The sequence below is a fragment of the Lacimonas salitolerans genome, assembly GCF_042677865.1.
GTDB classification, from domain to species: Bacteria; Pseudomonadota; Alphaproteobacteria; order Rhodobacterales; family Rhodobacteraceae; genus Lutimaribacter; species Lutimaribacter salitolerans.
In genome coordinates, this window is record NZ_JBHUDD010000050.1 from 1 (window position 1) to 110,549 (window position 110,549).

109 protein-coding genes, 1 tRNA gene and 3 pseudogenes (1 of these 113 running past the window's edge) are annotated in these 110,549 nt (G+C 65.6%); 56 read left to right on the top strand and 57 right to left on the bottom strand.

Annotated elements, in window-relative coordinates:
- Positions 1 to 105 precede the first annotated feature (105 nt).
- A complete protein-coding gene (locus tag ACFTOW_RS07840) occupies positions 106 to 1,125 on the bottom strand; it encodes a Hint domain-containing protein (RefSeq protein ID WP_379914511.1) in 1,020 nt (339 codons plus the stop codon).
- Between the two features lie 155 nt (positions 1,126 to 1,280).
- On the opposite strand from ACFTOW_RS07840, the gene ACFTOW_RS07845 reads away from it, so the two are divergent.
- The 6 genes from ACFTOW_RS07845 (at position 1,281) to ACFTOW_RS07870 (ending at position 6,015) form a co-directional block, all read left to right on the top strand.
- Positions 1,281 to 2,060 (top strand): SDR family oxidoreductase, encoded by a 780-nt coding sequence (locus ACFTOW_RS07845; protein WP_379914512.1) that lies wholly within the window; start codon positions 1,281 to 1,283, stop codon positions 2,058 to 2,060.
- Positions 2,061 to 2,168: 108 nt separating this feature from the next.
- Positions 2,169 to 3,296, top strand: a complete 1,128-nt coding sequence (locus tag ACFTOW_RS07850) for an ABC transporter ATP-binding protein (protein ID WP_379914513.1) — start codon at positions 2,169 to 2,171, stop codon at positions 3,294 to 3,296.
- Between the two features lie 222 nt (positions 3,297 to 3,518).
- The gene (locus tag ACFTOW_RS07855; RefSeq protein WP_379914514.1) at positions 3,519 to 3,743 is read left to right on the top strand and encodes a twin-arginine translocase TatA/TatE family subunit; all 225 of its coding nucleotides are present in this window, start codon (positions 3,519 to 3,521) and stop codon (positions 3,741 to 3,743) included.
- Between the two features lie 3 nt (positions 3,744 to 3,746).
- On the top strand, positions 3,747 to 4,259 hold the full coding sequence (gene tatB, locus ACFTOW_RS07860) for a Sec-independent protein translocase protein TatB (protein ID WP_379914515.1): 513 nt from the start codon (positions 3,747 to 3,749) through the stop codon (positions 4,257 to 4,259).
- Positions 4,256 to 5,173 (top strand): twin-arginine translocase subunit TatC, encoded by a 918-nt coding sequence (tatC, locus tag ACFTOW_RS07865; RefSeq protein WP_379914516.1) that lies wholly within the window; start codon positions 4,256 to 4,258, stop codon positions 5,171 to 5,173. The genes tatB and tatC overlap by 4 nt, the downstream gene beginning before the upstream one ends.
- Complete coding sequence (locus ACFTOW_RS07870; protein ID WP_379914517.1) at positions 5,173 to 6,015, top strand: ATP-binding protein; 843 nt, start codon at positions 5,173 to 5,175, stop codon at positions 6,013 to 6,015. Before tatC ends, ACFTOW_RS07870 begins: the two co-directional genes overlap by 1 nt.
- A 16-nt stretch (positions 6,016 to 6,031) precedes the next feature.
- Here ACFTOW_RS07870 and ACFTOW_RS07875 read toward each other — a convergent pair whose 3' ends face one another.
- From ACFTOW_RS07875 to ACFTOW_RS07985, 23 genes and pseudogenes are all read right to left on the bottom strand, one after another.
- Positions 6,032 to 7,264 carry a peptidoglycan DD-metalloendopeptidase family protein gene (locus ACFTOW_RS07875; protein ID WP_379914518.1) on the bottom strand — a complete coding sequence of 411 codons (1,233 nt, stop codon included), beginning with the start codon at positions 7,262 to 7,264 and terminating at the stop codon, positions 6,032 to 6,034.
- Positions 7,265 to 7,339: 75 nt separating this feature from the next.
- A complete protein-coding gene (locus ACFTOW_RS07880; RefSeq protein ID WP_379914519.1) occupies positions 7,340 to 7,993 on the bottom strand; it encodes a protein-L-isoaspartate(D-aspartate) O-methyltransferase in 654 nt (217 codons plus the stop codon).
- Positions 7,990 to 8,772 (bottom strand): 5'/3'-nucleotidase SurE, encoded by a 783-nt coding sequence (gene surE, locus ACFTOW_RS07885; protein ID WP_379914520.1) that lies wholly within the window; start codon positions 8,770 to 8,772, stop codon positions 7,990 to 7,992. The genes ACFTOW_RS07880 and surE overlap by 4 nt, the downstream gene beginning before the upstream one ends.
- 158 nt (positions 8,773 to 8,930) lie before the next feature.
- A complete protein-coding gene (locus tag ACFTOW_RS07890) occupies positions 8,931 to 9,572 on the bottom strand; it encodes an SDR family NAD(P)-dependent oxidoreductase (protein WP_379914521.1) in 642 nt (213 codons plus the stop codon).
- 52 nt (positions 9,573 to 9,624) lie between these two features.
- Positions 9,625 to 9,888, bottom strand: coding sequence for a pilus assembly protein PilZ (locus ACFTOW_RS07895; RefSeq protein ID WP_379914522.1), 264 nt, complete (start codon positions 9,886 to 9,888; stop codon positions 9,625 to 9,627).
- Between the two features lie 130 nt (positions 9,889 to 10,018).
- A complete protein-coding gene (gene purF / locus ACFTOW_RS07900; protein ID WP_379914523.1) occupies positions 10,019 to 11,476 on the bottom strand; it encodes an amidophosphoribosyltransferase in 1,458 nt (485 codons plus the stop codon).
- 112 nt (positions 11,477 to 11,588) lie between these two features.
- A complete protein-coding gene (locus tag ACFTOW_RS07905; protein WP_379914524.1) occupies positions 11,589 to 12,155 on the bottom strand; it encodes a CvpA family protein in 567 nt (188 codons plus the stop codon).
- A gap of 21 nt (positions 12,156 to 12,176) precedes the next feature.
- The gene (gene radA / locus ACFTOW_RS07910; protein WP_379914525.1) at positions 12,177 to 13,550 is read right to left on the bottom strand and encodes a DNA repair protein RadA; all 1,374 of its coding nucleotides are present in this window, start codon (positions 13,548 to 13,550) and stop codon (positions 12,177 to 12,179) included.
- Positions 13,551 to 13,600: 50 nt separating this feature from the next.
- Positions 13,601 to 14,365, bottom strand: coding sequence for a DNA repair protein (locus ACFTOW_RS07915; RefSeq protein WP_379914526.1), 765 nt, complete (start codon positions 14,363 to 14,365; stop codon positions 13,601 to 13,603).
- A 111-nt stretch (positions 14,366 to 14,476) separates the two neighbouring features.
- The gene (locus ACFTOW_RS07920) at positions 14,477 to 14,956 is read right to left on the bottom strand and encodes a paraquat-inducible protein A (RefSeq protein ID WP_379914527.1); all 480 of its coding nucleotides are present in this window, start codon (positions 14,954 to 14,956) and stop codon (positions 14,477 to 14,479) included.
- A gap of 3 nt (positions 14,957 to 14,959) precedes the next feature.
- Positions 14,960 to 15,346 carry a hypothetical protein gene (locus tag ACFTOW_RS07925; RefSeq protein WP_379914528.1) on the bottom strand — a complete coding sequence of 129 codons (387 nt, stop codon included), beginning with the start codon at positions 15,344 to 15,346 and terminating at the stop codon, positions 14,960 to 14,962.
- 9 nt (positions 15,347 to 15,355) lie between these two features.
- Complete coding sequence (locus ACFTOW_RS07930) at positions 15,356 to 16,102, bottom strand: ABC transporter ATP-binding protein (protein WP_379914529.1); 747 nt, start codon at positions 16,100 to 16,102, stop codon at positions 15,356 to 15,358.
- A gap of 10 nt (positions 16,103 to 16,112) precedes the next feature.
- Positions 16,113 to 16,897: pseudogene (locus ACFTOW_RS07935) on the bottom strand (MlaE family ABC transporter permease).
- Positions 16,894 to 17,931, bottom strand: coding sequence for an alanine racemase (alr, locus tag ACFTOW_RS07940; protein WP_379914530.1), 1,038 nt, complete (start codon positions 17,929 to 17,931; stop codon positions 16,894 to 16,896). The pseudogene ACFTOW_RS07935 and the gene alr overlap by 4 nt, the downstream one beginning before the upstream one ends.
- A 52-nt stretch (positions 17,932 to 17,983) precedes the next feature.
- Entirely contained in the window at positions 17,984 to 18,784 is an 801-nt protein-coding gene (locus tag ACFTOW_RS07945; RefSeq protein WP_379914531.1) for a DUF1194 domain-containing protein, read from the bottom strand.
- An 89-nt stretch (positions 18,785 to 18,873) separates the two neighbouring features.
- Complete coding sequence (locus ACFTOW_RS07950; protein ID WP_379914532.1) at positions 18,874 to 20,370, bottom strand: replicative DNA helicase; 1,497 nt, start codon at positions 20,368 to 20,370, stop codon at positions 18,874 to 18,876.
- Between the two features lie 172 nt (positions 20,371 to 20,542).
- Positions 20,543 to 21,220, bottom strand: a complete 678-nt coding sequence (locus tag ACFTOW_RS07955) for an orotate phosphoribosyltransferase (protein WP_379914533.1) — start codon at positions 21,218 to 21,220, stop codon at positions 20,543 to 20,545.
- 33 nt (positions 21,221 to 21,253) lie between these two features.
- Positions 21,254 to 22,294 carry a dihydroorotase gene (gene pyrC / locus ACFTOW_RS07960; RefSeq protein ID WP_379914534.1) on the bottom strand — a complete coding sequence of 347 codons (1,041 nt, stop codon included), beginning with the start codon at positions 22,292 to 22,294 and terminating at the stop codon, positions 21,254 to 21,256.
- A gap of 42 nt (positions 22,295 to 22,336) precedes the next feature.
- Positions 22,337 to 23,317 (bottom strand): phosphoadenosine phosphosulfate reductase, encoded by a 981-nt coding sequence (locus tag ACFTOW_RS07965; protein ID WP_379914535.1) that lies wholly within the window; start codon positions 23,315 to 23,317, stop codon positions 22,337 to 22,339.
- 114 nt (positions 23,318 to 23,431) lie between these two features.
- Positions 23,432 to 24,475 carry a glycosyltransferase family 2 protein gene (locus ACFTOW_RS07970; protein ID WP_379914536.1) on the bottom strand — a complete coding sequence of 348 codons (1,044 nt, stop codon included), beginning with the start codon at positions 24,473 to 24,475 and terminating at the stop codon, positions 23,432 to 23,434.
- A 17-nt stretch (positions 24,476 to 24,492) separates the two neighbouring features.
- Positions 24,493 to 26,856, bottom strand: coding sequence for a glycosyltransferase family 2 protein (locus tag ACFTOW_RS07975; protein ID WP_379914537.1), 2,364 nt, complete (start codon positions 26,854 to 26,856; stop codon positions 24,493 to 24,495).
- Positions 26,856 to 27,494 (bottom strand): hypothetical protein, encoded by a 639-nt coding sequence (locus ACFTOW_RS07980; RefSeq protein WP_379914538.1) that lies wholly within the window; start codon positions 27,492 to 27,494, stop codon positions 26,856 to 26,858. The genes ACFTOW_RS07975 and ACFTOW_RS07980 overlap by 1 nt, the downstream gene beginning before the upstream one ends.
- Positions 27,491 to 28,522, bottom strand: a pseudogene (locus ACFTOW_RS07985) (glycosyltransferase family 2 protein). Before ACFTOW_RS07985 ends, ACFTOW_RS07980 begins: the two are co-directional and overlap by 4 nt.
- A 195-nt stretch (positions 28,523 to 28,717) precedes the next feature.
- Here ACFTOW_RS07985 and ACFTOW_RS07990 point away from each other — a divergent pair.
- The 7 genes from ACFTOW_RS07990 to ACFTOW_RS08020 all read left to right on the top strand — a co-directional run bounded on the left by ACFTOW_RS07990 (position 28,718) and on the right by ACFTOW_RS08020 (position 37,034).
- Positions 28,718 to 29,626, top strand: a complete 909-nt coding sequence (locus tag ACFTOW_RS07990; RefSeq protein WP_379914539.1) for an AAA family ATPase — start codon at positions 28,718 to 28,720, stop codon at positions 29,624 to 29,626.
- Between the two features lie 59 nt (positions 29,627 to 29,685).
- Positions 29,686 to 30,948, top strand: coding sequence for a vWA domain-containing protein (locus ACFTOW_RS07995; RefSeq protein ID WP_379914540.1), 1,263 nt, complete (start codon positions 29,686 to 29,688; stop codon positions 30,946 to 30,948).
- 147 nt (positions 30,949 to 31,095) lie between these two features.
- The gene (locus ACFTOW_RS08000; RefSeq protein ID WP_379914541.1) at positions 31,096 to 32,055 is read left to right on the top strand and encodes an XdhC family protein; all 960 of its coding nucleotides are present in this window, start codon (positions 31,096 to 31,098) and stop codon (positions 32,053 to 32,055) included.
- Positions 32,052 to 33,098, top strand: a complete 1,047-nt coding sequence (locus ACFTOW_RS08005; RefSeq protein ID WP_379914542.1) for a molybdopterin-binding protein — start codon at positions 32,052 to 32,054, stop codon at positions 33,096 to 33,098. The genes ACFTOW_RS08000 and ACFTOW_RS08005 overlap by 4 nt, the downstream gene beginning before the upstream one ends.
- A 115-nt stretch (positions 33,099 to 33,213) precedes the next feature.
- Positions 33,214 to 33,699 carry a (2Fe-2S)-binding protein gene (locus ACFTOW_RS08010; RefSeq protein ID WP_379914543.1) on the top strand — a complete coding sequence of 162 codons (486 nt, stop codon included), beginning with the start codon at positions 33,214 to 33,216 and terminating at the stop codon, positions 33,697 to 33,699.
- Between the two features lie 82 nt (positions 33,700 to 33,781).
- Positions 33,782 to 36,145, top strand: coding sequence for a xanthine dehydrogenase family protein molybdopterin-binding subunit (locus tag ACFTOW_RS08015; protein WP_379914544.1), 2,364 nt, complete (start codon positions 33,782 to 33,784; stop codon positions 36,143 to 36,145).
- 97 nt (positions 36,146 to 36,242) lie between these two features.
- Entirely contained in the window at positions 36,243 to 37,034 is a 792-nt protein-coding gene (locus ACFTOW_RS08020) for an FAD binding domain-containing protein (protein ID WP_379914545.1), read from the top strand.
- Positions 37,035 to 37,109: 75 nt separating this feature from the next.
- Here ACFTOW_RS08020 and ACFTOW_RS08025 read toward each other — a convergent pair whose 3' ends face one another.
- Both ACFTOW_RS08025 and infC read right to left on the bottom strand, forming a co-directional pair.
- Positions 37,110 to 37,718 (bottom strand): SAM-dependent methyltransferase, encoded by a 609-nt coding sequence (locus tag ACFTOW_RS08025; RefSeq protein ID WP_379914620.1) that lies wholly within the window; start codon positions 37,716 to 37,718, stop codon positions 37,110 to 37,112.
- Between the two features lie 61 nt (positions 37,719 to 37,779).
- Positions 37,780 to 38,274 (bottom strand): translation initiation factor IF-3, encoded by a 495-nt coding sequence (infC, locus tag ACFTOW_RS08030; RefSeq protein ID WP_465261604.1) that lies wholly within the window; start codon positions 38,272 to 38,274, stop codon positions 37,780 to 37,782.
- A 259-nt stretch (positions 38,275 to 38,533) separates the two neighbouring features.
- On the opposite strand from infC, the gene ACFTOW_RS08035 reads away from it, so the two are divergent.
- Entirely contained in the window at positions 38,534 to 39,298 is a 765-nt protein-coding gene (locus ACFTOW_RS08035; protein WP_379914546.1) for a translation initiation factor 3, read from the top strand.
- Positions 39,299 to 39,384: 86 nt separating this feature from the next.
- Here the strand turns inward: ACFTOW_RS08035 and ACFTOW_RS08040 are convergent, their stop codons facing one another.
- The 5 genes from ACFTOW_RS08040 to ACFTOW_RS08060 form a co-directional block, all read right to left on the bottom strand.
- The gene (locus ACFTOW_RS08040) at positions 39,385 to 40,221 is read right to left on the bottom strand and encodes a ferredoxin--NADP reductase (RefSeq protein ID WP_379914547.1); all 837 of its coding nucleotides are present in this window, start codon (positions 40,219 to 40,221) and stop codon (positions 39,385 to 39,387) included.
- 67 nt (positions 40,222 to 40,288) lie between these two features.
- Positions 40,289 to 40,696: a DUF934 domain-containing protein gene (locus tag ACFTOW_RS08045; protein WP_379914548.1), complete on the bottom strand. Its 408-nt coding sequence runs from the start codon at positions 40,694 to 40,696 to the stop codon at positions 40,289 to 40,291.
- A gap of 2 nt (positions 40,697 to 40,698) precedes the next feature.
- A complete protein-coding gene (locus ACFTOW_RS08050; RefSeq protein ID WP_379914549.1) occupies positions 40,699 to 41,436 on the bottom strand; it encodes a phosphoadenylyl-sulfate reductase in 738 nt (245 codons plus the stop codon).
- A 12-nt stretch (positions 41,437 to 41,448) separates the two neighbouring features.
- Entirely contained in the window at positions 41,449 to 43,116 is a 1,668-nt protein-coding gene (locus ACFTOW_RS08055) for a nitrite/sulfite reductase (RefSeq protein WP_379914550.1), read from the bottom strand.
- Positions 43,116 to 43,415, bottom strand: coding sequence for a DUF2849 domain-containing protein (locus ACFTOW_RS08060; RefSeq protein ID WP_379914551.1), 300 nt, complete (start codon positions 43,413 to 43,415; stop codon positions 43,116 to 43,118). Before ACFTOW_RS08060 ends, ACFTOW_RS08055 begins: the two co-directional genes overlap by 1 nt.
- Before the next feature lie 144 nt (positions 43,416 to 43,559).
- Here ACFTOW_RS08060 and ACFTOW_RS08065 point away from each other — a divergent pair, with 144 nt between their 5' ends.
- The 8 genes from ACFTOW_RS08065 to ACFTOW_RS08100 all read left to right on the top strand — a co-directional run bounded on the left by ACFTOW_RS08065 (position 43,560) and on the right by ACFTOW_RS08100 (position 50,012).
- Positions 43,560 to 44,021: an Lrp/AsnC family transcriptional regulator gene (locus ACFTOW_RS08065; RefSeq protein ID WP_379914552.1), complete on the top strand. Its 462-nt coding sequence runs from the start codon at positions 43,560 to 43,562 to the stop codon at positions 44,019 to 44,021.
- Positions 44,022 to 44,168: 147 nt separating this feature from the next.
- On the top strand, positions 44,169 to 45,890 hold the full coding sequence (locus tag ACFTOW_RS08070) for a sensor histidine kinase (protein ID WP_379914553.1): 1,722 nt from the start codon (positions 44,169 to 44,171) through the stop codon (positions 45,888 to 45,890).
- Positions 45,887 to 47,116: a sigma-54-dependent transcriptional regulator gene (locus ACFTOW_RS08075; protein ID WP_379914554.1), complete on the top strand. Its 1,230-nt coding sequence runs from the start codon at positions 45,887 to 45,889 to the stop codon at positions 47,114 to 47,116. Before ACFTOW_RS08070 ends, ACFTOW_RS08075 begins: the two co-directional genes overlap by 4 nt.
- Positions 47,117 to 47,250: 134 nt before the next feature.
- On the top strand, positions 47,251 to 47,868 hold the full coding sequence (ccmA, locus tag ACFTOW_RS08080; protein ID WP_379914555.1) for a heme ABC exporter ATP-binding protein CcmA: 618 nt from the start codon (positions 47,251 to 47,253) through the stop codon (positions 47,866 to 47,868).
- The gene (ccmB, locus tag ACFTOW_RS08085) at positions 47,865 to 48,521 is read left to right on the top strand and encodes a heme exporter protein CcmB (RefSeq protein WP_379914556.1); all 657 of its coding nucleotides are present in this window, start codon (positions 47,865 to 47,867) and stop codon (positions 48,519 to 48,521) included. Before ccmA ends, ccmB begins: the two co-directional genes overlap by 4 nt.
- Positions 48,522 to 48,569: 48 nt before the next feature.
- Complete coding sequence (locus ACFTOW_RS08090; RefSeq protein WP_379914557.1) at positions 48,570 to 49,319, top strand: heme ABC transporter permease; 750 nt, start codon at positions 48,570 to 48,572, stop codon at positions 49,317 to 49,319.
- A complete protein-coding gene (gene ccmD, locus ACFTOW_RS08095) occupies positions 49,316 to 49,474 on the top strand; it encodes a heme exporter protein CcmD (protein WP_379914558.1) in 159 nt (52 codons plus the stop codon). Before ACFTOW_RS08090 ends, ccmD begins: the two co-directional genes overlap by 4 nt.
- The gene (locus ACFTOW_RS08100) at positions 49,467 to 50,012 is read left to right on the top strand and encodes a DsbE family thiol:disulfide interchange protein (protein ID WP_379914559.1); all 546 of its coding nucleotides are present in this window, start codon (positions 49,467 to 49,469) and stop codon (positions 50,010 to 50,012) included. Before ccmD ends, ACFTOW_RS08100 begins: the two co-directional genes overlap by 8 nt.
- 102 nt (positions 50,013 to 50,114) lie before the next feature.
- On the opposite strand, the gene ACFTOW_RS08105 is transcribed toward ACFTOW_RS08100, so the two are convergent.
- Positions 50,115 to 50,816: an SDR family NAD(P)-dependent oxidoreductase gene (locus tag ACFTOW_RS08105; protein ID WP_379914560.1), complete on the bottom strand. Its 702-nt coding sequence runs from the start codon at positions 50,814 to 50,816 to the stop codon at positions 50,115 to 50,117.
- 74 nt (positions 50,817 to 50,890) lie between these two features.
- Positions 50,891 to 53,644, bottom strand: a complete 2,754-nt coding sequence (gene acnA, locus ACFTOW_RS08110; RefSeq protein WP_379914561.1) for an aconitate hydratase AcnA — start codon at positions 53,642 to 53,644, stop codon at positions 50,891 to 50,893.
- A 203-nt stretch (positions 53,645 to 53,847) separates the two neighbouring features.
- Between acnA and ACFTOW_RS08115 the strand changes: the two genes are divergently transcribed.
- Positions 53,848 to 54,594, top strand: a complete 747-nt coding sequence (locus ACFTOW_RS08115; RefSeq protein WP_379914562.1) for a DUF1223 domain-containing protein — start codon at positions 53,848 to 53,850, stop codon at positions 54,592 to 54,594.
- Positions 54,595 to 54,770: 176 nt separating this feature from the next.
- Here ACFTOW_RS08115 and ACFTOW_RS08120 read toward each other — a convergent pair whose 3' ends face one another.
- The 6 genes from ACFTOW_RS08120 to ACFTOW_RS08145 all read right to left on the bottom strand — a co-directional run bounded on the left by ACFTOW_RS08120 (position 54,771) and on the right by ACFTOW_RS08145 (position 60,678).
- Positions 54,771 to 55,667: a lysophospholipid acyltransferase family protein gene (locus ACFTOW_RS08120; protein WP_379914563.1), complete on the bottom strand. Its 897-nt coding sequence runs from the start codon at positions 55,665 to 55,667 to the stop codon at positions 54,771 to 54,773.
- Positions 55,664 to 56,530, bottom strand: a complete 867-nt coding sequence (locus tag ACFTOW_RS08125; protein ID WP_379914564.1) for a DMT family transporter — start codon at positions 56,528 to 56,530, stop codon at positions 55,664 to 55,666. The genes ACFTOW_RS08120 and ACFTOW_RS08125 overlap by 4 nt, the downstream gene beginning before the upstream one ends.
- 80 nt (positions 56,531 to 56,610) lie before the next feature.
- A complete protein-coding gene (locus ACFTOW_RS08130) occupies positions 56,611 to 57,675 on the bottom strand; it encodes a flagellar motor switch protein FliG (protein ID WP_379914565.1) in 1,065 nt (354 codons plus the stop codon).
- Between the two features lie 71 nt (positions 57,676 to 57,746).
- Positions 57,747 to 57,905 carry a chitin-binding domain-containing protein gene (locus tag ACFTOW_RS08135; RefSeq protein WP_379914566.1) on the bottom strand — a complete coding sequence of 53 codons (159 nt, stop codon included), beginning with the start codon at positions 57,903 to 57,905 and terminating at the stop codon, positions 57,747 to 57,749.
- A gap of 126 nt (positions 57,906 to 58,031) precedes the next feature.
- Positions 58,032 to 59,339 carry an adenylosuccinate lyase gene (gene purB, locus ACFTOW_RS08140; RefSeq protein WP_379914567.1) on the bottom strand — a complete coding sequence of 436 codons (1,308 nt, stop codon included), beginning with the start codon at positions 59,337 to 59,339 and terminating at the stop codon, positions 58,032 to 58,034.
- Positions 59,340 to 59,466: 127 nt separating this feature from the next.
- On the bottom strand, positions 59,467 to 60,678 hold the full coding sequence (locus ACFTOW_RS08145) for a bifunctional alpha/beta hydrolase/OsmC family protein (RefSeq protein WP_379914568.1): 1,212 nt from the start codon (positions 60,676 to 60,678) through the stop codon (positions 59,467 to 59,469).
- A 218-nt stretch (positions 60,679 to 60,896) separates the two neighbouring features.
- Between ACFTOW_RS08145 and ACFTOW_RS08150 the strand changes: the two genes are divergently transcribed.
- The 3 genes from ACFTOW_RS08150 to ACFTOW_RS08160 all read left to right on the top strand — a co-directional run bounded on the left by ACFTOW_RS08150 (position 60,897) and on the right by ACFTOW_RS08160 (position 63,371).
- Positions 60,897 to 61,100, top strand: coding sequence for a hypothetical protein (locus ACFTOW_RS08150; protein WP_379914569.1), 204 nt, complete (start codon positions 60,897 to 60,899; stop codon positions 61,098 to 61,100).
- 122 nt (positions 61,101 to 61,222) lie between these two features.
- On the top strand, positions 61,223 to 62,455 hold the full coding sequence (locus tag ACFTOW_RS08155; protein WP_379914570.1) for a glycerophosphodiester phosphodiesterase family protein: 1,233 nt from the start codon (positions 61,223 to 61,225) through the stop codon (positions 62,453 to 62,455).
- A 181-nt stretch (positions 62,456 to 62,636) separates the two neighbouring features.
- Entirely contained in the window at positions 62,637 to 63,371 is a 735-nt protein-coding gene (locus ACFTOW_RS08160; RefSeq protein ID WP_379914571.1) for a heme-dependent oxidative N-demethylase family protein, read from the top strand.
- Between the two features lie 24 nt (positions 63,372 to 63,395).
- Here ACFTOW_RS08160 and ACFTOW_RS08165 read toward each other — a convergent pair whose 3' ends face one another.
- The 3 genes from ACFTOW_RS08165 to ACFTOW_RS08175 form a co-directional block, all read right to left on the bottom strand.
- Positions 63,396 to 63,845, bottom strand: a complete 450-nt coding sequence (locus tag ACFTOW_RS08165; RefSeq protein WP_379914572.1) for a glyoxalase superfamily protein — start codon at positions 63,843 to 63,845, stop codon at positions 63,396 to 63,398.
- Positions 63,846 to 64,033: 188 nt separating this feature from the next.
- Complete coding sequence (locus tag ACFTOW_RS08170) at positions 64,034 to 64,825, bottom strand: lytic murein transglycosylase (RefSeq protein WP_379914573.1); 792 nt, start codon at positions 64,823 to 64,825, stop codon at positions 64,034 to 64,036.
- Between the two features lie 119 nt (positions 64,826 to 64,944).
- Positions 64,945 to 65,850, bottom strand: coding sequence for a hypothetical protein (locus ACFTOW_RS08175; RefSeq protein WP_379914574.1), 906 nt, complete (start codon positions 65,848 to 65,850; stop codon positions 64,945 to 64,947).
- A 309-nt stretch (positions 65,851 to 66,159) separates the two neighbouring features.
- Between ACFTOW_RS08175 and ACFTOW_RS08180 the strand changes: the two genes are divergently transcribed.
- Positions 66,160 to 66,774, top strand: a complete 615-nt coding sequence (locus tag ACFTOW_RS08180; protein WP_379914575.1) for a LuxR C-terminal-related transcriptional regulator — start codon at positions 66,160 to 66,162, stop codon at positions 66,772 to 66,774.
- A gap of 4 nt (positions 66,775 to 66,778) precedes the next feature.
- On the opposite strand, the gene ACFTOW_RS08185 is transcribed toward ACFTOW_RS08180, so the two are convergent.
- The 3 genes from ACFTOW_RS08185 to ACFTOW_RS08195 all read right to left on the bottom strand — a co-directional run bounded on the left by ACFTOW_RS08185 (position 66,779) and on the right by ACFTOW_RS08195 (position 69,790).
- Positions 66,779 to 67,837: a hypothetical protein gene (locus ACFTOW_RS08185; protein ID WP_379914576.1), complete on the bottom strand. Its 1,059-nt coding sequence runs from the start codon at positions 67,835 to 67,837 to the stop codon at positions 66,779 to 66,781.
- A gap of 151 nt (positions 67,838 to 67,988) precedes the next feature.
- Positions 67,989 to 69,392 carry a type I glutamate--ammonia ligase gene (glnA, locus tag ACFTOW_RS08190; protein ID WP_379914577.1) on the bottom strand — a complete coding sequence of 468 codons (1,404 nt, stop codon included), beginning with the start codon at positions 69,390 to 69,392 and terminating at the stop codon, positions 67,989 to 67,991.
- A 59-nt stretch (positions 69,393 to 69,451) separates the two neighbouring features.
- A complete protein-coding gene (locus ACFTOW_RS08195; protein WP_379914578.1) occupies positions 69,452 to 69,790 on the bottom strand; it encodes a P-II family nitrogen regulator in 339 nt (112 codons plus the stop codon).
- A gap of 171 nt (positions 69,791 to 69,961) precedes the next feature.
- On the opposite strand from ACFTOW_RS08195, the pseudogene ACFTOW_RS19935 reads away from it, so the two are divergent.
- A pseudogene (locus tag ACFTOW_RS19935) lies at positions 69,962 to 71,604 on the top strand (NAD(P)H-hydrate epimerase).
- Between the two features lie 107 nt (positions 71,605 to 71,711).
- Here ACFTOW_RS19935 and ACFTOW_RS08210 read toward each other — a convergent pair.
- Positions 71,712 to 72,209, bottom strand: a complete 498-nt coding sequence (locus tag ACFTOW_RS08210; RefSeq protein ID WP_379914582.1) for a Hint domain-containing protein — start codon at positions 72,207 to 72,209, stop codon at positions 71,712 to 71,714.
- A 193-nt stretch (positions 72,210 to 72,402) separates the two neighbouring features.
- Here ACFTOW_RS08210 and ACFTOW_RS08215 point away from each other — a divergent pair.
- Positions 72,403 to 72,487: transfer RNA gene (locus ACFTOW_RS08215), tRNA-Leu, on the top strand.
- Positions 72,488 to 72,796: 309 nt separating this feature from the next.
- Here ACFTOW_RS08215 and ACFTOW_RS08220 read toward each other — a convergent pair.
- On the bottom strand, positions 72,797 to 73,426 hold the full coding sequence (locus tag ACFTOW_RS08220) for a DUF2306 domain-containing protein (RefSeq protein WP_379914583.1): 630 nt from the start codon (positions 73,424 to 73,426) through the stop codon (positions 72,797 to 72,799).
- 138 nt (positions 73,427 to 73,564) lie between these two features.
- Between ACFTOW_RS08220 and ACFTOW_RS08225 the strand changes: the two genes are divergently transcribed.
- From ACFTOW_RS08225 to ACFTOW_RS08260, 8 genes are all read left to right on the top strand, one after another.
- Complete coding sequence (locus ACFTOW_RS08225) at positions 73,565 to 74,449, top strand: serine hydrolase (protein ID WP_379914584.1); 885 nt, start codon at positions 73,565 to 73,567, stop codon at positions 74,447 to 74,449.
- 197 nt (positions 74,450 to 74,646) lie between these two features.
- A complete protein-coding gene (locus ACFTOW_RS08230) occupies positions 74,647 to 75,321 on the top strand; it encodes a hypothetical protein (protein WP_379914585.1) in 675 nt (224 codons plus the stop codon).
- Between the two features lie 255 nt (positions 75,322 to 75,576).
- On the top strand, positions 75,577 to 76,227 hold the full coding sequence (locus tag ACFTOW_RS08235; protein ID WP_379914586.1) for an ABC transporter ATP-binding protein: 651 nt from the start codon (positions 75,577 to 75,579) through the stop codon (positions 76,225 to 76,227).
- Positions 76,224 to 78,611 carry an ABC transporter permease gene (locus ACFTOW_RS08240; protein WP_379914587.1) on the top strand — a complete coding sequence of 796 codons (2,388 nt, stop codon included), beginning with the start codon at positions 76,224 to 76,226 and terminating at the stop codon, positions 78,609 to 78,611. Before ACFTOW_RS08235 ends, ACFTOW_RS08240 begins: the two co-directional genes overlap by 4 nt.
- Positions 78,601 to 79,638, top strand: coding sequence for a lipocalin-like domain-containing protein (locus ACFTOW_RS08245; protein WP_379914588.1), 1,038 nt, complete (start codon positions 78,601 to 78,603; stop codon positions 79,636 to 79,638). The genes ACFTOW_RS08240 and ACFTOW_RS08245 overlap by 11 nt, the downstream gene beginning before the upstream one ends.
- The gene (locus tag ACFTOW_RS08250; RefSeq protein ID WP_379914589.1) at positions 79,628 to 80,197 is read left to right on the top strand and encodes a pyridoxamine 5'-phosphate oxidase family protein; all 570 of its coding nucleotides are present in this window, start codon (positions 79,628 to 79,630) and stop codon (positions 80,195 to 80,197) included. The genes ACFTOW_RS08245 and ACFTOW_RS08250 overlap by 11 nt, the downstream gene beginning before the upstream one ends.
- 107 nt (positions 80,198 to 80,304) lie before the next feature.
- Positions 80,305 to 81,372: a glycosyltransferase family 4 protein gene (locus ACFTOW_RS08255; protein ID WP_379914590.1), complete on the top strand. Its 1,068-nt coding sequence runs from the start codon at positions 80,305 to 80,307 to the stop codon at positions 81,370 to 81,372.
- Positions 81,369 to 82,148 (top strand): inositol monophosphatase family protein, encoded by a 780-nt coding sequence (locus ACFTOW_RS08260; protein WP_379914591.1) that lies wholly within the window; start codon positions 81,369 to 81,371, stop codon positions 82,146 to 82,148. Before ACFTOW_RS08255 ends, ACFTOW_RS08260 begins: the two co-directional genes overlap by 4 nt.
- On the opposite strand, the gene ACFTOW_RS08265 is transcribed toward ACFTOW_RS08260, so the two are convergent.
- Complete coding sequence (locus tag ACFTOW_RS08265; RefSeq protein ID WP_379914592.1) at positions 82,145 to 82,888, bottom strand: FkbM family methyltransferase; 744 nt, start codon at positions 82,886 to 82,888, stop codon at positions 82,145 to 82,147. The genes ACFTOW_RS08260 and ACFTOW_RS08265 overlap by 4 nt on opposite strands.
- Positions 82,889 to 83,149: 261 nt before the next feature.
- Here ACFTOW_RS08265 and ACFTOW_RS08270 point away from each other — a divergent pair, with 261 nt between their 5' ends.
- The 4 genes from ACFTOW_RS08270 to ACFTOW_RS08285 are packed head-to-tail and all read left to right on the top strand — an operon-like array spanning position 83,150 to position 86,112.
- A complete protein-coding gene (locus ACFTOW_RS08270) occupies positions 83,150 to 84,103 on the top strand; it encodes a zinc-dependent alcohol dehydrogenase (RefSeq protein WP_379914593.1) in 954 nt (317 codons plus the stop codon).
- A 9-nt stretch (positions 84,104 to 84,112) separates the two neighbouring features.
- On the top strand, positions 84,113 to 84,508 hold the full coding sequence (locus ACFTOW_RS08275; protein WP_379914594.1) for a 6-pyruvoyl trahydropterin synthase family protein: 396 nt from the start codon (positions 84,113 to 84,115) through the stop codon (positions 84,506 to 84,508).
- 1 nt (position 84,509) lies between these two features.
- A complete protein-coding gene (locus tag ACFTOW_RS08280) occupies positions 84,510 to 85,298 on the top strand; it encodes a class I SAM-dependent methyltransferase (RefSeq protein ID WP_379914595.1) in 789 nt (262 codons plus the stop codon).
- On the top strand, positions 85,285 to 86,112 hold the full coding sequence (locus ACFTOW_RS08285; protein ID WP_379914596.1) for a RibD family protein: 828 nt from the start codon (positions 85,285 to 85,287) through the stop codon (positions 86,110 to 86,112). Before ACFTOW_RS08280 ends, ACFTOW_RS08285 begins: the two co-directional genes overlap by 14 nt.
- Before the next feature lie 14 nt (positions 86,113 to 86,126).
- Here ACFTOW_RS08285 and ACFTOW_RS08290 read toward each other — a convergent pair whose 3' ends face one another.
- Genes ACFTOW_RS08290 through ACFTOW_RS08300 form a run of 3 tightly spaced genes read right to left on the bottom strand, consistent with a single transcriptional unit; the run spans position 86,127 to position 89,373 of the window.
- On the bottom strand, positions 86,127 to 87,062 hold the full coding sequence (locus ACFTOW_RS08290) for a lysylphosphatidylglycerol synthase transmembrane domain-containing protein (RefSeq protein ID WP_379914597.1): 936 nt from the start codon (positions 87,060 to 87,062) through the stop codon (positions 86,127 to 86,129).
- Positions 87,062 to 88,696, bottom strand: a complete 1,635-nt coding sequence (locus ACFTOW_RS08295) for a sulfatase-like hydrolase/transferase (RefSeq protein WP_379914598.1) — start codon at positions 88,694 to 88,696, stop codon at positions 87,062 to 87,064. Before ACFTOW_RS08295 ends, ACFTOW_RS08290 begins: the two co-directional genes overlap by 1 nt.
- Positions 88,693 to 89,373 carry a CDP-alcohol phosphatidyltransferase family protein gene (locus ACFTOW_RS08300; protein WP_379914599.1) on the bottom strand — a complete coding sequence of 227 codons (681 nt, stop codon included), beginning with the start codon at positions 89,371 to 89,373 and terminating at the stop codon, positions 88,693 to 88,695. The genes ACFTOW_RS08295 and ACFTOW_RS08300 overlap by 4 nt, the downstream gene beginning before the upstream one ends.
- Before the next feature lie 155 nt (positions 89,374 to 89,528).
- Here ACFTOW_RS08300 and ACFTOW_RS08305 point away from each other — a divergent pair, with 155 nt between their 5' ends.
- From ACFTOW_RS08305 to ACFTOW_RS08320, 4 genes are all read left to right on the top strand, one after another.
- Complete coding sequence (locus ACFTOW_RS08305; protein WP_379914600.1) at positions 89,529 to 90,092, top strand: cytochrome b; 564 nt, start codon at positions 89,529 to 89,531, stop codon at positions 90,090 to 90,092.
- Between the two features lie 92 nt (positions 90,093 to 90,184).
- On the top strand, positions 90,185 to 91,768 hold the full coding sequence (mdoH, locus tag ACFTOW_RS08310; RefSeq protein WP_379914601.1) for a glucans biosynthesis glucosyltransferase MdoH: 1,584 nt from the start codon (positions 90,185 to 90,187) through the stop codon (positions 91,766 to 91,768).
- Positions 91,765 to 93,276 carry an OpgD/OpgG family glucan biosynthesis protein gene (locus ACFTOW_RS08315; RefSeq protein ID WP_379914602.1) on the top strand — a complete coding sequence of 504 codons (1,512 nt, stop codon included), beginning with the start codon at positions 91,765 to 91,767 and terminating at the stop codon, positions 93,274 to 93,276. The genes mdoH and ACFTOW_RS08315 overlap by 4 nt, the downstream gene beginning before the upstream one ends.
- A gap of 222 nt (positions 93,277 to 93,498) precedes the next feature.
- Positions 93,499 to 94,668 (top strand): YbfB/YjiJ family MFS transporter, encoded by a 1,170-nt coding sequence (locus ACFTOW_RS08320; protein ID WP_379914603.1) that lies wholly within the window; start codon positions 93,499 to 93,501, stop codon positions 94,666 to 94,668.
- Between the two features lie 60 nt (positions 94,669 to 94,728).
- On the opposite strand, the gene ACFTOW_RS08325 is transcribed toward ACFTOW_RS08320, so the two are convergent.
- Together ACFTOW_RS08325 and ACFTOW_RS08330 are read right to left on the bottom strand one after the other, a co-directional pair.
- Positions 94,729 to 97,020 carry an Orn/Lys/Arg family decarboxylase gene (locus tag ACFTOW_RS08325; protein ID WP_379914604.1) on the bottom strand — a complete coding sequence of 764 codons (2,292 nt, stop codon included), beginning with the start codon at positions 97,018 to 97,020 and terminating at the stop codon, positions 94,729 to 94,731.
- A 227-nt stretch (positions 97,021 to 97,247) separates the two neighbouring features.
- On the bottom strand, positions 97,248 to 98,624 hold the full coding sequence (locus tag ACFTOW_RS08330; protein ID WP_379914605.1) for an NAD-dependent succinate-semialdehyde dehydrogenase: 1,377 nt from the start codon (positions 98,622 to 98,624) through the stop codon (positions 97,248 to 97,250).
- A gap of 182 nt (positions 98,625 to 98,806) precedes the next feature.
- Here ACFTOW_RS08330 and ACFTOW_RS08335 point away from each other — a divergent pair, with 182 nt between their 5' ends.
- From ACFTOW_RS08335 to ACFTOW_RS08345, 3 genes are all read left to right on the top strand, one after another.
- On the top strand, positions 98,807 to 99,481 hold the full coding sequence (locus ACFTOW_RS08335; protein ID WP_379914606.1) for an SDR family oxidoreductase: 675 nt from the start codon (positions 98,807 to 98,809) through the stop codon (positions 99,479 to 99,481).
- Between the two features lie 182 nt (positions 99,482 to 99,663).
- On the top strand, positions 99,664 to 100,998 hold the full coding sequence (gene tig, locus ACFTOW_RS08340) for a trigger factor (RefSeq protein WP_379914607.1): 1,335 nt from the start codon (positions 99,664 to 99,666) through the stop codon (positions 100,996 to 100,998).
- A gap of 129 nt (positions 100,999 to 101,127) precedes the next feature.
- Positions 101,128 to 101,544 carry a DUF1330 domain-containing protein gene (locus tag ACFTOW_RS08345; RefSeq protein ID WP_379914608.1) on the top strand — a complete coding sequence of 139 codons (417 nt, stop codon included), beginning with the start codon at positions 101,128 to 101,130 and terminating at the stop codon, positions 101,542 to 101,544.
- A 67-nt stretch (positions 101,545 to 101,611) separates the two neighbouring features.
- On the opposite strand, the gene rplI is transcribed toward ACFTOW_RS08345, so the two are convergent.
- The 3 genes from rplI to rpsF are packed head-to-tail and all read right to left on the bottom strand — an operon-like array spanning position 101,612 to position 102,896.
- On the bottom strand, positions 101,612 to 102,229 hold the full coding sequence (rplI, locus tag ACFTOW_RS08350; protein ID WP_379914609.1) for a 50S ribosomal protein L9: 618 nt from the start codon (positions 102,227 to 102,229) through the stop codon (positions 101,612 to 101,614).
- A gap of 10 nt (positions 102,230 to 102,239) precedes the next feature.
- On the bottom strand, positions 102,240 to 102,467 hold the full coding sequence (gene rpsR / locus ACFTOW_RS08355; RefSeq protein ID WP_024812128.1) for a 30S ribosomal protein S18: 228 nt from the start codon (positions 102,465 to 102,467) through the stop codon (positions 102,240 to 102,242).
- A 30-nt stretch (positions 102,468 to 102,497) separates the two neighbouring features.
- Positions 102,498 to 102,896, bottom strand: coding sequence for a 30S ribosomal protein S6 (gene rpsF / locus ACFTOW_RS08360; protein ID WP_379914610.1), 399 nt, complete (start codon positions 102,894 to 102,896; stop codon positions 102,498 to 102,500).
- Between the two features lie 249 nt (positions 102,897 to 103,145).
- Between rpsF and ACFTOW_RS08365 the strand changes: the two genes are divergently transcribed.
- Both ACFTOW_RS08365 and ACFTOW_RS08370 read left to right on the top strand, forming a co-directional pair.
- A complete protein-coding gene (locus ACFTOW_RS08365) occupies positions 103,146 to 103,637 on the top strand; it encodes a hypothetical protein (protein ID WP_379914611.1) in 492 nt (163 codons plus the stop codon).
- A gap of 119 nt (positions 103,638 to 103,756) precedes the next feature.
- Positions 103,757 to 104,338, top strand: a complete 582-nt coding sequence (locus ACFTOW_RS08370) for a YceI family protein (protein WP_379914612.1) — start codon at positions 103,757 to 103,759, stop codon at positions 104,336 to 104,338.
- Between the two features lie 357 nt (positions 104,339 to 104,695).
- On the opposite strand, the gene ACFTOW_RS08375 is transcribed toward ACFTOW_RS08370, so the two are convergent.
- Positions 104,696 to 105,895 (bottom strand): cytochrome b/b6 domain-containing protein, encoded by a 1,200-nt coding sequence (locus ACFTOW_RS08375; protein ID WP_379914613.1) that lies wholly within the window; start codon positions 105,893 to 105,895, stop codon positions 104,696 to 104,698.
- 160 nt (positions 105,896 to 106,055) lie between these two features.
- On the opposite strand from ACFTOW_RS08375, the gene fabD reads away from it, so the two are divergent.
- The 6 genes from fabD to mltG all read left to right on the top strand — a co-directional run.
- A complete protein-coding gene (fabD, locus tag ACFTOW_RS08380; protein ID WP_379914614.1) occupies positions 106,056 to 106,997 on the top strand; it encodes an ACP S-malonyltransferase in 942 nt (313 codons plus the stop codon).
- 39 nt (positions 106,998 to 107,036) lie between these two features.
- A complete protein-coding gene (gene fabG / locus ACFTOW_RS08385; protein WP_379914615.1) occupies positions 107,037 to 107,774 on the top strand; it encodes a 3-oxoacyl-[acyl-carrier-protein] reductase in 738 nt (245 codons plus the stop codon).
- A 110-nt stretch (positions 107,775 to 107,884) separates the two neighbouring features.
- The gene (locus ACFTOW_RS08390) at positions 107,885 to 108,082 is read left to right on the top strand and encodes a hypothetical protein (protein ID WP_379914616.1); all 198 of its coding nucleotides are present in this window, start codon (positions 107,885 to 107,887) and stop codon (positions 108,080 to 108,082) included.
- Between the two features lie 97 nt (positions 108,083 to 108,179).
- Positions 108,180 to 108,413, top strand: a complete 234-nt coding sequence (locus tag ACFTOW_RS08395) for an acyl carrier protein (protein ID WP_024812137.1) — start codon at positions 108,180 to 108,182, stop codon at positions 108,411 to 108,413.
- A 162-nt stretch (positions 108,414 to 108,575) separates the two neighbouring features.
- Complete coding sequence (fabF, locus tag ACFTOW_RS08400) at positions 108,576 to 109,835, top strand: beta-ketoacyl-ACP synthase II (RefSeq protein WP_379914617.1); 1,260 nt, start codon at positions 108,576 to 108,578, stop codon at positions 109,833 to 109,835.
- A protein-coding gene (gene mltG, locus ACFTOW_RS08405; protein ID WP_379914618.1) for an endolytic transglycosylase MltG crosses the window boundary here: on the top strand, positions 109,835 to 110,549 show its 5' portion. Its footprint extends 443 nt past the window's final position; the window shows 715 of its 1,158 coding nt (coding positions 1-715); the start codon lies at positions 109,835 to 109,837; its stop codon lies off the right edge, out of view. Before fabF ends, mltG begins: the two co-directional genes overlap by 1 nt.

Consider the following 110,549-nt stretch of genomic DNA (forward strand, 5'->3'; position numbering starts at 1 on the left):
CAAGACAGACAGCAGTTTCTCAGCCTTCATAGCCCTCGCAGCGACCGTTATTCGCCTCAGATGAACGTCAACAGGCCCTAATCTGGTGAGGTTGCCAAAGCGCGCTCAGCGCGTCGAGGCGCGGCGCAGCAACTCGGCCGCATCGGGCCGGTCCAGCAGCGATTCCTGCACTTCATAGGCCATATGGGGTTTCTGGCCGTGCCCGTTCAGGGTTTCCGACAGTTTCGCGGCCAGTTCGGCGGGCAGGGCCGGGCGCGTGCGCGGGTCGATCAGCAGCGTCTCGGCCGCGATCCCTTCGGCATAGATGATCTGGTGGCTGTCGAACAGAAGTTGAAAGTAATCCACGAACCCGCCGTCCTGCCGGTGCACGCTGGTGCCGTTCACCAGATGGCGCGCACGCACCAGCAACTCGGCCCGTCCGGCCCCTAGGGCATCCGAGCGCTGGTAGATGAACAACCGGTGTTCGGGGCTGACGATCAGGTCATGTTCGTTGTGCAGCGTGCCCGCCGTGATGACGATGGGCGCGTGTTCGCCCACCGCGCGCACCGTGGTCTGGCCGATCCAGCGGATCTCTTGCGGGCCGTCATCGCGGGTTAGCACGCGGTCGCCCACCGACAGATCCTCGATCCGTTTCTGCGCGCCGTTGGCCATGGTGATATGGGTGCCACGCGTGAACGACACGCAGGCCAGCTCGGCCAGCTTGGCCCGGGTGCTGTCGCGGTCGATGGTGACAAGGGCGTAATCGGTCTTGATCCGCAGCGCGGCCAGCGGCAGCGCGTAGATTTCGGCCACGTCGCCATCCTCGTCGACCTCGACCAGGACCAGAACCTCGGTCGTCTGGCCATCGGGCGACATGAAGGTCACGCAGCAGTCCAGATACAGCGCCGCGCCGGGTTGGCCTGCGCCGGTGTCGGGGGCGATCACCAGCGTTTCGTCGGGAAAGGGCCGCACGCTGAGCCGCGTCATCTGCGCCTCGGGCGACAGGGCGTAGACATCGCTGGGCAGCAATTCATCCGCAAAGGACAGCGCATCGCCCAGATTGGCCCCGTTCACCACGGAGATATCCGACGACCGGAACACCGGCAGAGAAAAGGTCGCGTTCTGGCTGGCCTTGACCGTCAGCATGGATGTTTCCGTCTTTCTGTCCTGCGCATTGAAGCAAAGCGTAGAATAGGATTGTGGCAAGGGTCGGTCAACGAGCGGGTGTTTTGCTGGCATAAGCGCAAAGTTTCCGCTAGCTCTTTGACCGCAACAGGAAATTCAGGGCAAGGAGCGACAATATGGATCTGGGGATCAAAGGCAAGCGCGCGCTGGTCTGCGCCAGCAGCAAGGGTCTGGGACGTGGCTGCGCCGAGGCGCTGGCCGCCGAGGGCGTGCATCTGGTGATGAATGCGCGCAGCGATGGCCCGCTGCAAGAGGCCGCGCAGGCGATCCGCGACGCCCATGGCGTCGAGGTGGTGGCCGTGGCCGCCGACATCACCACCGAAGAAGGCCGCGCACAGGTGCTGGCCGCCGCGGGACAGGTGGACATCCTTGTGACCAACGCGGGCGGTCCGCCGCCGGGTATGTGGCACGACTGGGAGCGCGAGGACTTCATCAAGGCGCTGGATGCCAACATGCTGACACCCATCGCGCTGATCAAGGCGCTGGTGCCCGGCATGATGGAGCGCGGCTGGGGCCGGGTGGTCAACATCACCTCGCAATCGGTCAAGGCCCCCATCCCGGTTCTGGGCCTGTCCAACTCGGCCCGCGCGGGGCTGACCGGCTATGTCGCGGGCACCGCGCGGCAGGTGGCCGAAAAGGGCGTCACGATCAACAACCTGCTGCCTGGCATCCACGCCACCGACCGCGCCGTGTCGCTCGATACCGGTGTATCCAAGGCGCAGGGCATCACGATGGACGAGGCGCGCAAGCAGCGCGAGGCGACGATTCCCGCCCGCCGCTACGGCACGGCCGAGGAATTCGGTGCCGCCTGTGCGTTCATCTGCTCGCACCATGCCGGGTTCATGATCGGGCAGAACGTGCTGCTGGACGGCGGGGCCACCAACGCCACGATCTGACCCGGACCGGGACGGCCCGTCGCGCAGCCGCGCGATGGGCTTGCCCTTTTGCGGGCGTGTTGATAGGCGATACCTGACTGGTTTAATAAACTACCCCGTGACCCCAGGATGAAACACGCCGCACCCCCGACCGCGCCTGAAAGGACACAGGTGACCCCGCTCGTTCCCCGTCTGGAAATCCGCGACCTGACCCGCAGCTTTGACGGGCAGGCGGTTGTGGATCATGTTTCGCTCAAGGTGATGCCGGGGCAGGTGACCTGCCTTCTGGGCCCGTCGGGCTGCGGCAAATCCACCACGCTGCGGATGATCGCGGGCGTCGAGATGCAGGATTCGGGCGAAATCCATGTCGATGGCAACCTGATCTGCGACACAGTGTTCCGGGTGCCGCCCGAGCGCCGGATGATCGGCCTGATGTTCCAGGATTTCGCGCTGTTTCCGCATCTGACGGTGGGACAGAATGTCGCCTTCGGCCTGAAAGGCCCGGCCGAGGCGAAACGCGCCCGGGTCGAGGAACTTCTGGGCAAGGTCGGGCTGCAACGCTTTGTCGATGAGTTTCCCTATCAGTTGTCGGGTGGCGAGCAGCAGCGCGTGGCGCTGGCCCGCGCGCTGGCACCGCGCCCGCGTATCATGCTGATGGATGAACCCTTCTCGGGTCTGGACAACCGCCTGCGCGACGATATCCGCGACGAGACGCTCGAGGTGCTGAAGGCCGAGGATGCCGCCGTGTTGCTGGTCACGCACGAGCCGGAAGAGGCGATGCGCATGGCCGACGAGATCGCGCTGATGCGCGATGGCAAGATCGTTCAGCAGGGTGCGCCTTATAATGTCTACAATGCGCCCATTGACCGGCATGCCATGTCGTTCTTTAGCGATATCAATGTGATACGCGGCAAAGTTCAAGGCGCGCTGACAGAAACGCCCTTCGGGCAGTTCCTGGCCCCCGGTGTGCCTGACGGGGCCGAGGTCGACATCGTGATCCGCCCGCAGCACATCAAGCTGGACCTTGACCGGGGCGGGCGCGGCCCCAATCCCACGGTGCAGGATGGCGTGGCGGCGCGGGGCGAGGTGGTGCGCGCCCGTTTCATGGGCGCGGAGAGCCTAGTCGAGATCCGCATGGACTACGATGGCTCGATTCTCAAGGCGACGGTGCCCAACGTGTTCCTGCCCGGCCCGGGCAAACCGCTGTGGCTGATGATCCGGCGCGACCGCTGTTTCGTGTTTCCCGTCGACCGGTGATCCCGGTCGAGAAGTTTCGTCCGAAAATTCTCGACGACAGGCACGCGTGGGGCGAGGCGAGATTTTTCGGAAGAAAAATCTCGGGGACAGGCGCGGCTGAGCGATCAATTTCCACGGTTGGGCACGCTTTGGTCCTTCCATGTGTGCGCCAAGCCCATTAGATACGAACAATGATTTTCGATGGGCCGCACGCGCACAGGCCCCGACCAAGGGAGAGATGACATGCTCAACAATATCGGCCTTCCCGGCCTTCTACTGATCGCGGTTGTCGTGCTGGTTCTGTTCGGCCGCGGCAAGATCAGTTCGCTCATGGGGGAGGTGGGCAAAGGCATCACCTCGTTCAAGAAAGGTGTCGCCGAAGGCACCAAGGAGCTGGACACCGACGAGGACGAAAGCGTGAAAACCGCCAGGGACGTCACGCCGGAAAGCGACAAAGACAAGGTCTGATCCATGTTTGACCTCGGCTGGACCGAATTGCTGGTGATCGGCGTGGTGGCCCTGATCGTGGTCGGGCCAAAGGATCTGCCCGGCCTGTTCAAGTCGGTCGGACGTTTCGTGGGCAAGGCCAAGGGCATGGCGCGCGAATTCAGCCGCGCGATGGAGGATGCCGCCGACGACAGCGGCATGCGCGACATCCAGAAGACCATCCGCAGCGCCACCAACCCGGTCGGCAGCGCGATGGACGGGGTGAAAGATGCCGCCCGGTCGCTGACCGACATCGACCCCAAAAGCCACACAGGCAAACTGTCTGCCGAACGGGCCGAGGCCAAGAAGAAGATCGAGGCCGCCGCCGCGCGCAAGGCCGCCGAGCGGATGCAGCGCGAAGCTGCCGAGGCGCTGGCCAAGGCCGATGCCGCCGAGGCCGAGCTGAGCAAACCTGCCGACACGCCCCCCGCTGACACCGCCGCACCCGCCGCGCCAAAGGCGGATGCACAGGTCGCGACTTCCAAGGACAGTGCATGAGCAACGCAGACGAGATCGAAGAAAGCTCGGCCCCGCTGATCGAGCATCTGGCCGAGCTGCGCACCCGGCTCATCCACTCGGTCGTGGCTTTCGTCATCGGCATGGTGATCTGTTTCACCGTGGCGACACCGATTTTCAACTTCCTGACCGACCCGCTGTGTCAGGTGCTGGCCGACCGTGGGCAGGATTGCGACCTGATCTTCATCAGCCCGCAGGAAGGTTTCTTCGTCGCGATCAAGATCTCGTTCCTGGGCGGCTTCATGCTGGCCTTTCCCTATATCGCCAACCAGATGTGGCGCTTCGTGGCGCCGGGGCTATACCGCTCGGAAAAGGGCGCGTTCCTGCCGTTCCTGATCGCCTCGCCCTTCATGTTCTTTTCGGGCGCGGCGTTTGCCTTCTACGTCGTCACGCCGCTGGCCTATGACTTTTTCCTCGGTTTTCAGCAATTCGGCACCGGCGGCGAGGCCGTTGTGGGCCAGGAAGTCCGGCAGGGCCTGTCGGTCGTGTTCCAGGGCTCGGCGCAGGAGTACCTGAACCTGACGATCAAGTTCATCATCGCCTTTGGCCTGTGCTTTCAGCTGCCTGTTCTGCTGACCCTGATGGGCAAGGCCGGGCTGGTCAGTTCGCAGGGCTTGAAGGATGTGCGCAAATACGCGGTGGTGGGCATTCTGGTGCTGGCCGCCTTCGTCACGCCGCCGGACGTGATCACGCAGGTGATCCTGTTCGTGGTGGTCTATGGCCTGTACGAAGTGTCGATCTTTCTCGTCCGCCGGGTCGAGAGAAAGCGCAAGGAGCAGATGCAGAAAGAGGGCATCTGGTTCGAGGATGATGACGAGGATTTCGACGATCCCCTGATGAAGGAATTCGACGAAGACCCTGACACCGGCGATACCGGCAAGGGCAACCGCGACTGATGGATGAGGCCACGCTGACCCGAATCGCCGACGCGCTGGAGCGTCTTGCCCCCGCGCCTCTGGCCGCCCCCGATCTGGACGCGGCAGATGCCTTTGTCTGGCACGTGTCGCCCGATCGTCTGGTGCCGGTGCCGCATGTTGCCCGCGTGGGGATCGAGCTGCTGGTGGGGGTCAACCGCTCGCGCGATACGCTGCTGGACAACACCCGCCAGTTCGCGCGCGGCCTGTCGGCGAACAATGCCCTGCTGTGGGGCGCGCGCGGCATGGGCAAATCCAGCCTGGTCAAGGCGGTTCATGCCGCCATCCTGGCCGAAGGCCTGCCGCTGAAGATCGTCGAGCTGCAACGCGAGGATCTGCCCAGCGTGCAGCGCCTGCTGGCAATCCTGCGCGCGGCACCCGGCCATCGGTTCGTGCTGTTCTGCGATGATCTGTCATTCAGCCACGATGACCAGCATTACAAAAGCCTCAAGGCGGTGCTGGATGGTGGGATCGAAGGCCGGCCCGACAACGTGATTTTCTATGCCACGTCGAATCGCCGCCACCTGATGCCCCGCGACATGATCGAGAACGAGCGCGGCAGCGCCATCAACCCGTCAGAGGCGGTCGAGGAAAAGGTATCGCTGTCGGATCGGTTCGGGCTGTGGCTGGGGTTTCACGCCTGCGATCAGGATCAGTATCTGGCGATGATCCGCGGCTATTGTGATGCCCACGGGGTCGAGATTGACGATGACACCCTGCGCGCCGAGGCGATCGAATGGCAGGCAACGCGCGGCGGCCGCTCGGGCCGGGTGGCGTGGCAGTTCTTTACCGATCTGGCAGGACGGCGCGGCGTGCGCGTCTGACGCCGCGACAATCGGATCAGTTCAGATACGGGTTCGGATCGACGCTGTCGAAACCCTTGCGCACCTCGAAATGCACATAGTTCGCATCACCGCCGCGGATTTTCGCGATCGTTTGCCCACGGCTGACGTTGTCGCCCTTGGCCACGGTGATGCCTTCGACATTGGCATAGACGGTCAGCAGGTTGTCGGGATGCTTGATCACAACGATGGGCACCTGATCGGCATCCGAGGTGATCGCGGCCACGGTGCCCGAGGCGGCGGCCTTGACCGACGTGCCGGCGGCGGCCTGAATGTCGATGCCGTCGTTGCGGCCCTTGGCGTAGTCGCGGATGATCTTGCCCTGCACCGGATAGCCCAGCCGGGCATCTGTGGTGCTGGCGCTGGTCTGGCTTTGGCCCATGTCGGGCGCGGGCGCATCCGGCTCCACGGGTGTCGCGGCAGAGGCGTCATCGTCGGGCAGCGGCTGCGAGGCCGAAGGCGGTGTCGGCGTGGGTGATCCGCTGCCGGGTGTCGGCGTGTCCAGCGGGGTGGTCGTCGTCTCGGGGGCGGCGGCGGCGCTGCGCGCGGGCGCGGCGGTGTTGGCGACGGGGATCAGCAGATACTGCCCTTCGCGCAGGCCGAAATCACTGCCCAGCCCGTTCCATTCGGCCAGCGAGCGCACCGAAACGTCATAAAGCCGCGCAACGGTATAGGCGGTCTCGCCGCGCCTGACCTGGTGGCGCACCGGCTCGGCCCCGGTCTGCGCGGGGGCCGGGGCGGCGGCGGTCTGGGTTCCGGCGGGGGTTGACCGGTCGATGGCCGAGCCCGCCAGCGTTGTGATATCCACGCGGTCCGGTGACGCTGTCGCCCCGGTCGCGGGCGAGGGTTCGGCCACGCGGTTGGGCAGGGCGATCACCTCGCCCGCGCGCAGGGTATCGCCGGTCTGCAACCCGTTGAACCGCGCCAGCGCGCCCGCGTCGGTGCCGATGCGGCGCGCCACGTCCTGAACCGTATCGCCGCGCTCGGCCACGGCGACCTGATAGCCGGGATAAGAAATCACGCCGCGATTGTCCGCCGGGGGCCGGTCTGCCGCCGCCTGCCGTGCGGCCTGCGCGGTGGTGGGGGCATCGCCGAAATTGCCGCGCAGGTCGAAATCCAGCGGAGCCTCGCAGCCGGCCAGCAAGGCCGTGGCAGCCGTGGCCATCAGCAGGCGGCGGGCGGGAAACGCGGCGGAAAACACAGGGGCGGCGGGTGAAAAACGGGCAATCATCTGTCGATATCCTCGAATGTCTGGTGCCCCTTGTGGCCGGGGCTTGGATGCGGTCTTGCGGCGGCGCGATGGCCCTCAGTCTTCCCGGCCCAGCCCTTCGACCAGCGGCACGAAACGCACCGGGCGCAGTTCGTCATACTCAAATCCTGTTTCGGTCCGGGTCACCCGGATCAGGCTCTGGACCGTGTCCGACTGGCCCACGGGCAATACCATGATACCCCCGATTTTCAACTGGGCCAATAGGGGGCCGGGCGGGTCTTCGGCGGCGGCGGTCACGAGAATGCGATCAAACGGGGCCTGATCGGGCAGTCCGAACGATCCGTCGGCGGTCACGGCGGTGATATTGACCAGACCCATGGCGTCAAACACCCCCTGCGCCTCGCGGACAAGGCGGCGGTAGCGGTCGACGGTATAGACCCGCCGCGCCAGATGGCTGAGGATCGCCGCCTGATAGCCGCTGCCGGTACCGACCTCCAGCACCTTGTCGCGCGGCTGGATCGCCAGGGCCTGCGTCATCAGTCCCACAACCGAGGGTTGGCTGATCGTCTGCCCGCAGGCGATGGGCAGCGGCATGTCCTCGTATGCGCGCCCGGCAAAGATGCCGCGCACGAAAGGCGCGCGGTCGACCCGTTCCATCGCCGTCAGAACGCGCTTGTCGGTCACCCCGCGCGAGCGGAGCGCGAACAGGAACTGCATCTTGCGTTCTGCGGTGGCGGGATCGTCGCTCATATCGCGTCTTTCAGCGCCTCCAGAGTGGCATGGCAGGTCAGGTCGGCGCGCATCGGCGTGACCGAGATATAGCCATCAAGATTGACTGCCGCATCCGTACCCGGGGCTGTCGGCACCTGCTGCTCGCCGCCCTTGATCCACAGGAACCGCCGGCCCGACGGGGCCAGATGAGGCTCGACCGTGAAGGGGGCGTTGCGGCGAAACCCTTGCGGCGCCATCACCGCGCCGCGCACCACATCGGCGGGCACGGGCGGGAAATTGATGTTGAAGAACAACTGGTAATCGGCCTGATCGGCGGGCAGGGCGGCCAGCAGCTTGCGGATCAGGGCGGGGCCATGGCTGCCCGCGGCCTCGAACGGATCATCGGCGGTAAAGTTCTGCGGGCCAAGGTATTGCGACAGCGCCATCGCGGGGATGCCCTGCAAGGCGGCCTCCATCGCGCCGCCCAGCGTGCCGGAATACATCGCGTTCTGCGCCGAGTTGTTGCCGCGATTGACGCCCGACAGCACAAGATCGGGGCGGGCATCGGTCATCACGTCATGGATGCCCGCCAGCACGCAATCGGCCGGGCTGCCCTCGGCGGCAAAGCGGCGGTCGGCCATCTTGGCCATCAGGGTGGGGTGGGTGTAGCTGATGCAATGGGCCACGCCCGATTGTTCGAACGCAGGCGCCACGACCCAGACCTCGCCCTCGGGGCCGGCCAGATCGGCGGCGATCGCCTCCATCACCTTCAGCCCCGGCGCGTTGATGCCATCGTCGTTGGTTACCAGAATACGCATGTATTGTCCCTGTCCTGCCTGCCCGTATCGACCTGACATGTCCTTAGAGGACAGGCGCGCGCGGGGCAAGCGGGGTGGGGCAGGCTGACCGGATCAGGGGGCGCTGCCCCCGTCGCCCGATGGGCGACTCCCCCGGAGTTTACCTGGCAAGATGAAGATCAGGCGATCTGCGTCAGCAGCTTGCGCGCCACATCCATCGGTGCGCTCAGCGTGTCGCGATTCTCGCCCGGAAAGAACCGCGCGCGGGTGGCGGTGGGCATCGGATCGGGGGTCAGCACATGCACCTGCGGGCCGGTCTTGACGGTTTCGGCGGCCCAACTGCGCGCAAGCGCGATCTGCGCGGCCTTGGTGGCCCCGTAGGCGCCAAAGAACTTGTCACCGGCGCGGGCGTCGTCAAAGAACACCGCGCGTCCCGTCGTGCCCAGCAGCGGCGCGATGAACGGGATCAGGATGCCGGTGCCGGTGACATTCACCTCGACCGATTTGCTCCAGTCCTTCTGGTCGACGAACACGGCAGGGGCCATCGGCGCGGCATGCACCGCCGTATGCGCCCACAGGTCGATCCCGCCCCAGCGGTCATGGATCGAGCGGCACAGCTGCGCCATCGCATCGGTCTTGGTGATGTCCATCGGGGACAGCGTGGCGCTGCCGCCCGCGGCCTGAATGCGGTCGTCCAGCTCTTCCAGCGCGCCGGTGGTGCGGGCCACGGCGACGATATGGTGAGTGGCGGCAAGAGCCTCGGCCAGGGCGGCACCCAGTCCGCGCGAGGCCCCAGTGACAAGGGCGATTTTCTGATCCATGGCCGGGGGTTTGCGCGTTTTGGACCGGCGCGTCAAGCGGCTCTGGTGCGGCCTAGTTGCCGGGCATGGTCAGGGTCATGGGCCGGCCGCGCCGTTCGCCCTGCAGCATGCCTGGGGCGATGGCGGTGACGTGCAACCCGTCCACCTGATCACCCGGCGAAACGCGCGCCACCTGGCCCGAGGGCAGGCGCAGCAGCGCGTGCAAGGCCTCGGCTGCGCCGAAGGTGCCGATCAGGATCGGCGTCCGCCCGGGCAGGGCGGCCTGACGGGTTGCCAGATCGGTGACGTTCTGTGGGGTGGGCTGGGCATTGGCCATCTGATGCGATCCTGGTTCGGTGTCGGGAACCGAGCCGATAGGCCAATGCTGCGGGTGCGAAAAGGGGGCGCGTTGCCCATGCGCGCCGGAGCGCCGATGCCGCCGGGTCAGACCGGCGGCAGCGCGCCCGTCATTCGGCGGCTTTCATCTCGAAACCCTTTTCGATCATGTCGGCGGGTTCGATCGGGTACTCCCCGGAAAAGCAGGCGTCGCAATATTGCGGGCATTTCGGGTTGCGGCCCTCGGCCTCGCCCACGGCGCGATACAGCCCGTCAAGCGAGATGAAGCGCAGGCTGTCCACCTGCAGGTAATCGCGCATCTCGTCCTCGGACATGGTGGCGGCCAGCAGCTTGTCGCGCTGCGGCGTGTCCACACCGTAGAAACAGGGCCAGGCGGTGGGCGGCGACGCGATGCGGAAATGCACCTCGGCGGCACCCGCGTCCAGGATCATCTCCTTGATCTTGCGGCTGGTGGTGCCGCGCACCACGCTGTCATCCACCAGGATCACCCGCTTGCCCCGGATCAGGGCGCGGTTCACGTTCAGTTTCAGCCGCACGCCCATGTTGCGGATCTGTTCGGTCGGTTCGATGAAGGTCCGGCCCATGTACTGGTTGCGGATGATGCCCATGCCGTAGGGGATGCCCGATTCGTGGGCATAGCCGATGGCCGCGGGCGTGCCGCTGTCGGGCACCGGGCAGACCAGATCGGCATCCACCGGGGCCTCGCGTGCCAGTTCCACGCCGATCTGGCGGCGCGTCTCATAGACCGAGCGCCCGCCAAGGATCGAATCAGGGCGCGAGAAATAGACGTGCTCAAAGATGCAAAAGCGCGACTGCTGGGGCACAAAGGGCCGCATGCTGTTGAGCTTGCCATGCTCGATCACCACCATCTCGCCCGGTTCGACCTCGCGGATGTACTCGGCTCCGATGATGTCCAGCGCGCAGGTTTCCGACGACAGGATCCAGCCGTCCTCGCCCAGCCTGCCGATCACAAGCGGGCGCACCCCCAGCGGGTCGCGCACGCCGATCAGCTTGGTCCGGGTCATGGCGACGATGGAAAACGCGCCCTCGACCCGGCGCAGGGCGTCCATCATCCGCTCGGGCACCTTGCGTTGCAGGCTGCGCGCCATCAGGTGGATGATGCATTCGCTGTCGGATGACGACTGAAAGATCGAGCCGCGCTCGATCAACTCGCGGCGCAGGGCATCGGCATTGGTGATGTTGCCGTTATGGGCAATCGCCGCGCCGCCCATCGAAAACTCGCCAAAGAACGGCTGCACGTCGCGGATCTGCGTGGCCCCCTTGGAGCCGGCGGTGGAATAGCGCACATGCCCGATGGCAAGGCTGCCGGGCAGGGTTTCCATCAGCGATTGCTTGGTGAAATTGTCGCGCACATAGCCAAATCGTCGGGCGCTGTTGAACCCGCTTTCGGGGTCATGGCTGACGATGCCGCCGGCCTCTTGCCCGCGATGTTGCAGCGCGTGCAGCCCGAGGGCCACGAAATTCGCCGCGTCGGTTACGCCGATCACGCCGAACACGCCGCATTCCTCGTGCAGTTTGTCGTCGTCGAATGGATGTGCGGGGGGCATATGCTTGGACAAGGGCAGCTCCGATTCCCGTGTGGCCTGCGTCTGACCCCCTCTTAGTGGGTTGCGCGGCCAGTGTCACGAAACGATCACATGATCCGCGCCGCCCCGGCCCTTATTGGCTTGCCGGTGCGTCGCAGACGCCCACAAGCTGCTCATATTGCGCGGTTACCCAGCCAAGCGCGGCCTCGGGGTTCTGGTTCTCGATATTGTCGGTCAGCCGCGCAAACACCCGGGCCGAGCGGGAATCGTCGATCATCGCCACATTCTGGCTGGTGATCACGGTGTCATAGACGAAATAGGCCACAGCCACCAACAGGATGCCGCGCAGCACGCCGAACAGGAAGCCAAAGCCCTGATCGATCCCGCCCAGGGCCGAGCGTTGCACCAGCGACGAAAACAGCGGGGTGAACAGCGAGGCGATCACCAGCGCCACGGCAAAGACGGCGGCAAAGGCGGCGATGATGCTCAGCTCGCAACTGTCCGCCAGCATCGCGCCGATCACCGGCACTTCCTTGACCAGCGGCTGCACCTGCGGCGCAAAGACAAAGGCCATCACACCGGCGACGATCCAGCCCGCGATGGCCAGCGCCTCGCGCACGAAGCCGCGCGCATAGGCCAGAAGCGCTGACAAAACGATGATCAGCGCCACGACGCCGTCGATGATGGTGAACCCGTCCATGCCTACCCCTGCTGCGTGGCGCTAACCTGCACCGAATACGTCCCCAACGAAACTGGCCAGATCCGTCATCTGCGTGAGGGTCAGCCCGCCATCTCCCGTCAGTTTTCCACCTGCCGGAACGATTGCGGCGTTGAAACCAAGTTTTCGGGCTTCTTTCAACCTGTTTTCGGCCTGACCCACCGGACGCAGGGCACCCGACAGGCTGATTTCCCCGAAAACCACGGTTTCCGGCGGAAGGCTGACATCCTCGCGCGCGCTCAGCAATGCGGCGGCCACGGCCAGATCGGCGGCGGGTTCGCTGACCTTCAGCCCGCCCGCCACGTTCAGATAGACATCAAGCCCGGTGAACGGGATGCCGCACCGCGCCTCGAGCACGGCTAGGATCATCGCCAGCCGCCCGCCATCCCAGCCCACCACCGTTCGGCGCGGCTGGGAATGCGGGCTGGGGGCGACCAGCGCCTGAAACTCGACCAGCACGGGGCGGGTGCCCTCGATCCCGGCAAAGACCACGCTGCCCGGCGCAGGCTCGCCGCGTTCGGACAGGAACAGCGCCGAAGGGTTGGTGACCTCGGCCAGCCCCGCGCCGGTCATCTCGAACACACCGATCTCGTCTGCCGGGCCAAAGCGGTTCTTGACGCTGCGCAGGATGCGGAACTGATGCCCGCGCTCGCCTTCGAAGTACAGCACGGTGTCGACCATGTGTTCGACCACGCGCGGGCCTGCGATCTGGCCATCCTTGGTGACATGACCCACCATGATCACGCTGACGCCGCGCCGCTTGGCAAAGGTTGTCAGCTCGTGCGCGGCGGCGCGCACCTGCGACACGCTGCCGGGCGCGCTTTCGACATTGTCGGCCCACATGGTCTGGATCGAATCGATGATCACAAGCTGCGGCTTTTCCGCCTCAAGCGTGGTCAGGATGTCGCGCAGGTTGGTTTCCGCCGCCAGCTTGACCGGCGATTGCGCCAGCCCCAGCCGCTGCGCGCGCATGCGCACCTGTGCGCTGGCCTCTTCGCCGCTGACATAAAGCGTCTTGAGCCCCGCATCGGCGAATTTCGCCACCGCCTGCAACAGCAGCGTGGATTTGCCGATGCCCGGATCGCCCCCCACAAGAATGGCGCTGGCCGGCACCAGCCCGCCGCCCAGCACGCGGTCCAGCTCGTCCATGCCCGAGCGGGTGCGCGGGGGCGGCGTCTCCTCGGACGACAGGTCGGTCAGCCGGATCGCGCGGCCCCGCGAGGCGCCCAGCGATTTCGAGGCCGGGCCAGCCGACAGCGGCGCCTCTTCGACGATGGAGTTCCATTCACCGCAGGCGTCGCAACGCCCCGACCATTTCGAATGGGACGCGCCGCAGGCCGTGCAGGTGAAGCTGAGTTGTTTTGCCGCTTTTGCCATACCGCTTAGTGGCCCAAGCGGCGGGGGCGGTCAAACCGCAAATCCGCGCGCTATTCCGCCGCGCGGGGCAGATCGAAAATCCGGTCATCGCCATCACGCAGGGTGGTTTCCAGCCCCAGATCGGGCAGCAGGCCCTGCAACTCGGCGCGCAGCCGCTCAAGCTGGCTGGCGGCCACGCTTTCCTCAAGCTCGACCTGATGCAGCCAGTGGCGCAATTCGGTGGCGATGTGCTTGGCCTCGATCAGATTATGGTTGAACCGCTCGATCTCTTCCTGCCGCTGATGCAGGAACATGCGCGCCCGGGCGACCTTGTCGGCAGAATAGGTCTCGGCCAGTTCGCGGCTGATGTGGCTCATCTGTGCGGCGATTTCCAGCAGGTCGGGCTCCAGCCGTTCCAGATCGGGATGGGTGCGCAGATGGGCCAGCCGTTCGCGCACCGCATCGAATTCCGATGACAGCTTGAACACCCCCTCGCGGTCGGCGGTATGGGCGGCGTGATAGGCGCGGGCGATATCCTCCATCCCGATCTGGAACCGTCGGTGCGCGGTTTCCAGAGCCATGATCCGACCGTTGGCGGGCAGGAAGGCCACCAGCATCACCGCCAGCGCCGCCAGCCCGCATTGCAGCCAGATGCCCGCCTGCGGCAGCGCCTGCGAGCCCCATGACATGTCGATCTGAAGCCACGGCCAGACACCGCTGGCGGACAGGCCGACAGAGCCAACGCCAAGCACCGCCGCCGCGATGATCAGACCGCAGGCGGCACGCTGCAACAGCCCCCGAAAAAGCAGGTAAATGGACGCGATGTTCGCAGACATGCGATTCCCCCAACAACGTGACACCGGACATCGGCAAGTTTACGCCGGTCTGTCTTGATTCCTAAGCGGAAAATGGATCATCCGCGCGCCGAATGCCCGGGAACAACCAGATCAGGGATGTTTCGTTCCCGACAGCGGGTCGTGATCCGGGGAATCAGGTGTCGGTCTGGTCATCAATCCGATGATCAGCGAGGCCAGAATGCACGCGGTGAACAGGTACAGACCCCAAGCCGTCTCGATCCGGCCCACACCGATGCCCTTGATGATGGTGATGTAAAGCGCGATCAAAAACACATCGGCCATGGCCAGCTTGCCCAGCAGGGTCAGAACCGGCCGCGCGCGGGCGTCCAGCCATCCGAATTGCACCAGCGCCAGCCCCAGCACCTTGAGATAGGGCGCAAACAGCGCGAACACCGTCACCAGCAGCGCCAGCACCACGTCGCTGGCCCAGAGCGATTGCAGCCCGGTGATCACGCTGATTTCCGACAGGCCGAACAGCGGCAGCAAGCCAGCCCGCATCAAGGGTGCAAACCACGCGACCGGAAACAGGATCAGCAGCGACAGGTTGGCAATGCGCAGGGCGGTCTGCATCGGTCAGCGCGCCATCAGCCACATCGTCAGCAGCGCCCCGATCAGCAGCAGGTGCAGCGCGTCGATCCAGCGCCAGCGCACCCCCGGCAGAAACGCCGAGGCCAGCATCGGCGCGCTGGCCAGCAAGGGCAGGGCCATGCCGCCCCCCAGATTGCCTGCCTTGATCGCGGTGGCCACCACCGGCCCGCCCTGCAAGCCCACCGTGCCGGGACCGATCACTGCCGCAGCGCCCAGCACGGCCAGCACAAACGCGACACCCGCCGCCAGCCGCGCTGCACCGCGACCGACAAGGCCACGCAGCAGCGCCAGCACCGCCAGCACGGGCAGGTACACGAATTCCTTGAGCAACAGGAAGTTCAGCAGCATCGGGTCAGGTTGAAACGCGCCCATGTCCGGCTCCTATCTGACGGCGGCGATCGGTCCTTGGGCGCGGCCGTGGATGAACTGATCAAGATACGGATCGCCGCTGTCATCCAGTTGCGCCACCGGTCCTGTCCATTTGATCACCCCGTCATGCAACATCGCCACGGTGTCTGCAATCGCGCGCACTGATGACATGTCATGGGTGATGGTCATCGCCGTCGCCCCCATCTCGACCACGATTTCGCGGATCAGGTCGTTGATGACACCGGCCATGATCGGGTCCAGCCCGGTGGTCGGCTCATCGAAAAAGATGATCTCGGGCTCGGCGGCGATGGCGCGGGCCAGCCCCACGCGTTTCTGCATGCCGCCCGACAATTCGGCGGGCAGCTTGTCGGCCACATCCGGGCTCAGCCCCACGCGGCGCAGCTTTTCCATCGCGATCTCGCGCGCCTGCGCCTTGGGCCGTTTCAGACGCCCGCGCAGCAGGCGGAACGCCACATTCTGCCACACGGGCAGCGAATCAAACAGCGCGCCGCCCTGAAACAGCATCCCGAACCGCGCCAGAAAGGCATCGCGATCGGCTTGCGCTACGTCCTGCCCATCCAGCGTGATCACCCCGCTGTCGGGCCGCACCAGCCCCAGCACGCATTTCAGCAGCACAGACTTGCCCGTGCCCGACCCGCCGATGATCACCATCGAGGTGCCCGAGGCGATGCGCAAATCCACGCCGCGCAGCACGCGATTGTCGCCGAATGCCTTGTGAACGCCTGATAATTCGATCATCCCGCGCTCCTCAAACTGCGAAAAACAGACCCGTCAGCAGGAAATTCGCCGCCAGGATCAGGATCGCCGCCGCCTGCACCGATCCCTTGGTGGCCGCGCCCACACCATGCGCGCCGCGCCCTGAATTCATGCCGTAGAAACAGCCCATCGTCGTGGCGATCACGCCGAACACCGCGCCCTTGACCAACGATGAGATCACATCCAGCGGCTCCAGGAAATCCACCGTGTTCTTGAGGTATGTCGCGGGGTTGAAGCCCAGGGTGTTCACCGCCACCGCATAGCCGCCGAAAATCCCGATGATGTCGCCCACGCCCACCAGCACCGGCACCACGATCAACCCGGCCAGCACGCGCGGCGCGGTCAGGTATTTCATCGGATGGGTGGACAGGGTCACCAGCGCGTCGATCTGCTCGGTCACCTTCATGGTGGCGATCTCGGCGGCGATACTGGATGTCACCCGCGCCGCGATCATCAGGCCCACCAGCACCGGGCCAAGCTCGCGCACCATCCCGATGGCCACGATCTGCGGCACCACCGCCTCGGCGCTGAACCGCGCGCCGCCGGCATAGATCTGCAACGCCAGCGCGCCGCCGGTAAACAGCGCGGTCAGCCCCACGACCGGCAGCGACAGCCAGCCGATTTGCAGCAGCGCGGCCAGAAACTCGCGCCCATAAAGGGCGGGCGCACCATGTGCCCCACCGCATCGGCGGCAAAGATCGCCACCCGGCCGATCATCGCAAGGGCCGCCAGCACCGCACGCCCCAGCGCACCCAGCGGGCGGGCCAGCGCGGTCATGTCTCGTAGTAACGGCGGTGATAGCGCCCGCCAAGCGCGGTCAGGATTTCATAGCCGATGGTGCCCGCCGCATCGGCCAGCACATCGACCGTGTTGTGATGGCCCAGCAGCTCCACCGCCTGCGGTTCAGGCTCCACGCAGGTCACATCGACGCCGATCAGGTCCATCGACACCCGGCCCACCATCTTGCAGGCGGTGCCGCCGACCCAGACATGCGCCTGCGGTCCCATCGCGCGGATGATCCCGTCGGCATAGCCTGCGGCGATGGTGGCGATACGGGCCGGTTCGCGCGCCGTCCAGGTGTTGCCATAGCCCACGGTTTCACCCGCATCCACATCGCGGATCTGGATCACCGGCACGCTGACATGGGCAACCGGCTGCGCGGCGTCAAAGGGCTGCCCGCCATAAAGGCCCACGCCCGGGCGCGTCACCTCGAAATGATACTCGGGGCCCATCAATATGCCGCCCGTCGCCGCCAGCGACCGGGGCACGGCCATGCCATCCGTCATCTCGCGGAACATCGCCAGCTGATGCGGGTTCATCGGATGAACGGGGTCATCCGCGCAGGCCAGATGCGACATGATCAGGGTCATGTTCTGGCCCGTCGCGATCTCGCGCAGGGCGGCCCATTCGGCGGGCTCCATCCCCAAGCGGTTCATGCCGGTGTCCAGCTGGATGCCGAAGGGCGCGTCGGGCAGCGCCTCGAGATGGCGCAGCATCTGGTCCAGCGAGTTGATCATGGGCACCAGCCCCAGATCGCCGATCATGTCGGTATCGCCGGGCATATGGCCCGAAAACACGTTGATCTCGGGTCCCGGACCAAGCGCCTGACGCAGTTCGGCGCCTTCCTCGGCGACGGCGACGAAGAACCGCCGCGCGCCTTCGCGGGCCAGCCGTCGGGCCACGCGGTCCACCCCGCATCCATAGCCATTGGCCTTGACCACCGCAGCGGTCTCGACATTCGTTTTCGCGTCCAGCGCGCGCCAGTTGGCGGCGATGGCGTCCAGGTCAATCGTAAGGGTCGCAGCTGTCATGGCGGGGTTTTGGCAGACGGGCAGGCGGGGTCAAGCGAAAAGCAGGGTGCGCTCAGGGCTCCATGAAAATCTGCATGTTGCGCCGCCATATCTGTTCCCCGATCAGGCAGTCATAGTCGGGACGCTGGCGCATCTGCGCCGGGATCACGCGCGCCGGCGTGCCTGCGATCTCCAGCACCAGCTTGCGGCGCACCGCGTCGCCGAAATCCTCCCACTGCGTCACGGGGATAAAGAACGCGCCCGGCCCGCCGATCACGCAGGCCTCGTAATACACGTCCAGATCGGGAATGCCCCACCGCGAGGACAGACCGTCGGTCGTCATCATCGGCAATCCGTTGATGGTGATCCCCTGCGCGATGACCGTATCGCGCATGTCGTCCACGGCGCGCCCCTCGTTGTTGGGCCCGTCGCCCGACACGTCGATCACCCGGCGCAGCCCCTGATACTGGTTCGTGGCGATCATCTGCGCGCCAAATCCCAGCGCCCCCGAGATCGAGGTGCGCCGCATCGACCCGCCCGAGTTGGTCAGGATCTGCCCCGCCACCCGCTCGGCATCCTGCGCGTTTTCCAGCAGGGTCCAAGGCACCACCACGCGCTGCGTGCCGCTGCCGGCCCATTCGACATAGGTGATGGCGATGCGCCCCAGCAATCCGCCGCCCACGGCACCCAGCACCGCGTCCGAGGTCAGCGCCGCAGCATAGCCCTGCCGCTGAATCTCCAGCTCGCGCGGCGACATCGAGCGCGACACATCCACCGCCAGCACCAGTTCGACATCCACTTCGACCAGCGTCTGGGCCTGCGCGGGCAGGGCGGTGGCAAGGCAGGTCAGGCAGGCCGCAATAAAATTTCGCATGCCCCATTGCGCCACAGCCCGGCGGCCCCTGTCCATTCACAAACGCGCAAGCCGGGCGGTTTTTGCCACTTGTGCTGAAACGCAGGGCGTCAGAACCCGTCGGGGCCGTCGGTCTGCTGCCAGGGTTTGACCAGGTTGCCAAAGCGGGTGAACCGACCCTCGAAGCTCAGTTCGACTGTGCCGATGGGGCCATGGCGCTGCTTGCCGATGACCACCTCGGCCTTGCCGTGCAGGCGCTCCATCTCGTCCTGCCACTTGGCCATCGCTTCCAGATCGTGATCGCCGGGCTTTTCGCGTTCCTTGTAGTATTCCTCGCGGAACACGAACATCACCACGTCGGCATCCTGCTCGATCGAGCCGGATTCGCGCAGGTCGCTCAGTTGCGGGCGCTTGTCCTCGCGGTTTTCCACCTGCCGCGACAGCTGCGACAGGGCGATCACCGGGATGTTCAGTTCCTTGGCGATGGCTTTCAGGCCCATGGTGATCTCTGAAATCTCGTTCACCCGGTTTTCCGAGCGTCCACCGCCGCGCACCAGTTGCAGGTAATCGACGATCAGAACGTCCAGACCATGGGTGCGTTTCAGCCGCCGTGCGCGCACCGCCAGTTGCGCGATGGGCAGGGCGGGCGTGTCGTCGATGAACAGCGGGCAGGCCTCGAGGCTTTTTGCGGCATCGACAAAGCGGCGGAACTCCACCTCGGTCATGTCGCCGCGCCGGATCTGTTCGCTGGGCACCTCGGCGGCTTCCGACAGGATACGCGCGGCCAGTTGCTCGGCGCTCATCTCAAGACTGTAAAAGCCCACAACGCCGCCTTCGACCGCGCCTTCGGTGCCATCGGGCAGCGTGCCCTTGCGATAGGTTTTCGCGATGTTGAAGGCGATGTTCGTCGCAAGCGAGGTCTTGCCCATCGACGGACGCCCGGCAAGGATCAGCAGGTCGGACTTGTGCAGCCCGCCCAGCTTCTTGTCCATGTCGATCAGCCCGGTCGAGATGCCGGCCAGCCCGCCTTCGCGCTGATAGGCGGCATTGGCCATGTTCACCGCATCTGTGACCGCGCGCAGGAACGACTGGAACCCGCTGGCGGTCTGGCCCTGCTCGGACAGCCGGTACAGCGACTGTTCCGCCTCGACGATCTGCTCTTTCGGCTCGGAGTCGATGTCGACCTTTTTCGCGCGGTCCACGATCTCGTGGCCCAGCCGGATCAGCTCGCGCCGCACGGCCAGATCGTGGATCATCTGGGCATAGTCGCGCACCGCATAGGCGCTGATCGCCGCCCCCGCCAGACGCGCCAGATAGGCCGGGCCGCCCAGTTCCTTCAGCCCTTCGTCATCGTCAAAGAACGCCTTGAGCGTGACCGGGCTGGCCAGGTTGTTCTTGGCAATGCGCGCGGCGGCCACCTCGTAGATGCGGGCGTGGACCGGATCGTAGAAATGCTTGGAATTGATGATGCTGGCCACGCGGTCATAGACATCGTTGTTGGTCAGGATCGCGCCCAGCAACTGTTGTTCGGCCTCGATCGAGTGGGGCATGGTGTCGGCGTCCTGCACCTCGGCCCCGGTCGGATTGAAAGTCGTCAGCTCGTTCATCGTCATTCCCTGCTGGTGTAGGGCGTCATAGAAACACAGGCGATTCCCGGCAAATTGTATGTTTCTGTGGATAAGCTGTGGGCAGCCCGGCCACACCGCTATCTTGCGTCACCGGGGCGGCCCGCGTCAATATATTGTAAGGGTCGGTCGGCAACGGATGGCTGACCAAGCGTCAGTTCATCCGCGCCTTCTGCCATGTGCGTGGATCACGCAGGAACGTTTCCACCTCGGTCAGCGTCTCGGGCGTGAACGCGCCCTGCGCCTTGGCTTCGTCCAGCACATCCCACCAGGTGCACAGGTGATGCAGGGCAACGCCATGATCGCCCAGCGTCTTTTCCGTCTCGGGGAAGATGCCGTAATAAAAGATCACCGCCGTGTGCCCGCAGGTGGCCCCGGTCTCGCGGATCGCATCGACGAACGACAGCTTGGAGCCGCCATCGGTGGTCAGATCCTCGACCAGCAGCACGCGCTGCCCTTCGGTCATCTCGCCCTCGATCCGGGCATTTCTGCCGTAGCCCTTGGGCTTCTTGCGCACATAGGTCATCGGCAGGCCCATCCGCTCGGCCACCAGCGCGGCAAAGGGGATGCCCGCCGTCTCGCCGCCCGCGATGTTGTCGAACACCTCGAACCCCGCGTCGCGCAGGATGGTGATGGTCAGGAAATCCATCAGGGTGGACCGGATGCGCGGATAGCTGATCAGCTTGCGGCAGTCGATATAGCTGGGCGAGGGCAGGCCCGAGGCCAGCGTATAGGGCTGTTCGGTGTTGAAATTCACCGCCCTGATTTCCAGCAGCATCCGCGCGGTCAGACGGGCGATTTCGGCGCGGGTGGGGTAGGTTGTGGGGATCATGGGCGGTCCTTGAAGCTTTGGCTAGGGCGGGCGTCAGGCTGTAACAGACCAGACAAGCGGGAAACCGGGGTCGAACACCGTGACCTCGCCCTCTTCGGTGATGATCTTGGGCGGATAGGTCACGGGATCGCCTTTGGTCAGGGTGATGGTCTCCGAGTTTATCGGCAGGCCATAGAACGCAGGACCGTGGCGTGATGTGAACCCTTCCAGGCGGTCCAGCGCGCCCATGTCCTCGAACACCTGGGCCAGGATCGACAGCGTGTTGGTCGCGGTGAAGCAGCCCGCGCAGCCACAGGCGGATTCCTTGTTGGGGTCGGTGTGCGGTGCCGAATCCGTGCCAAGGAAAAACCGCGCATCGCCCCCGGTGGCGGCGGTGCGCAGGGCCTGACGGTGCTCTTCGCGCTTGGCGACGGGCAGGCAATAGTAATGCGGCCGGATGCCCCCCACCAGGATATGATTGCGGTTGATGATCAGATGATGGGTGGTGATGGTGGCCGCCAGATCGGCGTCATGCGCCTGCACATACTGCACGCCCTGTTGCGTGGTGATATGCTCCATCACCACGCGCAGGCCGGGGGTGGCGCGGCGCACCGGGTCCAGCACGCGGTCGATGAACACCGCCTCGCGGTCGAAGATATCGACCTCCGGGTCTGTCACCTCGCCATGCACGCACAGCGGCAGGCCGATCTCGGCCATCCGCTCCAGCACCGGGCGCACGCGGTCGAAATCGCGCACGCCGCTGGCGGAATTGGTGGTCGCCCCGGCGGGATAGAGCTTCACCGCCTTGATCAGACCGCTTGCCGCCGCCTGCGCCACGTCCTCGGGGTCGCTATCCTCGGTCAGGTACAGCGTCATCAGCGGCTCGAACACCGTGCCCTCGGGCAGGGCGGCCATGATCCGGTCGCGATACTGCTCGGCCTGCGCACCTGTCACGACGGGCGGCACAAGGTTGGGCATGATGATCGCGCGGGCGAAATGGCGCGCGGATTCGGGAAGAACTGCACGCAGCATCGCGCCATCGCGCAGATGCAGGTGCCAATCGTCGGGGCGGGCGATGCTCAGGATATCTGTCATGCCAGCGCGATTAGCGCATCACGCGCGCCTGCGCCAGTGGGGTCAGACGCCCTCGTGGCGCGGGGGAAGCACCAGCTTGCCCTCGGCTGCCGCCTTTTCCAATGCCTCGAGCCGACGGCGGAACCGCGGCACGTTCATCCGGGCGCTGACATTGCGGCACAGCAAGGCCGCCAGATAAGGCCGGTCGCGCGAATCCAGCACCCCCAGCATGTTGCGCAGATAGCCGCCGTAATCACGCCGAGCGCGGTGCATCCGGGCAAAGCTGTGCGCGCTCAGGCTGTCATCCGCCGCCGGTTCCAGCAGGTCGGGCAGAATTCCCATCTTTTGCAGATCGCCCTGCAACGCGGTGCCAAAGAACGGCATGCGCAGCTTGGTCACATTGGGCCGGGTGAACAGCGCGGCATGCATCGCGTCCAGATCCTCGGTCGGGTCATACAGGACATAGCCCCGATGCGCGGCATCCAGCATGTCGGGCGCATAGCCATAACGATCGGTAAAGGCGGTGCGCCGCATGTGGATGAACCGGTCGTCCCATTCTGTCACCCGCGGATCCAGCGTGGCCTGCGGCTGCACCATCACCACCCGCGCGCCGGGGGCGGCCACCGAATAGGCGGCGGCGGCATAGCCCGCTGGCCCCGCGCCATAGAACAGAACCGTCTCGAAATCCTCGAAAAACCCGTCGTCGATCAGCCGGTCGAAATAGCCATAGATCGTCTGGTCGCGAAACCAGGTATCCCCGTCCGAGAACAGGCCCAGATGCGACCATCCCTGATCCAGCACGAAATCCCATCCCAGGGGCCGCGCGCCCTCGGGGTTGGCCTGCGCGCCCTGTATCGATTCGAACGTCACCAGCAGCGTATCGCCGGCCTCGACAAAGGCACCGAAATGCTTGTGCCCGCAGGACTGGAAATGACCATGCGCGTCGGCGATGGCAGCCAGCTTGCGGATCCATGCGACCTTTTTCAGCCCCTCAAGGCTGTCTTCAAGCTGTTGTTCCAGGCTGCGCGGGGCCTCGTCCTGCATACCACTCGTCCTCAGGTTTTGCGGCGCCCATTCGCCCGGGCGCGGATATTTGATTGGGCACAGATCTAGGCGCGGTTTGCGGCAGGATTGCGGAGAATCCGTGGGGTTTTCGGGCTATTGCGCCCCGGCCGCACGGGCGCGATTGGCGTATTGTATCAGGAAACGCGCCGCATTGGCAGGCAGCGGCTGCGTCGGCGGCGTCATCAGCAGCCTCCCCATCAGCGCGCGGTAGGGTTCCAGCAGCATCAACGCATCGAACCGCGCCCTGCGCCAGGCCACCGCCTCGGCATGCAGCCGGGCCAGTTCGGGATCAGCCATCAGCGCGTCCAGATGCAGGGCGCTGTCCAGCGCGTGAATGGTGGTATCCGCGTCGGTGCAGAAATTCCGCTCGACCCAATAGTCCAGATCAAGCATGTGATCGGAATGCACCGCACGGCCCCGGTCGGCCTTGACCACATAGCTTTCCATCGCGCCCAGAGGATAGTGATTGATCTGCGCCAGCGCGTAATTCGACCGGCCATAGGTCGAGAAAATCCGCCCGGTGCGGAACTTCTCCTCCAGCTCGCGCCCCTCGCCGTCGAACCAGCGCGCGTCGGCCAGCCGGTCGGGATCAGGGTTGCGCGGGCGGTGCACGCCCAGTTTGCGATAGGTGCCATCGTTGCGATACAGCGTCTTGAACATGGCCGACCGCCAGGGCCAGTGCATCACCACCGGCGCGGCGCGGGTGAACTGCCGTGTCACCGGCTGATCGGCGTAATGCACTACGCCCGCATTGCCGAACAGCCGCCAGGTCAGGGTGATCGCCGTGGCCTCCGGCAGCGCCGCCAGCAGCGCGGGCAGGGTGCGGTCGCCCACATGGATGTTGACGAACTCATCCACGTCCAGCGTCAGAATCCAGATGGCCCGCCGGACGATCGGCAACCCCTCGGCGGCCTTGTAGGCGGTGAACTGGATGCCGCCCTTGTCATGCGGGCCATCGTTGCGCTTGTGCGTGACGATCCCCAGCGTATCCAGTCGGTCCAGCATGGCATCGGTGCCGTCCTGACAATCGTTGGAAAAGATCAGGAAATCGGTAAACCCCACGGCCCGATGATGGGCCAGCCATTCCAACAGAAAGGCCCCTTCGTTCCGCACTGTCAGAACCGCAAGGAAATTCAAGGAGCTACGCGCCTTTCCTAACTTTCCATATCAAGGGCCAGCGCATAGGCCACGCGCTCCATCCCCGACAGGCGCAGGGTCAGCGCCTGCTGATACAGATCCTCGAATTCCGGCATGCCGTGCAACTCTTCGGCCTTGGCGCGGTGCCAGTCCAGCCCGGTCTGGTGCCACTTTGCCAGCGTCTCATCCTGCAACAGCCGGTCGTATTCGGCCCGCACCCGGGGGATGTTGCGCTGGATCGTGACATCGCGCGCATCGCCCCAGTCCATCCTGATCCAGTAGTTCAGCCCGATCGAGCGGTCCACATGCAGCGCGCGCCCCCTCTGCCGTTTGATCAGAAAAGATTCCGCCGAGCGCAGCGCATAATGATTGAGCTGCAACAGGTCATAGCCAATGGATTTTTTCGAACTGCGCCAGCCGTTCTTGATCGCCTCGGCGGTCATGTCCTTGCCCGAGCCGTTGACCCATTTCACCTTGGTCTCGAACCCGTCGGTCAGCTTGTTGGGGCGGTGGCAGCTGATCTTGGCATAGGCGCCGATGTTGCGGAACATCGTCTTGAAGCCCCAGACTGTGTGCGGCTTGGGGCAGAATTTCGGCGCGCAGGCATCGAACTGCCCGATCACGAAATCCTCGTTCAGACGATGCACCCCGCTGTGCCCGAACAACCGCCAGGTCATCGCCACGTTGGTCGCATCGGGCACGGCGGCAAAGAAATCGTCGAGTGTGCCATTGCCGCAGCGCACGTTGATGAACTCGTCCACGTCGATATGGATGATCCAGTCGGCGTTCCGGATCACAGGCTCGGTCAGGGCCTGATCCAGCGCGTATTGCTGGGGCGAATTGCCCTTCCAGCCGTCGTTGTTGCGGTGATGCAGGATGCCCATCGCATCCAGCCGGTCCAGAATTTCGGCCGTGCCATCGCTGCAATCATTGGTGTAGATCAGGAAACTGTCCACCCCCATCGCCCGGTGATAGGCGACCCATTCCAGAATATAGGGCGCCTCGTTCTTCATGCAGCCGACGATGACATTGCCGGTCGATCCGGGCGGCAGGATGCGCGGCGGCATCGGGTCATAGGGCGTGGCCAGCTCTTCCTCGTTCACGCGGCCCAGCTTGTTGTGCGGTCGGAACGGCCCGTTCTTGAGCTTGTGAAAGTTCTGCACCGCCAGCGGTGGCAGGATTGCCTGCGCCTGCGGGCTCAACCCGCCATCCTCGGCAACGGGATCGGTCTTGACCCCATTCAGCGCCGCGATATCCGCAACCTTGGTCTTTCTCTCTTCGCGCGTGGCCTTGTCGATGCGCCATTTGAACGCCAGCAGGTATTGCGACGCGCGATAGCCGTTGCCGGTGTCCGCCTCGACCCAGCCGCCGGGAATGGCCCGGTCGCGCTTGAGGGACGCGGGCGTCAGCGCGGGATGATCGCGCAGCAGACGCTTGTTCTGCGCCTCGAAGCCCTTTGAGATTTCGGCCAGCGCGCCGGGCTGGATCGGATCGCCCGGCACCGCGATCTCGGCATGAAACTTGCGCCATAACAGGCGCGGCAGCACCCGGTCGGTGCGCGCCAGCAATCGCAGGATCAGGTCGTTCAACTGCCGCGACCGCGCCAAAGACGCCGCCGAGGGCTGCGAAACCGGCGTGGCAGGCGTTGCCTTGCCCAGGGTCTCGTCCATCTCGAACATCGCGCGCAGCTCTTCCGTCGCCTCGGGGCCATGGAGCAGCGCCTCGTCATAGGGCCGAAGGGTCACGCTGCCCGCCCCGAAAACACCTTCCCAATGCTGCACAAGCCGCTGATAATCCAGCCAGAACGCCGGAGACTGCACCTCAAGAAACTGGCCCTTGTCCGGCTCGGTCTCGGGGGCGTTGCGCAGGGTATCGCCCCACCAATCCGCGCTGCCCGCCAATCCCGCCTCGACATCCAGCGACGTGCCGCGCCCCTCCAGCACCTGCTGGGCATAGTGCCGCGCCAGCGCGCGGCCCTGCTCGTCGACATGGGCGATGATGCGGATATCCTCGGACAAGCGCACCAGCAGATCGCGCAGGCGCTGCAATTCCGACACCCGCACCAGCGACGGGCCCAGCTGGCTGGCCGACAGGATCAGCGCCTTGGGGCTGGTCGCCGCCACGTCCCGGGCCAGCGACGCGGCAAGCTGCGTGCGCAGCGCCGCCTGCTTGTCCGGCATGATGAACCCGCGATTGAACCGCAGCGTGTCGATATGGTCGGGGTCGGTGACGGCCATGAACAGCTTTGTGTGGTTCTTGCCACCCGCCGCGCGCGGGAACAGATAGCCCTTTTGCGCAAGCTGCTCGCGCTTGTCGGCCAGCACGTCCTGCAATCGCGCCGCCCCCATCGTGGCCAGCCCGATATGAAGGTGGATCCGCATCACGCGCTCTCCGTCTGCTTGTGCTTGTCCGCGTTGCGCCGGCCCCACCACGTCAGGGGATGCCCAAGATGCGCGCCGATCAATTCGGCAGCCCGGGTATCGGCAATGTCAAACCGCAGATACGCCGGATCGCCCTCGAAAATCGCGTCCAGATGGGCATAATGCGCCTCGATCCAGCGGATGCGCTCGGCCGTGGTCACGCCGAATCCGGCGGGCAGGCCGGGGATCTGCCCCTCGGGCAGGCGCTCTGTCCCAAGGTTCGACCAGCGCAGCATGCTGTCCGACATCGCGCGCGGATCGCGCCAGCTTGCCAGAAACCGCGCACCCGGATGATGCGCGCGGATCGCGGCGATCAGCCCGAAATCCATCTGCGGCCAAAGCGAAAGATCACCCCGCAACACGTTGATTTCGGTGAAGCAATCAAAATCGTCCATATGCGCCAGCGGGTCGCCGGTGTGGAAATACCCCTGATACATCAGATGCCCCACGAATTGCCGGTGCAGCGCGGCATCATCCGTCTGATGCGGGCGGATGCGGTAATCGGCGGTCCTGAGCCCCGAGACCTTCAACGCATGACCCAGCGTCGTGGTGCCTGACTTGGGCAGGCCCAGGTTGATCACCCGCAGACGGTCGCTCATCCCGCCAGCCCCAATTCTGCCAGCATCGCCTCTTCCTCGGGCGGCAGTTTGCTGGCGGCCTTCAACTGGTCGCGCATCGCGCGATACTCTTCCCGCCCCAGCAATTCGTCGCGCTTGGCGATGTGCAGCGCCACCGCCTCGTCATGCAGCGCGCCGATTTCCGGGTCGGCCTTCAACGCGGCCAGCGCGGCGTGCAGCCCCGGCAGGTAGCGGTGGATCGAGGTATCGACAAAGACCGGGTCATTCCGCTCGCGCCAATAGGTGTCATCGAAGGCCCGGTTTTCGCGGTTCACATCGCCCCGGTCGTTCTTGACCAGATAGCTGTCCAGACTGCGCAGCGCATAGTGATTCAGCGTGGCGAAATCGCGCGCACCGGCGGCGGGAAACTTGCGGATGCGGCGCGGATTGGCGGCGATCAGAAACTTGTGCGGCACCTTGCGCCCCGAGGCATCGGTCCAGTCCGGCCTTTTGCGCGGCGGCAGCGTCTTCTTGAAGAACGGCCGGTGCGCGCCGTAATATTGCAGCGGAAAATCCTGCCGCACCAGAGACTTGACCTAGAGCGCGGATTGCCCGCACCACAGGTCGGGGTTGTGGCTGCGGGTGAACTGCTCGATCACCGGGCGATCCTCGAACGCCTCCACGTCGTCATTGGCAAAGAACTGGAACATCACGCTGATGGCCTGCGGATCGCCGCAGGCCTCGATCAGCGCGGGAATCGTGTGATCGCCCACGTGGATGTTCAGAAACTCGTCCACATCCGCGACCCAGACCCAGTCGGCGTCCTGCACGATGTCCTGCTTGGCCGCGTCTTTCAGCGCCTCCATCTGGTAATTGCGCCCCTGCGCGGGGTTGGGCAGATGCCGCACGATCCCCCGCGCCGCCAGCGCATCCAGCATCCGGTCGGTCGCATCGGTGCAGTCGTTGGAATAGAACAGGTGATCGGTCACCCCGATCAGACGGTTGAAGGCGATCCATTCCAGCAGGAACGGCCCCTCGTTCTTCACGCAGGTGACGGCGGTGATCCGCATCACGTGGTTTCCCTGGCTGTCATCACGTCTGTCCGCCTCATGGCCGGTCGGGTTTGTCCCGTTTTGCCCGCTATTGATTGCCAAATTCATGACAGGTCGCTGCAATCAGGTCAATCTGGCACCCGGTCATCTGCACAGCCGCGGTTGACCTGTTGCGCGGCAAATGCACTTGTAGCCCCTCAAGGGAGGATGCCGATGACCGATATTTCATCCATTGATGCCGTGCAAAAGGCGCTGGCGGGGCAGGATTATGTCTGCGGGCGGCCGCTGGCCACCGTGCTGTTTCTGTCGCTGCGCCTGGGCCGCCCGCTGTTTCTCGAGGGCGAGGCCGGCACCGGCAAGACCGAAATCGCCAAGGCCATTGCCGCGGCCCTGGGCCGGCGCCTGATCCGGCTGCAATGCTACGAGGGGCTGGATGCGGCATCCGCCGTCTATGAGTGGAACTTTGCCGAACAGATGATCGCCATCCGCACCGCCGAGGCCACGGGCGGCGCGGACCGCGATGCGCTGAAGTCCGAACTTTTCACGCAGGATTACCTGATCGAACGCCCGCTGCTGCAAGCCATGCGCCCGCAACCGGGCGGCGCGCCTGTGCTGCTGATCGACGAGATCGACCGCACGGACGAGCCGTTCGAGGCGTTCCTGCTCGAAGCCCTGTCCGATTTTCAGGTCACGATCCCCGAGCTGGGCACCATCACCGCGCCCGAACCGCCCATCGTCATCCTGACCTCGAACCGCACCCGCGAGGTGCATGACGCGCTCAAGCGCCGCTGCCTCTATCATTGGGTCGACTACCCCACATTCGACCGCGAGATCGAGATTCTTCAGGCCCGCGCGCCGCAAGCCGCGGAAGCGCTCAGCCGCGAGGTTGTCGCCTTTGTCCAGCGCCTGCGCACCGAGGATCTGTTCAAGAAACCCGGCGTGGCCGAAACCATCGACTGGGCGAAATGCCTGCTGGCGCTGGATGTTCTGGCCCTCTCTCCCGAGGTCATTGCCGATACGCTGGGGGCCGTGCTGAAATATCAGGACGACATCGCAAAACTCCAGGGCTCCGAGGCCAAGCGCCTGCTGGACGAGGCGCGCGCCAGCCTGGAACCAGCATGATGTTTCCTCTCTCCATAAATATCCCGGGGGTCCGGGGGCAGCGCCCCCGGCTCTGACCCATGGCCGAATACCTCCCCCTCGATCTGCCGGACAATCCGCGCCTGACGCATAACATCACCCATTTCGCGCGGGCGCTGCGCAAGGCCGGCCTGCCCATCGGGCCGGGCCGGGTGATCGATGCCATCCGCGCGGTGCAGGCGGCGGGCTTTACCGAGAAACGCGATTTCTACTGGGTGCTGCACGCCTGCTTCGTCAGCCGCCCCGAACAGGCGCGGGTCTTCGCGCAGATATTCCGCCTTTACTGGCGCGATCCGCGGTTTCTGGAACACATGATGTCGATGATGCTGCCCGCCATCCGCGGCGTGCAGGAGGAACGCCACGCCCAGGCCGCCGAGAAACGCGCCGCCGAGGCGCTGCTGGACGGGGCCGACCGTCCCGTGGACCAGCCCGAACCGCGCGAGGACGAGACCCAGATCGAGGTGGACGCCTCGATGACCATCAGCACGCAGGAACGGCTCAAGACGCTGGATTTCGAACAGATGAGCACCGCCGAGGTGGCGCAGGCCAAGCGCATGCTGGCGCGGTTGAAGCTGCCGGTGAAACCCCTGCGTTCACGCCGGACCCGTGCCAGCCTGACCGGCCACAGCCTTGATTGGCGGCGCACCCTGCGCGCCAGCCTGCGCCACGGCGGCGAGTTGCGCGACCTGTCGCTGAAAACCCACCGCACGCGCTGGCCCAATCTGGTGGTGCTGTGCGATATCTCCGGCTCGATGTCGCAATACAGCCGGATGGTGCTGCATTTCCTGCATGCCTTGGCCAACGAAAAGGGCGCTGGCTGGGCGCGGGTGCATGCCTTTACCTTCGGCACGCGGCTGACCAACATCACCCGCCATCTCGGCACCCGCGATGTCGATCAGGCGCTGGCCGAGGCCGGGGCCCATGCCCAGGACTGGGAGGGCGGCACGCGGATCGCCGCCTGCCTGCATGCCTTCAACCGCGACTGGTCGCGCCGGGTGATGGGGCAGGGCGCGGTTGTGCTGCTGATCACCGACGGGCTGGACCGTGACGGCACCCACGATCTGGCGCGCGAGGCCGAGCGGCTGCACCTGTCGGCGCGGCGGCTGATCTGGCTGAACCCGCTGCTGCGCTGGGACGGGTTTGCGCCCAAGGCGGCGGGCATCCGCGCCATGCTGCCCCATGTCGATGCGTTCCGCGCGGGCCACAATATCCAGAGCCTCGAAGAGCTGGGCCGCGCGATTTCCGACACGCATGACCACGGCGACAAGGCCCGGCTGATGGCGTCGCTGCGGGCCGATGGCTGACTGTTGCCCATACGCCGCCGTATATGCATGGCCCGTGCATGTCCTGTGCATGCTTCGTGCAGCCCCGAAACGCCCGTCCTAAGCCCCCTTGGGCTGCGTGGATTTTTCTGCCACCATCCCGCCGACACGTTCACAAAGGATCGCCCGATGGACCGGATTCCCGAGATCGCACTGGACTGGCACCGCGCAGGCAAGGGTGCGGTCCTGTGCACCGTGGTCCAGACCTGGGGCAGCGCACCGCGCCGCATCGGCAGCCAGCTGGTCGTGTCGGGACAGGGCGACATACAAGGCAGCGTATCGGGCGGCTGTGTCGAAGGCGCGGTGATCGTCGAGGCGCTGGACGCGCTGGAGGATGGCAAGCACCGGATGCTGGAATTCGGCGTTAGCGACGGCGACGCCTTTGCCGTCGGTCTGGCCTGCGGTGGCACCATCCGCGTCCTGGTCGAACCCGTCGGCGCGGTCATGCCCGAACAGGTGCTGGCCGATCTGGTCGCCGCCCGCGAGGCCCGCCAGCCCGTGGCATTGGTGGCCGATCTGAAAGGCGGCGGGCGCAGCCTGACCGGTCAGGGCCACGAAGACAGGTTCCGCATGGACCGCTCGGGCTTTGACGAGGACGAGCGCGTGTTCGTCACCATCCACAACCCGCCCCTGCGGCTGCTGATCGTGGGCGCGGTGCATATCGCGCAGGCGCTGGTGCAGATCGCGCGCGTCGCGGGCTATGACCCGGTGCTGATCGATCCGCGCGACACCTTTGGCGCGCAGGAACGATTTCCGGGTGAAACCATCGTCAACGACTGGCCGGACGAGGGCGTGCGCGCCTTTGGTCTGGACACCCGCACGGCGCTGGTGCTGCTGACCCATGACCCCAAGCTGGACGATCCCGCCCTGCATGCGGCGCTGGCGTCGGACGTGTTCTATATCGGCGCGCTGGGGTCCACCCGCACCCATGCCGCGCGGGTGACCCGGCTGACCGAGGCGGGGTTCACCGAGGCCCAGATCGCGCGCATCCACGGCCCTGTGGGGCTGGACATCGGGGCGGCGAACCCGGCGGAAATTGCCCTGTCGATCATGGCCGAGATCACCCGCGTCCTGCGGCGGGGCGCATGAAGTTCGGGCCGGTGCCGCTGGACCAGGCCGAGGGGGCGATCCTGGCCCATTCTCTGCGGCTGGACGTGGCCAGGCTGCCCAAGGGCCATGTGCTGACGGCCGCCGATATCGCAACCTTGCGCGCCGCGTCGGTGGATCAGGTGACCGTCGCCCGGCTTGATGCGGGCGATATCCAGGAAAACGCCGCCGCACACAGGCTGGCGCAGGCGCTGGCCCCGGATCCGGTCTCGCAGGGCCTGCGGCTGTCTGGGGCAGGGGCGGGACGCGTCAACCTGATCGCCGACCGGCCCGGCATCGTGCGGCTGGACGTGCAGCGCCTGCATGCCATCAACGCCATTGAGCCGATGATCACCGTGGCCACGCTGCCCGATCTGGCGCGGGTCGATCCCGGCACGATGCTGGCCACGATCAAGATCATTTCCTATGCGGTACCGCAAACCGCGCTGGATGCGGCCTGCGCCGATGCGGCGGGCGCGCTGCGCGTGTCCGCCCCGGTGTTCCGGACCGCCACCCTGATCGAAACCACGCTGGACGGGGATGCCCCGGACAAGGGCCGCCGCGTGACCCAGACGCGGCTGGAACGCCTTGGTCTGACGCTGACCGACCGGGTGATCGTGCGGCATGATGCCACGGAGATTGCCGCCGCAGTGCAGCAAGCGCCGGGTCAGGTGCTGCTGATCCTGACCGCCAGCGCCACGTCGGATGCGCATGACACGGCCCCAGAGGGCCTGCGCGCAGCGGGCGGGCAGGTGGTCCGGTTCGGCATGCCGGTCGATCCGGGCAACCTGCTGTTTCTGGGTCACCTGGGCGACAAACCGGTACTGGGCCTGCCCGGCTGCGCGCGCAGCCCCGCGTTGAACGGGGCCGATTGGGTGCTGGAGCGCGTGGTCTGCGGCATCGACATCGGCGGGCAGGATATCGCCGCGATGGGGGTGGGCGGGCTGCTCAAGGAAATCCCGTCGCGCCCGCGTCCGCGCCGGGCGGCAGACGCGCAGGCAGACACGCAAGCAGGCAAGCCCGGCAAGGATGCAGGTGCAGCATAAATTGCTGCAATAGCAGTTTGTTGCGGGTGGCGCAGATTTCCGGTTCTCAACTCGGAAACGGCATGCTTAACTCGGGCCATCGATACCGGAACGACAATTCCTTGGGAGGATCCTGATGACCCAGCTCACCATGACGGTGAATGGCAAGGCCGTGTCAGGCGATGTGGAAGGCCGCACGCTTCTTGTCAATTTTCTGCGCGACACCCTGCACCTGACCGGCACGCATGTCGGCTGCGACACCAGCCAGTGCGGCGCCTGCGTGGTGCATGTGAACGGCGAGGCGGTGAAGGCCTGCACCATGCTGGCGCTTGAGGCCGAAGGGGCCGAGGTGGCCACGATCGAAAGCATGGCCGCGCCCGATGGCACGCTCAACACCCTGCAACAGGCGTTTCAGGATCACCACGGCCTGCAATGCGGGTTCTGCACCCCGGGCATGGTGATGTCGGCGGCGGCCCTGCTCAAGGACAACCCCAAGCCGACCGAGGCCGAGGTGCGCGACTACCTTGAGGGCAACATCTGCCGCTGCACGGGCTATCACAACATCGTCAAGGCGATCATGGCCGCGTCCGGGCAGGATGTGGGGGCCATCGCCGCAGAATGACGGATACCAGGGGTGGGTTGGCACCCACCCTACCGACGATCGTAGGGTGGGTGCCAACCCACCGCACCAGGGAGGAGATAGAATGCCGAAAGATCATGGCATAGGCGCCAGCCCCAAGCGGCGCGAAGACATACGGTTCCTGACCGGGGCCGGCAACTACACCGACGACATCAACATCTATGGCCAGACCTACGTGCATTTCCTGCGCTCGGACGTGGCGCATGGGCGGCTGACCAGCATCGACACCTCGGCCGCCGAAGGCATGCCGGGCGTTCTGCGCGTGTTCACCGGCAAGGATTTCGAAGGCGTGGGCGGTCTGCCCTGTGGCTGGCAGGTGACGGACAAGCACGGGGCACCGATGCAGGAGCCGGGTCACCCGGTGCTGGCACAGGGCAAGGTGCGCCACGTGGGTGATCCGATCGCCGCCGTGGTGGCCGAAACCGCCGCCCAGGCGCGCGATGCCGCCGAGGCCATCGTGGTCGAGATCGAGGATCTGCCCGCCGTCATCGACATGAAAAAGGCGCTTGAGCCCGATGCACCCAAGGTGCACGACGATCTGACCAGCAACCTGTGCTATGACTGGGGCTTTGTCGAAGAGAACAAGGCCGCCGTGGACGAGGCGTTCACCAAGGCCGCGCATGTGACCACGCTGGAACTGGTCAACAACCGCCTGATCGCCAATCCGATGGAGCCGCGCGTGGCGGTGGGCGACTTCAACCGCGCGACGGGCGATTCCACGCTCTACACCACCAGCCAGAACCCGCATGTGATCCGCCTGTTGATGGGGGCCTTCGTGCTGGGCATCCCGGAAAACAAGCTGCGCGTGGTTGCGCCCGACGTGGGCGGCGGCTTTGGCACCAAGATCTTTCACTATGCGGAAGAGGCATTCTGCACCTTTGCAGCAAGGGCGCTGCAGCGCCCGGTGAAATGGACCTGCTCACGCTCCGAGGCGTTCATGTCCGACGCCCATGGCCGCGATCATGTGACCAAGATCGAACTGGCGCTGGACGCCGACAACAACTTTGCCGCCCTGCGCACCGAGACTCATGCCAACATGGGCGCGTATCTGTCGACCTTCGCACCGTCGGTGCCGACCTGGCTGCACGGCACGCTGATGGCTGGCAACTACAAGACGCCGCTGATCTACGTGAACGTCAAGGCGGTGTTCACCAACACCGTGCCGGTGGATGCCTATCGCGGGGCCGGTCGGCCCGAGGCGACCTATCAGCTGGAGCGCGTGATCGACAAGGCCGCGCGCGAGCTGGGGGTCGATCCGATTGCCCTGCGGCGGCAGAACTTCATCACCGAATTCCCCTATGCCACGCCCGTGGCGGTGGAATACGACACCGGCGACTACCACGCGACGATGGACAAGCTGCTGGAGATGATCGACCGCGACGGCTTCGAGACGCGCGCGGAAGAGTCGAAAAAACGCGGCAAGCTGCGCGGGCTTGGCGTGAACTGCTATATCGAGGCTTGCGGCATCGCGCCCAGCAACCTGGTGGGCCAGCTTGGCGCGCGGGCTGGTCTGTACGAAAGCGCCACGGTGCGGGTGAATGCCACCGGCTCGATCAGCGTGATGACCGGCAGCCACAGCCATGGGCAGGGACACGAGACCGCCTTTCCGCAGGTTGTGGCCGAGATGCTGGGCATCGACGAATCGATGATCGAGATCGTGCATGGCGATACCTCGAATTCGCCGATGGGCATGGGCACCTATGGCTCGCGCTCGCTGGCGGTGGGCGGCAGCGCGATGGTGCGGGCGACCGAGAAGATCATCAACAAGGCCAAGAAGATCGCGTCACACCTGCTGGAAGCCTCCGAGGCGGATATCGAGCTGAAGGACGGGGCCTTCACCGTCGCGGGCACGGACAAATCCGTGGCCTGGGGGGATGTCACGCTGGCCGCCTATGTGCCGCACAACTATCCGCTGGACGAGATCGAACCGGGGCTGGAAGAGACGGCGTTCTATGATCCGTCGAACTTCACCTACCCCTCGGGCGCCTATGCCTGCGAGGTCGAGGTCGATCCCGACACCGGGCGGGTAACGATCGAGAGCTTTGCCGCCGCCGATGATTTCGGCAACGTGGTGAACCCGATGATCGTGACCGGGCAGGTGCATGGCGGTCTGGCGCAGGGCATCGGCCAGGCGCTGCTGGAGGCGGCGGTCTATGACGAGAACGGGCAGCTTCTGACCGGGTCGTACATGGATTACGCCATGCCGCGCGCCGATGATCTGCCGTTCTTTGCCGTCGATCACTCGTGCCAGACGCCCTGTACCCACAATCCGCTGGGGGTCAAGGGCTGCGGCGAGGCCGGGGCCATCGGCAGCCCGCCTGCGGTGGTCAACGCGGTGGTGGATGCGTTGCAGCGCGCGGGACGTGACGTCACGCATATCGACATGCCGTTGTCGCCGTCACGCGTCTGGTCGGCGATGCAGGGCTGAGAGGGCGGGAGCGAGGGGCCAGACCCTCGCGCTTCCCGGGATATTTGTCGAGAGAGGAAACCCGAAGGGTGTTCCTTTCAGGAAAGAGGGAAACGGAATGTACGCATTCGAATTTGAGAAACCGACCAGCATCGCGGATGCGGTTGCGGCGATGAAGGATGAGGACGCGCTGGCGCTGGGGGGCGGGCAGACCCTGATCCCCACGCTGAAACAGCGGCTGGCCAGCCCCAGCAAACTGGTCAGCCTGACCGGGATTTCCGAGATGGTCGGTGTTTGCCGGGCCGATGACGGGGCGATCTGCATCGGCGGGGCGACACCGCATGCGCGCGTGGCGGACGAGGTGGCGGCGGATTACCCGGCGCTGGCCGAACTGGCCGCGCATATCGGGGATCCGGCGGTGCGCAATCGCGGCACGATCGGCGGCAGCATCGCCAACAACGACCCGGCGGCCTGCTATCCGGCGGCGGCCCTGGGGTCCGGGGCCACCATCGTGACCAACGCGCGCGAGATCGCGGCGGATGATTTCTTTCAGGGGATGTTTACCACTGCGCTTGAAGAGGGCGAGATCGTGACCGAGGTGCGCTTTCCAGTGCCGGAAAAGGCAGCCTACATGAAGTTCGAACAGCCCGCCTCGCGCTTTGCGCTGGTGGGGGTGTTTGTTGCGAAATACGCCGATGGCGTGCGTGTGGCGGTCACAGGCGCGTCCGAAGAGGGCGTGTTCCGCTGGACAGAGGCCGAGGCGGCGCTGTCGTCCGATTTTAGCGCCGGCGCGCTGGACGGGCTGAGCCTGCCTGCCGATGGCATGATGAGCGACCTGCACGGATCGGGCGCCTATCGCGCGCATCTGGTGGCGGTAATGGCCAAGCGCGGCGTCGCTGCGGCACACTGATCCTGTCCATGTTTTAAAAGGCCCCGGCGGATTGCCCGGGGCCTTTTGCGTTTGGGGTCAGGTTGCGTTTTAATTTCAGACGGGTTTGCGGGCAATGAAATCGATCAGCGCTGACAGGCCGGAATGGCCGCGACCCTCTTGCACATCGCGTTCGTATTCGCGCGCCTCGATCACCTCCCAGCCGGGAAAGTGGTCGCGCAGCAGGGCGGTGGTATACAGGTTTTCGACGAAGGGCGGACCGCCGGTGCCGTGGTCAAGCTGCTTGGGCGTGTAGCCGTGCAGCAGCATCAGCCCGCCGGGGCGCAGGCACCGCGCCATGCCATCGAACATCGCGGCGCGCGCCTCTGGCCCGGTGAACTGGATGAAGATGCCCGCCACCATGTCGAACGGCGTCGTTGCAAACGCATCGGGCCAGTCATCGGTCAGCAGATCGGCCTGCCGGAAATCCACCGTCACGCCGCGCTGCTCTGCCAGCCGGCGCGCCTTGGCGATGGCGGAGGGCGCATAGTCCACCGCCGTCACGTCCAGGCCGCATTCCGCCATGAAGACCGAATTGCGCCCCTCGCCATCGGCCACCGCAAGCACGGTCCGGCCCGGCGTCAGCAACGCACGATGATCGCGCAGGAATTGCGCGGGTTCGGTGCCGAACACATAGTCGGGGGTGTTGAACCGCTCTTCCCACATGACGCTGCCTTTCAAACCAAAACGCCCCGCAGGGCGGGGCGTTGCAAACGTGTCGCAGGGGTTACCGTGCGGCTGGCCCGATCATCATGATCATCTGGCGACCTTCCATCTTGGGCATGTTCTCGATCTTGCCGATCTCCTTCACGTCCTCGGCCACCCGTTCCAGCAGCTCGCGGCCCAGGTTCTGGTGCGCCATCTCGCGTCCGCGGAACCGCAGCGTGATCTTGACCTTGTCGCCGTTTTCAAGAAAGCGCACGACGTTGCGCATCTTGACCTCGTAATCATGGGTATCGGTGTTGGGTCTGAACTTGACCTCTTTCACCTCGATGATCTTTTGTTTCTTGCGCGCTTCGGCCTCGCGCTTTTGGGTCTCGTACTTGAACTTGCCGTAGTCCATGATCTTGCACACGGGCGGGTTCGCATTGGGCGAGATTTCAACCAGATCAAGCCCGGCCTCTTCTGCCATGACCATGGCCTGGGCCGGGGTGACGACGCCGACATTCTCGCCCTCTGCCCCGATCAGGCGGATTTCAGGTGCGCGGATGCGGTCGTTCACGCGCGGGCCGGTGTCACGGGTGGGCGGCGCGTTGTGAGGTCTGCGGGCTATGGTGATGGTCCTTTCGGTAGTTTCATCAGGCTGTTTTGTCGAGGCTGGAAAGTAGCTGTGGCGGCTGCTTACTGCAAGCGACAATCGGCTGATCCGGGCCGAAAAAAGGGTGTTTTCCCCTTGCACCTTCCGGGTCCTGCGCGCATCTGGCACTTGTACGAGGATCGGCGCGGGTGCCGAAACGGATATTCTTGAGGGGAAAAACGCGATGAAAAACCTGATCTGGATCGCCCTTGCGGCGGTCGTCGCCGTGGGCGGCTATTTCATCTACACCAGCCAGACGGCAGACGAGGTCGTCGTGGTCACGGAAGAGGAGACCACCGAAGAGGCCGCGACGCAAGAGGCAGCCGATGACGCGGCCGAAGCTGCGACAGAAGCAGCAGAGGAAGCCACGCAAGCGGCCGAAGAGGCAACCGAGGCGGCAAGCGACGCCGCGAACGAGGCCGCAGAAGCCACCAGCGAAGCGGCCGAAAACGCCGTGGACACTGCCACCGAGGCGGCAGAAGCCGCGGCCGAGCAGGTGCAGGAAGCGGTCGACAGCGCAACGCAGGCCGTGACCGACGCGGCAAACGAGGCCGCGCAAGCCGCTTCGGACGCGGTGAACGGTGCATCCGATACTGCCGAAAGCGCCGCGGAGGCGACCGAGGATGCGGCCAGCGATGCGGCTGACGCCACAGCCGACACCGCGCAGGACGCCGCCGAGGCCGCAGGCGACAGCGTGGAAAGCGCAACGGACACGGCCGAGCAGGCAGGCGATCAGGTCGAGGCAGCCACCGATCCGTCTGAAACCGCGACGCCGGAGCCGCTGACTGTCGAAGGCTTTGACATGGACCGTGTGGCCGAGATGATCGACAACTCATCGATCGGTGACGCGCAGAAATCCGCGCTGAAAGCCGCGCTGAACATGGCCCGGGAAAACCCCGCGGCGCTGCGAGCCACGCTGGACACCGTGCGCGAAGCACTGGGGATGTAAATCCTGCGCCGCAGACAAGGCGAGATGAAAAAAGGGCCGTGCGGGTGATCCGGGCGGCCCTTTGCCTGTGTCAGTCGTGCAGGCGATCAGTCCAGAAACGCCTTTTCCACCACGTATTGCGCGGGTTTCGAGTTGGCGCCTTCCTCCAGCCCGTAGCCTTCGAGCATCTCCTTGATTTCAAGGTTGAAGGCCAGGTTGCCGCAGACCATCGCCCGGTCGGTTTCGGGGTTCAGCGGCGCCACGCCCAGATCCTCGAACACCTCGCCCTTGCGCATCAGGTCGGTGATGCGGCCCATCTTGAGGCTCTCTTCGCGGGTGGTGGTGGGATAATAGCGCAGCTTGTCGGCAAAACCGTCGCCGATCAGTTCGGCCAGCATTTCATCGGTGCGGATATCCTCGATCAGCTGCGCACCGTATTCCAGTTCACCCACCTCGCGGCAGGTGTGGGTGAGAATGATCTCTTCGTAATCCTCATAAGTTTGCGGATCGCGCAGCAGGCTGGCAAAGGGGGCAAAGCCGGTGCCGGTGGCAAAGAACCAGATCCGCTTGCCCGGCAACAGGGCGTCATGCACCAGCGTGCCCACGGGTTTTGGGCGCAGGATGATCTGATCGCCGGGTTCGATGTGCTGCAGCTTGCTGGTCAGCGGGCCGTCCTGCACCTTGATCGAATAGAACTCCAGCTCGTCATCCCAACTGGGCGAGGCGATGGAATAGGCGCGCAGCAGCGGCTTGCCGTTGTCGCCCATCAGCCCGATCATCACGAACTCGCCCGACCGAAAGCGCAAGGACGCAGGCCGCGTGCAGCGAAAGGAAAACAACCGGTCGGTCCAGTGTTTCACCGCTGTCACGGTCTGGGCATCGGGCAGGGTCGGGGTCTTGGCGGCGGGGGCGGCTGCGTCGGTCACTGTGCTCATCTCGTTCATTTCGGTTGCTCCGGTGCTAAACCAGTATCAGGGACATAGCTTTGATCCAAATCAGATGGAACCGGGTTCAGCCCCTCAATCGTGCCTGATAATTGTTAGCATGCCAACAATTTCTTGCCAGCCATTGCGGCTCGGTCAGGCGCGCGGCCAGATCGGATGAGATTTCAACCTCGTCAAAGCCCGCGCGCCGCGCCATGGCGTATTGATCGGGCAGAACATGCCCCTGCGCGCGCAGCCGGCCGCCATAGCCCATCAGCCGCAGCCGCCGCGCCAGCGTAAACCCGCGCCCGTCGGCAAAGCTGCCGAAGGGGATGCGGATCATCCGCAGGGTGGGCAGCAGGGCACGCAGATGCGCAGGATCGGCATCGGCGGGCAGATCCACGGCGCTGTGTTCCGCGGTGACCTCGGCCAGAGGGGTGATCCGCCCGGTCCAGTCATCGGGGGCGAATCCGGTGTCGGTGACGATCACGGTCATGGTTACGCTCCTTGCCGGGTGACCCGGCCATTGGTGATGTGAATGCCGCATTCCACCTTGTCCTGTCCGCGCCAGCGCCCGGCGCGCGGGTCTTCGCCGGGGGCGACGGGGCTGGTGCAGGGCTTGCAGCCGATCGAAGGATAGCCGCGCGACACCAGAGGATGCGCGGGCAGGCGGTTGTTGATGCGGTAATCGCGGATGTTCTCGGGCGTCCAATGGGCCAGCGGGTTGACCTTGATCCGGCCCGGGCCATCCGCCTCGAAATGCTCCAGCGCCTCGCGCGTGCCGGCCTGAAACCGCTTGCGCCCGGTGATCCAGGCGTCAAAGCCGTCCAATCCCTTTGCCAGCGGTGCCGTCTTGCGCAGGGCGCAGCAGGCATCGGGGTCGCGCAGATGCAGCGCGCCGTATGGGTCTTGGGCGGCCACCTTGTCAGGCTCGGCGCGGATGATGCGCAGGTCGCGCAGGTCCAGCCGCCGGGCCAGATCGCGCTGATACTCCAGCGTTTCGGGAAACAGCAATTGCGTGTCGACAAAGATCACCGGCACGCGGTTGTCCAGCCGCGCCAGCATATGCAACAGGACCACGCTCTCGGCCCCGAACGAGCTGACCAGCGCGATCCGGCCCACCGTGGGGTCGGCCAGCGCATGACGCAGCACGGCGATGCCCGCGTGGTGGCGATAGCGCGCGTTCAGCGCCACCGCCCGCGTCGCCGCGTCGGGCAAGGGGGATTCGAAGGGCATGGCTGGCTCCTGTCAGGCGGCGTCGGCGCGCCGGTCGGCGGGATACAGCGCGGCCTTGAACGGCTCGGCCCCCAATCGGCGGTAGGCCTGCAGAAACGTCTCTCCCTCGTGGTGACGCAGCCGCAGGTAGGCGCGCAGCACCCGGTCGATGGCGGGAATCAGCGCCTCGGCGGCAAAGCCCGGCCCCATCCGGTCGCCCAGCGTGGCATCCTGCGTGCCGTCGCCGCCAAGTGTGATCTGATAGTTTTCCACGCCCGCGCGATCCAGCCCAAGGATACCGATATGGCCGACATGATGATGGCCGCAGGCATTGATGCAGCCGGAAATCTTGATCTTGAGCGGGCCAATCGCATGCTCAAGCTTCATCTCGTCCACATGCTGCGCGATCTCTTGCGCGATGGGGATCGAGCGCGCGGTGGCCAGCGCGCAGTAATCCATGCCGGGGCAGGCGATGATATCCGAGGCCAGCCCGATGTTCGCCGTCGCCAGCCCATGCGCGCGCAGGGCCTTGTAGACGGCGGGCAGGTCGGCGCGGGCGACATGAGGCAGGATGACATTCTGTTCGTGGCTGATGCGCAACTCGTCATAACCAAAGCGTTCGGCCAGATCGGCCATGGCGCGCATCTGCGCATCGGTGGCATCGCCCGGCGTGGCACCATGCGCCTTGAGGCTGATCGACACGATGGCATGATCGTCGCGGATATGCGCGGTCAGGTTCGTGTCGGCCCAGGACCGGAAGGCCGGGTTGGTTTCATAGGCCGCATCAAACACTTGGCGGTCCTTGCTGACAAACGCAGGCGGCGCGAACTGCGCCTCGATCCCGGCCAGAATCTGCTGATCCACGCCCGAGAAGTGGGGCCGCAGCTCGGCAAAGCGCGCGTTCACCAGATCGCGGAAAGTGTCGATGCCGTTTTCCTGCACGGTGATCTTGATCCGCGCCTTGTACTTGTTGTCGCGGCGGCCCAGCAGGTTGTAGGTGCTCACGATCGCCTCGAGATAAGGTAAAAGATCAGCCTTGGGCAGGAAGTCATTGATAACCTGTCCGATAATGGGCGTGCGTCCCAAACCTCCACCGACAATCACCTCGAACCCATGTTCGCCGTTCCGCGCGACCATCCGCAGGCCGATGTCATGGGCGCGTGTCACGGCACGGTCGTTGGGGCTGCCGGTGATGGCGATCTTGAACTTGCGCGGCAGGAACTGGAACTCGGGGTGATCGGTCGACCATTGCCGGATCAGTTCGGCCACCGGGCGGGGGTCGGCGATCTCGTCCGCGGCGGCCCCGGCGAAATGATCGGCTGTGACGTTGCGGATGGTGTTGCCGCTGGTCTGGATCGCATGCAGCCCGACGGTCTCCAGCGCATCCAGCATGTCGGGAATATCGCGCAGCGCGGGCCAGTTGTACTGGATGTTCTGGCGGGTGGTGAAATGGCCATAGCCCTTGTCCCACCGCTGGGCCAGATCGGCCAGCACGCGCATCTGCGCGCTGTTCAGCGTGCCATAGGGGATCGCCACGCGCAGCATGTAGGCGTGCAGTTGCAGATACACCCCGTTCATCAGGCGCAGCGGCTTGAACTCATCCTCGGTCAGGGTGCCGTCCAGCCGTCGGGCGACCTGCGCGCGGAACTGCGCGTTGCGGCTGGCCAGAAAATCGCGGTCGAATTCGGTGTAGCGATACATCAAAGCACCTCTTGCTTGCCATGGGGATAGTTCGAGGGCCCGTTGGCGCGAAACGCCTCGCGGAAATGGGTGGGCTGTGGGCCGTCCGGCGTGTCGCGCATGTCGGCCAGATACACCCCGGTGACGCGCGTCACCTGCGCGTCGGCGTCCAGCAGGCGGATCTGGGCATGCGCCTCGTCGATCAGCACCTCGGCCTCGGCCAGATCGCCGGACCAGCGGTCATCTGCGGTCAGATAGACCACATGACCCAGCAGCAGGTCGTTGGCGGTGACAACCTTAGGCGTGAAAGAGCGTGGCATCGGCACCTCAGTGATTGCGGTTTCATTGCCTTGAGTATAGGAAATTGTTCCAGTGATGCGCCAGACGGCGCAGTGAATAAGGAACGTTGTTTCGCAAGGGCAGCTTCAGCCTGACAGCGTTCCATCAAGATGGAGAACTTAGAAATGGCTGTTCGGCTGGATGACACAGACAGGAAAATCCTGCGCGCGCTGCAACAGGATGCAGGCCAGTCGCTGGATGAAATCGCGCGTCAGGTCGGTTCCAGCAAGACCCCGGTGTGGAACCGGATTCGCAAGATGCGCGAGGCCGGGGTGATGGGGCCGCAGACGGTCGTGCTGGACCCTGAAAAGCTGGGGTTCGACGCCTGTTTCTTCGTGCTGATCCGCACGTCCGAGCACGAGGCCGAATGGCAGGCGGCGTTCCTGCACGCGTTGCAAAACCGCCCCGAGGTGCAAGAGGCGCACCGGCTGGCAGGCGATATCGATTATATCCTCAAGGTGCGGGTGGCCAACGCGCGGGCCTATGACGCCTTTTACCAGGCGCTGATTTCCGAGGTGAAGGTGCATAACGTCACCGCCCTGCTGTCGATGGAAGAGATCAAGTCGACCACCGCCCTGCCGGTCTGAGGGCGTTTGATCCAAATGTGCGCTTCCGCGCGCTTGTAGTCAACGGGTTGAGAGGCGCCATGCCGTTTCATGCCTTGCGGTGACTGGGTGCGCCGAACCCTATGTACGCTCTGGCCAAGGCCTGCGGGGCGGTAGTATGACTTGAGGATGACACGCCGGTCCCTTCCCACATCCGCCGCCCTGGCGCTGTTTCTGGCCGCTGTGGCCGGGCTTGGCCTTGGGGCCTGGTCGTGGGGCTACGCCCGGGCGCTGGACCAGTTGGCGCAGCGCGGCGAGGCCGATCTGACACTGGCCGCCGACCGCCTGACCGGGCAGTTGAAGCTGTATCAGCAGATGGCGGTGCTGCTGGCCGATCACCCGGGTCTGGCTGGCCCTCAGCCGCGCGCCCTGCTGCTGGCGGCGGCGGACAAGACCGCCGCGCTGGATGTTCTGCTGTTGAACGGGGCGGGGCGGGTTGTTGCCTCGGCCAATGGTACGGAAAGTACGGATGTGTCCGACCGAGCCTTCTTTCGCCGGGCGCTGCATGGTGCGCTGGGGCAGGACCACGGGCTGAACCCGCGCACGGGGCGGCGCGCGTATTACTTTGCCGCGCCCCGGTTCGGGGCCGGGGGACGGGTGGCAGGCGCGCTGGTGGTGGTCGCCAACATCGACAGGGTCGAGGCCGAGTGGCGCGGCGCACGCCCGGCGGTGTTCTTTACCGACCGGGGCGGCGAGGTCTTCATCACCAATCGCTCGGAGCTCCTGTACTGGCAGGAGGCGGCACAGGGCCTGCGCCCGCCCGAGGGAGAGGCGCTGCCCTTTGCGACGCGCGCGAGGGGCCCGCACACCATCTGGATCGAGGACTGGTCGCCGTATGTGCCCAGCCGCGCGCTGCATCTGGCGCGCGCCCTGCCGGTGATCGGGATGCGCGCACAGGCGTTGATCGACGTGCGCCCCGCGCGGGCCGTGGCGGGGTTGCAGGCGGCGGCGCTGGTGGCGATGCTGCTGGCCTTTGGCGCGGTGCTGTTCTGGCTGCTGGGGCGGCGGCGCGTTCTGGCACTGGCCAATGCGCGGCTGGAAACACGGGTGGCCGCGCGCACCGCCGCGCTGAGCGACGCCAACGACCGGCTGCGCCGCGAGGTGGCCGAGCGTGTCGCCGCCGAGGCCGCGCTGAAACGTGCACAGGATGATCTGGTGCAGGCGGGCAAGCTGTCGGCGCTGGGGCAGATGAGCGCCGGAATCAGCCACGAGTTGAACCAGCCGCTGATGGCGATCCAGCAATTTGCCGAGAATGGCGCGGCCCTGATGGCGCGCGGCAAGCCCGAGGTGGCAGGCGAGAACCTGGGCCGGATCAGCGATCTGGCGGCTCGGATGGCGCGAATCATCCGCAACCTGCGCGCCTTTGCCCGTAACGAAAGCGAGCCGATGGGCCGGGTGGATATCGTGGCGGTGATCGATGCCGCGCTGGACCTGAGTGCAACGCGGCTGCGCGAGGGCGGCATCTCGGTGGGCTGGGCGCGCCCGCCCGGCCCGGTCTGGGTGCGCGGCGGCGAGGTGCGCCTGGGTCAGGTGGTGGTCAACCTGATCGGCAATGCCGCCGACGCGATGGCCGGGCGCGACCAGAGGCGGCTGACCATCGCGCTGACCCCCGGCAGCCCCGTCACCCTTGCGATCAGCGACACCGGGCCGGGCATCGCCGACCCCGACCGGATGTTCGAGCCGTTCTATACCACCAAGGCGGTGGGCGCGGCACATGGCTTGGGGCTGGGTCTGTCGATCTCATACGGTCTGGTGCAAAGCTTTGGCGGCAAGATCCGCGGAGCCAACGGGGCGCAGGGCGCGGTGTTCACCGTGGAGCTGGACCCCTGGGCCGAAGAGAGGGCGGCATGACGCGCAAGGTGCTGGTGGTGGATGATGACACGGCGGTGCGCGCGGCGCTGGCGCAGACGCTGGACCTGGCCGATCTGCAGGCGATCCCCGTCGGGTCGTTCATCGAGGCGCGCGATCACATCGGCGACGGCTTTGACGGGGTGGTCCTGTCGGACATGCGCATGCCCGGGCGCGACGGGTTTCACCTGCTGGATCATTGCCGCGGGGTGGATGCGGACCTGCCGGTGATCCTGCTGACCGGGCAGGGCGATATCCCGATGGCGGTGCGGGCGATGGCGCAGGGGGCGTTCGGGTTTCTGGAAAAACCCTGCCCGCCGGCGGACCTGCTGGCGGTGATCTCTCGCGCCTTGCACGCGCGTGCGCTGGTGCTCGAGAACCGGCGCATGAAGGCGCAGCTTGAAGCCGGCGATGCCGCGGCACGATTGCTGTTCGGACAGTCGGACCTGGCCAATGCGCTGCGCGCGCGGGTGCGCATCGTGGCGCAGGCGGGGGCGGAGGTGCTGGTCAGCGGCCCGCCCGGCAGCGGGATTTCCAAGGTGGCCGAGGTGGTGCACCTGTGCGCGCCCCGCGCCAAGGGGCCGTTCGTGAAACGCGCCGGCGCGGGGCTGGACCCGGAGGGATTCATGGCCGCCTGTGCCGAGGCGGCGGGCGGATCGCTGTTTCTGGACGAGGTGGGCAACCTGCCGCCCGAAACCCAGTTCGCCGCGTTCGAAAGGATCGAGGCCGGCATGACCGCGCGGGTGATCGCCGGGTCCAGCGCCGATCTGGCGCAGGCGGCGGGGCAGGGCGCGTTCATGCCCGACCTGTTCTACCGGCTGGACGTGATGCGCGTGCGCATCCCGTCGTTGACCGAACGCCCCGAAGACATCCCTGTGCTGTTTCGCCACTACGTGGCTCAGGCCAGCGAACAGGCCGGTCTGCGCCCGCCCGAGATCACGCAGGAGGTCATCGCGGGGTTGATGGCGCAGGACTGGCCCGGAAACGCCCGCGCGCTGATGAGTGCCGCGATGCGCTTTGCCCTCGGTCTGGGGCAGGAGGACGCGCAGGGGGATACCGGGCTGGGTCTGGCCGAACAGATGGCGCAGGTCGAGCGGTCCTTGCTGATCGAGGCGCTGCGCCGTGCGGAAGGCCGGGCCAGCCTTGCCGCCGAGCGGTTGAAACTGCCGCGCAAGACCTTCTACGACAAGCTGGCGCGGTTCGGGCTGCGGGCGGATGCGTTCCGGTGATCCGTCCGGGGCGCTGCCCAGGGGTTGGGTCGCGCGTGCCGCGCGCCGCCCGGACTGGGGGGCGCTGCCCCCCGTCCCNTGCCTGCGCTGGCTTGTCTCTTTTCGCCGCGCGCGGGATGGGGTAAGCGACCGGTATGGAATTGAAAGTCACCGATCTGTCCGTTGCCCGTGGGGGCGTGCCCGTGCTGGAAGGCGTGTCCTTTACCCTGCGCGCGGGCGAGGCGCTGGTGCTGCGCGGCCCCAACGGGGTGGGCAAGACCACGCTGTTGCGCAGCGTTGCAGGATTGCAGCCGCCGCTGTCCGGCCAGGTCGGGCTGGACCGCGAGTCGATGGCCTATGCCGGGCATGCGGATGGCATCAAGGCCACGCTGAGCGTGCGCGAGAACCTGGATTTCTGGGCGGATGTCTTTGCCACCGACCGGGTGGGCAAGGCGCTGGCGGCGTTCGAACTGGACGGTCTGGCCGATCGTCACGCGGGCAACCTGTCGGCCGGTCAGAAGCGGCGGCTGGGGCTGGCGCGCATGGTGGTGACCGGGCGTCCGGTCTGGGTGCTGGACGAGCCCACCGTGTCGCTGGACGTGGACGCCGTGGCGATGTTTGCATGGGCGGTGCGCGCGCATCTGCGCGATGGAGGCATGGCATTGATAGCGACCCATATCGATCTGGGGCTGGACGAGGCCCGGGTGCTGAACCTGGGCCCGTTCCGTGCCCGTGCGCCCGAACCCGATGATTTCGACGGGGCCTTCCTGTGATCGCGCTGCTGGTCCGCGACATGCGGCTGGGCACGCGCGCGGGGGGCGGCTTTGGTCTGGGGCTGGCGTTTTTCCTGATCGTGGTGGTGCTGGTGCCCTTTGGCGTCGGACCCGAGACCGGGCGGCTGTCGGGGATTGCGCCCGGCATCCTGTGGCTGGGGGCCTTGCTGGCCTGCCTGTTGTCGCTGGACCGTGTCTTTGCGCTGGACTGGGAGGATGGCAGCCTGGATTTGCTCGCGACCTCGCCCTTGCCGATGGAAGCGGCGGTCAGCGTCAAGGCGCTGGCGCATTGGCTGACCACCGGCCTGCCGCTGGTGCTGGTGGCGCCTGCGCTGGGTGTGCTGCTGAGCCTGCCTGTGCAGGGCTATGTGCCGCTGGTCGCCTCGCTGGCCCTGGGCACGCCGGCGCTGTCGGTGATCGGCACCTTCGGGGCGGCGCTGACCGTGGGGCTGAAGCGCGGGGGGCTGCTGCTGAGCCTGCTGGTGCTGCCGCTTTACATGCCCACGCTTATCTTCGGGGCCGAGGCCGCGCGGCGGGGGGCCGAAGGCATGGAAATCACCACCCCGCTGCTGATGCTGGCGGGGATCACCTGCGGCACGATCGCGCTTTTGCCTTTTGCCTCGGCTGCGGTATTGCGGGTAAACCTGCGCTGACACAGATTTGACTTGCGCGCGGCCTCGCGCGCGCGGAAAGAGAGACCCATGGCATCGTTCTGGCAATACGCAAATCCCAAGAAGTTCGTCGAGACGACAGACCGGCTGTTGCCCTGGCTGTCGGGACTGGCGCTGCTGAGTATGGGCGTCGGGCTGATATGGGGGTTTTTCTTTACCCCTGATGATTTCCGGCAGGGCAGCACGGTCAAGATCATCTATCTGCATGTGCCCGCGGCGCTGATGGCGATCAACATCTGGTTGATGATGCTGGTGGCGTCGCTGGTCTGGATCGTGCGGCGGCATCATGTCTCGGCGCTGGCAGCGCGGGCGGCGGCCCCGGTGGGGGCGGTGATGACGGTGATCGCGCTGGCGACCGGCGCGATCTGGGGCCAGCCGATGTGGGGCACATGGTGGGCCTGGGACCCGCGGCTGACCTCGTTCCTGATCCTGTTCCTGTTCTACCTGGGCTACATGGCGCTATGGGCCGCGATCGAGGATGACGACACGGCGGCGGACCTGACATCGGTGCTGTGCCTTGTCGGATCGGTCTTTGCGCTGCTGTCGCGCTATGCGGTGAATTTCTGGAACCAGGGCCTGCATCAGGGGGCGTCGGTCATGCGGGCGGGGGCGCTGGCGGGTGACACGCAGGAGCGGGTGTCGAATGTCTATGCCGTGCCGCTGTTCGTCTGCATCGCGGGCTTCGTTCTGTTGTTCATCGCGCTGGTGTTTCTGCGCACGCAAACCGAAATCCGCGCGCGCCGGATGCGCGCCCTTCTGGCCCGGGAGCGCCTGCAATGATGCCTGATCTTGGCAAATACGCCGATGCGGTCTTGTCATCCTACGGGGTGTCCATCGTGCTGTTGCTGGTGCTTGTGGTCGCATCGGTGCGGCGCGCGCGCCGGGTGCGGGCCGAACTGGACGAAGTGGAACAAAGGGTGCGGCGCAATGGCTAGATTTTCGCCCCTGATGATGGCACCTCCGCTGGTCTTTGCCGGGTTGGCGGTGATGTTCTGGATCGGCATGGCGCGCGAGGATCCCAACCAGTTGCCCACGGCGCTGGCGGGGCGCGCGGCCCCGGCGGTGGCGATGACCCCGCTGGAGGGCAAACCCGGGTTCACCGACGCCGATCTGCGCGCCGGCGATGTGACGCTGGTGAACTACTGGGCAAGCTGGTGCGCGCCCTGCCGGGTCGAACATCCGCAGCTTGAGGCGCTGGCGGCGGACGGGCTGACCATTTATGGCGTGAACTACAAGGACAAGCCGGACAACGCATTGAAATTCCTTGTTGATCTGGGCGATCCCTATGCCGGGATCGGGGCGGATGACGAAGGGCGGATGGCGCTGGACTGGGGCGTCTACGGCGTGCCCGAAACCTATGTGATCGACGGCAACGGCGTGATCGTGGCGCGCCATGCCGGGCCGGTGACGCAGCGGGTGCTTGAAACCACACTGATGCCCGCGATCGAGGCGGCGCGGGCCGCGACGCAGTGAAGTCGCAGACACCGTGCGGCGCTGTTGGCTGCGCCAAGGCGCCCCGCCCGCCGTCCCGTGGAGTGCTGGAAACTGCTTTGGGCGCACCGGAATGCGGTGAGATTACAGTCGGTAACCGCCTGATACGGTGAGGATTTCGCCGGTGATCGCTGCCGCGGCGGGCGAGGCCAGAAAGCGCACGGCCTGGGCGATGTCCTGCGGCGTGGCGAGGCTGCCGAGGGCGGTCATCTCGATGAACCTGGCGGTGAGGTCGGGGTCGCGCGGGGCCTCGGGCGTGTTGATGGCGCCGGGGGCCACTGCGTTGACGCGGATGCCCCTTGGTCCCAGTTCTTTGGCCATGGCGCGGGTCCACAGATCAAGGGCAGCCTTGGTCGCGCCATACATGCCGGCACCCATCGGTGGCAGGCGGGCGTTGACCGACGATATGTTGACGATGGCGGCCCCGGGCGACAGATGCGGCAGGGCGGCGGCCAGCAATTCTGCCGGGGCGGTCAGGTGCATCGTTGTCATGGCGGCGATATCGTCGCGCGCGATGGTCCCGGCCGGGGTGGGGATGACGCAGCCTGCGTTGTTCACGATCACGTCGATCCGGCCAAAGCGGGCCAGTGTCCGGGCAATGACGTCCTCTGCCGCGCCGGGGGCGGTCAGATCGGCCTGAATGGCCAGCGCGTCGGGCAGGTCTGCTGCGACCGCATCGGGCGGTGTGGTGTTCCAGGTGAAGGCCACCGCGTGATCGCGTGCCAGTTCGGTCGTGATCGCGCGGCCAAGCCCGCGTGCGCCGCCGGTGATCAGGGCTGTTCTCATGGCTGTGCCTTTATGAAAAAGGGGCGCCTATTGGGCGCCCCTTGGTGTGTCATGGATGCGTCATCCACGGGCCATCAGGCCGCCGACTTGGCCAGGTTGCGCAGCACGAAATGCAGCACGCCGCCGTTTTCCAGGTATTCCTTTTCCACTGCGGTATCGATCCGGCATTTCAGCGTGATGGTTTTCACCGTGCCATCGCCAAAGGTGATTTCGCACGGCACTTCGGCCAGCGGGGTGATGGTGTCCAGCCCGGTGATCGACACGGTCTCTTCGCCGGTCAGGCCCAGCGTCTTGCGGGTGTCGCCGTTGGTGAACTCGAACGGGATCACGCCCATGCCCACCAGGTTCGAGCGGTGGATACGCTCGAACGATTCCGCGATCACCGCCTTGACGCCCAGCAGGTTGGTGCCCTTGGCCGCCCAGTCGCGGCTGGAGCCTGCGCCATACTGTTCACCGCCGAAGATCACCAGCGGAACGCCTTGCTCCTGATAGGCCATCGAGGCGTCGAAAATGCTGGTCTGTTCGCCGTCGGGGCCCTTGGTATAGCCGCCTTCGACGCCATCCAGGATCTCGTTGCGGATGCGGATGTTGGCGAAGGTGCCGCGCATCATCACCTCGTGGTTGCCGCGCCGCGAGCCGTAAGAGTTGAACTCGCGCAGGGGCACCTGATGCTCGGTCAGGTATCTGCCCGCGGGCGTGTCCGCCTTGAAGCTGCCTGCGGGGCTGATGTGGTCGGTGGTCACCATGTCGCCCAGCACGGCCAGGATGCGCGCGCCGGTCAGGTTGGTGATCTTGCCGGCCTCGGGCGACATGCCGCGGAAATAGGGCGGATTCTGGATATAGGTCGATGCCGCGGGCCAGTCATAGGTCTCGCCCTCGGAGGTTTCGACTCCCTGCCATTTCTCGTCGCCCTTGAATACATCGGCGTATTTGCTCTGGAACGCTTCGCGGGTCACGGTCTTTTCGACCAGATCGGCGATTTCCTTCTGCGTCGGCCAGATGTCTTTCAGGTAGACTGGGTTGCCGTCCTGATCCTCGCCCAGCGGCTCGGTGGTCAGGTCGATGTTCATGTCACCGGCCAGCGCATAGGCCACCACCAGCGGCGGGCTGGCCAGGTAGTTGGCGCGCACATCGGGGCTGATCCGGCCTTCGAAGTTGCGGTTGCCCGACAGCACCGAACAGGCGACGATGTCGCCCTCGGCGATGGCCTCGGAAATCTCGGGCTGGATGGGGCCCGAGTTGCCGATGCAGGTGGTGCAGCCATAGCCGACGAGGTTGAAGCCGATGGCATCCAGATCCTCTTGCAGGTTCGCGGCCTCAAGATACTGCGACACGACCTGGCTGCCGGGCGCGAGCGAGGTCTTCACCCACGGCTTGCGGTTCAGACCCAGGGCCCGCGCCTTGCGCGCCACCAGACCGGCCCCGATCATGACGTAGGGGTTCGAGGTGTTGGTGCAGGAGGTGATCGAGGCGATCACGACCGAGCCGTCCTTGATCTGGTAATCCTCGCCCTTGACCGGGTAAGACTTGCGCGGGTCCACGACGGGATCATGTGCAGGGCCTTCGTCGGCCATGTCGGTGGCGGCGGGGGTTTCATCCGAGCCGCGATATTCGGCCACCACGTTGAAGAAACTGGATGCGGCCTCGGTCAGCGGGGTGTGGTCCTGCGGGCGTTTGGGGCCGGACACGGCGGGCACGACGGTGCCCATGTCCAGATGCAGCGTGTCGGTGTAGACCGGATCGTAATCCGGGCCGCGCCAGAAACCGTTTTCCTTGGAATAGGCCTCGACCAGCGCCACGCGATCCTCGTCACGGCCGGTGCCGCGCAGATAGCGCAGGGTTTCGTCGTCGATCGGGAAGAAACCGCAGGTGGCGCCGTATTCGGGGGCCATGTTGGCGATGGTGGCGCGATCAGCCAGCGGCAGGTGATCCAGGCCCTCGCCGTAGAATTCCACGAATTTGCCGACGACGCCCTTTTCGCGCAGCAACTGCACGACCTTGAGCACCAGATCGGTGGCTGTGGTGCCTTCGGTCATGGCCCCTGTCAGCCGGAAGCCCACAACCTCGGGGATCAGCATCGACACCGGCTGACCCAGCATCGCGGCCTCGGCCTCGATTCCGCCCACACCCCAGCCCAGAACGGCCAGGCCGTTGACCATGGTGGTGTGGCTGTCGGTGCCTACCAGCGTGTCGGGATAGGCGACCATGTCACCGTTCTGGTCCACATCGGTCCAGACGGTCTGCGACAGGTATTCCAGGTTCACCTGGTGGCAGATGCCGGTGCCCGGCGGCACGACGCGGAAATTGTCGAACGCGCCCTGACCCCATTTCAGGAACTGGTAGCGTTCCATGTTGCGCTCATACTCGCGGTCGACGTTCATCTGGAAGGCGCGCGGGTTGCCGAACTCGTCGATCATCACCGAGTGGTCGATCACCAGATCGACGGGGTTCAGCGGGTTGATCTTTTGCGCGTCGCCGCCCAGGGCCTTGATGCCGTCGCGCATGGCGGCCAGATCGACCACGGCGGGCACGCCGGTGAAATCCTGCATCAGCACGCGGGCCGGGCGATAGGCGATCTCGCGTGGGTTCTTGCCGCCATTGTCGGCCCATTCCGAGAATGCCTTGATATCATCGACCGAGACGGTGAACCCGCCATCCTCGAATCGCAGCAAATTCTCCAGCACCACCTTCAGCGCGGCGGGCAGCTTGGAGAAATCGCCCAGTCCTGCCGCCTCGGCGGCGGGGATCGAGTAATAGGCGACGCTTTGATCACCTGCGGTGAGCGTCTTGCGGGTCTTGGCAGTATCCTGTCCGACTGTGATGGGCATAAAGGCCTCCGTGCTTGCGGCGATAACTTGGCTGGCTTGCTTCTGCCGCATCCCCGGTATCCGATCAAGAGGGCAGGTGGAAATATGTATACCATTGCACACAAAAAACCAATGCACATGTGACTTGGCTCTCGCAAAGGCTTGATTGGTTATTTCAGACCGGCTTGGCTAAGGTCTGCGTCAGGCAAAGAAATGGGTAGGCAATGACTGGTAAGCTGACAGCGTGGTTCGTCGCGGCGGTTGTGATGTGGGGTGGGCTGGTGCAGGCCCAGACATCAGGTCAGGCTTCGGCCCGGACGCAAGATCAGGCGCAAACCCCGCCCGTGGTGGTCGAGCTGTTCACCAGTCAGGGCTGCTCGTCCTGCCCGCCCGCCGACAAGCTGTTGCACGAACTGGCCAAGCGGGATGACGTGATCGCGCTGGCGCTGCATGTGGACTACTGGGATTACATCGGCTGGAAGGATGTGTTCGCCAAGCCCGGCCACACCGCGCGGCAAAAGGCCTATGCGGTTTCGGCCGGTCGCCGCAGCGTCTATACCCCGCAGATGATCATCGACGGCAGCGATCACGTCGTGGGCAATCACCCGGTCGATGTGGCCGATCTGGTGCGCGCCCATGCCGATCGCGCGCGGGCCGTGGTGCTGGAGGTCCGCCGCGAAGGCACGGACGGTCTGCGGATCGACCTGCGCGCGCAGGGCCGCGCGGCGGCGCCGATGATCGTGCAACTGGTGCGCTATATTCCGCAGCAGACTGTCGAGATCAAACGCGGCGAGAACGCGGGCAAAAGCCTGAGCTATGCCAATATCGTCAGCGACTGGGACATACTGGCGGAATGGGACGGGCGCGCGCCACTGGTGATCGAGGCCAAGGTACCGGGAAAGAACCCCGTTGTGGTGCTGGTGCAGCACAAGGGGCCAGGGATGATCGAGGCCGCCGCCCACCTGCGTTGATCTTGCCCTTGTCAGGATGAGCGCGGGCAGGCCCGCGCGCTGCCTGTCTCGGCCCGGGCCCTTGGCCCGTGCCTCGGGCCGCGTGGTGCGACCGGGTTGCCAGACACGGTGCGCGGCAAGCATGGCCGGTGTCGGAGCCTCCGGCGGGGATATTTTCAGAGAGAGGAAAACAGGGGTCAGATCTGCTGGCCCGTGCCCTTCCAGCGGCGGTGGATCCAGAACCATTGGTCCGGGTGCTGGCGGACAAGGGATTCGAGCGATGCGTTGACCGCGCGCGTCATGGTGTCAGGGTCCGTATGCGGAATCGGCGCTTCGAGCCGGATGCTGAAATCAAGGCCGTTTTCCTGCCGGATCGAGAAGGTGGGGATCAGCACCGCATCGTATCTGATCGCCAGTTCCGCCGTTGCCAGCGAAGTGCGGGCGGGCTGGCCGAAAAAGGGCAGGGCAGGCGCGTTCGAGACCGACAGGTCGGTCAGAACGCCCAGCACACCGCCGCCTTTCAGGTGGCGGACCATCTGGACCATGCCCGCGCGGCCCTGTTCGAACATCGGCTGGCCGATGGCCCCGATGGACCGGACGTAATGGGCGTTGAAATAGGGGTTGCGCATGCGCCGGTAGAGCGCGCCCATATCGTGCCCGCGCGCGATCAGCGCGGCGCGCGCGGCGTCGTAATTGCCGAAATGCGCGGTCACCAGAATCACCGGACGGCCCTGCGCGCGGGCGTGCTCGAGCGCGGCAAGGCCCGGGCCCCCGATCGGGGACCGGCTGGCGCGGGCGGTGAAATCGGCGCCTGAATAGATCTCGATCAGGGTGCGGCCCGCGTTGTCGGGCACGGTGCGTAAAAGGCGTGCCACGTCGGGGCCGGGCAGGTCAGGCAGCGCGTGGGCCAGGTTGTCGCGGATGCGCCGACGCCAGCCTGCCAGGGGCGCGATCACCCGCGAGGCCAGCCAGCCCATCAACGGCACCCGCCAGCGATAGGGCAGCGCCAGCGCCAGGCCGAACATCGCGCGCAGGGCCAGATTTGTCGCCCCGTAGCGCAGGCGCTGGGGCAGGGGCAGCTTGGGGTCGCTCATGTCTGGCGTTTGGCCTTGCCGAAGGTTTCGCGCTGCCAGACATAAAGCCCGGCCCCCACGATCACAAGCGCGCCCACGACCGTCCAGAGATCGGGGTATTCGCCAAAGAACAGCATCCCCCAGATCGTCGCGAACAGCAGCCCTACATAGGCGAAGGGGGCCAGCATGCTGGCCTCGCCGATCCCCAGCGCGCGGATCAGGCACAGTTGCGACAGCGTGCCGAAGACCGCGATCATGCCCATCAGCGTCCAGCCGATCAGACCGGGGTCGCGCCAGTAGAACGGCACGATGACGGTAAAGATGACCGCACCGAACAGCGCGGTATAGAGCAGCGAGGTCCAGGGGCTTTCGTTGCGCCCGACAAAGCGTGTCACGATGTTATAGGCCGAATAGCTGATCGCGGCGAGCAGCGGCAGTATGGCATAGGGCGAGAACACCGCACTGCCCGGTCGGATGATGATCAGCGCGCCGATCAGCGCGGCACCGATGCCCAATGCGCGGCGCAGGCCGATCTTCTCGCCCAGAAACACCGCAGCCCCCAGGGTGATCAGCACCGGGTTGATGTTCATGATCGCCGTGGCCTCGGCCAAGCTGATGTAGGCCACGCCAAAGAAGAAGAACGTGGTGCCGAACATCAGGAAGATCGAGCGCGCAAGCTGCATCCAGGGATAATTCGTGCGCGCGACCGTGCGCAGGTTTGGCAGCACGAAAATCAGCACCATCGTGGCCTGCCCGGCATAGCGCGCCCAGATCGCGGGCACCGGTCCGGTATGGCGGGCCAGTTCCTTGGCTGTGGCATCCATGGCGGCGAAAAAGAAGATCGCGGTGATCATCAGGGCGATGGCGCGCCCGGTCTGGCCCATCGGCATCATCTGTCTGGCTGTGCTGCAGGTGTCATGACCTTGCTTTACGGGGCAGGGGCGGGGCTGTCCAGACGGGGTGGTTACGGATCGTCCTCGTCCGGGACCTGCATCGCGATCTCGCCCGCAGCTTCAAGATCGCGGATCGCGGCGATCACCGCGTTCTGCGCCTCTTCTCCGGGTTTTGTCTTGACCGGGGAAAGGTCGCCCATTTCCTCGCGCAGGCCGTCGGCCATGCGTTTCGAGATGTTGGCCAGCAGGAACTCGGCCGCCGCCAGCATGTCGCCGCCCGCGTCAGAGGCAAAGCGCAGGGCGGTGATCAGGGTCGGCTGTTCGACCACGCGCAGGATTTTCGGGACGTCGGTGGGGGCGATGCGCGCAGGAATATCGGGGAAGGTAAAGATCGACTTGCGCACGCGGGCGGCGAATTCCTGATCCTCGTCATCCAGACCTTGCAGCAGGTCCTCTCGCGTGGCGGTGGCCGACAGGTTCAGGATTGCGCCCACCCGGCGTTCGGGCGTGTCGTCAAAGGCCTTGTCTGGCACGTCGTCCAATTGCGTCGCCAGCGACAGTCCGATCCGATAGACCGAATCGGGAGTGACCGCATCGGTCTGCGATACGGCATAGGTCATGCGGCGGGCGCGGTCACCGGGCAGCGCGCCCAGCAGTTCGGCAGCCTTGGGCGTTGCCAGCTTCGACAACACCACGGCAGAGACCTCGGTCGCTTCGCGGTCGATGATCTGCAGCAGTTGCGCGACATCGAGCGCGCGGATGCGATCCCACGGGTCGCCAAGCTGGCGCACCCCGGCCTCGCGGCGCAGGCGGGCGGCGGTCTGGGGGCTGATCTTGCCATCAAGGTCGCTGAGCGCGCCGATCAGCCCGCGCGGAAAGCTGAGGCCGATCTGCTCAAGCTCGGTCGCGAATTCACCGATCACATCGGCCAGCGTCCTGCGGTCGATCACGCGCATCTGGCCCAGTTGCTGGGTCAGCGCGGCTTGCAGATCTTCTGGCAGGTCTTCCAAAGAAAGCGGTGCGCCTTCATTCAGCAGAAAGCGCACCACGATGGCCGCCTTTTGGCGGCGGGTCAGGCGCGCCGTCCGGGGTTCAGGCGGTCGCGCGGTGTTGGAGAGGGGCGTCAACTGGGTCATGCCTGTCCTCGGCTGGCTGGTAGCGCCAGATAATCGGACAGGCGTAAAGAAACCCTTTCGCCCCTGTTGGTTTAGCTGTTGACCTGAGCGGTGCAGGACTGGCTTGCGCTGTCCCAGACGGTGCCTTCGGCGCAGGACATCGCCTGATGGGTCTTGCCTGCGCACATGGCCGAGGCCAGGGCAGGGGCGGTGATCAGGGCCAGAGCGGCCAGTGCAGTCTTCATGGTCATTCTCTCTCTCCTGTTGGCGTCTACAACATGGCTTAGAATAGCACGGGTTGACCCAAGGTCAAAACCCGCAGTGCGATGCCGGGTGATCAGGCGCGGCACCTGCATGTTTTTGCGGCGCTCAACCCTTCAGCATTCGCCGAAGACGCGGGTAAAGATCGTGTCGACATGCTTGGTGTGATAGGCCAGATCGAATTTTTCCTCGATCTCCTCGGGCGACAGGGCGGCCGTCACCTCGGGGTCGCCCAGCAGTTCGGTCTTGAAATCGCGCCCCTGCTCCCAGACCTTCATCGCGTTGCGTTGCACCAGCGTATAGGCATCCTCGCGCGAGACACCGGCCTGCGTCAGCGCCAGCAGCACGCGCTGGCTCATCACCAGGCCGCGGAACTTGTTCATGTTTTCCAGCATCGTGTCGGGATAGATCACCAGCTTGTCGATCACCTGGGTCAGCCGGTGCAGGGCGAAATCCAGCGTCACGGTGGTGTCGGGGCCGATGGCGCGCTCGACCGAGCTGTGGCTGATGTCGCGCTCGTGCCACAGGGCCACGTTTTCCATCGCCGGGATCACCGACATCCGCACCAGCCGCGCCAGCCCGGTCAGGTTTTCGGTAAGCACCGGGTTGCGCTTGTGCGGCATCGCGCTGGAGCCTTTCTGGCCCTTGCTGAAGAACTCTTCCGCCTCCAGCACCTCGGTGCGCTGCATGTGCCGGATCTCGATGGCGATATTCTCGATGCTGCTGGCGATCACGCCCAGCGTGGCAAAGAACATCGCATGCCGGTCGCGCGGGATCACCTGCGTGCTGATCGGTTCGGGCTTCAGCCCCATCATCGAGCAGACATGGCTTTCGACATTCGGATCGATATTGGCAAAGGTGCCCACAGCGCCGGAAATCGCGCCGGTGGCGATCTCTTCGCGGGCGCGTTGCAGGCGCAGGCGGTTGCGGCGCATCTCGGCGTAGAACCGCGCAAAGGTCAGCCCCATGGTGGTGGGTTCGGCATGGATGCCGTGGCTGCGACCGATGCGGATATCCATCTTGTGCTCGAAGGCGCGGCGGCGCAGCGCCTCGAGCAGCTCGTCCATGTCCACCAGCAGGATGTCGCAGGCGCGGGTCAGCTGGATGTTGTAGGTGGTGTCCAGCACGTCGGAACTGGTCATGCCCTGATGGACGAACCGCGCCGCGTCGCTGCCCACATGCTCGGCCAGATGCGTCAGGAAGGCGATAACGTCATGCTTGGTCACGGCCTCGATCTCGTCGATGCGGGCCACGTCGAATTCGACGTCCTTGGCGGCCCAGACGGCCTCGGCGTTTTCGCGGGGGATGACATCCATCTCGGCCATGGCATCGCAGGCGTGGGCCTCGATCTCGAACCAGATGCGGAACTTGGTTTCGGGCGACCAGATGGCCACCATGTCGGGGCGGGAATAGCGGGGGATCATCGGTTGGGCCTTTCGCTTTGCGGGGTGCCTGCGTGCGCGTTCTAACGCCCGGTCCCGGCGGGGGCAAGCGGACCGCGCAGGCACGCCGGGCGAAAAGCCGCGTCGCGCGATGGGGCAGGGCGGTCTGTCAGAGCAGTTCCGTGATCACGGTCGAGGACCGCTCCAGCGTGCGATGCACCGGGCAGCGATCCGCGATCTCGCCCAGCCGTGCGCGCTGATCTGCCGACAGGGCTCCGGTCAGGGTGATCCGGCGGGTGAAGCGGTCGATCTTGTCGCCACTGGCCCCGCCCGCATCCTGCGCATGCACCTTGTCGTGGCAGATGTCGACGGCCACATGCTCCAGCGGCCAGCCCTTGCGCCGCGCATACATGCGGATCGTCATCGAGGTGCAGGCCCCCAGACCCGCCGCAAGAAACCCGTAAGGCGACATGCCGCGATTGGTGCCACCATAGGCCACGGGCTCGTCGGCCAGCGCGTGGTGATGCGGGCCCGACTGGATGTCCTGCAAGAAGCCTTGCGGATCGGCCTCGGACACGCGCAGCACGCCTTCGGGGGCGCCCGGTGGCGGGGCAGGCGGTGTCAGCGTCAGGTAGCGCCCGGCCCATGCGGCGATCACCTCGGCGGCGTATTCCGCATCGCGTGGGGCGCTGATCAGGTGATCGGCATCGTCCAGCGTGACAAAGCTCTTGGGATGCTTCTTGGCCATGAAGATTTGCGTGGCATTCTCGATCCCCACCACCTCGTCACGCGGGGCATGCATCACCAGCAGGGCGGCGCGCATCTGGGCCAGCGCGGCGTCCAGCGCCTCGGCCTGCACATCCTGGACGAACTTGTGCCCGATGCAGAACTCTCGCCCGCCCAGATCGACCTTGGCGGTGCCATGCTCGGCGATTGCCGTCAACGCGTCTGCAAAGTTGTCCATCACATGGCCGGGATCATGCGGCGCGCCCAGCGTGACCACCGCGCGCACGCTGTCGATCCGTCCCGCCGCCCGGATCACCGCGGCCCCGCCCAGGCTGTGCCCGATCAACAGGCCGGGGGGCATGCCGCGCCCGGCCAGATAGGTGGCTGCGTGCTCCAGATCCTCGATGTTCGAGGTGAACGACGTATTGGCGAACTCGCCCTCGCTGTGGCCCAGCCCGGTGAAATCAAAGCGCAGCACCGCGATCCCCATCATGGCCAGCCGCCGCGCGATGCGCCGGGCGGCCGGGATATCCTTTGAACAGGTGAAGCAATGGGCAAATATCGCGGTGGCCAGATGCGGCCCGTCGGGCAGGTCCAGCCGCGCAGCAAGGCTGTCGCCGTCATGGCCGGCAAAGGTGATACGTTCGGTGGGCATTGCTGTCTCCGGTGGCAGGCAGGGATGTGGGGTGGCGCGGTCAAGGTGCGGGGCCGGTCGGGGCTGCGCAACCCCTGTGTCATGTGCGTCACGGGATGGTGAGGCGCGGTCAAGTTGCGTGACAGAGTCAACTTAATCTGGATCATTGCGGGAATCTGCCAGCGCAGCTAGCCTGACCTCGGAGCGTGGGAACAGCCGAACCCATAGGGGACAAAGCCATGTTGCAACAGAACAACCAGCCGCAGGATCGGGGCGGGGAGGCCTGGATCCTTTTTCGTCCCGGTCTGGTCCTGCCGCCACCGCCCTTGCCGGAGCCGATTTGCGACTGCCATTCCGTCGGCGATCGCGTGATAAGGCGCGTCGTCGAGGACCGCGTGCTGCCGGAACTTCTGGCCCGCTTTCGTCAGCGCGGGCAGGGCTAGGAACGACGGGGTCACGCCCCCGGCGCCTGTCGCGGGCTGTCATGCAACTGTCCCGAAAGTGTCACCGGACTGTTGCAAGCTGCTACGAGTGCTGGCGGACAACACTCGATGGGAGAGATCACATGCTTATCAAGCCGATGCTGGCCCTGTGCGTGGCGTCCACAGCGATTGCCGGTGCCGCGATGGCCGAAGGCACCACCTATGGCCCGCGCCCGTTCTACCTGATCGACCGGATGCACGATGGCCCGCTGAAGGAAAAGCTGGCAAGCTGCACCGGCCAGGCGCCTTCGATGTCGAAATTTTCAATCGGGCACCGTGGCGCGCCTTTGCAGTTTCCCGAGCATACGGTCGAGTCCAATGTCGCTGCCGCGCGCATGGGCGCGGGTATCTTGGAATGCGACGTGACCTTTACCGCCGACAAGGAGCTGGTCTGCCGACACGCCCAGAACGATCTGCACACCACTACCGACATCCTGGCCACCGATCTGGCCACGAAATGCACCAAGCCGTTCAGCCCGGCCTCGGGCAACCGGAATGCCAGCGCCGAGTGCCGCGCCAGCGACATCACCCTTGCCGAGTTCCGAACGCTGACGGCCAAGATGGATGCCGCCAACACCAAGGGCACGACCGTGGCCGAGTACATGGACGGCACGGCAGGCTGGCGCACCGACCTGTATTCGGTTCAGGACGGCACCTTGATGACCCATGCGGAATCGATTGCCCTGTTCGACAGCCTGGGCGCCGATTTCACGCCCGAGCTCAAAAGCGCCTCGGTCGACATGCCCCATGACGGGTTCAGCCAGGCCGATTATGCGCAAAAGATGATCGACGACTACAAGGCCGCCGGAATCGATCCTGCCCGTGTCTGGGTGCAGTCGTTCGATCTGGACGATGTAAAATACTGGATCGAGAACGAGCCGGAGTTCGGCGCGCAGGCGGTCTATCTGGACGACCGCTATGCCGAGTCGGACGAGGACGAGGGCCTGATCGATTACATGGACCCGGCGACCTTCAAGCCGACCATGCAGGAACTGGCGGACATGGGCGTGAAATACATCGCACCGCCGATGTGGATGCTGCTGACGCTGGACGACGCGGGCAACATGGTGGCCAGCCCCTATGCGACCGAGGCGCAGGCCGCGGGCTTGAACGTCATCACTTGGACACTGGAACCCTCGGGGCCGTTGATCAACGGCGGCGGCTGGTACTTCCAGTCTGTCAGAGAGGCCATCGACACCGATGGCGACTATTTCACCATCCTGCACGCCCTGCGCGAAGAGGCCGGTGTCGTGGGGGTGTTCAGCGACTGGCCCGCGACCGTGACCTATTATGCCAACTGCATCGGTCTGGACTGAGACGATCGGGTGGGCGCGCTTTTGCGGGTGCGCCCACCCGCCCACTCGCACCCGCAAAAGCGCGCGTGCCTGCGCCTGAGGTGTGTGCAGGTCGCGAGTGCGGGAGCCTCCGGCGGGAGTTTGTCTAGCAAGATGAAGCAGGGGTCTTTTCCTTGGCGGCGCACGGCGCTAATCCTGTCGCATGATCCTGCAATCGCACATCCCCTATGACGTTTCGCCCAAGGCGCTGCCCGGCATGGCCCCGATGGCCCCAGATGACTGGATTTGGGTCGATGACGCCTTTGGCCCGCAGATGGTCGAGCGGGCTCGGCTGCTGACGGATCGGCGCGATGATGTGCTGGCGCTGGATGACAGCGCGCGGCCGGCGGCAGACGAGTTGCTGGAGACCATTATGGAGCATCTTGATGCCCATCCCGATTACACGGTTTGCGGCGCGCAGGTGATCCGCCCCGATGGCGTGACCGTGGCGGTGGACCGGCGCGATCCGATGGGCACGTTGGGCATCCTGGTGCAGCAGGATCTGTGCATTTTGCAAAAACAGGGCGACGAGCATGTGCTGACCGGCGCTGTCTTGTGCTTTCCGTCCTACTGGACCCTGTCCGAAAAGATCATGCGCCCGATGGTGCGCATCCATCTTCCGGTCGACATGTATGATGACAACATCGCCCGCCGCGTGCAGCGGCTGTTTGACGGGATCAAGCCGGGCCGCCCGATGTGGCGGTTCAATGCGCATCTGTATGATGATCCGACCTTGTTCACGCCCCGGCGCGAGGCCGATCGCTATCCGCGTGCACACAACCCCGAAGGCGCCTATCTGCGCAGCGAACGGCAGACCCTGTGGCGCCTGCCCGAGACCGGCGCGGTGATCTTTGGCATCCATACCTTCATGGTGCGGCGCAAGACCGCCGCGACCTGACCGGCAGGCCGCGACGGCGTGGCATCAGTCGGTGTGCAGAACCACATGCGGCTGACCATCCGACGTGTGTTCAGGCGTCACGCCCTGGCCGTTCACGGTACAGCGCACCTGACGACGCAGGTTGCTGAGCCCGGCAAAGGGGATCACGTCAACAGGCGCGTCAAAGACCAGCACCAAGCGCCAGAAGCCGCCGCTGGCCTGGTCGACCGCCTTGATCCGTCCAGCAAAGGGCTGGCCAAGATAGAGGCCGGACACACGTTGCCCGATCTGCCAGCGTGGTGTCGGGCCGGATGTTTCCGGGGCCGCGGCCGACAGGGTGTTCCAGTCGCGAAAGCCCCATTGGCGGGCCAGCGCCTCGAGTGCGGCGGCGTGGCTGAGAGGCGTGCCGCCTTGTGTCATTGTCTCGCGCAGGCGCCGCGCCTGTTGCTTGAGTTGCGCGCGCGTCGGCACGGGGGGCGAAAGTGTCGGGGTCATATCCCATCTCCTGCGGGTCATCTGACGGTAAACGGGGTTCGCATTGCCGTCCGGTCACGACCCTTGCACAGGTTGGGACAGGAGAGAGAGTGCAGGGCTTCACCATGGCCAGAGGCCTGCGAACGGCCGGAGCCTGCATCCAGGCTGATCAGATGGGCAACCATCGCCCCGCTGTCAAGACCGCGGTGTCACCCGTCGATCTGTGCGCCCATGATCGATAGCGATTCCTGATAGACCGAGGCCGCGTTCCAGGTCTTGAGCACCTCGTAGTTATGCGTGCCCTTGTTGTACGGCTGGCCGGGCCGCCAGCCTTTCTGGCGCAGGTAATTGGCGGTCGAGGCCAGCGCATCGGCCTGATTGTAGAAATCCACCCGGCCATCGCCATTGGCGTCCACGCCATAGGTGATCGCGTTGCCCGGCAGGAACTGGGTATGGCCCAGCTCGCCATGCTTTGCCCCCTTGGTGGCGGCGGTGATCGATCCCTGATCCACCAGTCTCAGCGCGCCAAGCGCGTGCGGAATGAAGAACTCGGACCGGCGGCAATCAAAGGCCAAAGTGACGATGGCCGACACCACGGAACTGTCGCCCATGAAGCGGCCAAAGCCGGTTTCCATCCCGTGAATGGCAATGATCACGCCTGCCGGCACGCCGAACCGCTGCTCGAGCGCGGTGTAGAATGCGGCGTCGCGTGCCTTGCGCTCGCGCCCCTGCCGCACGATGGTCGTCGCCCCGCGGATTTCAATGAATTTGTCGAGGGAATAGCGAAAGCTTTTTTGGTTGCGGTCGGCGGCGATCGTGCCGGTGGCGTATTGTGCGTTGGCCAGGGCCTGCAACCCGCGCTGGCCAACGCCCGCCCGCTGCGCGCTTTGTGCGAAACTGGCCTTCCACGCGTCGAAGCCGGCAGATCTGTTGCCGCATTGCGCCGCCCATGAGGGCAGCGCAACAAGGCTTAGGGCGATGCTGAACAGCACGTGACGCATGGGGGTACCCTTTTTTGACCGATTTGAACCGCGAATTTACGATCCGAGGTTAGCGTCAAACCGGCTGCGGCGTAAAGCGTCGTAAAGCCGGTGCCGTGGTTTTCCCTTTTGCGCCGCCCTTAGAACAGCGACACGAGCGAAGCCGCCATGGCCGGTTCGAAGTAGAGGGACATCCCCCCGACAAACCCCATCACCAGCGAGGCCGCGCGCAGGTTTTCCCCCTTGGTCAGGTTGTGGGCCATCAACGGCAGGGCCACCGGCAGCGACACCGTGGCCACGCAAAGCGAGACCGCCCATGTGGCCACGCGCTCGGGCGTGCCGGGCAGTCCTGCGGCCTTGCGCATTGCGTCGATCTCGTCAGGGCTGGCGGGTTGGCGCAGGATGTGGGCCAGATGCGTCTCGTAGCTTTGGACATGCGCATCCGCCTTGCGGGCGGGACCCTTGCGATAGGGCCGTTGCCTTGGGGCGGCCTTGGCCTGCGGTCGGATCCGCCGGGGGCGGATATCCTGTGGCGCCTGCCCGGGCATGACGCTGGCGCGGGCCAGACCGGGCTTTGGCCGCGCGGTGTGCGTACTGGCGCTGCGGGTCACCCGGCGCGGCGCGATGCGACAGGCCGGTGTCGCGTCATCGGGGCAAAGCGCATCGACGAAATCACGCGCCGGGATGCGCAGCCCGCTTTGCATCCAGTCGACCGACGTCACACGCAGCGCGGCAAGCAGAGGGCGCAGCACGTTGATCAAAAGCGCCTGCAGTGCGGGTGTGTCGGCCTCTTCCAGAACATCCGCATTGCCCAGGCTGATCACCAGCTGCGCCTCGGTTTCGGTTGTCATCCACTTGGCGCGCAACTCCAGATCGGCAGTGTGCAGACACAGGCCTGAGGCGTCATTTGCGTGGATGCGCGGGTCTGGCAGGCCATTGGCCTGCAAGGTGTAGCGGAGAATTTCGGACAAGGCGTCCATATGCACTCGGTCACGGGGGGCCACGTACAATGTGGTTACGATCATCGGTAACTGAAAGTCGAACATTGGCTCTACCTTTCGTTGCGATCTACAGCCCTGGGTTGGGCTGGGAATTTGACCATGACTCGCAATAGCGGCATAACCTTGACGACAGGATTGGCCGAAAACCACAGGATTTTAACCATTTGCCACATGGTCGCCACAATTCGGCATCGTTCTGCGCCCGTCGCGTGATGGCCCAGATAATGCAACCGATTCGCGAATTTGGCTGACCCCGCTGCGGTACGGGCAGGCAGGCGCGCACGTTGCGACCGGATGCGTTGCACGATAGGGTTTGGCCGCGGGATCGACCCGGGCACAATGGCAAGGACCGTCATGAACGGCGCAGATGTAGAGGACAGTTATCGCGACGGCGTCTTTGGCGAACTGGCGTTCCTGCACGCGCCTGTCGGGCTGGTGGTGACGGAAAACCGCGTGATCCGGGATTGCAACCTGATGTTCGCGCGCATGTTCGGCTATGGTCGTGCCGACCTGCGTGACCAGTTGTTCGCGATCCTGTATCCCAGCCAGGAAGAATTCGTGAACATCCGCAGCCGGGGCATCAAGGAGTTGCGCGAAACCAACGCCTATTGGGACGAGCGCGTGATGATGCGGTCCTGCGGCGCGCTGTTCTGGTGCCGGGTGCGCGGTCATTCCTTTACCCCGGACGAGCCGCTGACGCGCGCGGTCTGGTCCTTTGCCGATCTGTCAGATGCGCGGCCCTATCAGCCGCTGACCCGGCGCGAACGCGAGGTGATGTCGTTGCTGGGCGAGGGCAAGACCAGCAAGGAAATCGCCCGCGTGCTGAACCTGTCCTTTCGCACGGTCGAGGTGCATCGCGGCAGGCTGATGCGGAAGTTCGGCGTGCGCAATACCGCCGGTCTGTTTCAGGCGCTGGGGGGGCTTGGCGGCACGCATATGGTGCCGCATGGCAGCGTGCCCGAGGGCTGAGGCGTCAGTTGCGCGGGCCGACCGCCGCGCGGATCATCTCGGACTGGCTCTCGAACCACTGGCCCGCCAGATGGCTGATCAGCAGATAGGCGGCGATGCCCGCAATCGTGATCAATCCGTTGGGTGACAGGGCAAAGCGGCCGATCCGCGAAGCAATCTGCGCCATCAACCCGGATTCGTGCGTGACGGGGCGCCTGGGCCGCGGGGTCAGTTCCGACAGGTCCACGACCCGGGGTGGCGGGGCGTCCGGGTCGGGCCAGTCACCCAGGCCGATCAGGATGCGGCCATCCGGGCCACCGTGACGGATGAAGATGCCATCGTGCGTCGGATGGCGCAGATGCGCGCCATCGTCCAGCCGGAAGACACCGCCGACATGATCGCGCAAAAGCGAGGTCAGCAGGGTCAGGCCGTCATGCAGGGGCAGGGTGGATGGCACCAGCATCACCGTCTTGTCGCAAAACCGTTCGGCCCCGATAAGGATCAGGCCAAGCGGCGGCAAAATGCCCGCGATGGTGGGCACCTGGGCCGAGGCAATCGGCAGGGGATGCAGGCACAACGCAATGGGCAGCGTCATTTCCGAGGTGGCCAGCACCTCGGACCGGGTGAACAGCATGTCCGACAGCGGCATGTGCACGACCACATCCGCGTCCGCGTCGATCAGGATCAGCAGCGCGCGATGCAGCACGACCAGTTGCATCGGCCAGGGCAGGGTGCCGTCGTCGTCCTGCGTGGCGGTGGTGGTGACGGTCAGCTCCATATACCAAGCGTGCCGCGCCACCTGATCCGGCAGATCGCCGGGCTTTATGGCCATGAACGGGGCGTTCAACGCCGCGGCAAGGGCAGGCATTGGGCAGGGGATATCGACCATACGCAGGCGCAGGGACACAAGCGGGTGGGCGAACACATGCGCGCCTGCGTCATCCTGCCCCATGTCCTGTAAAGACAGCTGCACACGGGCCAGGGCGTCATTCAGACGCGCGGCAAACCCTGCCAGGTCAGGCAGGCCTGCATCCTTGGGGTACAACAGATGCGCCACAAGCGGCGCGTCGGTCTGATCTGTCATCTGCGCGGTCTTTCCCATCGAGTCGGCGCGACACTGCGCGACAACCAAGGCAAAGACATGGCAAATCGCGCGCATTTGAATGAAACGCCGGATCGGGAATGCAAAAAGGGCCCCCGGATAGGAGGCCCTTTCGCGCGGTCGCGTGACCGTATCAGCAGCTGTAGTACATGCCGAACTCGACAGGGTGCGGCGTGTGCTCGTACAGCTCGATCTCTTCCATCTTCAGGTCGATGTAGCCATCGATCTGGTCCTTGGTAAAGACGTCACCGGCCAGCAGGAACTCGTGATCGGCCTTCAGGGCTTCCATCGCCTCGCGCAGCGACCCGCAGACGGTGGGGATGCCTTCCAGCTCTTCGGCGGGCAGGTCATAGAGGTTCTTGTCCATCGCCTCGCCCGGATCGATCTTGTTCTTGATCCCGTCCAGACCGGCCATCAGCAGTGCGGCAAAGCACAGGTAGGGGTTCGCCGACGGATCGGGGAAACGGGCCTCGACGCGCTTGGCCTTGGGGCTTTCGGTCCACGGAATACGCACGCAGCCCGAGCGGTTGCGGGCCGAGTAGGCGCGCAGAACGGGCGCTTCGAACCCGGGGATCAGGCGCTTGTAGCTGTTGGTCGACGGGTTGGTGAAGGCGTTCAGCGTCTTGGCGTGCTTCAGGATGCCGCCGATGAAATACAGCGCCTCCTGGCTCAGGTCGGCATACTTGTCGCCGGCGAACAGCGGCTTGCCGTCCTTCCAGATCGACATGTTGCAGTGCATGCCGGTGCCGTTGTCGCCATAGATCGGCTTGGGCATGAACGTCGCGGTCTTGCCATAGGCCTGCGCCACGTTGTGCACCACATACTTGTATTTCTGGATCTCGTCGGCCTGCTTTGTCAGCGTGCCAAAGATCAGGCCCAGCTCGTGCTGGCAGCTTGCGACCTCGTGGTGGTGCTTGTCGACCTTCATGCCGATGCGCTTCATCGTCGACAGCATTTCCGACCGGATGTCCTGACCGTCATCGATCGGGTTCACCGGGAAATAGCCGCCCTTGACGCCGGGGCGATGGCCGGTGTTGCCCATCTCGTATTCGGTGTCGCTGTTCCATGATGCGTCAAGCGCATCAACTTCATACGATACCTTGTTGATCTTGTTCGAAAAACGTACGTCGTCGAACAGGAAAAACTCGGCCTCGGGGCCCCAGTAGGACACATCGCCGATGCCGGTGGACTTCAGATAGGCCTCGGCCTTTTCGGCGGTACCGCGCGGGTCGCGATCATAGGCTTCGCCGGTGTCGGGTTCGGCCACGGTGCAATGCAGGCACAGCGTCTTTTCGGCATAGAACGGATCGATATAGGCGCTTTCCAGGTCAGGCATCAGCTTCATGTCCGAGGCTTCGATCGACTTCCAGCCCGCGATGCTGGAACCGTCGAACATGAAGCCCTCTTCCAGGAAATCCTCATCGACCTGGTCCGACATCACCGTCACGTGCTGCAACTTGCCGCGCGGGTCGGTGAAGCGGATATCGACATACTCGATGTCCTCTTCCTTGATCATGGTCAGAACAGAGTTGCTCATACCGTTAAATCCCTTTCTGTCAGGTTATTGAACTGCCGCGTCTGTGCGCGACAGGTGGGTTACAGCGCGTCCGAACCGGATTCCCCGGTGCGGATGCGGATGGCTTGTTCGACGGGGCTGACAAAGATCTTGCCGTCGCCGATCTTGTCGGTCTTGGCGGCGTCGATGATCGCCTCGATCGCGGCATCGACCAGATCGTCGTCCAGCACCACCTCGATCTTTACCTTGGGCAGGAAGTCGACCACGTATTCGGCACCGCGGTACAATTCGGTATGGCCCTTCTGGCGGCCAAACCCCTTGACCTCAATCACGCTCAGGCCCTGAATGCCGGCATCCTGCAGCGCCTCTTTCACCTCGTCCAGTTTGAACGGTTTGATGATCGCTTCGATCTTTTTCATCGCGGCCTCCTCGCCCCTGCGTGTTGTCTGTGGTCAGATCATCTACGCTGGGGGGCCACAATCGGATATGACTATGTGTCGGGCCGGTACGCCGGCTGAGTGAGGCGAGTGATTAAAAAATGTGCAGCAAGGCGCGCAAATGAGCGACTTTGAATCGAAAGGGTCAAAACCATGGCCGAAACCCTGACCTCTGCCGACATGCGTGCCGTTGAACAGGCCGCAATCGAGTCGGGCCGCGTCACCGGGCTGGTGCTGATGGAACGGGCCGGGCAGGGCGTGGTGGACGCGATCATCGCGGAATGGCCGGACCTCGCAACCGGCACGCCGCATGCGGCCGTGCTGTGCGGACCGGGCAACAACGGCGGCGACGGATTCGTCGTGGCGCGGCTGCTGCGGCAGCGTGGCTGGCGGGTTGCGGTGTTTTTCCACGGCGATGCAAAAAAGCTTCCACCTGACGCCAGGGCGACTTATGAGCGTTGGCTGAAGCTGGGCACGGTCGCGCCGCTGGACCTGACCGGTCTGATGCAGGCCGCGGCAGCGGCCCGCGCCGATGGGGCGGAGACGTGGGTGGTGGTCGATGCCCTGTTCGGGATCGGTCAACGCGCGCCACTGGATGAATTGCTGACCCCGGTCAATGCCCTGATCGATGCGATCTTCAAGCAAAGCGCCGCCCCCGCACCGGTGTTCGTGGCGGTCGATATTCCCACGGGCCATGATGCCGACAGCGGTGCCGCCCTCGCGCGGCGGCCGTTGCCCGCCGATCTCATCGTGACTTTTCATGCCCTCAAACCGATCCATGCCATGCCGCACATGGCTGATGCGCGCTGTCAGGTCGTGGACATCGGCCTGTGACCAAGGAAAGCGCATCCATGCCCCGCGCCCCTCGGCAGATCACTGCCACGCCCGCCATGATCGATGCGCTGCGCAAATCGCCCGAGGCGCACAAGTTCGGCCATGGTCACGCGCTGATCCTGTCCGGCGGGGCAGGTCGCACCGGGGCGGCGCGGCTGTCGGCGCGCGGGGCGCTCCGGATCGGGGCGGGGCTGGTTACACTCGGCGTGCCCGGATCGGCGCAATTGGAGGTGGCGGCGCAGATTACAGCTGTCATGCTACGGCGTGTGGACGATGGCAACGCGCTGACCGCCTTGCTGGCCGACGCGCGGCTGAACGCGCTCTGCCTCGGGCCGGGGCTGGGTCTGGACGGTCGGGCGGTGGCGCTGCTGGCGGCGGCTCTGGGCCGGTCCGGCGACATCGAGGGCATCCCCCCACCCCCGACCCCTCGTGGGGTGGGGGCGGGGGTGGGGGGCGCGCCGCGCGCCGTGGTGCTGGATGCGGATGCCTTGACGATCCTGGCCGGGCATCCTGCGCTGTTCGCGGCCTTGCACGATCGCTGCGTGCTCACTCCTCATGCGGGCGAGTTCGCGCGGCTGTTTCCCGACATCGCCGAAAAGCTGAACGCCGCCACCAAGGATGCGCTTGCGTCCAGACTTGACGCCACCCGCGCCGCCGCCGCGCGGGCGGGCTCTATCGTTCTGCTCAAGGGTCCGGAAACGGTGATCGCGGCGCCCGATGGGCGGGCCGCGATCAACAGCGCAACCCAAGGTCTGGCGGCCCCATGGCTGGCGACTGCGGGGTCCGGCGATGTGCTGGCGGGCTTTGTCACCGGATTGCTGGCACGCGGCTTCAACCCGATGCAGGCGGCCGAAACCGGCGCATGGCTGCACACGGAATGCGCGCGCAGCTTCGGCCCCGGACTGATCGCCGAGGACATTCCCGAGGCGTTGCCAGAGGTCTTGCGCAGCCTTGGTCTTTGACCCTGTGCCGCGCGGCCATAATGGTCTGACAGCGTTGCAGATACAAAAAACAGCCCCGGAGCTAAAAACGCACCGGGGTTGCTATGAAGATGACTTGTCGGAAAGGATCAGGTCGCTTGGGCCAGTTCCTCGGCGGTGATGAAGCTGGTCACTTCGAGACCATCGGCATAGATCACCTGCGCATGGTCCAGCTCGATCTCGTAGACCGTGACCTGCATATCCTTGCGCAACTGCACGAATTCGCCATCCACCAGATCACGCGCCGGGATCAGCGCCTGTTTCTGGCCAGTCAGCGCCTCGGCGCGCCAATCGCGGATCAGCACGCGCTGATCTGCGGGCAGGATCACGTCGCGATCGGGGCGTGTATGGCCCAGCGAACCTGCCATTACGGCGACCATGTCGCATGTGATGGCTTTTCTCCGGATGTCACGGATAGTTGCCATGCCGGTGTCGCGGGTGATGATCCTGTCGCCATGCGCCAGCATTTCCACCGGCATTTCGCCTTCGAGCGTCATGACGATACTGCCAGCGACCAGACCGGTACGTGCATTCTCGCGTGCCAGACGTGTCATCACGTCCTCACGCCCAACCGTTTGCGGTTTCATGGGCTCAATCCTGCTTTGTTGCTGCCTCGTTTTTTCCATCACAATAAGGCAGAAATGTGCCGGTGTCGCGTCCTTTCTGGGCAACTGTCGGACCTTTTTCGCGACAATTTTTTCCTCTCGCATCGGGTTGCGCGGTTTGATAAGACGCAGCGGTGCGCAGGGTTTCCCATGAAAACAAGACTTCGCACAGGATGCGGGTGTGGCGAAATTGGTAGACGCACCAGATTTAGGTTCTGGCGCCGCAAGGCGTGGGGGTTCAAGTCCCTCCACCCGCACCAAACGGACGCAACTCACCTAACGGATGCTCCCGGATATTCTGTTCGCGCATTTGGCGGGTGCTTTTCTCTTGGGTTTCCTCTCCTTCGGCACCTTGGAACGCGAGGACGGCCTTGCCCGGACAGCGTCTCGGGGATCGGGCCTGGGCTTGATGGATCCGTGACCATCCGCAACCTGACCTTGTCTGGGTCACGACACAGGCACGCGGCTGCGGTTACCGTCATTGCCATGCGTTGCCCTGCGCGATCGGGTCAGGCGCCAATAACACGCCGGATCAGCAAATGCACCAGTCCGCGGGCTTCGAAGAGCTGTCAGCCAGCCGTGTCCGTCCGCGTCTGGCGTCTGAGACGCAGTTCAAGAATGGCGAGGTAAGGCAGGTAAAAGGCAAAGTACTGCACCTGGTCGAACGGGCCATCCAGATTTTCGGTACTCCACAGACCATCGGTCAGGATGAACCAGAGCGTGTAGTGCAGCCGATAGATCAGCGAACCCATCACCAGCACAAAGAGCCGTAGGGCCCACCTGCGATGTCCGTCGACCTCACCGGCGCGCGCCAGCCGAACGACCTGCAATGCCGCAACAAGCATAAGACCCCCATACAGCGCAAAGCCTGCGTCCATGCCCGGACCGGCCACGGTGCCGCGCAGTGCGATATAGGTCAGGCCGCCGACTGCGGTGATGATCGACCCGAAAACGACCACCCTGCCTGCCATGCGGTGCGCAAGCGGATACCGGCTGCGCAGCCGCCCGATCAGTTGCAGCGGAGCGAGCACCATGATCAGCGCGCCGAGGACCATGTGCGAAAAGACGGCCAGATTGGCAAACGCGCTGCCCGGCGTGTAGATATACGTCACCTGCGAAAGGTCGAGGCTGAGTCCGCGCATACCAAAACGTGCAGAATAGGTCGCAAAAGCAAGACCGGACAGGGCCAGCACGATCACGCCCAGAATCTTCGGGATCGATCTCCATCCTCGACTCCACAGCATGCAACCGGCCTCCGACACAGTCTTTGACACGTCTGGAAAATGCTACTCTAGTCCGCGGAGGCAATGATCTTTCCAACTCCGAAAGGAAAATATGTGATCGCTTTTTCCGCCACGCCCGCACTTGAGGACGCGGTTGAGTTCGCCTGTGCGTCCGAGACCGCATGGCCGCGCAGCATGTTCTATCCCGACGGCAGCTATGTCGGAAACGTGGAATGGAATGAGAGCGGACCCTGGACGGACATCCTTGGTCCAGTGGCAGAGCGCGGCGGCCCGGCGGGCGTTGTCCTGCACCATGGCGTGCGCGTGGCGGAATGGGGCGATGCGGATCGCCCGGACATGACATTCTCGATCGCCAAAAGCTATATTTCTGTGCTGGCGGGGCTGGCGGTGGCCGACGGGCTGATTTCCGATCTGGACGCGCCCGTTGGCGAGACGGTGCCGGGGCCGCATTTCAGTGACCCGCACAATGGCAGGATCAGCTGGCGTCACATGCTGCAGATGAACAGCGAATGGCGCGGCGAGATCTTCGGCAAGAACGATCAGGTCGATCATTTTCGGCAGATCGGTGCCGGTGCAGACAACAGCCGCAAGGGTCAGCGGCGTGAGGTCGGGGCTCCGGGCAGCTACTACGAATACAACGATGTGCGGGTGAACGCGCTTTCCTATGCCCTGATGTGCTGCTTTCGCCGCCCGCTTCCGGATGTGCTGCGCGACCGCATCATGCGCCCTGTCGGGGCGTCGGAAGACTGGACATGGGAGGGGTATTCGACCTCGTGGATCGAGCTTGACGGGACACGCATGCAATCCGTCCCCGGTGGCGGGCATTGGGGCGGCGGCATGGTCATCAGCGCGCAGGGGGCGGGTGGCAACTGCCTTTGGATCAGCCCGGATGACGGAATCGTCGCGGTGATGCGCTGGCTCAACCCGGCCGATCAGCCGAGGTTTCTGGAAAAACTCGTCGCCGCGCTTGGCTGCTAGTCGGGCCGGGCGCGCGACCTTGCCGGTTGTCTTGATCGCGCGGTGGGGCAGGCGGAATCGTGAACGCCTTTCAATGACTGATCGGGTGCCCGTCCGTGGAAAGTATGGCATGCTCTTCAGCATCGAGTGACCACACCTGCGTTCAGAAAGAGGCTGTCGTGTCTGCCCCGCTCCGTTTTCCACGCTTTGTCAGGATAATGCTCTGCCTCCTGCTGGTCGCGGCCGCACCCTTGGCGAGCGCCGACGCCAAGTCGCCTGTGGACCCGACGCAGAAAGGTGGATTGATGTGGAACCGGAGCGGTCTGCCCGCCGTGTTTCCCCTGCAGGTCAAGACCCCGCCGGGGCAGGATTATTTCCTGACCCTGATCGACGTGAAGACCGGCGATCCAGCCTTGGCCGCCTACATCAAGGGCGGCAAGTTCTTCAAGGTGCTCGTGCCGCCGGGTGTCTTCAGGTTGAGGTTCGCCACCGGGAATGTCTGGCAGGGCGAAGACGATCTGTTCGGGCCGGGCAGGAAAACGCAGCATTTCGAGCTTCGCGATCCCTTGACGTTCGAGATCCGAGGGATCGGCATCAAGGCCGGGCATGTCGTCAGCCTGTTGGGGCGCCAACCCGGAGAACTGGCGGAAATGACACGGAAGGACCAGCTGATCTGCCAGTCCCTCAGACTACGGATTTCCCCATCCATCCACTCGGCTTTTGATAGGCGGCAGACCCAGGCCGTTGATCATGGTCCGAGGCACGATCTGTCGAAGTCTGCGCATGCAGCGGGTCGGGATCGGGGGGCCTTCGTCGGGCCACGATACCTCGAAGACCATGACCTGCGGTTCACCAACCCGCGCTATGATTTGCAATCGCGCTACTGCGGATAAGGTGACCGTCTGGCTTGTCCCGCGGACGCATGGGGCCGTCCGGCTCGACTTGATCGCTCATCGCACCCTCAACCACCGAGCCGGAGTCCGTGGCACGGTGGTCGCAGGTGCCCGGATCGACACGCGCCCCGGCCCGTGCGATGACGCAGCCACGTGGCATGTCGCCTGGATGGAGCCGCGCGCGGTCTGATCCTGCGGCGAAAACGCTCTTTCCGTGAAGCTTCCATGCGTTACCTTGGCCGCAAAGGATGACCGATGCTACTCAGCCTCAGCGATGTGACGAAAACCTATCCCGAAGCCACCGCGCCGGTGTTGCGGGGGGTGTCGATGACCCTGCAGGCCGGCGAGATGCTGGCGCTGACGGGTGAATCCGGTTCAGGGAAAAGCACGTTGCTGCATCTGGTGGGCGGGCTGGATTCGGCTACCAGCGGCGTGGTGGCGATCGACGGCACCGACCTGACGCCACTGGACGATGCCGGGCGCGCGGCGCTGCGGCGCGGGACGCTTGGGGTGATCTTTCAGCAGTTCAACCTGATCCCGTCGCTGACGGTGGCGGGCAATATCGCGTTTCAGGCGCGGCTGGCCGGGTGCCATGATCCCGACCGCACAGAGCGTTTGGCCTCGCGCCTGGGTCTTGGGCCGCATCTTGACAAATATCCCGAGCAACTGTCGGGCGGTCAGCAGCAACGCGTCGCCATAGCGCGCACGCTGGCCCCGCAGCCCAGGCTGGTGCTGGCGGATGAACCCACCGGCAACCTGGACGAGGCGACGGCGGACACGGTGTTTGATCTGCTGTGCGAGCTGGTCTCTGAGACCGGCGCGGCCCTGATCCTTGTCACCCATTCGCAACGGCTGGCGGCGCGGATGCCCCGCCAGTTGCATCTTGCGTCCGGGCAGTTGACATGACGCAGGCCATTCTGGCCGCCCTGCTGGGGCATTGGCGGCGCAATCCCTTGCAACTGATCACCCTGCTGGCGGGCCTCGCCCTTGGCACGGCCTTGTGGTCCGGCGTGCAGGCGATCAATGCCGAGGCCCGGGCCAGCTATGACGCGGCCGCCGCCACGCTGGGCGAGGGGCGGTTTGCGCAGATCACGGCGCGCGGGGGCGGGCCGGTCGCGCAGGAAACCTATGTCGCGCTTCGGCGCGCAGGCTGGAACGTGTCGCCCGTGATCGACGGAGACCTGGACTCGGTGCGGCTGGTGGGGCTCGACCCGCTGACAGCACCAGGCGACATCGGGCCGGTTTCGGTCGAGGGCGGGGCGGATCTGGGCGCGTTCCTGTCAGGGGCCGGGCAGATATTCGCGCGGGCGGACACGCTGGCGCGGCTGCCTGATACGGGTGCCCAAGGCGTGGCGTCGCCCGACGTGGCCCCCAACACGGCGATCACCGACATTGGCCTGGCGCAGCGCCTGCTGGGCCGGCAGGGCCAGATCGACCGCCTGCTGGTGGCCCCCGAACAGCCGCTCACCCGCCGTCCCTTGGCCGAGATCGCCCCCGATCTGGTGCAGACGGCACCGCAGGGCGACACCGATGTGGCCCGGCTGACCGACAGTTTCCACCTGAACCTGACCGCCTTTGGCCTGCTGTCCTTTGCGGTGGGGCTGTTCATCGTGCACGGCGCGATTGGCCTCGCGTTCGAGCAGCGCAGGCCGATGGTGCGCACCCTGCGGGCGCTGGGGGCACCGCTCGGGCGGCTGATCACGCTGATCGCGATCGAGCTTGCGGCGCTGGCCTTTGTGGCCGGGGCCATCGGCGTGGCGCTGGGGTATGTGGTGGCGGCGGCGCTGTTGCCCGACGTGGCGGCCACCTTGCGCGGGCTTTATGGCGCGGATGTCTCGGGTCAGTTGACGCTCCGGCCGGTCTGGTGGCTGTCGGGGCTGGCGATCGCCATGGTGGGCACAGCCGTTGCCGCCAGCGGGGCGCTGTGGTCGCTGGCGCGGATGCCGCTGCTGGCGGGTGCGCAGCCCCGCGCCTGGGCGATGGCCCGGCAGGGCCCTGCGCAGGGGGTGGCGTCGCTGGCGCTGCTGTCCGTCGCGGGCGTACTGGCGATCTGGGGGCAGGGGTTACTGGCGGGTTTCGTCATGCTGGGCGGGCTGCTGATCGGCGTGGTGCTGGCCCTGCCGCCGCTGCTCGGGCTGGTGCTGCGCGCGGGTCAGGCCAGCGCCCGTGGGCCCGTGACACAGTGGTTCTGGGCCGACACACGCCAGCAGGTGCCCGGGCTGTCGCTGGCGCTGATGGCGCTGCTGCTGGCGATGGCGGCCAATGTCGGCGTGTCGACGATGGTGTCATCCTTCCGGCTGACCTTTACCGGATTTCTGGATCAGCGGCTGGCGTCCGAGCTGTATGTCTCGGCCACCGACGCGGCGCAGGCAGAGCAGATCACCGAGGCTGCGACGGGCCTCACATCCGGTATCCTGCCGATCCTGTCGGTCGATGCGCAGGTGGCGGGTATGCCCACGCAGATTTTCGGCGCGCGCGATCATGCCACCTATCGCGACAACTGGCTGTTTCTGCGCTCTGCACCCGAGGCGTGGGACACGCTGGCGCAGGGCGAGGGCGTGCTGATCAACGAGCAGCTCTACCGCCGCGCAGATCTGGATCTGGGTACGATGGTGGCCATTGCCCCCGGGCTAGAGCTGCCGGTGCTGGGCATCTACGGCGATTATGGCAACCCGGTCGGGCAGGTCATCATGACCGAGGCGCTGTTTCGCCAGCAGTTCCCGCAGGTCACGGCCCTGCGGTTCGGTCTGCGGGTCGATCCCGCGCAGGCCGATACCCTGCGCGGCGTGTTGCGCGATCAGGCCGGTGTCCCCGAGGCGGCGATGGTTGATCAGGCCGCGCTCAAGGCGCTGTCGCTGTCGGTGTTCGAGAGGACCTTTACCGTCACCACCGCGCTGAACATCCTGACGCTGGCGGTTGCGGGCTTTGCCATGCTGATGAGCCTGCTGACGCTTGCCGCGATGCGCCTGCCGCAACTGGCCCCGGTCTGGGCGCTGGGTCTGACCCGGCGCAGGCTGGCGGGGCTGGACCTGCTGCGCGCGCTGGTGCTGGCCGCGCTGACCGCCGCGCTGGCCCTGCCGCTGGGGCTGGCGCTGGCCTGGGCCCTGCTGGCCGTGGTCAATGTCGAGGCATTCGGCTGGCGCTTGCCGATGTACCTGTTTCCGCTGGATTACCTGCGGCTCGCGGGCTTTGCCCTGCTGGCTGCCGCACTGGCCGCGCTGTGGCCCGCATGGCGGCTGTCGCGGATGCCGCCGGTGCACTTGTTGGGGGTGTTTCGCAATGAACGTTAGGATCGTCCTTTTGCTACTGTGGCTGCCAGTGCAGGCCGCCGCGCAGGGCTTTGCCGGGCTGGGAACCGAGACCGGGGATTTTGCAAGGCCCGATCCCGAAACCGTGCTGCAGTTTCCGGCAGATCACGGCGCGCATCCAGAGTTTCGCATCGAATGGTGGTATCTGACCGCCAACATGACCGGCCCGGATGGCACGGCCTATGGCCTGCAATGGACGCTGTTCCGCTCGGCGCTCGCGCCGCGCGACGGGCAGGGCTGGGACACACCGCAACTGTGGATGGGCCATGCCGCCGTCACCACGCCCGATGCGCATTTCGTGGCGGAACGGCTGGCGCGCGGCGGGATCGGGCAGGCGGGCGTGCGGGCCGATCCTTTTGCCGCGTGGATCGACGACTGGGCGATGGAGGGACCAGGCTTCGACGATCTGCGCCTCACCGCCTCGGGGGCAGAGTTCGCCTATGACGTGGGCCTGTCCGCGACCGGGCCGTTGGTGTTTCACGGGCAGCAGGGCTATTCGGTGAAATCCGCCGCCGGGCAGGCCAGCCACTACTATTCGCAACCGTTCTACGATCTGTCCGGCACCCTGACCCTGCCGCATGGCGACATCCCCGTCACCGGCCATGCCTGGCTCGACCGGGAATGGTCGTCGCAACCGCTGGCGGCGGATCAGACCGGGTGGGACTGGTTCTCGCTGTCCTTTGACAGCGGTGACAAGCTGATGGGCTTCGTGCTGCGCGGGGATAGCGATTTCACGGCAGGCACATGGATCGCGGCCGATGGCGCCACGACGGCGCTGCCGGATGGCGCGTTCACGGCAGCCCCCCTGTCGCGCCACCGCGTTGCCGGGCGCGACGTGCCGACCGAATGGCAGGTGCGCCTGCCCGACCGGGGTGTGGATGTGACGGTGACGGCGCTGAACCCCGATGCGTGGATGGCGACATCCGTGCCCTATTGGGAAGGGCCGGTCACCGTGTCGGGCAGCCATGGCGGCGTGGGATATCTGGAGATGACGGGCTATGGCGACTGATCCGCACCCATGGGCCGCCGATCTGGCCAGCCTGCAGGAACAGGTCTGGGCGCGGCTGCTGCGCGGGGTGGGCGACCGCCACGCGCCCGCGCGCCATCCCACGCTTGCCACGGTGTCGCCGGGTGGCTGGCCGCAGGCGCGCACGGTGGTGCTGCGCGCGGTGGATGTGGCGGCGGGCACGTTCGACATCCACACCGATCTGCGCTCGGCCAAGGTGGCCGAGCTGCGCGCCACCCCGCGCGCGGCGCTGCATGTCTGGGACAAGGCCACGCATCTGCAGACCCGCGCCAAGGCGGTGGTGGAGATCCTGACCGGCGCGGCGGTCGCCGACCTCTGGGCGCGGGTGCCGGATGCGGCGCGGCAAGCCTATGGCTCGCAGCCCGCGCCCGGTGTGCCGCTCGCAGATGCGCTGGCCTATGAAAAGCGCCCCAGTGCTGCATCTTTTGCCGTGCTGCGCTGCACGGTGCAGGCGTTGGATGTTGTCCATCTGGGCCTTCAGCACCGGCGTGCGCGGTTCGACCGCACCGATGGCTGGGCGGGTCAGTGGCTTGCGCCCTGACCCAAGGCCGCGGACCTTGGACACTTTGCACAGACAGCGCGACGTTGCCTTGTCCGCATGTTGCGCTAAGCCCTTGAGTTCCGGAAACAAACGCAAAGGCAATCCCGATGTCACAGCTTTCTGCCGCAGCCTTCGCCGTGCCCGGCGATCTGTCCGCACCGACCGGCGGATATGGCTATGACCGCAACCTGTTGCAGGCGCTTCGCGCAACCGGGCGCGACGTCACCCATCTGGCGCTGCCCGACGGGTTTCCCTTTCCCGATGCGCAGGCCATGGCCCGGGCGATCGACCTGCTGACCGCGGTCCCGCGCGATCGGGTGCTGATCGTGGACGGTCTGGCCTTTGGCGCGCTGGAGACCGCCGCCCTTGACCGGCTGCGCGCGCCATTGGTGGCGCTGGTGCACCACCCGCTGGCCCATGAAAGCGGGCTGCCAGAGTCCACGCGCAACCGCCTGCATGCGCTGGAGCGTGACAACCTGAACCGGGTGGCGCATGTTCTGGTGCCCAGCCCGCATATCGCACAGGTGCTGGTCGCGGATTACGGCGTTGCACCCGACCGCCTGACGGTGATCCGCCCGGGCAAGCCGGCAACGGCGGGCACACCGGACACTGCGCCACCCAAGGCTGCGCCGCCGCTGATCCTGTCGGTCGGTATCTTGCATCCGCGCAAGGGCCATGACGTGCTGATCGCCGCCTTGGCGCGGCTGGCCGATCTGGATTGGCAGGCCATCATCGTCGGCAGCCCGTGGGAGCCGGGCCATGAGGCAAGGCTGGCGCAGCAGATCGAGGCCAGCGGCCTGACCGGGCGGGTGGACCTCGCAGGCCGGGTCGATCAGCCCACGCTGGACCGGCTCTACGCTCAGGCGCATGTCTTTGCGCTGGCCACGCGCTACGAAGGTTACGGCATCGTGTTTGACGAGGCGCTGATCCACGGTCTGCCGATCGTGTCCACCACGGCGGGTGCAGTGCCCGGAACGGTGCCGCGCGCGGCAGGCACATTGGTGCCGCCCGACGACGCCGCGGCCTTTGCCGACGGCCTGCGCGCGCTGCTGCTCGATCCGCAGGCCCACGCGCGGCAATCGCGCGCCGCCACGCAGGCGGGGGTGGCCCTGCCGGGTTGGAACGACGCGGCGGCACAGGTCGGTGCCATCCTTGACCGGATCGCACAGGCATGAGCGCCGATGATCTGGATCTGGCGGTGACCCTTGCGCAAGAGGCGGGCGAGATCCTGCTGCGCCACTGGCACGACCGCGCGCGCCTGACCGTCACGCACAAGCGCGCGGGCGATTTCGTGTCCGAGGTCGATCTGGCCGCCGAGCGGCACCTGCGGAACGGTCTGCTCGGTGCCCGGCCCGGCGATGGCTGGCTGGGCGAGGAGACCGGCGGCGAAGGTCAATCCGACCGGCGCTGGATCGTCGATCCGCTGGACGGCACCACGAATTTCCTGCGCGGCATTCCCCAGTGGGCGGTGTCGGTCGCGTTGCAGGATCACGACAGACTGACCGTCGGTGTGGTGCACGATCCGTTGCGCGGCGAAACCTTTGCCGCCCGCATCGGGGGGCCTGCCACGCTGGACGGGGCGCGGGTTTCGCCCGCCACGACCGCAACGCTGGAACCGGCGCTGTTCGGCACGGGCATCCCCTTCGGCACCTTGGCACATATCGACGATCACGCCGCAGATATCGCGCGGTTGATGCCGCTATGTGCCGGGGTGCGGCGGATGGGGGCGGCGGCGCTGGATCTGGCCTGGGTGGCGGCCGGCCGGTACGATGGCTTCTGGGAGCGGCGCCTGCAAGCTTGGGACATCGCCGCAGGTCTGGTGATCCTGCGCGCCGCCGGTGCCCGCGTCGAAGGCTGGCACAGCAGCGAAAGCCCCGAGGACACCGGCACCGTGATCACCGCCACACCGGGCGTGTTCGACGCCTTTGCCGCTTGCCTTCGCCAAGGTTAACCGCCGCGCGGGTCAGATTGCAGACGGGCAAACAGATCGCCGGACCCTGCATCGCGGGGCAGGCTGTCCAGCCAGGCGGCGGTTGTTGCCCCATCGCGCCAGTCGGGCCACACAAATCCGCCCGTCTCGCCCTGAACCGGGTTGAACCGGTAGTCCCCGAGATCCGCCAGCCGGTCGATCACCGCATGGGTCAGATGTTTGAACCCCGGCAGGAACTCGACCGACAACATCGCCACCGGCTGCGACAGCCCGGCCAGCACGTCGATCTCGAACCCCTCGACATCGATCTTGATGTAGTCGGGTGTGCCGAACCGCGCGATCAACCCGTCCAGCGTGACCATGCGCACCCGCTGCGTGCGGTCCCATTTCACATGATCGAATCCCGGCGCGCGCGCGGCACCCTGCACGAAATCGAGGCGCAGCGAGGACACGGTGGGATGGCGCGAGGACACCGCCATGTCGGCCTCGGTCTCGGTGCGGCCCGCTGCCGCCTCGATCAGGGTGATGTCACGCGGCAGGGTCCGGCGCAGAAAGCCCGCGAACGGCTGCTGCGGTTCCAGTGCCACCACCCGCGCCCCGGCGGCCCGCATGGCCCGCGCCCGCGTTCCGACATGGGCGCCGACGTCGAACACCAGCGCCTGCGGCTCCAGCAGATCACGATAGAACCGCCGCCAGGCGCGTATGGTGCCGGGATTGTGGTAGATCACAAGAGACCTGACAAATCCCAACAAACGGTCCATGCTGCAATCCTTTCGCCCCTCTGCGCAGGCACATAGCCCGCGACGATGGCTGTCCAGCCGCGTGACCTGTCTGATCGGCACAAATTCGTCAGCAGACTTGCCAATGGCGCAGCGACCCTACGTTTGGGAGATCGAATTGTGAAAGGAAACCCTACGCTTGCCCTGTCCCAGCACCGCCAGGCCAGTCCCATACACCAAACGCAGTGACACTCTGCCACCCGCGCCCGCTCGCCGGGCCAGCCAGTGCAGGCGCATCCTGCCATGACGGCGCAGGCGCTTTGGTGCACCGGGCCGGGCCGGGCAGAGCTGCGCGCGGCGCAAACCGGCAGCGGCGTTGCGGTGCAGACGCTGTTCACCGGCATCAGCCGGGGCACAGAGCGGCTGGTATTAGAAGGCCGCGTGCCTGTCACCGAACACGACAGGATGCGCGCCCCGGCGCAGGAGGGCGCGTTCCCGTTCCCGGTGAAATACGGCTACTGCGCGGTTGGTCGCGTGACCGAGGGGGAATTGGCTGGGCAGGACGTGTTCGCCCTGCACCCGCACCAGACATGGTTTCGCATGCCTCAGGCGATGTTGACCCCGCTGCCGGGCGGCCTGCCGCCGGAACGCGCGGTGCTGGGTGCCAACATGGAAACCGCCCTGAACGTTCTGTGGGACAGCGGGGCCGGGGCGGGCGACCGGATCGCCGTGATCGGTGCGGGCGTGATCGGCGCGCTGGTGGGATACCTTGCAGCCCGGCTGCCGGGGGCCGAGGTGACGCTGATCGACGTCAACCCCGACCGTGCGGCGCTGGCGCAGACGCTTGGTTGCGGGTTTGCCGCGCCAGACACCGCGCCATCCGACTGCGATATCGTGATCCATGCCACCGCCACTGCGCAGGGGCTGGCGCTGGCGCTGGACTGCGCCGGGCAGAACGCTACTGTTGTCGAGGCAAGCTGGCATGGCGCAGGCGACACGCCCGTGCCTCTGGGCGGGGCGTTTCACGCCCGGCGGTTGCGCCTGATCAGTTCGCAGGTCGGCCATCTGCCGCCCGACCGCACCCCGCGCTGGACCCATGCCCGGCGCATGGCCAAGGCGCTGGAACTGCTGTGCGACCCGGTTCTGGAGGCGCTGATCTCGGGGCAGACAGCGTTCGACGATCTGCCCGCGCAGTATGCCGGAATCCTGTCCGACCCGGGAACGCTTTGCCACCGCGTCAGTTACACTCAAGCTTAAGGAGAGCCGATGTTCGCCGTCGAAGTCCGAGATCACATCATGATCAGCCATTCGCTGCCCGATCCCGTTTTCGGGCCCGCCCAGGGCATGCACGGGGCGACCTTTACCGTGGATGCCGCGTTTTTCACCGAGGATATCGACGATCACGGGCTGGTCGTGGATATCGGGCTGGCGACCGAGGCGCTGACCGAGGTGCTGGCCCCGCTGCGCTACAAGAATCTGGACGAGGTGCCGGAATTCGCGGGCAAGTTCACGACCACGGAATTCCTGTGCCGTCATATCTTTGACCGGATGGCGGGCTTGGTTGGTGACGGTAGGCTGCACGATGGCGGGCGCGTGCGCAAGCTGCGCATCCTGCTGCATGAAAGCCATATCGCCCGTGCATGGTACGAAGGCGAGGTCTGAGATGGGGTTCACCGCCGATTGGCTGGCCCTGCGCGAACCCGCCGACCACGCGGCGCGCGATGCCGGGTTGTTGCAGCGCGCCGCGCAGGCGGCAGGGCCTGAACCGGTCGTGCTGGATCTTGGCTGCGGCACCGGATCGACCGTGCGCGCGCTGGCGCCGCACCTGCCCGACGGGGCGCGCTGGCGGCTGGTGGACAACGATGCGGATCTGCTGGATCAGGCTGCCGCCGGGCCGGGCGATCATGCGCAGGTGTATTGCTGCGACCTGGCCGAGCTGGACAAGCTGCCGCTGGACGGTGTGACGCTGGTGACCGCCTCGGCGCTGCTGGACCTGATGCCGGTGTCATGGGTGTATATGCTGGCGTCGCGGCTGACCGTGCCGTTCTATGCCGCGCTGTCCTATGACGGGCAGATGGGCTGGACCCCGGACGACCCGCAGGATGCTGCGGTGACCCAAGCCTTCAACCGCCATCAGCTTGGCGACAAGGGGCTTGGCCCGGCGCTGGGGCCACGGTCGGTCGAAACCAGTGCCCAGGTGTTCACGCAGGCCGGGTTCGACGTGGCGCAGGCCGACAGCCCGTGGGTGCTGGGGCCGGATCAGGCCCGGCTTCAGGCGATGCTGACGCAGGGCATTGCAGACGCGGCGGCCGAGGCCGGGGCGACAGACGCGGCAGACTGGGGCGCACGGCGCGCGGCCATGACGGCAGCAACGACATGCCGGATCGGGCACGGCGACATCTTTGCCCGGCCGCGCAGGTCAGAGACGGAGGGCACGCATGCACATGATTGACGTCAACCCGACGGTCTGGGACCGGCTGCTGGCGGTGCGGCAGGGGCGCTCATGCACCTGCTGCGGGCGCTGGAGCGCGGATGAGACGGGCGCGCTGGACCTCTATGGCCCGCTGGCGCGGCGCGATCTGGGCCCGATGGTCGTGGCGCAGATCGGCCAGTCGCTGGATGGCCGGATCGCCACCGTGACGGGCGATGCGCGCGATGTGTCCGGGCCTGACGGGCTGGCACATCTGCACCGCATGCGGGCGCTGGTGGATGGTGTCGTGATCGGCGTGCGCACCGCGCTGCATGACACGCCGCGCCTGACCGTGCGCCTGTGCGAGGGGCCGAACCCGGCGCGGATCGTGATCGACCCGCGCGGGCGGTTGCCTGACGACGCACCGCTGCTGGCACGGGACGGCACCCGGCGGATCATCGTGCAGGCGGTGGATCGCCCGCGCCCCGACGGGGTCGAGGTCATCCGTCTGAGCGACCGCGACGGCATGCTGGACCCGGCCGGGATCCTGACCGCATTGCATGCCACCGGCCTGTCCAGCTTGATGATCGAAGGCGGCGGGATCACGATTTCACGGTTTCTCGAGGCCGGGCTGCTGACCCGTCTGCAGGTCGCCATAGCACCTTTGCTGATCGGTGGCGGGCCACAGGGCCTGACCATGCCATCCCCGACCGAAAAGCTGTCAGAGGCGATCCGGCCCGAAACGCGGGCGTTCTCGCTGGGGTCTGACGTGGTGTTCGATTGCGCGCTCAATGCCGATGCGCTGGCCGCAAGAGAGCCGCTGCATGCCAGGCCCGCGCGTGCGGTGCGTTCGTGACCCGCGCGTGCGGATCAGGGCACCCCGACCGGCCCGCGCCTCTGGACCAGCAGGACCGCGCTGCCGGGCAGGGCCGCGACCAGCATCATCAACCCGAAGGCCACGCTGGTGGCCAGACCGCCGCTTGCGGTTGATCCGGCCAGCGGAAACAACACCGCGGCTGCGCCCTCGCGCAGGCCCCAGCCGCTGATCGTCAGCGGCACCAGCATCGTCAGCAGGATCAGCGGCACAAAGGCCGCCACCGCGACTGGCGACAGGCCATGCCCGACCGCCTGCGCGCAAAAGGCAAAGGCGGCGAGGTTGCACAGCGTGGTGCCAAGGCTCAGCCCGATCTGCGGCCCGATCACGCCACGCGCCACCAGCGAAACCCGCGCGGCGTGCACGAACCCCGCCACAGCCTGCCCGAGGTGGCCGGGCATCCGGGTCAGCAGAAACACAGCCCCCGGCAGGCACAGCCCGGCCAGGGCGAACAGCGCGACCGGGCCGATCAGCCACGCGGGCCAGTCCACGCCGCCCGGCCGCGCAAGGGTGACGGCAAAGGTCGTGACCGTGACCGCGAACAGCCCCGCCTGACCGGCCAGACGCTCCAGCACCACTGCCTGTGACGCCGCCAGCAACCCGGCCCCCCCGCGTGAGCGGACCGCGCGGCCCGCATCACCGATCACGCCCCCCGGCAGCGACAGGTTCACCGCCTGCGACAGGTAATACTCACGTAGTGCGTCGCGCCGGGACAGGGCAATGCCAAGCTGCGCCGCCGTCAGCCGCCAGCGCAGCGCCGAAAGCACGGTCTGCGTGGTCAGCGCGGTCACCGCCGCGCCCAGCCACAAGGGATCGGCAGATGCCAGGGCGCGCGCGGCGTCCTGTCCTCCGGCAAGCTGCCACAGGGCGGCCATCAGGGCGATGGCCAGGGCGATCTGCCCGGCGCGAACAACACCCGAGGACACTCGCATCACCCATCCGCCTCGGATGGTGTCAGGCCTGAGGAAAACAGTTCGATCACCAGGTCGCGCATCCGGTCCATGCCCAGAACCGGCATGTCGCTGTCCGGGATCAGCCCCGGCGTCCATCCCAGTTGCAACACCGGCGCGACAAGGTCGGGCGGGCCGATGACATGCACCGGCACCTGCGCGCGCTCGTCCAGGGACACGAAATCGGCGGCCTGATGATCACCCAGCACGATCATAAGCGGCGGGTCGCCGGCATGCAGCGCGGCATAGGCGAGCACGGTGGACAGCGCGTAATCTATGGCACTGCGATACTGCGCGCGCACGCGGTCGCGGTCGCGCCAGACCTCTTCGGGCGGGTCTCCTGCGGCGGCCATGTCGTTGAAGATGCGCCCGTCGCCAATGCTGCCCCAATCCACCAGGTCGGGCACGGGCACCCAGGGCGCGTGGGACGAGCCCAGCGCCATCTGCGCAAACACCGGGGTGTCGGTGGCGTCGCGCAACAGCCGGTCCATCGCGGCAAAGGTGAACTGATCGGGCATCGTCACCCAGTTGAAGGCCGCGCCCCGATAGTCCAGATCGCGCGCGGCAAGGATCGTGTCGAAGCCCATCACGTCGGATTCCGGCCAGTCCAGCGTGATCTGCGGCATGACCGCAGCGGTGTGAAACCCGGATCGCGCCGCGATGTGAAACAGCGTGTCGCGCCCTGACGCCAGCATCGCGCCATAGCGTGTCTGATCGCTGACCCACAGCCCGTTGGCAAAGGTCGCATGCGACAGCCAGCTTTGTCCGCCCCGCGTCGGCGCACTCAACAGCCCCGACGCCATCGACAGACCCAGCGCGTCCAGTCGCGCCGTCTCGCGCGCCAGCGTGGCACGGTGTTGCTGCGCATAGAACGGTGTGTCCAGGCTGGTCCGGCCATAGCTTTCTACGAACACGATCAGCACATCGCGGTCGATCCGGTCCAGCAGGCCCGACCTGTCGGCATAGGGATCCTGCGTCGCTGCCGCGCGAAACACCCGCAGATCGCGCAGCGTGGCACGCAACATTCCGATCCGCTCGACCCCGACCCGCGCGGTAAAGGCCGCACCGGGCGGCGTTGCAGGCAGCGACCAGCGCCCTATCGTGTGACCGATCTCGGCCACGGCCAGCGCGCCCAGCGCGAGGGCTCCGGCGCCTGCCACCCGCGCAATGCCGCGCGGTGGGTGCACGGCGGCCCAGACTCCGGTGGCCCACCACAGGGCTGCGGCAATCGCCACGGTTGCCAGCAGGGCACCGATGGCGGCAAGCGTGGCAGGCACGGTGCCGATGGCTCCGGACAGCAGACGCAGACCTGCATCGATCAGAACCATGTCTGCCACCGGGTTGAACCCGCGCGCCAGTGCGGTGAACATTGCGAAATCGGCCGTCTTGAGGGCACAAAGTATCGTCAGGCTGATGGTTGTCACCAGCCGCAGGGCGGTGGCGACACGGCCCCCGGCCGCAACAAGCGCCAGCAGGATCACCGGCAGTTCCAGCGCGAACAGCAGGGGCGCCTGCCACGTCAGGGCGGCGGGATGATTGGGCTGCACCAGCACAAGATGCAGAACAAGCGCCGCCAGCACCAGCTGCGGCGCGCGTCCGGGGACAAGAGCGGTCAACGCCGCCTCTGCCAAAGCCAGAGGATATCGCGCCCGAAGGACCCTGTCAGCGCCAAGGCGGCGACCAGGATCGCACACTCGGCCACTGTCGGCGGCAGGATCGCCGGTTGCACACCGACCAGCGCGCCGATCTGGATCACGCAGGCAAGCTTGCGCCCGAAGCGGTCGGGCAGGGGGCGCGTCATCCACGGCAGGATCAGCCCGGCCAGACCAAAGCCATAGCGCGGCAGACCGAGCAACAGGACCAGCGGGCCGACGGTGCCCGCCGCAAAGGCGTTGCAGGCAAGGATCAGACCCAGCGCCGCGTCCACTTCCATGTCGAACCGCGCGCCGAATGCGGATGTCAGACGCTGCCGCCGGGCAAACCAGCCGTCCACGGCGTCAAGGCTCAACGCCGCCGCGGCAAGCCAGAAGATCGACCACTGCGCGCTGCCACCGGCCAGCACCGGCACGATCAGCGCCGCCGCCAGCACAAGCCGCACCAGCGTGACCATGTTGCAAAGCCCAAGCGCCCCATGCGGATAGCTGCGCCGCATGAAGGCACCTGCCACCAGTGTCGCACCCAGATACAGCCCGGTCGCAAGGGCCACGTGCAAAGGTTCGCCCTGCAACAGCCCCGCCGACAGCGCGACCACCCCGCCTGCGCCCAGCAGCGCCGTCGCCCCGAAACGCGCCATCGGCCCCGCCGGATGGCGGAGTGCAAGGCGGCGTGGCCTGTGAGGGCTGTGTTGATCAATGACTGACATCGGACTTAGCTTAGTGCGAAGGGGCGCAGGTCAAGCCCGGGCCGTATCGCTTGAACCGGCGGTGACCAAGGCTAAATCTGCATCTCATGAAGGATCAACAGCAAACCATTTCCTATTCCGTTGCGGCCAAAGTCCTGCACTGGTTGATGGCTGCCCTGATCCTGAGCATGATCCCCGCAGGCTTCCTGATGATCCAGCCGGACCTGAACAAGCCTTTGCAGAACGCGCTTTTCATCTTTCACAAGAACGTGGGCGTGGTGTTGCTGCTGCTGATCGTGCTGCGACTCCTTGTCCGCTGGCGCAATCCGCCGCCCGCTTTGCCCGACCACGTTCCGGCCTGGCAGGCGCGCATCGCCCATGCCAGCCACGCGGCGTTGTATGCGCTGATGATCGCGATGCCGGTGGCCGGGTACCTGCGCGTCCGGGCAGGCGGCTTCCCGATCGAGATGCTGGATGCGCTGGGACTGCCGACCCTTGTGCCCCGGTCCGACGCGCTGGCCGAAATTGCAAAGACCACGCACTATTACGGCGCCTACGCGATCGCGGCATTGGTGTTTGCGCATGTTCTTGCCGGTTTCTACCATGGTTTGGTGCTGCGCGATGGCGTGTTTTCGCGCATTTGGCCGCCGGTTGCCCGTTGGCGTCGCTAGGCTCTTGCCGCGCTGCGGCGAAACCATAGCTATCGGGTTCATCGGAAAACCCGTTTCCGAACAATAGCAAAGCAAGGAGCTGGCGCAGCGCCATGTCACTCGCAGAGAATTTTCGCGCGGCCGGGGTCGCAGTCGCCCGCCAGGTCGATGCCCCCGGACCAAGGGCCGTGTTCGTCGGCCTGACGTTGGTGCTGACGGCGCTCATAACGGCGGCCTTTGCAGGGTCGGTGGTGCATTGGACACTGGCTGCGCTGATGGCCGTGCCGCTGGTCGTGGTGAACGCGGCGTGGGTTTCGGGCGGTGCGGCAACGGCGCTTGTCGGTCTGGGCCAGGGGGCGCAGCCGCTTGGGTCTGTCACGCCACCAAGGGGCTGGGTGCCATCAGGGCGCACCGCCATCCTTGTGACCCTGTGCAAGGAAGATCCCGAGCCGGTGGCGCACTATCTGCGCGATCTGCACAAGGCTCTGACCAGCCTCGGGCTGGACGATCGCACCGTGATCTTTGCGCTGTCCGACACTTGGGGGGACACGGCTGTCGCACGCGAAGAGGGCGCGCTGCGCGATCTCGTGGACGCCGGAAGGGTGCAGTACCGGCGGCGCGACGCGAACACGGGGCGCAAGCCCGGCAACATCGCAGACTGGCTGGACCGGCATGGCGACAGCTTTGACTACATGATGACCCTTGATGCCGACAGCCGGATGTCGGCAAATCGGATCCGCCGCATGATCCGCCAGATCGAAACGCGCCCGCGCACAGGTCTGATCCAGGCCGGAATGGGGCTGGTGCCGGGGCAAAGCCGGTTTGGCAGGCATCAGCGGACCGCGGTGCGCCTGATGTCGTCCAATTTCGGTCGCGGGATGGCGGCCTGGGCCGGGCGCAGTGGCAATTACTGGGGCCACAATGCGATCATGCGGATCGCGGCCTTTCGCGAGGCCGCCGTGCTGCCCCGGCTTGCGGGGCGTCCGCCCTTTGGCGGCCCGCTGCTGAGCCATGATTTCATCGAGGCCGCTTGGATACGCAGGGCCGGTTGGGCGGTCGAACTGGACCCCGACCTTGCCGGCAGCGCCGAGGACGCGCCCCAGACGCTGGAGGCGTTCCACAAGCGCGACCGCCGCTGGTGTCAGGGCAACCTGCAACATCTGTTCGTGCTGGCCACGCCCGGCCTGCACCCGATCAGCCGATTTCACCTGATCAGCGGGGTTGTCAGCTATCTTGCCGCGCCGATCTGGCTGCTTCTCGTGATCTTGATCGCCGTCGGCAGCATTCCGGTGACGGGCGCGCTGCCGTTCGTGCTGATTGCCGCCGTCCTTCTGGTGCCAAAGGTCTGCGCGCTGGCCGAACGTCTGCCACGGAACCGGACCTTGCGGCGCAGGCTGGTGACGCTTCGGGCGTGGATTGGCGAGCTTGCGGTTTCGACCGTGGTCGCGCCGTTGATGATGGTGCGGCAGACAGGATCGGTGCTGTCCTTGCTGGCCGGTCGGGATTGCGGCTGGAAATCGGCGAACCCGCCCCGCTGGACCCCGCCGCGCGGCGTGCCCGAGGCCTTGGCCGGGGTGGCGATCCTGATGCTGAGCAGCGTCTACGGCGGGGGCGCAACGCTGTGGCTGGCACCGCTGATCGCGCCATTGCTGGTTGCTCCGGTCCTTGTGCGCGCGCTTGACGCGCAACCGGCATGAGGCGGCGGGCCTTCCTTGCGGGTGCCACGGCGCTGGCGAGCGCGCCGGTGCTGGTGTCCGCAGCCGATCCTGTGGACGCGCCGGACGATCTGCTGGAACTGGCGCGCGATCTGGCGCAACGCCCCTATCAGCCGAACGCCGCGCCCTTGCCCGTGCCTTTTGCCGGGCTGGATTATGACGCCTATCGCGGCATCCGCCCGATTTCGGGGCAGGCGGCGGACCTGCCCGTGGGGCAGGGGTATCAGGCCGATCTGCTGGCGCCGGGCCTGTTTTTCAACGACCCTGTGCGGATCGAGCTTGCCGATGAAGCGGGCGGCTTTCGCGAGGTGCCGTTCTCGCCCGCGCTGTTCAGCTTCGAGCCGCGGTATTTCGACGCCATCCCGGACACGGCCCCGGGCGCGGGGTTCTCCGGGCTGCGGCTGCGGTATCCGTTGAACGCGCCCGACGTCATGGACGAGGTGATGGTCGTTCAGGGGGCCAGCTATTTCCGGGCGATCGGGCGGGCGATGGCCTATGGCCTGTCGGCGCGGGCCGTCGCGCTTGGCACCGGCGGGTCATCGCCCGAGGAGTTTCCGCGCTTCACCCGGCTGCGCCTGCATGCCGCGCAGGGCGATGCGATCCGGATGGAAGGCGTGATCGACAGCCCCTCGCTGGCCGGGCATATCGACATGACCCTGCGACCGGGCGACGATAGCCGGATGGACATCACCGTCACGGTGATGCCACGCCGGGATATCGCGGATATCGGGGTGGCACCGCTGACGTCTATGTACCTGAAGGGGCCGATGCGCGCGGCGGTGTCGGATGATTTCCGCCCGCGCGTCCATGACAGCGACGTGCTGATTATCGAGAACGGCCCGGGTGAGCATCTGTGGCGGCCCATCGCCAATCCCGCCGGGTTGCAGACCTCGGCCTTTGTGGATGACGGGCCGGTCAGCTTTGGCCTGTACCAGACCCCGCGCGCCTACGAGGATTTTCAGGATACCGAGGCGCGGTATCACGACCGGCCCTCGGCCGTCGTGCGACCGCACGGCGATTGGGGCAAGGGGGCGGTGGTTCTTGTCGAGATCCCGACCGATACCGAGTTCATGGACAATATCGTGGCCTTCTGGCGGCCCGAGACGCCTTTGCGTGCAGGCAGCGAACATCGCTTTGGCTACGATCTGGACTGGACGCTGTCTGCGCCCGGTCCCGGCGCGGGGCCGCGAATCGTGCAAAGCCGCAGCGGGCGCGAGCATGACCGCCCGGGGACCCGGCGTTTCGTGATCGATCTGGACGGTGTCGCCGACGATCTGACACCGGACATATCAGCCAGTGGCGCAGCGGAAATCAGCGGTGCCGCGCTTTTTCCGCTGCCGGGTGACAGGGGCATGCGCCTGACCTTTCTGATGGCGCCGCAAGACAGCCATCCCGTGGAACTGCGCGTGGGTTTGCGCGATGGGGCCGGGGCGGCGGCTGGCCCTGTCTGGCTCCATCGCTGGACCCGCGCGCGCGACGGCGGCGTCTGACGGCCAGCACGTCATGTGCCGGGATCGGCATGAACCACAGTACCCCTGAAACGTCGCGACCGCGTCGCGTGGATGGGTGTGCGCTGCATCCGCGCGGTGAAAATCGACTTGAATGCAGGGCATGTCGTTGGCAGCTTGTGGCGGTTGGCGTTCTGCTTGGGGAATGTCCGAAAGAGCGAGGACACGCATGCAGCCTTTGGCCGAATTTCCGGACATCCGCAGATGACTGCCGTTCCCGCCCGACCCTGGCTGGTGCTGGCGGGGCTGGCACTGGGACTGACCGTGACCAACGGGTTTGCGCGCTTTGCCTATGGCCTGCTGCTGCCCGCGATGCGGTCCGAGATGGGGTGGAACTTCGCGCAGGCCGGATGGCTGAACACGGCCAACGCGCTGGGGTATGTCGCGGGTGCGGTTCTGACCATGGTGCTGATCCGGCACATGTCGCCCGCGCGGCTGTTCGCCTTCGGGCTGGTTGCCACAACGCTGGCGCTTCTGGCGACCGGGCTGAATGCCGCGCTGTGGTGGCAGACGGTCTGGCGGGTACTGGCGGGCGTGTTCGGCGCCATGTCGTTCTCGACCGCCGGGGCACTGGCTGCGGGGTTGTTCCGCGACGATCCACGCCGCAACGCGCTGGCCATCGCGATCCTGTTCGGCTCTGGCGGGGGGCTGGGCATCGTGCTGGCCGGCGCCGCCCTGCCCTTGATGCTGGACGCCTATGGCCCGGGTGCATGGCCGCTTGGCTGGGTCGCGATCGGCATCGCCAGCGCCCTGTGCGTGCCGCTGGGCCTGTGGTCGGCGGCCCAACTGCGCCCGCCGGTGCAGGCACAGCCCACGCCGCTGCCGCTGCCGCTGCGGCGTATCCTGCCGGAGCTGGCGGGATATGCCGGGTTCGGCATGGGCTATATCGTCTACCTGACGTTCCTGTCGGCATGGATGGCCGAACAGGCCGCGGGTGCGGGGTTTGTCGCGCTGGTCTGGGTCATTCTGGGCCTGTGCATCTGCGTGTCGCCGCTGGTGTGGCGGCCGATCCTGTCGCGCCACGCCTCGGGCGTGCCGCTGGCGCTGATCCTGATCTGCATCGCCATCGGGTCCGCCCTGCCCGTGGTGCTGCCCAACAACGCCACACTGTTGGTGTCGGCGGTCGTGTTCGGCCTGTCGGTGTTCATGGCCCCGGGGGCGGTCACCAGCTTTGCGCGCCAGAACCTGCCCCCCGAAAGCTGGGGGCGGGCGATCGGCCTGTTCACGGTGGTCTTTGCCGTGGCGCAGACACTGGGCCCCTATGGCGCGGGGCTGGTCGGGGATTCCTTTGACAACATCGGTGTCAGCCTTGTCGCTGCCGCCGGCCTGTTGCTGGTCGGCGCGGGCCTGGCGTTGATGCAAAAACCGCTTTGAGTTTGGAAAGTCCCGCCCCTGCGTGTGAACCGTCGGGGCGGGGATTCATTGTCGGATGGTCTATTCCGCCACGCAATCGGCGAAATACCGGATCTCGCCGTCTTCGCCCGTCTCCTGCACCAACCCGTGAATGTCGGTTTCAAACCCCGGACATTCGCGCGCGAAGGCGCGGTTGAACTTGAGGTAATCGACGATCTTGCGGTTGAACACCTCGCCCGGGATCAGCAGGGGAATGCCCGGCGGATAGGGGGTGACAAGGCTGGTGGTGATGCGCCCCTCAAGCTGCTCGATCGGGACGCGCTGGGTCGTGCGCCGGGCGATATGGGCATAGGCGTCGCTGGGTTTCATCGCCGGGGTCAGGTCGCTCAGGTAGATCTCGGTCGACAGGATGGCCACGTCATACTTGGCGTATTGCGTGTGCACATGCTGGCACAGATCGCGCAGGCCCATCTTTTCGTAGCGCGGATGCTTGGCGCAGAATTCCGGCATCGCGCGCCACATCGGCTGGTTCTTGGCGTGATCGTCCTTGAACTGCTGCAACGCGGTCAGCAGCGTGTTCCAGCGGCCCTTGGTGATGCCGATGGTGAACATGATGAAAAAGCTGTAAAGCCCTGTTTTTTCGACAACAACCCCATGTTCGGCAAGGTACTTCGTCACGATCGAGGCGGGGATGCCTGTGTCTTCGAACCGGCCATCCAGATTCAGGCCCGGCGTGATGATCGTTGCCTTGATCGGGTCCAGCATGTTGAACCCGGGGGCCATGTCGCCAAAGCCGTGCCAGCTGTCTTCGCCATCGGCGGGCTGCACACCATCCGCATCCGTACGCTTCAGGACCCAGTCCTTGGTGCGCCCGATCCCCTCTTCGATCAGGTCGTCCGGGCCCCAGACCTTGAACCACCAGTCGTCGTCTCCGTATTCCTCATCCACCTTGCGCATGGCGCGGCGGAAATCCAGCGCCTCTTCGATGCTTTCCTCGACCAGCGCGGTGCCGCCCGGCGGCTCCATCATCGCCGCCGCCACATCGCAGCTTGCAATGATGCTGTATTGCGGGCTGGTCGAGATGTGCATCAGATACGCCTCGTTGAACAGGTGCCGGTCCAGCGGCGTGTCCTGGCTGTCCTGCACCAGAACGTGGCTGGCCTGACTGATCCCGGCCAGCAGCTTGTGGATGGACTGGGTGGCATAGGTGACCGAATGCCTGGGCCGCTCGCGCTTGCGCCCCATCGAGTGGAAATCGGCGTAGAAGGGGTGAAACGCTGCGTGCGGCAGCCACGCCTCGTCGAAATTCAGGTTGTCGACATAGCCGTCGAGCAGGCCCTTGATCGTCTCGGTGTTGTACAACACGCCATCGTATGTCGATTGCGTCAGCGTCATGATGCGCGGCTTGACCGTGTCGGCATCGACGCCCGCCAGCAGCGGATTGGCGCGGATCTTGGCCTTGATCGCATCGACCTCGAAGGCGCTTTGCTGGATCGGGCCGATGATGCCCCAATGGTTGCGCGTGGGTTTCAGGAACACGGGCACCGCGCCGGTCATGATGATGCTGTGCAGGATGGATTTGTGGCAGTTGCGGTCCACCACAACCACGTCATCGGGGGCGACCGTATGGTGCCAGACCATCTTGTTGCTGGTCGATGTGCCGTTGGTCACGAAAAAGCAGTGATCGGCGTTGAAGATGCGCGCCGCGTTGCGTTCGCTTGCCCCAATGGCACCGTTGTGGTCCAGCAACTGCCCCAGCTCCTCGACCGAGTTGCAGACATCTGCGCGCAGCATGTTTTCACCGTAGAACTGGTGATACATCTGCCCGATCGGACTTTTGAGGAACGCGACACCGCCGGAATGTCCCGGGCAGTGCCAAGAATACGAGCCGTCCTCGGCGTAATCCAGCAGCGCCTTGAAAAACGGCGGCTGGATGCCTTCAAGATAGGATTTCGCCTCGCGGATGATGTGCTTGGCGACGAACTCGGGCGTATCCTCGAACATGTGGATGAAGCCGTGCAATTCGCGCAGGATGTCGTTGGGCAGGTGGCGGCTGGTCTTGGTCTCGCCGTAGACATAGATCGGCACATCCTCGTTCTTCCAGCGGACTTCCTCGATGAAGCTGCGCAGGTTCAGGACCGCCGGGTCAAGGTCGGGGCCGGGGCTGAATTCCTCGTCGTCGATGGACAGCACAAAGGCGCTGGCGCGCGACTGCTGCTGCGCGAATTTCGACAGATCGCCATAGCTGGTGACGCCCAGAACCTCGAACCCTTCCTTTTCGATCGCTTCGGCCATCGCACGGATGCCAAGCCCGGACGAGTTTTCGGACCGGAAATCTTCGTCGATGATGATGATGGGGAAGCGGAATTTCATGGATGTGACCTCGGGGGCGCTGTGGACGTGGAACGCACAGGGCGGATTGTGTTGCGACGCGGCCCGCGTTCTGTGCCGCCGCATCAGCCCGAGTGTGTTTCCGTTACGGGGCGCGCCGTCAAGGGCAGAGATCAGCTGCGCATCAAGGGCCTGCACCCATCACAGGATGCAGGCCCAAAGGGCGACCGGGTCGCGGGCAGCTCTGAAGTATGACGTTCAAGTCCCTGTCAGGGCAGAAAAATCGCCTTGACGTTGACAAACTCCTTCATGCCGAACCCGCCGTGTTCGCGCCCGTAACCGGAGTCCTTGACCCCGCCAAAGGGCATGTTGGGATCGGCCGCTCCAAAAGAATTGATGCGGACCATGCCGGTGTCGAAATGATCGCGCGCCAGCCTCAGGGCGTGTTCCTCGTCCTTGCAGAAGATCCCGCCACCAAGGCCATAGCGGCTTTCATTGGCCAGACGCATGGCGTCCTCGTCATCCTTGGCGCGGATGATGGACGCGACCGGGCCAAAGATCTCGTCATCATAGGCCGGCATTCCGGGTGCAAGATCGGCCAGCACCGTGGCCGGGTAATAGGCACCCTCACGATCCGCCGCTTCGCCACCGCACAGGATCCTGGCTCCCTTGGCGACGCTGGCGGCCACCTGGTCTTTGACCGTATCCAACTGATCCTTGCTGGACAGCGGGCCAAGCTGCACATCGTCATCGGTGGGATCGCCCATGGTGATCTTCTGCATTTGCGCGACATAGGCCTCGACAAAGGCATCATGGACCTTGTCGGTCACGATGAAGCGTTTGGCCGAAACGCAGGTTTGGCCGTTGTTGTACAACCTCCCCATGACCGAGAATTTCACCGCCGTCTCGATGTCGGCATCCTCCAGCACAAGGTAGGCGTCATTCGATCCCAGTTCGAGAACGGTCTTTTTAAGCGCCTTGGCTGCCGTGGCCCCGATATGCCGACCGGCGTCATCGCTGCCCGTCATCGTCACGCCGCGCACCAAGGGGTGCGTGATCAGCGCGTCGCTGGTGTCGTGACCGATCACGATGACCTGAAACAGGTCTTTCGGCAGACCCGCCTCGATGCACAACTCGCGCAGGCGCAGGCCCGACCCGGTGCAGATGCTTGCGTGTTTCAGAACGCAACCGTTGCCCGCCATCAGGTTGGCGGCCAGCACGCGGATCGGCTGATACAGCGGGAAATTCCAAGGCTGGATCGAGTAGATCACGCCGATCGGCTGATAGGTGACAACGCCGCGCTTGGCCTCGGGGCCGTGGGTGCGTTTCTCATCGGCCAGCGCATCGGGGCCGGTCTGGGCCGTATAATCAAGGATCGCGGCACAGATTTCGACCTCGGTCTGCCCGTCTTTCAGCAGCTTGCCGGTCTCGCGCGTCATCAGCGCGGCCAGCTCATCGGCATTGTCGCGCAGCTTTTGCGCGATCTTCGTCAGATAGGGCGCGCGTTCCTGATGGCTCAGCTTGCGCCATTCCAGAAACGCGGCATGGCAGGCTTCCACCCGGTCGGTGGCCTGTTGCTGTGTCATGACATCATAAGATTGCAGGTCTTCGCCGGTTGCCGGATTGATGGTCGTGATCTTGGACATTGTGGCTCCTTCTGGGTCTGGCAGGGCAACGCGTGGGCGGGTCATTCGTTCCCTACCCGCATATGTCGGCGGTGTTGGCCGCGGGGCACTGCGGGGGGGCACGATTGAAAAGCGGTCGGGATGCAACCAAAGTGGCTGCGGATCGTTGTTCCGTCAGCAACCTGACAAAGGAGAGTTCAGACATGAGCACCAAGGCACTTTTCATCACCGGCGCCTCCAGCGGCATCGGCGCGGCCACGGCCCGTCTGGCGGTTGCGAAGGGCTGGCATGTCGGGCTGTTCGCGCGGTCCAAGGACAAGCTTGAGGCGCTGGCCGACGAGTTGGGTGACAAGGCGGTCGTCCTGCCGGGTGACGTCACGAAGCTGGAGGATATCAAGTCCGCGATTGCGGACTTTGTCGCCAAGACCGGCGGGCTTGATGCTGCTTTCGCCAATGCCGGCATGGGGCTTTCGGCGGCCGGCACCGACGCGGGCGATCCCGAGGAGTGGGAGCAGATGGTGAGCGTTAACATACTGGGCGTTCTGTGGACCGCCAAGGCCGCGATGCCGCACCTGAAAGAGCGCGCCGGGCATCTTTTGCTGACCGGGTCCGCCGCAGGCCGGCGCCATATCTCGGGCTCGGTCTATGGCGCGTCCAAGTGGTTCGTGCACGGCTATGGCGGCAACCTTTCCGAAGAAATGAAAGAGTTCGGTGGGCGCTGCACCATCATCGCGCCGGGCATGGTTGATACGCCGTTCTTTGACGAACCCAAGCCGGACAAGCTGCAACCCGACGACGTGGCGCGGGCGGCGGTCTACGCCCTCGAGTCCGACCCGCGTTGTGCCGTGAATGAAATCTTCCTGATGCCGACACAATGAGCGCGCGCCGGGCCACGCGGCAGGCCCGGACCTGGCAGGAAAAGTCGGAACAGCCCGTCAGCTTTCCAACCCCCCGCGCGCCAGACGATTAAGGGTTGATCCCCCAAGCCGCGCAGCCTAGAACGGCGCAAATTTCTTCAGGCCGCCATCCGGGCGGCCTGTCATCTTATGCGAGGAAAATAATGCAAGTCACCGAAACCCTGAATGACGGCCTCAAGCGCGGGTACGAGATCACCGTGACCGCCGCCGAACTGGATGCCAAGGTCCACGAAAAGCTGGTCGATGCCCAGCCCGAGATCGAGATGAAGGGCTTTCGCAAGGGCAAGGTGCCTATGGCACTGCTGAAAAAGCAATTCGGCCAGCGTCTGCTGGGCGAGGCCATGCAAGAGGCCGTCGATGGCGCCATGTCCGAACATTTCGAAACCACCGGCGATCGCCCCGCGATGCAGCCCGGCGTCGAGATGGTCGAGGGTGAATCCTGGAAAGAAGGCGATGACGTCAAGGTCAACCTGACCTACGAGGCGCTGCCCGACATCCCCGAGACCGACCTGAGCGGGATCGAGCTGGAGCGGATGGTCGTCAAGGCCGAAGACAGCGCCGTGACCGAAGCTCTGCAAAGCCTGGCCGACAACGCCAAGGATTTCGAGGCCCGCGCCGAAGGCGAAGCCGCGCAGGACGGCGATCAGGTCGTGATCGATTTCGTCGGCAAGGTCGATGGCGAGGCATTCGAAGGCGGCGCGGCCGAGGATTACCCGCTGGTGATCGGCTCGGGTTCGTTCATCCCCGGCTTCGAAGAGCAGCTGGTCGGCGTCAAGGCTGGCGACGAAAAGAACGTCGAAGTGTCTTTCCCCGATGATTACGGTGCCGAGAACCTCAAGGGCAAGGCCGCCGTGTTCGAATGCGTCATCAAGGAGGTCAAGGCCCCCAAGGCAGCCGAGATCGACGACGAGCTGGCCAAGAAATACGGGGCCGAGGATCTGGAGGCGCTGAAGGCGCAGATCTCGGAGCGGCTTGAGGCCGAATACGCCGGTGCCGCCCGCGCGGTGATCAAGCGCGCGCTGCTGGACAAGCTGGATGATGCGGTGAAATTCGATCTGCCCCCCAGCCTGGTCGAGGCCGAGGCCAAGCAGATCGCGCATCAGCTGTGGCATGAGGAAAACCCCGAGGTCGAAGGCCATGACCATGCGCCCGTCGAGCCCACGGAAGAGCACAATCGCCTGGCCGAGCGCCGCGTGCGTCTGGGCCTGCTGCTGGCCGAGATCGGTCGCAAGGCCGAGATCGAGGTCACCGATGCCGAGATGACCCAGGCGATCATGGCGCAGGCGCGCCAGTATCCGGGGCAGGAGCGTCAGTTCTTCGAATTCATCCAGCAGAACCAGCAGATGCAGCAGCAGCTGCGCGCGCCCATCTTCGAAGACAAGGTGGTCGATCACGTGCTCGAGCAGACCAACGTGACCGAGAAAGAGGTCACCAGGGACGATCTGGAAAAGGCCATCGAGGCGCTGGACGAAGAATGATCGCTGTCTGAACGGATTGCGTATCGGGCCGCCCCAACCGGGGCGGCCTTTTTCGTTTGCGCCCGGACGTCAGGGTTGACGCATGGGCATCGGGCACCGACCGTGCAGCAAACTGCAACGGAGGCCCGCATGACCCATACATCCTTTACCCCGGACGCATTCCGCGCGTTTCGCGCCGATGACCGGCCCGGTCCGATCCACATGCTGAACCTGATCAAATTGCGCGAGCAGGCAGAGTATCCGGATGGCCGCGTGGCGACGGGGGCCGAGGCCTATGCCGCCTATGGTCGCGACAGCGCGCCGGTGTTCCAGCGGCTGGGCGGGCGGATCGTGTGGCGCGGACGGATGGAGCAGATGCTGATCGGTCCGGGGGACGAGGCGTGGGATCTGTGCTTCATCGCCGAATACCCCGGCCCGGATGCCTTTGCCGCGATGATCAAGGATCCCGAGTATCGCCGCGCGATGGAGCATCGGCAGGCCGCCGTGGCCGACAGCCGCCTTGTGCGCATGGCCCCGCTGGACACCGGCGGAAACTTTGGCGAGTAGCCTCCGCGCATGAAAAAAGCCGCCCGGAGCATCCCCCGGGCGGCCTTGAATGACACCAAACTGTCGTTCAGCGGTCTTCGTCGTCGCTCGCGGCGCGGGCCACGGGCTCCAGATCGTCGTCGTCATCGGCGGCGCTGCCGATATCGTCGAACAGTTCCGCGATCTCGTATTCTGCTGCGGCCTCTTCTTCGGCGGCGGCATCCTGGATCGATTTGCCCGACGCCTGCAACTCGGCCTCTTCGGGCGAGCGTGCGACGTTCAGCATCATGGTGACCATGACCTCGGGGTGCAGGTGCACCTCGACCTCGTGCAGACCCAGTTCCTTGATCGGCGCGCGGATGATCACCTGTTTGCGATCGATGGTGAAGCCTTCTTCGGTGGCGACGTTCGATGCGTCACGGGTGGTGACCGAGCCATAAAGGCTGCCGCCGTCCGATGCCTGGCGAATCACGATGAACGTCTGACCGTCCAGCTTTTCGCCAAGGGCCTCGGCCTCCTTGCGGGTTTCAAGATTGTTCGCCTCAAGCTGCGCCTTCTGCGCCTCGAAAGACTTGATGTTGTCCTCGGAGGCGACCAGCGCCTTCTTCTGCAACAGCAGGTAGTTGCGCGCAAAGCCGGGTTTGACGTCGACGACGTCGCCCATCTGGCCCAGCTTGGCCACGCGTTCCAGCAGGATAACTTGCATTGCTCTCTCCTTACTTCACGGCGTAGGGCAGCAGGGCCAGGAACCGCGCGCGCTTGATCGCACGGGCCAGTTCACGCTGCTTTTTCTGGGAAACGGCGGTGATGCGCGACGGCACGATCTTGCCGCGCTCGCTGACATAGCGCTGCAGCAGGCGGGTGTCTTTGTAGTCGATCGCCGGTGCGTTGTCGCCCGAGAAGGGGCAGACCTTGCGGCGGCGGAAAAATGGTTTAGCGGCCATGGGTTATGTCCTTGTTCCTGAGGCTGTTGATCAACGACGTTCGCGGCGTTCGCGGCGTTCGCCGCGATCGCCACGGTCACCACGATCGCCCCGGTCACCGCGCTCTTCGCGCTTTTGCATCTGCACCGACGGGCCTTCGGAATGCGCATCGACCTTGATGGTCAGCACGCGCATCACGTCATCATGCAGGCGCATCAGGCGCTCCATCTCCTGCACGGCCGTCGCGGGGGCGTCGGTGCGCAGAAAGGCGTAATGGCCCTTGCGGTTCTTGTTGATCTTGTAGGCCATCGTCTTGACGCCCCAGTACTCGCTGTCAACGACGGTGCCGCCGTTGTCCGCAAGAACGGTGCCAAAATGTTCGACAAGGCCCTCGGCCTGTGCGCTGGACAGATCCTGGCGCGAGATAAAGACATGCTCGTAGAGCGGCATGTGTGCTCCTGTTCATTTTCATGCGCATTTCATAGCAGGGCCAAACCTTTCCGCGACCCCGCACGAGAGACTGCGCCGTTTCGAAAAACCTGCGGAAAGGATGGTCGCGGATACACCGGATCGCCGCGCCGCGCAAGGGCGGGTGATGACCGGATGGGGCTGACCCGTCTTTTCCCCGTGTTTGCCCCATTCCTGCCGTTTTCTGCGCGCAAAGGTAGTATCAAGGTTAACACAGCGGAGGATGCTATCATGGTCGCCTTGCCTTACAAGCCCGACAGCCAGCAGCTTGGTCAACTCCGGCGGTCCCAGACCGTGGGCACCGTTCTGGCCGCGTCGATGCGCTTTGCGGGCGTGGTGTTGATCCTGTCGTCACTTGGTATCTGGCTGGTACCGGCAACGTCGGGCGACGGGATGGTCGTATTCATGAAACTTCTGGTTTCGGTCATGTCTGCCTGCGTGGGCGCGGTTCTGATCAATTGGGGCCAGACCAGCACCAGCGATGAAATCCACATGGATACCGAGGCCCGGCAACTGGCCCATATCCAGCGCAACGGGGCAGGGATCACCCGCATCCGTGCGCGCCATGATTTCGATGATGTCGCCGATATTCGGATGACCGATGGCAACCTGACCGTGATCGGCAAATGCGGTCTGGTGCTGGTGCAACTCCCGGTCGAAAGCTTGGAGAATCTGGATGTCATGCGCGGCGCTCTGCGCGGGGATGGCGCGCAAGCCGCCTGAGCGCGCAACGCTTCACAGGGCCTGTGGATTTCTGCGGAATTGTCCCCGGCGCGTCCGGGGACCATGTGTTGGGCAAGCCGTGCGACCCACGGCAGTCCGACAGCAACAAAGGAATGACCATGACCCGTTTTCTGGCCGCAACCGCGCTGACCGGCGCGATGATGACCGCAACCGCCGCCTATGCCGAGCCTGAACAGTATGTGCTGGATGCCAGCCACAGCCAGATCCTGTTCTCTTATGATCACATGGGGTTTTCGACCACATGGAACATGTTCTCGGGCTTTGACGGCGAGATCATGTTCGATCAGGAAGACCCCGCAAACTCGTCCGTCACCGTGTCCTTTCCGGTGACAACGCTGCTGACCGGCTGGGAAGAGCGGTTCAACCACTTCATGTCCGATGATTTCTTCGGCGCGGATGAGAACGAGACCGTGACCTTTACCTCGACCGGGATCGAAGTGACCGGCGACACTACCGCCCTGATCACGGGCGACTTCACGCTCAACGGCATCACCCAGCCCGTCACGCTGGACGCCGAGCTGACGCAGGCTGGCAGCCACCCGATCGAGAACAAGCCCTGGGCCGGTTTCTCGGCCACCACCACGCTCAAGCGCAGCGATTTCGACATGGGCATGTTCGCCCCCGTCGTGGGTGACGAGGTCGATGTGCAGATCTCGATCGAGGCGATGAAGGCCGAGTGATCGCGACCTGATCCTCTTCGAGACAAATCAAAGGGCCGCCGGGCATTACCCGCGCGGCCCTTTCCTGTGCTGACGCCCCGATCAGTGTTTCCTCTCTCTGAAAATATCCTGTGAGGGTGAGGCCGAAGGCCGAGGGGGGCAGCGCCCCCTTTGCGCCCTCGATCCGCGCCCAAGGCTGCGGCAGGGGCGGTTCCGCGCCATCCTTGGTCGCCACGGCTGCACCTCCTGCGCCGGCCCAGACGCCATGCTCCACGGCACCCGGAGGCGGATTCACCTGCGCGGCATCATCCGGGCCGGTGTGTCCACCGTCGCTGCAGCCGATGCTTCAGGAGACTGCAGATTGCGGGTGGCCAGCGCCTATTCGGGGCGCGTGGCGGTCAGGGTGACCTGCACCCCGACGCCAAAGCCCAACTGCCCCTCATCGGTCATCTGGTCACCGATGCCAAAGTCCCGGCGGTCCAGCGTCAGGCCGCCCTCCATCTTGGCGGTGCCGTCGGTGATCTCCAGATCAAAGGGCAGGGTGGCGGGCATCGACTGATCCTTTATCGTGACAGTGCCGGTGGCGGCGTAGGCGCGATCGTCGCCGTCAGATGGCGCGATGTCGGCCTGGAACCGCGCGGTTTCAAAGGTGTCTACATCGAAATACTCGGGCCCCATCGCCTGATCGGTGACCGTGCCAAGCGTGAGAGAGCCGATGGCGATGGTCACATCCACCTCGCCCGTGCCGCTGTCAGGGTCAAAGGCGATATCGGCCTGCCATTGACCGAACTGGCCCTGCACGGCGCTGCCGAACTGCTGCACGGTGATGGCCAGCGTGCCGTCCTGCACCTGCCACTCGCCGCCGCCTTGGGTCAGGCTGGCGGTCACCGGGGTCTGTGCGGCGCTGCCCATCACGCCCCAGCCCAGCACGCCTGCCCAGATCGCCACGGCGACTGCGGCGGGCAGGGCATGGCCTGGCTGGCGCAGCGAGGGCGCGGCCTCGGACCGCCCGGGCAGCATCCGGCGCAGGGTGTCGTCGCGGTCGACAAGGTGATGTTTCAGCGCGCCCGCGATGTGCAGCACAAGGGCGGCGATCAGCACCCGGGTCGCCAGCCAGTGCACGGCGGTGGCTGCCTGTGCCACCGCATCCGATTGCGGCACGAAGGGCAGGGTCTGCCCCAGCGGCCACCAGATCGGCGCATAGCCTGCCACCGCGGCATGATGCACCCAGCCCGACAGCGGCACGATCACCAGCGCCGCGTAAAGCGCCCAGTGAATCACCCCGGCCACAAACGCCTCGGCGGGCTTGTCGCCATTGGGCAGGCCCGGCTTGGGTTGTGCTATGGCCCACAGGATGCGCAACAGGGCCACGAAGAACACCGCCACGCCAATGGTCTTGTGCAGCGAGAACAGCGTGGCGACACGGGCCAGCGCCGCGCTGTCCTGCGCGTCGATGCCATGGGCCATGTTGGTCGCCACCAGCCCAAGCGGCAGGTTGGTCAGGATCATCAGGGCGGTCAGCCAGTGAAACAGCTTTGCGGTGCCGCCATAGCGGGTTGCGGTGTTCTGCGCGGGCATCTGGATCTCCTGATCTGTTGGGCGGCAATGTAGGCAGTTGCGCGCGGCGGACCATTGCCTGCGTCGCACAGCCGCCGTGCAGCGATGCGCGGGGCGCAGTTGCGCGGGGCCATCGTGCAGGTTATGCCGGGCCAACAGCGATAAAGAGGGGCAAGACATCATGAGCCGCGCATTCATATTCCCCGGGCAGGGCGCCCAGACCATCGGCATGGGCCGCGATCTGGCGCAGGCCTATCCCGCCGCCAAAGCCGTGTTCGACGAGGTGGACGAGGCCCTGGGCGAAAGCCTGTCTTCGCTGATCTGGGAAGGCGAGGCCGATGCGCTGACCCTGACGCAGAACGCGCAGCCCGCGCTGATGGCCACGTCGATGGCCGCGATGCGCGCGCTGGAGGCCGAAGGGGTCGAGGTGACGGCGGCCAGTTTCGTGGCGGGTCATTCGCTGGGCGAATACTCGGCGCTGGCGGCATCGGGTGCCATCACGCTGGCAGATACCGCGCGGCTGCTGCGCATCCGGGGGCAGGCGATGCAACAGGCGGTGCCGGTGGGGGTGGGCGCGATGGCGGCCCTGCTGGGGCTGGATTTCGAAACCGCCCGTGCCGTGGCCGACGAGGCCGCGCAGGGAGAGGTCTGTCAGGCGGCGAATGACAATGACCCTGCGCAGGTCGTGGTGTCGGGGCACAAGGCCGCGGTGGAACGCGCGCTGGACATCGCCAAGGCCAAGGGGGCCAAGCGCGCGCTGCTGCTGCCGGTCAGCGCCCCGTTCCATTGCACGCTCATGCAGCCCGCCGCCGAGACGATGCAGGCCGCGTTGGCAGATGTGGCGATTGCCGCGCCTGCCGTGCCGCTGGTGGCCAATGTGCGCGCCGAGGCGGTCAGCGACCCCGACACGATCCGCGCATTGCTGGTCGAACAGGTCACAGGCTCGGTCCGGTGGCGCGAAAGCGTGGCGTGGATGCACGGGCAGGGCGTGACGGAGATGTGGGAAATCGGTGCCGGCAAGGCGCTGTCGGGCATGGTGCGCCGCATCGCCCGCGAGATCGAGTGCCGCGCGGTGGGCACGTCTGATGATGTGACGGCGGCGGCGGCGAGCCTGAAAGGCTAGGCGGCGCAGCGTGGTGCTGGAACAACGAAAGGAAGAGAGATGTTCGATCTGACAGGGAAATGCGCGCTGATCACCGGCGCGTCGGGCGGGATCGGTGGTGCCATCGCCACGGCGTTGCACGGGGCGGGGGCCACGGTGGGCCTTTCGGGTACGCGGGTCGAGCCGCTGGAGGCGCTGGCGGCAGAGCTGGGCGAACGCGCCCATGTGCTGCCGTGCAATCTGTCCGACCCGGACGCGGTCGATGCCCTGCCCAAGCAGGCGGTCGCGGCGATGGGCGCGGTGGATATCCTGGTCAACAACGCCGGGATCACCCGCGATCAGCTGTTTATGCGGATGTCGGATGACGAATGGCAGTCGGTGATCGACGTGAACCTGACCGCCGCGATGCGGCTGTGCCGGGGTGTCATGCGCCCGATGATGAAGTCGCGTTGGGGGCGGATCGTGAATATCTCGTCCGTGGTGGGGGCCATCGGCAACCCCGGTCAGGCGAATTACGCGGCGGCCAAGGCCGGTCTGGTGGGCATGACGAAATCCATCGCCTACGAGGTGGCCAGCCGCGGCATCACCGCCAATGCGGTGGCGCCGGGGTTCATCGCCACGGCGATGACCGACAAGCTGACCGAGGATCAGAAAGCCAAGATCTACGAACAGATCCCCGCCGGGCGGATGGGCACGCCGGAAGAGATCGCCGCTGCGGTGCTGTACCTGGCCAGCCCCGAGGCAGGGTATGTGACGGGGTCCACGCTGCATGTGAATGGCGGCATGGCGATGCTGTGACCCGCGCGCGCTGCAGGGATTCGGCGTTGCGCGGGCACAAGGGGGGGCGCGTCCCCTGCGAAGCGGCCGGCGTGCGGTGATTTTCTGGCGGCGTCAGGTCTGGCAGGGCAATGTATTTTACATTTGAAAACAATGTCCTGGAAATTCCATTGGCAACAGCCTTGCGTGATTTTTCTCTTGCGCCGACACCCATGCAGGGCCAGTTTGAGCGGCATGTGAAAGCGTTTGCCTTGGTTGCAGCATGTGCTATAGGCCTCGCAGTCGAACCTTGGGAAAGGCGTATGCCGATCCCGAAGCGGGGCCTTTGAAAACCCGCCCGGGCCGAACCCGGGCACAAGATTGCCACCCCCGCAGGGCGAGGGCAGAAACGGGCGGAGCGGCCCATGAAGTTGTGAGGACTGGACCATGAGCGATATCGCAGATCGCGTGAAGAAAATCGTTGTCGAGCATCTGGGCGTCGAAGAGGACAAGGTGACCGAAAACGCCTCGTTCATCGACGATCTGGGCGCGGACAGCCTGGACACCGTGGAACTGGTGATGGCCTTCGAAGAAGAGTTCGGCATCGAGATTCCTGACGACGCGGCCGAGACCATTCAGACTTTCGGCGATGCGGTGAAATTCATCACCGAGGCGCAGTAAGACTTTAACGCGCCTTTCTGTGTGTGCAGGCCCTCGCCGGATCGGCGGGGGTTGTTGCGTTGCCGGGCTGGCAATCGGTCGCGCATCGGGGGCGGCTGCCCTCTTGCCCCGGTCGGGCCGGTCGGGGTAAGAGCGGAAAAAGCGAATTGAGGGGGCAGCACTATGCGTCGTGTCGTTGTAACCGGGCTGGGCCTTGTCACACCCTTGGCCTGCGGAGTCGAGGAAACCTGGGCGCGCCTGCTGGACGGGCAGTCAGGGGCCGGGCCGATCACGCGGTTCAATCCGGAACGGGTGCAGACCCGTTATGCCTGTCAGGTGCCATTGGGAGATGGCAGCGACGGCACGTTCAATGCCGACGACTGGATGGAGCCGAAAGAGCGGCGCAAGGTCGATGACTTTATCCTGTATGGCGTGGCGGCTGCCGATCAGGCGGTGCGTGATGCCGGATGGACCCCCGAGGACGAGGAAAGCCGGCTGCGCACTGGCGTGATGATCGGATCGGGGATCGGCGGGTTGCAGTCGATCGAGGCGACCACCAAGCTGATCGCCGAGAAAGGCCCGCGCCGGGTCTCGCCGTTCTTTATTCCGGGCGCGCTGATCAACCTGATCTCGGGACAGGTGAGCATCCGCTATGGCTTCAAGGGCCCCAACCACTCGGTCGTGACGGCCTGTTCGACCGGGGCGCATGCCATCGGCGATGCCGCGCGTCTGATCCAGTGGGGCGATGCCGATGTGATGGTGGCCGGCGGGGCCGAGGCGGCGATCTGCGAGATCGGGATTGCTGGTTTCAACGCCTGCAAGGCGCTGAGCACCAAGCGCGAGGATGACCCCAAGGCCGCAAGCCGCCCCTATGATGCCGACCGCGACGGGTTCGTGATGGGCGAGGGTGCGGGCATTGTCGTGCTGGAAGAGTATGAGCACGCCAAGGCGCGCGGGGCGAAGATCTATGCCGAGGTTCTGGGCTATGGGCTGTCGGGCGATGCCTATCACATCACGGCCCCGGCCGAGGATGGTGATGGCGGGTTCCGGTCAATGACCGCGGCGCTGGAGCGTGCCGGGCTGCAACCGTCGGACGTGGATTACATCAACGCGCATGGCACCAGCACGATGGCGGATGTGATCGAACTGGCCGCGGTTGAACGCCTGCTGGGCGAGGCTGTGGGCACGGCTACGATGTCATCGACGAAATCGGCCACCGGGCACCTGCTGGGGGCTGCGGGCGCGATCGAGGCGATATTCTCGATCCTGGCGATCCGCGATCAGGTGGCGCCGCCGACGATCAACCTGGACAACCCGGCGGTGGAAACCCCGCTGGACCTGGCACCCAATGCCAAGCGGGAGCGCAAGATCGACGTGGCATTGTCGAACAGCTTTGGCTTTGGCGGCACGAATGCCAGCCTGCTGGTCGGGAAGGTGACCTGATGTGGCGCAGTATTGCCTCGAACGGGATCACGTTTCTGATCGTCGCGCTGTTTCTGATGGCGGGTCTGATCCTGTGGGGGCAGCGGGAATACACCGCGCAGGGGCCCACCGAAACATCGGTCTGCGTGCGGGTGCCGTCGGGTGGCACCATGTCCGAGGTCAGCCGGGATCTTGAGGCGCAGGGCGTGATCACCAATGGCACGGTGTTTCGGCTTGGCGCGGATTACACCGACAAGACGCAGCGGCTGAAGGCCGGCAGCTTTCTGGTGCCCGAAAGCGCCAGCATGGCCGAGATCGTGGATATCGTCACCCGGGGCGGGGCCAGCACCTGTGGCACCGAAGTGGTGTACCGGATCGGGATCAACCGCATGCAGGTCGTCGTGCGCGAGCTTGATCCGGGCACCGGGCGCTATGTCGAGAACGCCGCCTTCGTGCCGGGCGAGGACGAGGTGCCCGAGACCTATACCCAGGTGCGCGCGCAAGGCGATACGCGCTATCGCGTGGCGCTGGCCGAGGGTGTGACAAGCTGGCAGGTGATCGAAGAGTTGAAGGATGTCGAGGTGCTGTCAGGCGAGGTGGCCGAGGTGCCGCCCGAGGGCAGCCTTGCCCCCGACAGTTACGAGGTGCGCGTGGGCGACGAGCGGTCGAGGCTGGTCGAACAGATGCAGCAGCGCCAGCAGACGATCCTGAGTGCGGCCTGGGAGGGGCGGGTCG

Coding starts and splice junctions, on each gene's coding strand:
- ACFTOW_RS07840 (WP_379914511.1), bottom strand. CDS start 1,125: ATGCTGACGGTCAAGGCCAGCCAGAACGCGACCTTTTCTCTGCCGGTG.
- ACFTOW_RS07845 (WP_379914512.1), top strand. CDS start 1,281: ATGGATCTGGGGATCAAAGGCAAGCGCGCGCTGGTCTGCGCCAGCAGC.
- ACFTOW_RS07850 (WP_379914513.1), top strand. CDS start 2,169: ATGAAACACGCCGCACCCCCGACCGCGCCTGAAAGGACACAGGTGACC.
- ACFTOW_RS07855 (WP_379914514.1), top strand. CDS start 3,519: ATGCTCAACAATATCGGCCTTCCCGGCCTTCTACTGATCGCGGTTGTC.
- tatB (WP_379914515.1), top strand. CDS start 3,747: ATGTTTGACCTCGGCTGGACCGAATTGCTGGTGATCGGCGTGGTGGCC.
- tatC (WP_379914516.1), top strand. CDS start 4,256: ATGAGCAACGCAGACGAGATCGAAGAAAGCTCGGCCCCGCTGATCGAG.
- ACFTOW_RS07870 (WP_379914517.1), top strand. CDS start 5,173: ATGGATGAGGCCACGCTGACCCGAATCGCCGACGCGCTGGAGCGTCTT.
- ACFTOW_RS07875 (WP_379914518.1), bottom strand. CDS start 7,264: ATGATTGCCCGTTTTTCACCCGCCGCCCCTGTGTTTTCCGCCGCGTTT.
- ACFTOW_RS07880 (WP_379914519.1), bottom strand. CDS start 7,993: ATGAGCGACGATCCCGCCACCGCAGAACGCAAGATGCAGTTCCTGTTC.
- surE (WP_379914520.1), bottom strand. CDS start 8,772: ATGCGTATTCTGGTAACCAACGACGATGGCATCAACGCGCCGGGGCTG.
- ACFTOW_RS07890 (WP_379914521.1), bottom strand. CDS start 9,572: ATGGATCAGAAAATCGCCCTTGTCACTGGGGCCTCGCGCGGACTGGGT.
- ACFTOW_RS07895 (WP_379914522.1), bottom strand. CDS start 9,888: ATGGCCAATGCCCAGCCCACCCCACAGAACGTCACCGATCTGGCAACC.
- purF (WP_379914523.1), bottom strand. CDS start 11,476: ATGCCCCCCGCACATCCATTCGACGACGACAAACTGCACGAGGAATGC.
- ACFTOW_RS07905 (WP_379914524.1), bottom strand. CDS start 12,155: ATGGACGGGTTCACCATCATCGACGGCGTCGTGGCGCTGATCATCGTT.
- radA (WP_379914525.1), bottom strand. CDS start 13,550: ATGGCAAAAGCGGCAAAACAACTCAGCTTCACCTGCACGGCCTGCGGC.
- ACFTOW_RS07915 (WP_379914526.1), bottom strand. CDS start 14,365: ATGTCTGCGAACATCGCGTCCATTTACCTGCTTTTTCGGGGGCTGTTG.
- ACFTOW_RS07920 (WP_379914527.1), bottom strand. CDS start 14,956: ATGCAGACCGCCCTGCGCATTGCCAACCTGTCGCTGCTGATCCTGTTT.
- ACFTOW_RS07925 (WP_379914528.1), bottom strand. CDS start 15,346: ATGGGCGCGTTTCAACCTGACCCGATGCTGCTGAACTTCCTGTTGCTC.
- ACFTOW_RS07930 (WP_379914529.1), bottom strand. CDS start 16,102: ATGATCGAATTATCAGGCGTTCACAAGGCATTCGGCGACAATCGCGTG.
- alr (WP_379914530.1), bottom strand. CDS start 17,931: ATGACAGCTGCGACCCTTACGATTGACCTGGACGCCATCGCCGCCAAC.
- ACFTOW_RS07945 (WP_379914531.1), bottom strand. CDS start 18,784: ATGCGAAATTTTATTGCGGCCTGCCTGACCTGCCTTGCCACCGCCCTG.
- ACFTOW_RS07950 (WP_379914532.1), bottom strand. CDS start 20,370: ATGAACGAGCTGACGACTTTCAATCCGACCGGGGCCGAGGTGCAGGAC.
- ACFTOW_RS07955 (WP_379914533.1), bottom strand. CDS start 21,220: ATGATCCCCACAACCTACCCCACCCGCGCCGAAATCGCCCGTCTGACC.
- pyrC (WP_379914534.1), bottom strand. CDS start 22,294: ATGACAGATATCCTGAGCATCGCCCGCCCCGACGATTGGCACCTGCAT.
- ACFTOW_RS07965 (WP_379914535.1), bottom strand. CDS start 23,317: ATGCAGGACGAGGCCCCGCGCAGCCTGGAACAACAGCTTGAAGACAGC.
- ACFTOW_RS07975 (WP_379914537.1), bottom strand. CDS start 26,856: ATGCGGATCCACCTTCATATCGGGCTGGCCACGATGGGGGCGGCGCGA.
- ACFTOW_RS07980 (WP_379914538.1), bottom strand. CDS start 27,494: ATGAGCGACCGTCTGCGGGTGATCAACCTGGGCCTGCCCAAGTCAGGC.
- ACFTOW_RS07990 (WP_379914539.1), top strand. CDS start 28,718: ATGACCGATATTTCATCCATTGATGCCGTGCAAAAGGCGCTGGCGGGG.
- ACFTOW_RS07995 (WP_379914540.1), top strand. CDS start 29,686: ATGGCCGAATACCTCCCCCTCGATCTGCCGGACAATCCGCGCCTGACG.
- ACFTOW_RS08000 (WP_379914541.1), top strand. CDS start 31,096: ATGGACCGGATTCCCGAGATCGCACTGGACTGGCACCGCGCAGGCAAG.
- ACFTOW_RS08005 (WP_379914542.1), top strand. CDS start 32,052: ATGAAGTTCGGGCCGGTGCCGCTGGACCAGGCCGAGGGGGCGATCCTG.
- ACFTOW_RS08010 (WP_379914543.1), top strand. CDS start 33,214: ATGACCCAGCTCACCATGACGGTGAATGGCAAGGCCGTGTCAGGCGAT.
- ACFTOW_RS08015 (WP_379914544.1), top strand. CDS start 33,782: ATGCCGAAAGATCATGGCATAGGCGCCAGCCCCAAGCGGCGCGAAGAC.
- ACFTOW_RS08020 (WP_379914545.1), top strand. CDS start 36,243: ATGTACGCATTCGAATTTGAGAAACCGACCAGCATCGCGGATGCGGTT.
- ACFTOW_RS08025 (WP_379914620.1), bottom strand. CDS start 37,718: ATGTGGGAAGAGCGGTTCAACACCCCCGACTATGTGTTCGGCACCGAA.
- ACFTOW_RS08035 (WP_379914546.1), top strand. CDS start 38,534: ATGAAAAACCTGATCTGGATCGCCCTTGCGGCGGTCGTCGCCGTGGGC.
- ACFTOW_RS08040 (WP_379914547.1), bottom strand. CDS start 40,221: ATGAACGAGATGAGCACAGTGACCGACGCAGCCGCCCCCGCCGCCAAG.
- ACFTOW_RS08045 (WP_379914548.1), bottom strand. CDS start 40,696: ATGACCGTGATCGTCACCGACACCGGATTCGCCCCCGATGACTGGACC.
- ACFTOW_RS08050 (WP_379914549.1), bottom strand. CDS start 41,436: ATGCCCTTCGAATCCCCCTTGCCCGACGCGGCGACGCGGGCGGTGGCG.
- ACFTOW_RS08055 (WP_379914550.1), bottom strand. CDS start 43,116: ATGTATCGCTACACCGAATTCGACCGCGATTTTCTGGCCAGCCGCAAC.
- ACFTOW_RS08060 (WP_379914551.1), bottom strand. CDS start 43,415: ATGCCACGCTCTTTCACGCCTAAGGTTGTCACCGCCAACGACCTGCTG.
- ACFTOW_RS08065 (WP_379914552.1), top strand. CDS start 43,560: ATGGCTGTTCGGCTGGATGACACAGACAGGAAAATCCTGCGCGCGCTG.
- ACFTOW_RS08070 (WP_379914553.1), top strand. CDS start 44,169: ATGACACGCCGGTCCCTTCCCACATCCGCCGCCCTGGCGCTGTTTCTG.
- ACFTOW_RS08075 (WP_379914554.1), top strand. CDS start 45,887: ATGACGCGCAAGGTGCTGGTGGTGGATGATGACACGGCGGTGCGCGCG.
- ccmA (WP_379914555.1), top strand. CDS start 47,251: ATGGAATTGAAAGTCACCGATCTGTCCGTTGCCCGTGGGGGCGTGCCC.
- ACFTOW_RS08090 (WP_379914557.1), top strand. CDS start 48,570: ATGGCATCGTTCTGGCAATACGCAAATCCCAAGAAGTTCGTCGAGACG.
- ccmD (WP_379914558.1), top strand. CDS start 49,316: ATGATGCCTGATCTTGGCAAATACGCCGATGCGGTCTTGTCATCCTAC.
- ACFTOW_RS08100 (WP_379914559.1), top strand. CDS start 49,467: ATGGCTAGATTTTCGCCCCTGATGATGGCACCTCCGCTGGTCTTTGCC.
- ACFTOW_RS08105 (WP_379914560.1), bottom strand. CDS start 50,816: ATGAGAACAGCCCTGATCACCGGCGGCGCACGCGGGCTTGGCCGCGCG.
- acnA (WP_379914561.1), bottom strand. CDS start 53,644: ATGCCCATCACAGTCGGACAGGATACTGCCAAGACCCGCAAGACGCTC.
- ACFTOW_RS08115 (WP_379914562.1), top strand. CDS start 53,848: ATGACTGGTAAGCTGACAGCGTGGTTCGTCGCGGCGGTTGTGATGTGG.
- ACFTOW_RS08120 (WP_379914563.1), bottom strand. CDS start 55,667: ATGAGCGACCCCAAGCTGCCCCTGCCCCAGCGCCTGCGCTACGGGGCG.
- ACFTOW_RS08125 (WP_379914564.1), bottom strand. CDS start 56,530: ATGGGCCAGACCGGGCGCGCCATCGCCCTGATGATCACCGCGATCTTC.
- ACFTOW_RS08130 (WP_379914565.1), bottom strand. CDS start 57,675: ATGACCCAGTTGACGCCCCTCTCCAACACCGCGCGACCGCCTGAACCC.
- ACFTOW_RS08135 (WP_379914566.1), bottom strand. CDS start 57,905: ATGACCATGAAGACTGCACTGGCCGCTCTGGCCCTGATCACCGCCCCT.
- purB (WP_379914567.1), bottom strand. CDS start 59,339: ATGATCCCCCGCTATTCCCGCCCCGACATGGTGGCCATCTGGTCGCCC.
- ACFTOW_RS08145 (WP_379914568.1), bottom strand. CDS start 60,678: ATGCCCACCGAACGTATCACCTTTGCCGGCCATGACGGCGACAGCCTT.
- ACFTOW_RS08150 (WP_379914569.1), top strand. CDS start 60,897: ATGTTGCAACAGAACAACCAGCCGCAGGATCGGGGCGGGGAGGCCTGG.
- ACFTOW_RS08155 (WP_379914570.1), top strand. CDS start 61,223: ATGCTTATCAAGCCGATGCTGGCCCTGTGCGTGGCGTCCACAGCGATT.
- ACFTOW_RS08160 (WP_379914571.1), top strand. CDS start 62,637: ATGATCCTGCAATCGCACATCCCCTATGACGTTTCGCCCAAGGCGCTG.
- ACFTOW_RS08165 (WP_379914572.1), bottom strand. CDS start 63,845: ATGACCCCGACACTTTCGCCCCCCGTGCCGACGCGCGCGCAACTCAAG.
- ACFTOW_RS08170 (WP_379914573.1), bottom strand. CDS start 64,825: ATGCGTCACGTGCTGTTCAGCATCGCCCTAAGCCTTGTTGCGCTGCCC.
- ACFTOW_RS08175 (WP_379914574.1), bottom strand. CDS start 65,850: ATGTTCGACTTTCAGTTACCGATGATCGTAACCACATTGTACGTGGCC.
- ACFTOW_RS08180 (WP_379914575.1), top strand. CDS start 66,160: ATGAACGGCGCAGATGTAGAGGACAGTTATCGCGACGGCGTCTTTGGC.
- ACFTOW_RS08185 (WP_379914576.1), bottom strand. CDS start 67,837: ATGACAGATCAGACCGACGCGCCGCTTGTGGCGCATCTGTTGTACCCC.
- glnA (WP_379914577.1), bottom strand. CDS start 69,392: ATGAGCAACTCTGTTCTGACCATGATCAAGGAAGAGGACATCGAGTAT.
- ACFTOW_RS08195 (WP_379914578.1), bottom strand. CDS start 69,790: ATGAAAAAGATCGAAGCGATCATCAAACCGTTCAAACTGGACGAGGTG.
- ACFTOW_RS08210 (WP_379914582.1), bottom strand. CDS start 72,209: ATGAAACCGCAAACGGTTGGGCGTGAGGACGTGATGACACGTCTGGCA.
- ACFTOW_RS08230 (WP_379914585.1), top strand. CDS start 74,647: ATGCTCTGCCTCCTGCTGGTCGCGGCCGCACCCTTGGCGAGCGCCGAC.
- ACFTOW_RS08235 (WP_379914586.1), top strand. CDS start 75,577: ATGCTACTCAGCCTCAGCGATGTGACGAAAACCTATCCCGAAGCCACC.
- ACFTOW_RS08240 (WP_379914587.1), top strand. CDS start 76,224: ATGACGCAGGCCATTCTGGCCGCCCTGCTGGGGCATTGGCGGCGCAAT.
- ACFTOW_RS08245 (WP_379914588.1), top strand. CDS start 78,601: ATGAACGTTAGGATCGTCCTTTTGCTACTGTGGCTGCCAGTGCAGGCC.
- ACFTOW_RS08250 (WP_379914589.1), top strand. CDS start 79,628: ATGGCGACTGATCCGCACCCATGGGCCGCCGATCTGGCCAGCCTGCAG.
- ACFTOW_RS08255 (WP_379914590.1), top strand. CDS start 80,305: ATGTCACAGCTTTCTGCCGCAGCCTTCGCCGTGCCCGGCGATCTGTCC.
- ACFTOW_RS08260 (WP_379914591.1), top strand. CDS start 81,369: ATGAGCGCCGATGATCTGGATCTGGCGGTGACCCTTGCGCAAGAGGCG.
- ACFTOW_RS08265 (WP_379914592.1), bottom strand. CDS start 82,888: ATGGACCGTTTGTTGGGATTTGTCAGGTCTCTTGTGATCTACCACAAT.
- ACFTOW_RS08270 (WP_379914593.1), top strand. CDS start 83,150: ATGACGGCGCAGGCGCTTTGGTGCACCGGGCCGGGCCGGGCAGAGCTG.
- ACFTOW_RS08275 (WP_379914594.1), top strand. CDS start 84,113: ATGTTCGCCGTCGAAGTCCGAGATCACATCATGATCAGCCATTCGCTG.
- ACFTOW_RS08280 (WP_379914595.1), top strand. CDS start 84,510: ATGGGGTTCACCGCCGATTGGCTGGCCCTGCGCGAACCCGCCGACCAC.
- ACFTOW_RS08285 (WP_379914596.1), top strand. CDS start 85,285: ATGCACATGATTGACGTCAACCCGACGGTCTGGGACCGGCTGCTGGCG.
- ACFTOW_RS08290 (WP_379914597.1), bottom strand. CDS start 87,062: ATGCGAGTGTCCTCGGGTGTTGTTCGCGCCGGGCAGATCGCCCTGGCC.
- ACFTOW_RS08300 (WP_379914599.1), bottom strand. CDS start 89,373: ATGGCGCGTTTCGGGGCGACGGCGCTGCTGGGCGCAGGCGGGGTGGTC.
- ACFTOW_RS08305 (WP_379914600.1), top strand. CDS start 89,529: ATGAAGGATCAACAGCAAACCATTTCCTATTCCGTTGCGGCCAAAGTC.
- mdoH (WP_379914601.1), top strand. CDS start 90,185: ATGTCACTCGCAGAGAATTTTCGCGCGGCCGGGGTCGCAGTCGCCCGC.
- ACFTOW_RS08315 (WP_379914602.1), top strand. CDS start 91,765: ATGAGGCGGCGGGCCTTCCTTGCGGGTGCCACGGCGCTGGCGAGCGCG.
- ACFTOW_RS08320 (WP_379914603.1), top strand. CDS start 93,499: ATGACTGCCGTTCCCGCCCGACCCTGGCTGGTGCTGGCGGGGCTGGCA.
- ACFTOW_RS08325 (WP_379914604.1), bottom strand. CDS start 97,020: ATGAAATTCCGCTTCCCCATCATCATCATCGACGAAGATTTCCGGTCC.
- ACFTOW_RS08330 (WP_379914605.1), bottom strand. CDS start 98,624: ATGTCCAAGATCACGACCATCAATCCGGCAACCGGCGAAGACCTGCAA.
- ACFTOW_RS08335 (WP_379914606.1), top strand. CDS start 98,807: ATGAGCACCAAGGCACTTTTCATCACCGGCGCCTCCAGCGGCATCGGC.
- tig (WP_379914607.1), top strand. CDS start 99,664: ATGCAAGTCACCGAAACCCTGAATGACGGCCTCAAGCGCGGGTACGAG.
- ACFTOW_RS08345 (WP_379914608.1), top strand. CDS start 101,128: ATGACCCATACATCCTTTACCCCGGACGCATTCCGCGCGTTTCGCGCC.
- rplI (WP_379914609.1), bottom strand. CDS start 102,229: ATGCAAGTTATCCTGCTGGAACGCGTGGCCAAGCTGGGCCAGATGGGC.
- rpsR (WP_024812128.1), bottom strand. CDS start 102,467: ATGGCCGCTAAACCATTTTTCCGCCGCCGCAAGGTCTGCCCCTTCTCG.
- rpsF (WP_379914610.1), bottom strand. CDS start 102,896: ATGCCGCTCTACGAGCATGTCTTTATCTCGCGCCAGGATCTGTCCAGC.
- ACFTOW_RS08365 (WP_379914611.1), top strand. CDS start 103,146: ATGGTCGCCTTGCCTTACAAGCCCGACAGCCAGCAGCTTGGTCAACTC.
- ACFTOW_RS08370 (WP_379914612.1), top strand. CDS start 103,757: ATGACCCGTTTTCTGGCCGCAACCGCGCTGACCGGCGCGATGATGACC.
- ACFTOW_RS08375 (WP_379914613.1), bottom strand. CDS start 105,895: ATGCCCGCGCAGAACACCGCAACCCGCTATGGCGGCACCGCAAAGCTG.
- fabD (WP_379914614.1), top strand. CDS start 106,056: ATGAGCCGCGCATTCATATTCCCCGGGCAGGGCGCCCAGACCATCGGC.
- fabG (WP_379914615.1), top strand. CDS start 107,037: ATGTTCGATCTGACAGGGAAATGCGCGCTGATCACCGGCGCGTCGGGC.
- ACFTOW_RS08390 (WP_379914616.1), top strand. CDS start 107,885: ATGTATTTTACATTTGAAAACAATGTCCTGGAAATTCCATTGGCAACA.
- ACFTOW_RS08395 (WP_024812137.1), top strand. CDS start 108,180: ATGAGCGATATCGCAGATCGCGTGAAGAAAATCGTTGTCGAGCATCTG.
- fabF (WP_379914617.1), top strand. CDS start 108,576: ATGCGTCGTGTCGTTGTAACCGGGCTGGGCCTTGTCACACCCTTGGCC.